Genomic DNA, 115343 nt, shown 5'->3' with positions numbered 1-115343 from the left:
CATAAGGCAGGGGTTATCTAAGTTGACTAATTGTCTGACTATTATTGCTTTTTCTCTTTTTGTGGGCTGGCGTTTTTATCAGGGAAAAAGCTTTCAATGATAATTAAAGCAGCACCAATACAAATAGCCATGTCTGCAATATTAAAGGTTGGCCAATGCCAATCTCCAATATAAACATCCAGAAAATCAATAACAAATCCATGAATCAGACGATCAGAAAGATTACCCAATGCTCCGCCAATAATCAGTGCATAAGCAGTGTTGCTCAGTTTAGCACTCGCTTGGTTTTTATAGAGCATTACCAATAAGGTAATACAGATTGCTAATGCAATCAGAGCAAAAAACCAGCGCTGCCATCCGCCTTTATCTGCTAAAAAGCTAAAGGCTGCACCATAATTATGAGCATAAGTGAAATTGAAAAAAGGCATAACAGAAACAGATTCATACAAGCGAAATGTCTGCATAAAATACTGTTTTGTTCCTAAATCCAATACCACCACAGCAATTGCTAGCCAAAGCCAGCGTAAACCTGTAGAGCAAAGCGTTTTCTTCATTAATTAAGCAAACTTACGTTCTTCACCGTTACCGGCTACGTTAGTGACACAGCGTCCACATAACTCAGCGTGTTCCGCTACTTGACCAATATCTGCTGCATAATGCCAGCAACGTGGGCATTTTTCACCTTCAGCTTTATTGAAGGCAATCTTCAGACCGGCAATATCAGATGCGATAGCTGATTCTGGTGCTTCGTTAATATCCACAACGTTTACTTGTGATGTTAATAAAACAAAACGCAATTCGTTACCTAATGCATTGAGTTTTTCAGCTAATGCTTTATCAGCATATAGCGTCACAGCGGCTTCTAATGAACCACGCAGTTGTTTATCTGCACGCGCTTGCTCTAAGACTTTATTGACTTCACCACGAACGGCTAATAACTCAGCCCAATAGTCATCATTCAGCGCTTCTGCGGCATCTAAACCAAACAGATTTGTATACCACTCTTCCGTTAATACAAATTTTGCACGTTCACCAGGTAATTCATTCCAGATTTCATCTGCGGTGAATGACATTACAGGTGCCATCCAGCGAACTAATGCTTCACTGATATGGAATAGCGCTGTTTGACAACTACGACGCGCGACACTGTCGCTTTTCGCGGTATATTGACGATCTTTAATGATATCTAAGTAGAACGAGCCCATTTCAACTGAACAGAACTGCATTAAACGCTGGATAACATTATGGAAATCATAGTTTTCATAATGTTTTAAGATCTCAGCTTGAGCTGCTTGTGCACGACCTACCGCCCAACGATCCAGTACAACCATATCTTCTGGTTTTACTTGGTGTTTTGCAGGATCAAAGCCATTTAAGTTAGCTAAGAAGAAACGCGCGGTATTACGAATACGACGATAAGTATCCGCTGAACGTTTTAAAATTTCATCAGATACTGCGATTTCACCCGTATAGTCTGTAGATGCAACCCATAAACGTAAGATATCTGCACCCAGTTTATCCATCACTTCTTGTGGACTTACTGTGTTACCGATAGATTTGGACATTTTACGACCTTGTCCATCTACGGTAAAACCATGGGTTAACACTTCACGGTATGGTGCTTTACCTTTGATTGCAGTAGAGATCATCAGTGAAGACATAAACCAACCACGATGTTGGTCAGAACCTTCTAAATACATATCTGCTGAGTTGCCATGAAACTCAGGGCGAGCATCAACAACGGTTGAGTGCGTTGATCCTGAATCGAACCATACATCCAGTGTATCTGGCGTTTTCATGTAGTCATCAGCTTCGTCGCCCAGCACTTCACGGATATCTAAATCCCACCATGCCTGGATACCACTGACTTCAACACGTTTAGCAACTTCTTCCATCAATTCTAATGTACGAGGATGTGGCTCTTGCGTCTCTTTATGAACGAATAGAGACATTGGAGTACCCCAAGTACGTTGACGAGAGATACACCAGTCAGGGCGATTCTCAACCATTGACTCGATACGTGCTTGACCCCAATCAGGGATCCACTTAACGCCTTTGATCTCTTTTAGTGACTGCTCACGTAGACCATTTTTATCCATGCCAACAAACCATTGTGGTGTTGCGCGGAAAATAACAGGTGTTTTATGTCTCCAACAGCATGGGTAGCTATGTTGTAAGACTTCGTGGTGTAACAGCACACCTTTTTCTTTCAATAGCTCAACAATGACATCATTGGCTTTAAACACAAATACGCCATCCAATGTTGGATACGTATCTGGCAGATAACACCCATTTGGTCCGACTGGATTTGCGGTTTCTAAACCATATTTTTGACCAATAACAAAGTCATCAGGACCGTGACCAGGCGCAGTATGAACAGCCCCCGTACCCGCTTCTAACGTTACGTGATCACCTAAGATTGCAGGAACATCAAAGCCCATAAATGGATGGTTAAAGCGTAAAAGTTCTAAATCAGCACCTTTACATTCACCTAATACTGTCCACTCAGAGATACCAATGCGCTTCATCACACTTTCAACAAGATCTGCTGCTAAAATCACACACTCATCATTAAATGAAATCAGTGAATAATTAAATTCAGCATTCAACGCGATAGCGCGGTTAGCGGGTAATGTCCAAGGCGTTGTTGTCCAAATCACTAAAGAGATTGGTTTATCTGTTGTCGCGCTAAATTTAGCGGCAACCGCTGCTGAATCAACCGCAGTAAAGCGAACATCAATAGAAGGTGATGATTTATCATAATATTCAACTTCTGCTTCTGCCAGTGATGAACCACAAGCAGTACACCAATGCACAGGTTTAGCCCCTTTGATTAGGTGGCCATTAGCAATGATGCGCGCTAAAGCACGAATTGTATTCGCTTCAGTTTTATAATCCATAGTGAGATAAGGCTTATCCCAATCTCCCAGCACACCTAAACGGATAAAGTCTTTTTTCTGTGCTTCGATTTGTTCATAAGCATATTTACGACATTCCGCGCGAAATTGTGCTGCTGATATTTTTTCTCCCGGCTTACCTACGATTTGTTCAACTTTTAATTCGATAGGTAATCCGTGGCAGTCCCATCCTGGAATGTACGGAGAATCAAAACCAGACAACCCTTTGGACTTAATAATAATATCTTTGAGAATTTTGTTAACTGAGTGACCAATATGAATATTGCCGTTGGCGTATGGAGGGCCATCGTGCAAAATAAATGTTTTCTTACCGCTTTTAGCCTGACGAATTGCTTGATACAAACCTTCTTTGTACCAACGTGATAACATATCTGGCTCGCGCTTTGCTAAATCCCCGCGCATTGGGAACCCTGTTTCTGGTAAGTTCAGGGTATTTTTATAGTCACTCATTCGATTCTCAGTTCCAAGTTTCCGCTAGTTTATGACTCCGACCGCTGCAATAAAAAATCCCTAGCAGTAGCCACATCATCTGCGATTTGCTGCTTCAATGCATCCAATGATGCAAATCGCTGTTCATTACGTAATTTCTTTCGTAACACAACATCAATGCGACGTCCATATAAATCCATATTAACGTCGATTAAATGAACTTCTAATTGTACGCCTTTCCCTTTTACAGTAGGGCGAGATCCGATATTGGCAACACCCGCTAAAGGGGATTGATGAGTAGATAAATAAACATCAACCGCATAAACACCTTTAACTGGAGCAACCAAACGTTTCATTGGAATATTCGCAGTAGGAAATCCAATGGTTCTACCTAATTCATTACCGTGAACGACACGCCCACAAACGCTATAAGGGTGTCCAAGTAAAGATTCAGCAAGTGCTAAATCATCATTAAGCAACGCTTCTCGTACCGCAGTGCTACTAATACGTAGACCTTTGTCACAATAACTTTCTGTATTTGCGACTTCAAATTCATATCTAATACCAGCTTGTTGTAAAAAGTGAAAGTCACCTTCTCTATTTTTGCCAAAACGAAAATCATCGCCAATAGCAAGAAATTGCACACCTAGTTTTTCCACTAACAGTGATGAAACAAACTCTTCCGGTGTTTGCGCAGCAAATTGTTTATCAAATTTGACACACAGAAGGTAATCAATCCCACATTCAGCCAGATATTTTATCTTGTCGCGTAAACGAGTAAGACGTGCTGGTGCCTTTTCAGGCAAAAAAAACTCCAGTGGTTGAGGTTCAAATGTCATAACCACTGTGGGTAAACCGCGTCGTGATGCTTCTTGCTTCAAATGCTTCAATAATGCCTGATGGCCTCTGTGGACACCATCAAAATTACCAATAGTCAGGACACAACCATGATGTTGTGACCGGATATTTTGTATACCGCGAATTAGCTCCATAACTGGCTCAATACCGTGGAAATTATTAGATTATACCTTGTCAAAGGCTTGAGAGTAACCCAATATATCAATGTTTATCGACGTGTCCTATATTGATCGGTCGATTCATTGTTATTATTAAATGAGATTGTTTACATTAAACAGCAAAATAAACATTTACTCACTGATCGGTGATAAAATCACATAAAATCAATCGTAGATCCTCTTGGAATCTACTATTTATTACTCATATACACGATTTCGATGATTTTTTCACTCAAAAGACTGTATTCTACCCGCCTTAACTGATAAAATCTTGCGCCATCACAACGAAACAAGTGTCGCGTACAACGACGCTAATTTTGTATAAATCCATTGACAAACTTAGGTTGAAAAGGCATATTCCTTCACCTTTGTATTGTCCTCGCTAGAATATATTTGGGAGTTGGAACTTGGCTAATATCAAATCAGCTAAGAAACGTGCGGTTCAGTCTGAAAAGCGTCGTCAGCACAACGCAAGCCGTCGTTCTATGATGCGTACTTATATCAAAAAAGTATACGCAGCAGTTGCTTCAGGTGATAAAGAAGCAGCACAAAAAGCATTTAATGACATGCAACCGATTGTTGACCGTCAGGCAACTAAAGGCTTAATTCATAAGAATAAAGCAGCACGTCATAAAGCTAATCTGCAAGCACAAATCAAAGCAATGTAATAATTGCTTTCTTGTGTTATAAAAAACCGGCTTAGGCCGGTTTTTTGCTTTCTACATGTTTTTTACGTTCAATGACAGATTATGAAACGGTAACACTCTTCTTATTACCATTAAATAGTTCAGAAAAATCGGTATTACACACCCGTTGAACGGCAGGATGTTGGATCATTCTCTCTGCAAATATCACGTAGTACTCTTCTTTAACACAATCAAGCGTACCAATTTCTTTAATATTATTCTGTGCAAACACTTCATTGGTATAAAGTGAAGGTGCAACAAAAATCGCATTATGATTTAAACCAAATGCTTTCATTAATGCCGCATCATCAAACTCACCTAAGATTTCAACTTGCAGATTTTTATTACGTATCCACGTTAATAAATGGCGACCAAGCATAGAACGGCGTCCAGGAATTAACAGTTTTCGCTCTTCTAAACAGTCAGGGAATGGTTTTTCTGGAACCGGATGGCTACAGAAAAAACTCACATTACATTCACCCAATTTTACTGAAAACAACCCTTCTTGTTGTGAAGAGTCCACTGGGCAATCAGATAAGATCATATCTAATTTATGTTGGCTTAACTGCTCTAACAGTAACTCATGAGTGGATTCAAAACAGCGTAAATGAATTTGTTCATGATCAGCAACAGCAGTTTCTAATACTCGGCTGACTAATTGCTTAGATAAAGCATCAGCAACACCAACATCAAATAACAAGTTAGATTCGCGGCTATAATTAACGATATCAAGCATTTCTTGACTAAGCATAAACATCTTATCAGCATAACGAAAAATAAGCTGTCCTAACTCAGAAGGTACTAGACCTCTTCCTTGACGTTTAAATAACTTTCCACCCAGTCGTTCTTCTAATGCTTTAATTTGTCCTGTTATCGTCTGTGGTGTCAGATACAGCGCTTCCGCTGCACCTACAACAGAGCCTTCTTTACATACATGCCAAAAATAATAAAGATGGTTAAAATTGAGATGTGACACCCGCATAGTTATATTCCTTTCAACTTCTGTGCTCTCGCAACACAGACTATTCAACAACGCATTAGTTTGCGATTGGCTTTCCTTGCACCCAATCCCTCATAAAAACACCTACGGCACAATAATAAGTATCGCACCGTAGGTTTAAGTATATAGCTCGGTATTTGTTATGTTGAGAATACCAAGTTTGTATCAATATTTACTGCTGATATTTCTTTTTCAACTTCGGTAAAACAGAATGAAGCAATAAATATCCTGCAACTGCTGCTATTGTTGAACCAACTAAAATTCCAAGCTTAGCATAGGTATTATAAGCTTCATCGGCACCCTCAAATGCAAGTCCAGCGATAAAGATAGACATAGTAAAACCGATACCACATAGCACCGACACTGCAAATATTTGTTTAAGATTAATCGCATCTGGCAATTTTGCAATGCCTAGTTTTACCGAAGCCCAACTAAAGAGGAAGATCCCTATTGGCTTACCTAAGAAAAGCCCTAACGCAATACCTAAAGGCAAGGTCGATAGCATACCATCGAGCGTAACACCTGTTAAAGAAACGCCCGCATTACTAAAGGCAAATAAAGGCAGTATTAAATAGGCGACCCAAGGATGTAACACATGTTCTAAGTCTTCAGAAGGAGAAGCGCCCTCTTTATCTCTTAATGGAATAAGAAATCCAACAATCACACCCGCTATGGTGGCATGAATACCTGATTTCAATATACAAACCCACAAGATAAATCCAAGGATCAAATAAGCGGCGGTATTGCCTACTTTACGCCAGTTCATGATGAAAAGTGTTATTACAATCGCACTTGCTATTGCTAACGGTAGCAAAGCCACACTCTTTGAATAGAAGAGCGCAATAATAACGATAACACCCAAGTCATCGATAATAGCCAAAGCCAACAAAAATACTTTTAATTCAACGGGTACACGCTTACCTAAAAGCGCCATAACACCAAGGGCAAAAGCAATATCTGTTGCCGCTGGAATTGCCCATCCTTGTTGGCTAATTGCATCGTTATTATTAAAAAACAAGTAAATCAATGCAGGCGCTAACATTCCACCCACTGCGGCAATTGCAGGGAAAATAGCGCGATCTCGTTGAGCAAGAGACCCCTCTTTAAGCTCACGTTTTACTTCAAGTCCAACGACAAGAAAAAAGATCGCCATTAAAGCGTCATTAACCCAAAGAATAAGGGGCTTATCGAGTTCAAACATTCCAAATTTAATCATAATTGGAATAGATAAAAACTCATCATATAATGCGCTTAGCGGCGTATTCGCCATGATTAATGCAATAATTGCAGCAATAATCAGAAGAACACCACCAGAAGCCTCTAATCTTAAAAATTTTCTAATAATTGCTGTCATAGTATTAACCTCAAATCTATATTCATGTTAATAATATGCTAATTATAAACTCGTAAAAAACAGTTTATTCATCACGAATAACTCGGTTTTTACGAATCAAACCACTAATATCAAGAAAAAAGAGAAATTTATGTACTATTATCAATAACAAATAGAAATGATAGATAATGAAAGAAGAATTATTTTATAAAAAAACAACCAATTGATATTACTATATAAATATATCTTTTTGATAAAAATAAACTATTTAAGTGATAATTAAAACCAATCATCAAAATAAGCAATAAATGATAATTTTTCTTTTAGAAAAAAGATAAATTGTTTTAAATCTCACTTTATAAAAATAACCAGAATAATAGTAAAACAACACACTAGTCTATTTCACTATTTAAACGTTATGTTATTGTCTTATAGTTAGTTGCCACACCCTTTCTATGAGAGTTTTATCACAATGTCGATTACTGTTTTTATTGCTGTTTTATTTGCTGCAATATTTCATGCTTGCTGGAATGCCCTTGTTAAAATTGGGACTGACCGATTTCTTGGTATTTCACTCCTCACCTTCTTTTCAGGAATTGTCACATTACCCGCGCTATTTTGGGTTGGATTACCAGATGTCGGAGCATGGAAATGGATAGGTCTTTCTGTACTATTTCATATTGGTTACACTCTTTCCTTAAGCCGCTGTTACACGCTCGCTGATTTTAACCAGATTTACCCCATATCACGTGGTAGCGCGCCATTAATGACTGCATTCTTAGGTTTTTTCCTATTTCACGAACAGCTTCCTGCAATGGGTTTAGTAGGGATCTTACTTATCATTGCAGGTATTATCCTTATTTCTCGTAGTAGACAAAGTACAGAGTTTAATTTACGCAAAGATGCACTCTTTTTTGCGTTACTCACTGCATTATTTACTGCAAGCTATACCTTAGCTGATGGTAATGGCTCTCGCGTAGGTACATCACCATTAGCCTATATTTTATGGCTGTTTTTTCTTAATGGTATGGTGATGTATTTGCTCGCTTGGCTTCGTTATCGCAAAAATTTAAGCAGCAAAATAAAGAGTTACTGGAAACCTGCTTTTTTTGGTGGCGTAATGCAGTTAGTCAGTTATGGCATTGTGATATGGGCAATGAGCCATGCATCTATTGTATTAGTTGCAGCATTAAGAGAAACCAGTGTGTTATTTGCTATGCTTCTATCGGTCTATATTCTAAAAGAACAATTTAACCGTAAGCAATTGCTAGCTTGTTTAGTCATACTAATAGGCATAGCCGCCATTAAGATGGGATAATAGCGATAAGCTTGAATAACAACAAAAATATCACTGATAAAAAAGAGAAAAAGCCTGATGATTATAGCTAAACAGCATACCATCAGGCTTTTTTAATATTAAATTTAAGTAGAAATTACTTTGTTAGATCATCAAAGAACTTCTTCACGCCATCTAAAAAGCTTTTAGAGCGTGGTGTATTTTTTTCACCGCTCTTACCACCAAATGACTCACCAAGTTGTTGCATCAACTCTTTTTGTTTCTCATTTAGTTTAACGGGTGTCTCAACAACTACACGACACATTAAGTCGCCAATAGCGCTGCTACGAACTGATTTCACACCCTTGCCTTTCATGCGGAACATTTTTCCAGTTTGAGTTTCTGCTGGAATTTTTAACTTCACACGTCCATCAAGAGTAGGGACTTCAATTTCACCACCAAGTGCAGCTATTGCGAAGTTAATTGGTACTTCACAATAGAGATCATTCCCATCGCGTTCAAAAATATTATGTTGGCGAACATGAACCTGCACATATAAATCACCTGAAGGTGCGCCGTGTTCACCAGCTTCACCTTCACCACTTAAGCGGATGCGGTCGCCAGTATCAACCCCTGCTGGTATTTTAACTGATAAGGTTTTATAACGTTCAACGCGGCCATCACCATGACATTTAGAGCAAGGCTCTTTGATAATTTTCCCACGACCATGACAAGTCGGACACGCTTGTTGTACGGTGAAGAAACCTTGACGTAAATGAACCTGACCTGCACCATGACATGTCGAACATGTTTCTGCTGATGTGCCTTCTTTAGCACCACTACCATGGCACTTATCGCACGTTTCTAGTGTTGGTATGCGAATTTCTTTACTTACACCACGAACCGCTTCTTCCAGCGTTAATTCCATGTTGTATTGTAGATCAGAGCCGCGTGCAGCACGTTGTTGACGACGACCACCACCAAAGATATCGCCAAAAACATCACCAAAGATATCACCGAAATCAGCGCCACCACCAAAACCACCACCGCCTTGACCACCGAAACCACCTTGCTCGAAAGCGGCATGTCCGTATTGATCATAAGCAGCACGTTTTTGTGCATCATTTAAAATTTCGTAAGCTTCTTTGATTTCTTTAAATTTAGCTTCTGACTCTTTATCACCTTGGTTTCTATCTGGGTGATACTTCATCGCTAGGCGCTTATATGCACGTTTAATTTCTTTCTCGTCTGCGGATTTCGCCACACCAAGAATTTCGTAATAATCTCTCTTAGCCATACTCGTTTACCCTTAACATAAGCACACGGGCGTTGAGTTTCCTCGACGCCCGTGCTCGGTATCAGTAACTATTCATTTATGAGTTACCGCGGCCCGTGAAGGGCATTATTTCTTATCTTTACCGTCGACTTCTTCGAACTCTGCATCGACAACATCATCGTCTTTCTTCGCACTTGCTTCTGCGCCACCCGCAGCATTACCTGCTTGAGCTTGTTGCTGTGCGATTTCTAGCAGTTTTTCAGAAGCTTCAACTAATGTTTTGATTTTTGCTTCGATAGCGTCTTTATCTTCGCCTTTAGATGCGATATCTAATTCACTAACCGCTTTCTCGATAGCTTCTTTATCTGTAGCTGGTAATTTATCGCCAGCTTCTTCAATTTGCTTACGAGTACCATGAATTAATTGGTCTGCTTGGTTACGAATTTGAACTAATTCTTCAAATTTACGGTCTGCTTCAGCGTTTGCTTCTGCATCACGTACCATTTTTTGAATTTCTTCTTCATTCAAACCTGAAGATGCTTTAATAGTGATATTTTGTTCACGACCGCTATTTTTATCTTTCGCAGATACATGCAAGATACCATCAGCATCGATATCAAAAGTCACTTCAATTTGTGGCATACCACGTGGTGCAGATTGAATACCATCTAGATTAAATTGACCCAGTGATTTGTTATCGCCAGCACGTTTACGCTCACCTTGTAACACATGAATAGTTACAGCGGATTGGTTATCTTCAGCAGTTGAGAATACTTGGCTATGTTTAGTTGGGATCGTGGTATTTTTCGCAATCAGGGACGTCATTACGCCACCCATTGTTTCGATACCTAAAGACAGTGGAGTTACATCAAGTAACAGAACGTCAGTTACATCCCCTGCTAATACACCGCCTTGAACTGCTGCACCCATTGCAACTGCTTCATCTGGGTTAACATCTTTACGTGGTTCTTTACCAAAGAAATCAGCAACAGTTTTCTGAACCATAGGCATACGAGTTTGCCCACCAACCAGAATAACATCGTTTACTTCGCTAACTTTCAGACCTGCATCTTCTAATGCAACACGTACAGGTTCCATTGAACGTTTAACTAAATCTTCAACTAAAGATTCCAGTTTTGCACGAGTTACTTTGATATTTAAATGTTTAGGACCTGTTGCATCAGCGGTAACATAAGGCAAGTTTACATCTGTTTGTTGCGCAGAAGATAATTCGATTTTCGCTTTTTCTGCTGCTTCTTTCAGACGTTGCATCGCTAATGGATCATTACGCAGATCGATGCCTTGCTCTTTCTTAAATTCATCTACTAAATAGTTAATTAAACGGCTATCAAAGTCTTCACCACCTAAGTGGGTATCACCATTGGTAGAGAGAACTTCATATGTTTTTTCGCCATCAACTTCATCTATTTCGATGATAGAGATATCGAATGTACCACCACCTAAGTCATAAACAGCGATAGTGCGGTTACCCACTTCGCGGTCTAAACCGTAAGCTAATGCTGCCGCTGTTGGTTCGTTAATAATACGTTTAACTTCAAGACCAGCGATACGACCCGCATCTTTAGTTGCTTGACGTTGAGCATCGTTGAAGTAAGCAGGAACAGTAATAACTGCTTCTGTAATAGTTTCACCTAAATAGTCTTCTGCTGTTTTCTTCATTTTTTTCAATACTTCAGCAGAAATTTGTGGTGGAGCCATTTTATCGTTACGCGCTTCAATCCATGCGTCGCCGTTATCAGCTTTAACAATTTTGTAAGGCATGATAGAAACGTCACGTTGAACTTCTTCATCTTCAAAACGACGACCAATTAAACGTTTGATGGCAAATAATGTATTTTGTGGGTTAGTCACTGCCTGACGTTTTGCCGGCTGACCAACTAAGATTTCACCATCTTGTGCATAAGCAACGATTGAAGGAGTAGTACGATCACCCTCACTGTTTTCAATAACCCGGGCAGTTTTACCATCCATTACAGCAACACAAGAGTTGGTTGTACCCAGGTCAATACCAATAATTTTACCCATTTAAACGCCTCCAAAGAGAATTCTTTATCAATTTGACTACCAATCTATATGAGGATGAATATCCCTATTTCAAGTCATAAATAAAAGACTTAAGCACATCATCTCAAAGCGGATATAAAATCAACGCAACTCAATAGTGGTAATTGCAGTTGAAAAAGAAGATGGGGTCATAAATACATTCATCAAGGGGAAAAATAAAAAAAATATGAAAAAAATAATAAGCACAAATTGACAATAAAAAATAAATCTTAATTTTCAATTAGTTACATAAGTTAAAATTTTCATCAAAATAAAAAGAAATTATCACTACAAAAAACAAGGTAAGAAATAGATATAACATATTGAAATTTAATTAATTTTTATAACTTATCACCTGGAAATAAGATGACTTTATGGATATTCCATGTAAAAACGCTTATGAGAAATATAAAAAACGCTTATTTTTTCAGCAGAAATATCGGAAGAATAGCCATCAAATGGATACCTACTCTTTTCGATTTAATGCAATAAAAACAATTTAGTTAGAACTCAATTTTATATTAAGAAGAGTATCTGCTTATCGGCGGGCTGATTTAGGTCTAAATGCCACAACTTTGCTCTCGTTGGTTTCAACATAAGGACCATCTAATAGCTGAATACAATAAGGTACGCTGGCAAAAATACCACTGACAATCACATTGCCTTCTTTATCTTTTAAGCCTTCCAAGGTTTCTGCTATCGCTTTTGGTTGCCCTGGCAAATTTAAAATTAAAGCTTGATTACGAATAACACCAACTTGGCGAGATAAAATCGCGGTTGGTACAAACTGTAAGCTTATTTGGCGCATTTGTTCACCAAAACCGGGCATTTCTCTATCTGCGATAGCCAATGTTGCATCAGGCGTAACATCACGACGAGCAGGTCCTGTTCCCCCCGTTGTTAATACTAAATGGCATCCTGATTCATCAACAAGTTCACAAAGTGTTTGTTCAATCATTATCTGTTCATCAGGGATTAAACGCGATTCGATATGAAAAGGTGTGGTTAATGCTTCTTTAAGCCAAGCCTCTAATGCAGGAAGCCCTTTATCTTCATAAACTCCACTGGATGCACGATCAGAAACAGAAACAAGCCCTATACGTAATTCATTCATATCAACCTCAATTTAATCAATAACCGCCAAATAACGCGCAGATATTAACATGGGAACACGATAGATTCATTGTTCTATATGATGATTAATACAAACAAAAGTGGGAGCTAATTAGCTCCCACTACAATTAACCAACAATATTACTAGATATTATTCATCAATATATTTAACAATATAAGAAGCAGCTAAAGCTTTAGCTTCTGCCAATTGTGCCGCATTTAGCGCGCGAGCAGTACGTTTTAGCATTGCTTCATCACCATCGCCATTTTCAACAGCAACAGAGAACCACGCATAAGCTTCTTTCAGGTCACGTTTAACGCCTTTGCCGTAATAGTAATTTAAAGCAAGGTTATTTTGCGCTAAACCATTACCTTGAAACGCCGCTTTTCTATACCATTCAACCGCTTTACGAGCATCTTTAGCAACACCGTCGCCTTCGTCATACATTACGCCAAGGTTATTCTGTGCATCACGGTTACCTTGGTTTGCAGCTTTGGTGTACCAAAATACAGCTTTGGTGCCATCGCGCTCAACGCCTTCACCATCATCATAAGAAACAGCAAGATTATACTGTGCATCAGCATGACCTTGTTCTGCTGCTTTGGTATACCATACTACTGCTTTCGTGTGATCTTGAGCTACACCAATACCTTCATCATAAGAGATAGCAAGGTTATACTGCGCATCGCTATCACCTTGTTCACCTGCTTTGGTATACCAATAAACCGCTTTCTCGTGATCTTGCTCAACACCATCGCCATCATCAAAAGAGACAGCTAAATTATATTGCGCTAAAGAAACACCTTGAACAGCCGCTTTGTTATACCAATAAACCGCTTTTTCAGCATCACGGTCGATATCATCACTCATGTCATACATTAATGCTAAGTTTAACTGAGCTTCAGCGTGACCTTGCTCTGCTGCTTTGGTATACCACTCCAGTGCTTTTTGAGCATCTTGCTCAACACCTTCACCACTTTCGTATTTAATACCAAGTTGATACTGAGATGCCGCATTTCCACCTTCAGCACTTTTTTCAATAGCAGGTAAAGAGAAAGCTGTTTTACTTTCTGCCATTGCCATGCCACTAAAGAACAGCGATGCAAGCATGGTTGCCAAGACAAGTTTTTTCATAATTCACCAATAATAAATAGAGTGTTTTAATAATTAATTTTTATAATTATTACTGGATAAATAATATATTCCAATCAATTTAATCTTAAAATTTGCTTAAATGTTATTTTGACTCGCGAAAAATAAAAATACCCACCTATAAAAGGTGGGTATAAAAGTTTTTTATAATAACTTAACGACAGATTATAATAAATCCGCAATCATTTTCTCTAATTTTTCCTGATCAACAGCAAACTTGCGAATACCATCAGACAGTTTGTCTACTGCCATTGGGTCTGCATTGTGATCCCAGTAGAATTGAGCTTCTGTAATTGCAGCTGGACGTGCTTTAGTTTCACCTTTGAACACTAATTTATGTTCAACTTCACCTTCAGCTTCTGATAACTCTTTAAGCAGTGATGGAGAAATAGTTAAACGGTCACAACCTGCAAGTTCTAAAATTTCACCCATGTTACGGAAGCTTGCGCCCATAACAACAGTGTTATAACCATGTTCTTTATAATAGTTATAGATTTCAGTGACAGAAATAACACCTGGATCTTCTGCTGGTGCGAATTCTTTCTTATCTGTATTGGCTTTATACCAATCCATGATACGACCAACAAATGGAGAAATCAGGTAAACGCCTGCTTCAGCACATGCACGCGCTTGAGCGAAAGAGAACAGTAAAGTCAGGTTACAGTTGATACCTTCTTTTTCTAACTGTTCAGCTGCGCGAATACCTTGCCAAGTTGAAGCCAGTTTGATCAGAATACGGTCGTTACTAATACCTGCATCGTTGTATAACTTCATCAGATGACGTGCTTTTTCGATACAAGCGTCGGTGTCATAAGACAGACGAGCGTCAACTTCTGTTGAAATACGACCAGGAATAAGTTTTAAAATTTCCAGACCGATATTGACTGCCAGTTTGTCACAAGCATCAATAATTTGTTGTTCACGAGAAGCGCTTTGTGAACGAGCCCATGTAATCGCTTCATCGATTAACTTACGATATTCAGGAATTTGTGCTGCGTTAAGGATTAAAGATGGGTTGGTAGTTGCGTCTTGTGGCTGATACAGTTTCATTGCCGCGATGTCGCCAGTGTCAGCAACAACGGTTGTCAGCTTACGCAAAGAAGTCAATTTGTTGGTCATTTTGTTTATCTCATCTACTAGGTAAATCTGTTTGCAGTCACCTGCGGATATCCTTTGATAATAACATGGACTGCTCACACTACAAGATGGTTAAATCCATACAGAGCAATTATTTGAATGCCAAACGTTTTCGCGAATTGAATGCGGAAAAAAACAGAAGAAAATCACAAGCTGAATCGATTAATAACTCAACTTTACTCGCTAAAGTCAGAAATCATTGTTTTTTCCTATCACTACAATTTAGCCTATTAACCACAAAAACTTGCTATATTGTTTACTGATTAAAATAACGAATTGAGGGAATTATGCTAATCACTATTTCACCTGCAAAAACGCTGGATTACGAATCGCCTTTAGCAACAACACATTTCACACAACCTGAATTGCTGAAATATTCCCAACAACTAATTAGTGAATGTCGAAAATTATCACCTGATAATATTGCGAGTTTAATGAAAATAAGCGACAAACTCGCAGGTCTAAACGCGGCTCGTTTCGGTGAATGGCACCCCGATTTCACTCCAGATAATGCTCGCCAAGCAATTTTGGCGTTTAAAGGTGATGTTTATACTGGTATGCAAGCTGAAAACTTTTCTGAAGATGATTTTCAATTTGCCCAACAACATTTACGTATGCTGTCTGGTTTATATGGTGTATTGCGCCCATTAGATTTAATGCAACCTTATCGCCTTGAAATGGGTATCAAATTAGAAAACAAGAAAGGTAAAGATCTTTATCAATTTTGGGGAGATACCATTACAGATACCCTAAACAGAGCACTCGAAGAGCAAGGTGATAAAATCCTCGTCAATCTTGCTTCTGACGAATATTTTAAATCCGTTAATAGCAAAAAACTGAATGCTGAAATTATTAAACCTGTATTTCTTGATGAAAAAAATGGCAAATATAAAGTTATTAGTTTTTATGCCAAAAAAGCACGGGGTTTAATGAGTCGTTTTATTATTCAAGAAAAGCTAACTAGCAAAGTACAACTGAAATCGTTCTCTCTTGAAGGCTACCAATTTAACTCAGCAGAGTCTGAAGGTAATACCTTAGTGTTTAAACGCGCTGAGTCTATGGCTAAGTAAATTTATCACATCAAAAATATACACTACATTTAAAAGTAACAGCCTTATTTAGGGCTGTTACTTTATCAACGGTTAAAAAATACATTACAAATGAGTTGTTACTAACGAAAGTGGCGACCATGTTGATGAAGGAATCAGCTCACTTCCTTGCATAGTGGTTAGTTGTTGTTCATTAAACTGAGCCATTTCATGAATAATAGAAGCAATTGCTTGAGTTGAAAGTACGCTTTGCTTTTCAACAAGGGTGACCGATTGATTAGATGCTTTTTTATCTGTTTTTAGTGTTAACACAAACTGGTTATCTTGAGTTCGGTATTGCACATCATCACCTACTTGCGATGAAATCAGCTTATCTTGTGCCGATAATCCTGTTACTACAATATGACTATTTTCACCTTGATCATATACCGTTATGTTGCCTTGGCGTTTTTGAATAATATAGGTATTATCTCCTTCGCCACCACTTAAATAATCATCACCAGATTGAGAAATAAGTAAATCATTTCCACTACCTGCATTAATATTGTCATTTCCCATACCAGCAATAAGAATATGATGCCCACTATTAACCACAATATGGTCATCACCATTACCACCATCAACCACTGAGAAGCTATTATTGTGGTTGACTAAAATATCATTACCCTCTTCCAGTTCTAATATTGGCAATAGATCAAGCATTATTTTATTATTCAATGTATTAAAAACAGGTAATAACTTAGAGTTAGCTGAACTAATAGAGTAAGAAGACAGTGCCTCTTTATTTAATATCATCCCCTTGGGTATCATTAAAACATCATCATTTGAACTAATTTTTAAATTTAGATTAAAATTTGGCATAAGAAGCCGATGATTGTTATATTTATTAGGTAAAGTAAAAATAATATTATCTTTATCAATCAGCCTAATAATAAGTTCAGAATCTAACATAATGTTTGAACTTGCATTATCAAAATGAAGTTTTAAATAAGCATCTGGGTTATAACGATGAGATAAAATATCATTTTCATATTTTAAATCAAAACCACTGACATCAGATAGAAAGAAAGTTGATGAGCTATTTTTCATTAATTCATCTGAATTTTCTAGCGGGAATATATCGATAATATCCTTTTTATTTTTACTGAGAAACGTTTTCAATTGATAGTTATCATGACCAGAACTTAATTTAATAATAGAGTTTGCCGTAATACCAAAATACTTATTATTTAAATAATTACTATTAATGTTGAACTTAATATTTTCACCAGAAGAGAACCCACTATATTTTAATTTAGGAATCAACTTAATTTTTTTATCATAATCAGCATATTTTATCATGAGTGAATGATTAATATCATTAAGATAAAGATACTCAATATTTTCTTCTGTTTGGTTATAGTTTTCTAAATAACTAAATGTATATAGCGCCTCTTCAGTTTTTTCTTTATAGTCATTAACACCTAACATAAAACCATCAATGGTAGTTAATACATAGCAATGGGCTAACTCTTCTCCATTACTATCTTTATAAACATTTCTAAGAATAATAGAATGATAAAGCATTCCTGCCGCTAAATTTTCTTTTTCATTTTTTCGTTTTATAATGAATGAAATATCTTTGCCATTGCGAGAAATCGATTTTATTTCATCAAAACTATAATTCAATCTAACAATGCTGGTTTCCGCTTTACTGCTCTCACTAATAATAATTTCAATAACTCGATTTTCTGGATTTACAGAAGAATATTTATTAATGATATAAGTATCATTTCCTTCTCCTCCTTCAGCATAACCTTCTTGTAAAACCAAAGTGTCATTCCCTGATAACCCATAAAGAAAATCTACAGCCCCTACTCCATTAAGATAATTATCCTCTTGGTTTCCAACAATAATATCATCACCTGTTTCACTGCCAATTACATTTTCAATACGATCCAAATAAGCAATAACCTTTTTATTTTGTAGTTGAACATTAGGCATTGAATCAATTAAATGCTTTGAGTAGATATGATTATTTTCTTGATAAAGAAAAAGTTTTGAGTGGAAATTTTGGCTATTCGTTTCATCTTCGGAATTTTTAAATCTTACATAGTTTTGTGTTAGATTAATATCATAACCATTATATTTATTGGTTGTTTTTATAATTCGAAGTGTATCATTTCCTCCTCTACCATAAAAACGACTAGCATAATTAGGTGATTTAGATACAAAAAGATTAAACATATCATCGTTATTACCACCACTTAGCCGTTTTGTGCCATTATAAATATTAAAAATATTTTTACTTTTTAATGGTGCAGAAATAATATCATTACCATTATTGGTATTAAAATGAAATTCATCGTTCTCTTTTGAATCTAACAAATAATATGTCTTATTATTATTAGATTTTATAATATCACCTGATAATTTTCCTTTACCAAACTCCTTAATGACATTCTCTTTTGATGATATGATTTTTTCAAGAAAATGCTTATCTATAATTTCATCATAAACAGGAGAGTTATCGTCAGAGATAATATCTAAGGTATATTTTTTTAACTCATCTACATAAAAGTCAATATCAAAAATTAGTGTTTCATCTGTAGGTATCGCATCTTTAGGAATATAGTACTTATAATCTGTTTTTTCAGCTCGTAGATGGTAAGAGAATGATGCTATATATTCTGCTGCTTCTTTTTCTATCTTTTTAGATAGACGCTCAACAATATGACTACTCAAAGAAATCAATATTTCATCAAGTGTTTTATTTAATAAGTTTAATACTACTTTATAATAATAATGCTCTTCATAACTATATTTCTCATTGGTATAAAAATAATAGCTATTACTGTTCTGTTTTTTTATTTCACTAAAATAACTTAGTGCATTTTCATCTGCCATTTCTTCTAGCTGATTTGTGGTTTCTAAGTAGACCACCTCGTTTTTTTTACTTGGTGTTAAATCTCCCATAAGAAAAACATGAAAACCATTATTAAATTCCTCAAGTGCTGTGAAGCTTACTTTTTTCTTTGCTTCTTCAATAACTCTTGCTGCATTATAAATAGAAGTTGCCAAAGAAATAACAATACCAGCGACAATACCAACCGGTCCTGCAACCGTTGAACCTGCAAGCATGCCGATAGACACACCCAGTGTCACAAGCCCTGACACAATAGCAAAAGAGCCATTTACAATATAATCAATACGCCGCTTTTCATCATTTTCACCTGATATTCGATGAAAATTATCATAAGCATTATAGATATCAAAACTAACAGAAAGAACATTTAAACCAATACCAACACGAGTACTTATTTTAGAGGCAAAGGCAGCAGGATTATTTCGATATTTTAATAACCCCTTAGCTAAGGCAATCTCAATAATCTCAGAAATACCATTATAAGCCATTTCTGACCACATAATAGAAAGGTTAGTAATAATTTCTTTTCGTTCTTGAGATGTTAACTGTGGATTATTAAGTTGTTCGGCTAGCGAAAATGTTGAATTAATTGACTGCCATATTGAATAACTTATATTAGCATAACCTATTTTACTAATTATTTTCATATAGCGGGGTGTTTTTAATGAGAAATCCCTTAAGCTGTTCCAGTCATCATTATTGTAATTTTTATTATTCAATTCAATAATTTTAGCTAATTGTGATGATGCAATAAGATAATCAATTCTGTTGCTATTAGTATTAAGAATATTTTTTATTTTATCTTTTTTGTTATTTAATAAATAATGCAAAAAAAGAATAACTTCTTTATCTATTTTATCACCTGTAATTGATAAGAAGTAATCATTAAGATTTCTTGCATCAAGAGTTAATTTTGACATCCATCTCTCATTTTCATCCAGATCTACATTCAATATATTTACATTGTTTATTTTCGCGCCAAGTTTTGCGAGAAGTTTCTTATCAATAGATATATCCGATATTTTAATCTTATTTTCATTGTCATTATGCTCACTATTAATATTCCTACCGTTAACCATAAAATCATCAAATAACTTAAGCACTCTTTCTTCTGAAAGATCCACTTGGTAAATAGCCCCTTTTAACTGATAAATATCGAGAGGATTATTACCTTCTACCGTGGTTAGCTCTATTGTTTTCGTTAAATAAGAAAATAAGTCTAAAGTAGCTTGTTTTTTGTCTTTCCCTTTTATTTCAATATTACCAAACCGATTAGAAAAAAGATTATATTTAATATCACCATCACTAGTTCGTTCAACTGTAATATTTATTTTTTGTAATGTAGAATCAATATCTAATAGATAACTCCCATCTGTTAATGAAGAGACACCATCATATAAATGACCATACATTAACAGAGAGGAGTAATCTGTAACAATATCAAACTTAGACAATTCAGTTATTACTTTTTCAAAAGAAGATAGATACTTTCTATGAGTTTCATTTAGTTGGCTAGAATCCACATTATGAAATAGCTCTTCTGTTAAGATTAAGTTAGATAAAATATCATTATGACTATACTTATTTTTTAGTATTGTATAAAGCATTGTTATATTATTAGATGAGTTGATATCATTATATAAACTAAAGATAGGTATTAACTTATAAGTTATCTTATTATTCTTTCTACTATCCAGTGAATTTTTCAATCCAAAAATACTTTCCACACCAGATTTATTAGCTATTTTTATATCATATGATTTTTCTAATGCCATTGCTGGAGTTAATAACTCAAAAACTTTACTATTTTTATTTAAGGCAATAAGATAATTTAAATCATTAATGATTTTTTTATAGTTATCACATGTTGAAATACTATCTAGTAATATATGATATAAAACACCTTTACTATTATCATCAAAAAATGACGCGAGTAAGTCTTTAGATAATTGGCTTAATTTATTCAAAATGGTAGGATTGTCATATATTGCATGAATAAGCTCTATGACCCGCTCTGTTTTTTCAGTTAAATTTAAAATTTTTCTACTCAGATTATTAATTTCCTCCCAATTATTTATATCAATTTTTCCGATCAAATATTGATTAAAATTTTTATTAATCAATGGGTCATAGAGTGCCTGTGTTATTTTAATTATAATATCTTTTTTATTGTTAGACATAAAAAAAACAGATAACTCATAAAAGTATCGATGATAAGCAGATTCTATTGATATTTTACCATCAATTATTTCATCACAGACTTTTTTTAATATTTCTTTATTTTTCTCTCTATTTTCTTTATCTACTTTTCTAACAATAGTACCTATTTTTTGTAAATCAAGCTCGCCTCTATTTAGTTTTATATACTCAAAAATATCATTCATAGTCATATTTGATGTGTAATCAGAGATAACAGAACTAATATCCTTTTTGTAGCCTAAATAAAAATCACTACTTTCTCTAAAATTAGGGTACATATCAGAGAGCATTATATATATCTTTTTTGTATAAATTTCATTTTCAATATTGTTTTTTTGGTTGATAGAGTGTTTTATAAAATCATCTTCTTCTGCCTCGGTTATAATGACACTTGAAGGATATGCACTTGCTAATAATGGTTTATCAATATGATGCCGTTCAATCTGAGGTTTAATAGCAATATATTCCCTTAATAAAGAGAGGTGGTTATTTATTACTTGATAAATAGGCAGATTAAATCGTTGTGCAATTCCTTCAATAAATAAGTTTCCATATTGATGGCTCAACAACCTCTCTTTTTTAGTAAAAATAAGTGTTTTTTCATTAAGAAACTGATTTTCTATAATTATATTTTGTAAATATTCAATATCATTTTTTTGCTTAACAAAATCTTGATGAAAGAGCCCATAATCGTCTCTACCTACAGCGATTACTCTTATTTTATTTTTTAAACAATAATCGAGAAGATTGCTTATTTCCGGCTTATCGTTAAGATATCTAGCCAACTTTTCACTTTTAACGTTATTATAATAATAAGCAATAATATCGTCGTGATAGAAATTGTTGATGCTATCAATAATAACATTATTGAGATTTTTATTTGAGAAAAAATCATTATCTTTAAACAAGAAATTTAAATTTTCAACACTATCATCAAATAATAAATAGCTACTATCTATATTGTTTTTATTTTCATTTAATGCTCTATTTAACAAAAAACTTTCATTATCTTCATCAATATAAAAGTTATCAGGGTGATAGCTATAATTATGTTCACGATAGCTATTATTATAGTACAATTCTAATTGATTAATTTCATGTGTAATCATTCTATTTATAAAATTATTATTTTTAAAATAATCAAAATAGAGCTCACGGTAAGATCCTAATAAATCTCCTTTTTTAAGTTTAATTTCATTTTCAATCAAACAAATTAATTTATTGACGTTTTCATCATCTCTATATTCCAATAGACTTTGATAATTATCTTTTAAATGCAGTACATTTAACCCATCAACAACCAATGTATTTTTTAACTCTGGTATATTTATATTTTTTATAATAGTAGAAAGATAATTATCATATTTTTTAAAAACAATTGTATAGTCATATCCATCAATACCTTTACTTCTTTCTTTATCTAATTCTAAATAAGGACTTTCAATCATTTGATTATAAATAAAATTACTAATACCATAATTTTCATCATTAATTTCAGCATTCATTAATTGATAAAACTTAGCTGCAACTAAACTATTTTTTTCAGCCAATGAAATTAATTTATCTTTTCCATATATAAACTTATCATAAAATAATTTCCCCTCCAGTTTCTCTTTTATTTTACTTAATATTGATACTAATGATAATTTTTTATTTTCATCATTAAATAGTTTTATTTTATTGATTAAAGAAAAACTTGCTGATAACTTTTCAAAATAAACATTACCTTCTAGAGTATTTATATGGTTTATTATTTCTCTCAATGCTATCGCTTTTTTACCGTTCAATAAATTAACATTTATTTCAAGCAGGTTTTTATAATATTCACCATCAAAATCAACATAACCACTTTGTTTTTTTATTTCATTTTTTTCATTAAATTCAACTGCTAAAATATCAATATTACCATCTGTTTTATTTAAAACCACTTTACTTGCTGCATTATTTTCAATGATCTTATCGATATATTGCTTTATTAAATTAATACCGCTATCTACATAGGTATCCTTTACAATGACTTCTACTATTTTACTCTCTATTTTTAATTCAACAATAAGATCTTTTTGCTCACTATAATGAATAACTCGTCCTATTACTCCCTCTTTAAACGGTAATCCAAAACCTAATTTTTTTATACTGTCAGCAATGCCTTTATTATTTTCAATAGTGCTATATTCTCTAGCATGTCTATAATTTTTAACTTCACTCTCTTTATACTCATCAAAAATAATATATTTTTCTCTTTTATCTTTATCGCCACCATAAAGATCTATTTTATGCTTTATGCTTTTTTTAAACGGTTCAATATTATTAAATTCTAAAAGAGTATTATTTGAATCGAATAGTGATAATTTATAATTATTATCGGAGTATCGCTTATAAGTTACTGCAAATGCATGATCTTTTAATGCAATCACTGAGTAGTAATTCTCATTCTTTTTTACAATGTCTTCAATTTTATTAATTACATTCTCTTTATTTAACTCTATCTTTTTTATTTCTATAGGCTCCAGTCCTTTATCATTTATTATTTGACTATATTCATTTTGTTTTACTGAATCATAAATAATATATTTTATTGCATTACCTAATCTTTCTGATTGATAAAATTGTGCAAAAGTAATATTTTTCACTTCTTTGATAAGATTTAATATTCCATACTCTTGTAATCTATTAAAAATTACCTCATCTAATTTATCATTATATACTAATTGCCTATTAGAATAATATTCTACACTTTTTTTTAGCCAGTCTAGATATTGATTTCCGCCTTCTAATCCATTATTTCTTACTTCCGTCAAATACTTTAAACTTAATCCATAACATAATCCAGAAAGAGGATAAAGATGACTAAAGTCATAATTTGTTTCTGTTGAAGAAATCAAATTCACCCTACTCATTATTTTCTCTAGGGGTTTTAAAAGATTTTTATACTGTGAAAATCTTTTTACGCTACTGCTTTCCATTTTTGTTGAGTACCAATCATTTTTTATTTTATAAATTAATTGTTCTCCATTTTCCTTTATTTGATTATATTCAGATTTGGCAATTGAAAAAGCCTCTTCAAGATCAGCAGTATATACATGCAATACTTTTTCTTTTCTATTTACTTTATCATTAATAATAAAAACACTTTTATATGAATAACTTTCTTTTAATTCAATAGAAAGTACATTATTAATATCAATTTGTCTTTTTAACTTAATTTGATTAATAAGTTCATTTAGAATATATTCATTATTTACCCTCCAGCTTTCACTGGTATCAAAATAATAAATATATTCTCTTTCATTATAAAATTTAAGATTTAAAAAATCATCCTTATCATTATCTGAAATAAAAAATTTCAATTTATTTATTAGTTCTTTCTTATTAGGGAATAAAAATACCTCACCATTATAATCGATGTATTTATAGATACTTGATTCATTATTAATTTGTAAAAAGATACTTTTATTACCTGATTTAATAAAATAAACACCTGAAATATAATTTGATATTAATGGTATTACACGTTCTTTTTTTATTTTATTATTTTTCCTTAATGAAATCCTTGTACTATTAATAAATAATTTATTTATACTTCCGTTAATTTCGTCCTTAATAATTTTAATGTTCTTAGTTATTGTGTTTTTATTGTATATAGTTAAATTCCCCTCTATTTTTGTTAAAAAGTCATTTGCAACATGTTCATTTTCAGTAATCAAATAATAAATATAATTATCCGTTATTACTCGCTTTACTGATTCTGGCTTGAAAAATAATTCTGTTGCATTCTCTTTTATATAACTCTCTATTTGTAATATAACCTTATTTATATTATCTGAAAAATTTATATTTTTAGAAATATTCATCTTAAAATCCTTTTAATTAAATTTATAGCTAGCTAAATATATCAACATTGCTTTTGAAATATATTATTTAAAAAAATAAGAATCTTAAAGTTTATTTAACACATCATGATTATATACACAAAAAAAAAGCCTAACAATTAAGTTAAGCTTTTTTTATTTTATAATTTTATAATAAAAATTAATTAAATAATAAATTATTAATATATTTATTATTGATTTTTATTTAGGTGCTCTTTCTAATAAGAACTCACGTAATTGTGCAAAATCAGCAGGTAACAAATGTGATAATAATGGCTTATCTGCACGCTCTGCCAATTCAGTAGGTAACGGCAGTTCACCACCTAAAATACGCTCTACACTCTCTTTAAATTTAGCAGGGTGCGCAGTTCCTAAGAACAGACCAAATTCACCTTCTTGTAGTTCATCACGTAATAAACGATACGCTACAGCAGCATGAGGCTCTGAAATATACCCTTTTTGCGCTAATTCACGCACCGTTTTTTCTGTTGTTTCATCGTTAACTGAACCATGAGCAAGATCAGAAAGATCCCAACCTTTGCGACGATATAACTCTTCAATACGTGGCCAGTTATTCGGTTGGCTAACATCCATCGCATTAGACAGTGTTGCGACTGTACGATTTGGTTCCCATTTACCATTATCTAAATAACGAGGAACGGTATCGTTCACATTCGTTGCAGCAATAAAGCGTTTTACGGGTAATCCCATTGATTTAGCCAGTAAACCTGCAGTTAAATCACCAAAATTACCACTTGGTACTGAAATCACTAATTGTTCATGCTTTTCAGCAGGAATTTGCGCCACAGCTTCAAAGTAATAGCAAATCTGTGCTAAAAGACGACTGATATTAATTGAGTTTGCAGAATTCAAATACATGGTTTTCTTTAAGAATTCATCATCAAACGCCTGTTTTACCAGTGCCTGACAAGCATCAAAATCATCTTTCACTGCAACAGTGTGAATATTTTCACCTAAAGTACAAAATAACTTTTCTTGTAATGGGCTAATCTTGCCTTCTGGATAAAGAATTACCACTTGAACATTCTCAAGCTTATAAAAAGCATGAGCAACAGCAGCACCAGTATCACCTGATGTTGCTGTTAAAATAGTAACGGGCTGATTACCGGCAACTTCAGTCAGCATTTGCGCCATAAAACGCCCACCAAAGTCTTTAAATGCAAGTGTAGGACCGTGGAATAATTCTAAACAGCTAATATCATCTTCAACTTGTGTAACGGGTGCTGGGAATGCAAAAGCAGTACTAACACGTTTAGCCAGTACATCTGCTGGAATTTCATCGCCAATAAATGCCGATAAAATACGGCTACTGCGAGTTGCAAAATCAAGTGCCAGTAACTCGTCAATTTCAGCTTTAGAAAATGAAGGTAAATCTTGTGGAAAAAATAGACCTTGCTGCTTTCCTAAGCCTTGCTTTACGGCTTGTGCAAAGCTGACTTGCTCTTGATTATCTTTTAAATTGTATAATTTCATGATTTACCCTATCTGTCTTGCGCCACGAGTATCTAAACGGCAAATGTGTACAAATCCTTCATCGTTTTGTACATAGTGTTGTTTTAACCATTCGGCAATGTCTTGAGCAACTGACAATGAATCACAGATGGTAAAAAGTGTTGGTCCAGAACCTGAAATACCACAAGCTAATGCGCCTTTCATTTGTGAGGCTTCTCTCGCTTTATCAAAGCCTGGAAGTAATTGAGTGCGATAAGGCTCCGCAATTACATCCTTCATTAGGTTTACAGCTAATTCTGGCTGTTGTGTATGACAAGCGTGGATAAATCCAGATAAATAACGACCATGATTAATAATATCAGCTTTTGAATATTGCTTAGGTAAAATAGCCCTAGCTTGTGCCGTAGACACTTTAATACCCGGATATGCCATTACCCAGTACCAATCATCAAAAGCAGGCACCGACTGACAAATAATGTCGTTTTGCTCTAAAATAAGCTGTAAACCACCTAAATAACAAGGTGCAACATTATCAAAATGCACACTTCCAGAAATACGACCTTCAAGCTCACCCATCATCAGTAATAGTTGTCTTTCACTAAACGGTTTTTTAGCAAATTCATTGAGTGCAACTAATGCAGCAACAACTGAGCAAGCACTCGATCCTAATCCTGAACCTATTGGCATGTTTTTTTCTAGCGTCATTGCCACAGGAAACTCACTGCCTAGTTTTTCACAAAACAGCTGCCAACATTGATACACAATATTTTGTTCAGGTTCTGGCGGTAGCTTACTAACAAAGTGACCTTTGCATTTAAGAACAAATTTAGCGGCGGCTTCAACTGTGACGCAATCACCCAGTAATTGCCCATCAATTGGAGAAACCGCTGCTCCTAATACATCAAACCCGACACTCACGTTACCTATTGATGCCGGTGCATAAACTTTAACCACGCTTAAACTCCCAGTTTCCACGACAATGTACGTAATACATCTGCAAATACCCCTGCAGCCGTAACATCATTACCAGCACCATATCCACGCAGCACTAGCGGAATTGGTTGATAGTAGCGAGTATAAAAAGCTAAAGCATTTTCACCATTTTTTACTTTAAATAGTGGATCATTTGCATCAACCGCGGCTATTTTAACTTGGCACTTGCCTTCATTAATTACGCCTACGTAGCGTAATACTTTGCCTGCTTTTTGTGCTTGCTCAACTTTTGCATCAAACTCAACATCTGCTTTTGGCAAACGACTTAAGAAGCTATCTACATCACCAGAGCTGTCAAAAGAGGCAGGTAAGACTGGCTCTACATCTATGTCGCTTAGTTCTAATTGATAACCCGCTTCACGTGCCAAAATAAGCAGCTTACGAGCCACATCCATTCCTGATAAATCATCGCGAGGATCGGGTTCAGTAAAGCCTTTTTCTTTCGCTGATAATGTGGCTTCAGACAGGCTTTTACCTTCATCTAATTGACCAAAGATATAAGATAATGATCCGGAAAGAATACCATTAAACTGTACTAAATCATCACCTGCATTAAGCAAGTTCTGTAAGTTTTCAATAACAGGTAAACCCGCACCTACGTTAGTGTCATATAAAAATTTACGACGCGAAGATTCTGCGGCTTGTCTTATTTGGCGATAATAATCCATCGACAGCGTATTCGCTTTTTTGTTTGGTGTAACCACGTTAAAACCATTTTGTAGGAAGTTTGCGTATTGCAACGCAATTTCTTCGTTTGATGTGCAATCAACGATCACTGGATTTAAGAAGTGGTACTCTTTTTCTAAACGAATAAGTTGGCTAAAACTGAAAGGCTCTTTAGCTTCTTTCAGTGCTTGTTGCCAATTATCTAAGTCGATACCTTGCATATCCGTTAGCATGGCTCGTGAATTTGCAATTCCACACACACGTAAATCGATATGTTTATTTTTCAACCATGGCTGTTGACGGTGAATCTGTTCTATCAATGCATTACCAACACCACCAGCACCAACAATAAAGACCTCAACTATTTGATTAGTATTAAATAGCATTTGGTGACATAAGCGCACAGCATTAGTTGCTGAATCATTAGCGATAACCGCTGAAATTGAACGCTCAGAAGAGCCTTGTGCAATAGCAACGATATTGATATTGCCACGAGTCAAAGCAGAGAAGAAACGCGCTGAGATGCCTTTTAGTGTACGCATACCATCACCAACAACAGAGATAATAGCAACGTTATTCATGATATCTAAAGGATCTAGCACGCCATCTTTCAACTCAAGATAGAATTCATCTGATAATGCTTTTTGTGCACGTAATAACTCTTTTTGTGGCACACAGAAGCTAATACTGTATTCCGAAGAAGATTGTGTGATTAAAACAACAGAGATCCCCGCTCTCGACATCACGGAGAACACTCGCGCCGCCATTCCCACCATACCTTTCATACCAGGACCTGATACGTTGATCATTGCCATATTATTTAGGTTAGTGATCCCCTTAACTGGTGTGCTGTCATCTTTTTGACCATCACCAATCAAAGTACCAGGCGCTTCAGGATTACCTGTATTTTTAATCAAACAAGGAATTTGGAATTGAGCAATAGGGGCAATAGTACGTGGATGAAGCACTTTAGCGCCAAAATAAGAGAGCTCCATTGCTTCTTGGTATGACATGCCTTTTAATAATCGTGCATCAGGTACTAAGCGAGGATCACAGGTGTAAACACCATCAACATCCGTCCAAATTTCACAACATTCTGCACGTAAACATGCTGCTAATACTGCTGCTGAATAATCAGAACCATTACGACCTAATACAACCAGCTCATTTTTCTCATTACCCGCAGTAAAACCCGCCATTAAAATAACGTTTTCTTTAGGGATATTAAGTTCAGAAATACGGCGAGTTGATTCAGGAATATCAACAGTTGATTCTAAGTAGTGACCTTGAGCAAGTAAATTTTGTACCGGATCAATAACAGTAACGTTGTAGCCCCTTGCCTGTAATACTGATGCCATAATCGCAATAGAGAGTTTTTCTCCACGGCAAATCATCGCAGCATTAATACTATCAGGGCATTGTCCGAGTAATGAGACACCATGAAGAATGTGTTTAATTTCTGCAAATTCACGCTCAACCTTGATTTTAAGACTTTCGTAATCAAAACCCGGCTGTTTTTCTCTTAAACCTTGCAGTAAATTGGCAAAGATTTGCTCTGCTTCTCGTACTTGAGTGAGAGGATCTTCTCCTTCTGCCGTTTTTTCAATCATTGCAACCAAGTAGTTTGTTATCTTGGCTGGTGCTGATAATACAAGAGCGACTTGTCCCTGCTCTCTTTTTTTCTCAGCGATATCAGCAACATTCAGTACCCGCTCTGCATTGGCAACTGAAGTTCCCCCAAATTTTAACACTCGCATACAACTCTCCTGATTTTTCGCCAAAAAAAAACCCGCATTCTTCAATGCGGGCTCTTTAGTTTTTCGTTTTTTATATGCGCCAGCCCGCCCCGCAATATAAAATTCCGGTGGTGGTGGTAATAATTGTTTTCATAGTCACTGTAGCTTGGCTGTAAATACGCATAACTATCCTGTCTGTCTCAAATTTTGTTTGACCCTATACTGGTTAAAGCAAAGTCAGATGAATGTCAAATTTTTTCTTCTTCTAAGACCTTAATTTACCATTACCTAAATAAAATATATTCGATATTTACCCCAATAGAAGTATAGATATTACTATCTATACGGGATAGAAACAGAAAATAAAGCTACTTATTAAGTGTTAATTAGCCATTTGTACTTTTGTAAAGAATAGGGTATTTTATTCTACTTCATTTTTGATAACAAAACTGGTAAAAAAACAAACCCCACTATATTTAACATATATTTTTCTTTTACATTACATAAATCAAATTATATAGTTAACTATTGAAATCAAGGTTAAGCTGTTATCTTGATTTTGATATGTGTCAACAAAAGTTAGCTTTTTAGATGGTATTTAATACAACTGGTGTTATATTGCTGTTAATAGACTATGGGCGTTTTCCATTCTGATTTTAGCGCTCATCTAGAGTTAAAAATGTAATGTTTGTAATAACGTGATGGTTATTTATCGAATTTTAATCTGGGTCTAAGTTTTTGCGTGTTAATAACAAAAATGAATAACCACACTATACACACAGAAGTTTAAACGCAGATTTCCTTTTTCTATTTTTGGTAATTTTAGGTAGCAAATATGCAAACCCCGCACATTCTGATTGTTGAAGATGAAGTTGTTACTCGTAATACCCTGAAAAGCATATTCGAAGCTGAAGGGTATATTGTACACGAAGCCACTGATGGCAACGAAATGCACAATGTCTTATCTGATCACGATATTAATCTGGTCATTATGGACATCAACCTTCCGGGTAAAAACGGTCTATTATTAGCCCGTGAATTACGCGAACAGGCAAGTGTTGCATTAATGTTCCTAACGGGTCGTGATAATGAAGTTGATAAAATCTTAGGCCTCGAAATTGGTGCCGACGACTATATTACTAAGCCATTTAATCCTCGTGAATTAACTATTCGTGCACGTAACCTGTTATCACGTACCATGAACTTAGTTAATGGTACTGAAGAACGTCGTTTAGTTGAAAGCTACAAATTCAATGGTTGGGAGCTGGATATCAACAGCCGCTCACTGATAAGCCCTGCTGGTGAACAATATAAATTACCACGTAGTGAATTTCGTGCAATGTTACACTTCTGTGAGAATCCAGGAAAAATCCAGACTCGTGCAGAATTACTGAAAAAAATGACAGGTCGCGAACTAAAACCTCATGACCGTACTGTGGATGTGACTATTCGCCGCATTCGTAAACATTTTGAATCTACTCCAGATACACCTGAAATTATCGCGACTATTCACGGTGAAGGCTATCGTTTCTGTGGTGATTTAGAAGAGTGATTTAAGCGTTTTTAAATAGCTTAATGCATAAAAAAACCCGAATTTTACATTCGGGTTTTTTGTTTTATAAAAAGAATTAAGCAAATAGTTAAAATGTAAAAATTGATCTTGGCAACTTTTTTAAAAATAAATAGATAGGCTGCCAAGAATTTTTTTTTACTCACTTTTGCATTAGTTTTATTAACTAATTAATAAAACTCAATCTTTCCAAGGCATAATTGGTACTGCACTAATCGCATTCTTAGGTGAACCATCAATAACTTTATCTGAATAAGTCAGATAAATAAGCGCATGACGTTCTTTATCATAAAATCGCACCACTTGGAGCTTTTTAAACACCAAAGATGTTCTTTTTTGGAAAACAACATCACCGCGATTTTTCCCTTTTAATACACTAGCACTTAGTTCAATAGGACCAACTTGTTGGCAGGAGATTGCCGCATCCGCCGTATCTTCAGCAAGACCTAGGCTTCCAGAGATCCCTCCGGTTTTTGCACGACTTAAATAGCAAGTGACATTTTTTACTTCAGGATCATCAAAAGCTTCAACGACAATTTTATGGTTGGCACCCAAAAATTTAAATACGGTGTCTACATAGCCAATCTCTTCTGCTTTTGCCATAAATGAAAAAGGTAACAATATTGAGACTGCCAGTATCTTTTTGAAATTTAACATATTTACTTTGTTCCATTAAAAAGAAAAAAGAGCGATTTAGACTAGAATAAATTAATACTTTATCAACGGATAGAAGAATTTGTGTACATCCGCTAAAGAAAAAGACTATATTTTATAATTATCTATCAATATAACTTGTTATAGCTGTTCAGGCTATTTACCATCTATAACTATAAATAAACGAATATGAAGAAGGGAGATGTATGGATCAAACCAACATCATACGTGATTTGCTCGCTTGGATTGACAATAATTTAGATCAGCCGTTATCCCTCGATAACGTTGCCACTAAAGCTGGTTATTCCAAGTGGCATCTACAACGCATGTTTAAAGAAGTTACAGGACAAGCGATTGGCTCTTATATTCGTTCAAGGCGTCTCTCTCGTGCCGCGGTTGCATTACGCTTAACTAGCCGTCCAATTTTAGATATCGCCTTGCAGTATCGATTTGATTCACAACAAACCTTTACTCGTGCGTTTAAAAAACAATTTGAGCGAACACCCGCACTTTATCGTCGTACCGACGAATGGTGTGCAGTAGGTATTTGTCCGCCAATAAAATTAGAACCGCAAAATTTACCAAAATGGGAGTTTGTTCAATTACCAGAGAAAAAACTCATTGGTATTGAACAAACCTGTAGTCATACTCTTGAAGAGTGGGCAAATGCTTGCTCAGAAATGCGCCAAACTTTCTGGCGTTATTATATGACGAAAATTAATGCGGTTCCTCATCAGGTCTATGGTTTACATCACACACAACACAGTGATGAACATGAAGATGAACAACGTGTACTTTATACCACTGCGGTTGAATCTGAATATGCCTCTTTTATTGATGATGATGCAGCAAATGAGGTCTCATTAGCAGGTGGTGATTACATTCGTTTTGATTTCGATGGCGAAGCGAAACGGGGCGCAATACAGGAGTTTCTTTTCCTGATTTATGGCGTTTGTTTGCCTAATATGGGACTGACTCGCCGTAAAGGTTATGACGTTGAAAAGTATTATCTTAAAAATGTTCGTTACAGTAATGATATGGTGACTGAGTCACAAGATCATATTGAACGTTTGGAATACTACATTCCTATTAAACGTGAAAATATAGCGGCATAAAAAGAAAAAGCTCTCTTTTGGTTATTAAAGAGAGCTTTAATTTCTAACGTTGAACTTCATCTAACGCGGTATCAGTTAGATGACTAACATCACCAGCGGTTTCAATCACCCACCCACTTGCTAACCAAGGGCTATGTTGATAATCAACACGTGATATCGAGCAATTACGCAACCTTAAACGACGTTCTGCGTAAGCTGGCAACCCTAATACTGTACTTAACAAGCAACCCAGCGCAATACCATGGCTAACCAGTAACGGACGACTATTTTCAGGTAGATCAAGACAACTCGTTAAAGCAGCCTTCATTCGACTACCTAATTCTGTCATTGATTCTCCTTGGGGAATTCGTCCATCAGGTGTACCATCAATCAAACTCTTGCGCCAAGCCTCTTCTTGTGTATTTAATGTTGCGATCTCTCGCTGTTCAAGAACGCCCATATTGAGTTCACGTAAACGTGAGTCAGTAATCACCTCACAGCCACAGGCTTGTGCAATGATTTCTGCCGTTTGTCGAGTGCGGCCAAGATCACTAGAAATAATGTGGGTAATACCAGCTGACTTCACTTTTTCAGCAACTTGTTGTGCTTGATGTACACCATTTGCCGTTAGTGGGCTATCAGATTGCCCTTGAATACGTCTTGCCACGTTCCATTCAGTTTCACCGTGGCGAACAAGATAGACCTGTAACATACATTTTTTCCGTTATACTGCTCAAATTTTTCAAAGGATGATTAATTCATTATGTATCATGTCATTGCAGCCACTACGAATCCAGCAAAAATCAATGCGATTAGACTCGCCTTTGAGCAGGTATTCGGTAAAGATACCTTTGATATTGAAGATATTAATGTCGATAGCCGCGTTCCACAGCAACCAATTGGGAATACAGAAACGAGAACTGGCGCACGCCAGCGCGTTATGGCTGCTCGCCAAGTCCGCCCTGAAGCTGACTTTTGGGTCGGTGTCGAAGCCGGTATTGAAGACGATATGACCTTTGCTTGGATTGTTGTAGAGCATGCTCAAATCCGTGGCGAATCTCGTTCAGCGAGCCTAATGTTGCCAGAACGGATTTTAAAAGGTATTCGTGAAGGTAGAGAGCTAGGTGATGAAATGGCTTTCTTAACCAAAATTGATAATATTAAGCAACGCGGTGGTGCTATTGGTTACTTTACTGATGGTCTACTAAGTCGCACTTCTGTTTATCAACAAGCACTAGTACTTGCATTAGTACCCGTTACTCACGATATCTATAAAGAGCTAAATCAAAGAGAAGATTAATAACTAATCTGATTATCTATTTTTAGAGAAACCTGAAAGCAAAAAGCCATTTTTTACAATGGCTTTTTTATTAAATGGCTGCTTGGTTATTTCTTCGTCATAAGCTCTTTTTCAAGCCACAGCTTTACCTCATGAGGGGCTGTTTTTAAACTATTAGAGCCTCTCGTAATGGTAGCAATTCCCACACCAAGCTCTTCTTTTAGTTCTCGCTGACTTAGTTCTCCTCGCATTAACTCTTGTACTATACGTACTCGTGTCGCCAGTGCACCACGTTCATCAGGCGTCATTAAAAGTTGTAAAACAGGATATTGCACACCCTGTTCAAATGCGTGTTGCAGTAATTCAACAAATCGTAACCAGTGTTCATTATCTTCTGGTGATAACGCAGGATCTTGCATCGTAGGAACCTCTTTTAGCCACACTCTTTAACTAGTACAAACTATACCATATTTTATAGCTTGACGAAGAGGCTCCCACGATAAATCCCTAATTTGTGCACTAATAACGACTATTCAACTCTATGTCTGTTAATACTGGCTGCTGTTCACCCGCAAAATAACTGTAGAAAACAGCAAAAGAGAGCACATTTTTCACATAACCACGCGTTTCAGCAAAAGGAATACTTTCAACAAAAGCGATAGCATCAAGCTGACCATTAGCATCCGATAACCAACGATCAACACGTGCAGGACCCGCATTATAAGCCGCACTTGCTAGGATACGATTTTGATTAAAACGTTGGTAAACAGAGTCTAAATAAGCAGTCCCTATTTCGATATTTTTCATCGGATTAGTTAATTGCGCACTACTAACATATCCAGTTATCCCGGCTTGTTTTACAGTAAACTCCGCTGTTTTAGGCATCACTTGCATTAATCCCGTTGCGCCCACAGAAGAACGGGCTTGTGGATTCCAGGCGCTTTCTTGACGAGCTATCGCCATTGCATAGTTACGGTCTATTGTTTTATCTTTGGTGTATTGATCAAATTCTGCTTTCCATGCCAATGGAAAACGCTCTTCTAAGTGATCCCACATTTTACCTGTAATGGTTGCCTGTACTGCTAAATCAGCCCATTTTTGTTCAAAAGCATATCGTGCTAATTGAGATTGCATTTGTGCTGGCTGTGAAGCCACATAATTAGCCCATTCAGAACGCGCTAAGTTGTCCATTTGCCAATACATTAGTTCACGTACTCGTTGCACTTGTGCATGTGTTGGAATATCTGCACTAACACTCGGTGCTTTATCAATCACCATAATGTAAGGTTGCCCTAATTTTTGAGCGGCAACCATTGGGTAAAAACCACGGCTTTGTGTCAGTTGTTGCAACATAGTCTTTGCTTCACTGGCTTTACCTTGAGACTGTAAAACCATTGCACGCCAATAACGCCACTCTTCTTTATTTTGGCTTTCAGGTGACAATCTATCTAACCACAAAGCCAGTTCCGCAGGTTGATTCTGGCTTAAGGCTAAACGAACGCGGCGTTCACGTAAGGTATCTGAAGCAGTGTCTTGAATAACACTATCACGCCATTTAACCTGCTCAGGAGTTGCATAAGGCATATATTGCCAAGCAATGGTATCTTTCATTGATTGACGTTCACTCGCCGTCATTTTCTGTGCATGAGCGATGCTATCCAGTTGCATTCTAGCTGCATCTGGATCTTTTTTTGCCCAACGAGAAAATGCCGATTGCACAATAGAACGCGTAAAGTCAGTTGGTGAAAGCGAAGAAGCATAACGTGCAACTAAGCTAGGTTGATCTTGTAATTCAACTAAAGCATCGCTGATAGTTTGATAATCAGCAGAGAGACGTCTTGCAAGATACGCAGCCAACCCTGTATTTCCACCTTTAATGGCAAGGTTTATACGTTCTAAAACTAACTCAGGTGTTAACTGCCCTGCTTTTTGCCATTCATCAAACAAAGTGTCACAACTTGATGGCATTGATGTACCATTCAACCAAGCCTCTTTGGCGCCAAGCCAAGCCGTTTGTACATCACCAGTTGCCCATTTTGCGTAATAATAATTACATCTTGCCGCTTTAGGATTAGGGGGATTAGGGCTAAAAGTGAGTAAATTTTGCCACTCTTGACGTTTGGCTAGCTCATTAACAAACAGTGATGGCAACGCTTTAGCTGGTGGAAGTGTAGGATATTTTGCAACAAAATCAGTCACCACAGCAGGTGCAATGATATCCAAATTATCAGTAATTTGGCGGTATTCTAAGTAAGGGTAAAGAGGATAATCCTTCAACGTAGGCAACAATCTTTCAACTTCATCACTCTTTTTTAAATCCCATGCTGCTTTAATTTCTTGATAGCGAGCACGTTGTTCATTTAATGAATCGGCTTGTACCCACGCCGAAAAACACAATGAACTCATCGCTACTATTAAAGACCACTTTTGCTTAACCACGTTATCTCTCCACCTCAAAATAGAACAGCCAAATAATAAATACATTAGCTAATATGATAATCATTAACAATGTAAGTTCCCCTCTTTAAGATAAATTATCAAGACTTTAAGAGGAAGCGCTAAAGTCGGGTAAAATCCACTCTTTTCACTAAGGTTTTCTTTTATAAATCGGGTATACTGGCGACTTTCATCATTTTCGGGTCTTTGGCAAAATACTGACATTGACTCTACTATTGTTCATTTAGGTGTCATAAATTATCGACTTAAACGCAAAGTATTGTGTTTAGCCATAAAAAGGGCACCTCAGATAAAATCTCTTTTATAATCAAAGGGTAATTATAGTGGCTCAATACGTTTATAGTATGTTGCGTGTCGGGAAAGTTGTCCCACCTAAGCGACATATTCTTAAAAACATTTCACTCAGCTTCTTCCCGGGCGCGAAAATTGGTGTGCTTGGTCTTAATGGTGCTGGTAAATCGACATTACTTCGCATTATGGCGGGTATCGATACAGATATCGAAGGTGAAGCACGTCCACAACCAGGTATTAAGATTGGTTATTTACCACAAGAACCAAAATTAAACCCTGAACATACCGTGCGTGAAGCCGTTGAAGAAGCGGTAAGCGAACTGAAAAACGCATTAAACCGCCTTGATGAAGTTTATGCAGCTTATGCTGATCCTGATGCTGATTTCGATAAATTAGCCAAAGAACAAGGTCAGTTAGAAGCAATTATTCAATCTCATGATGGTCATAATCTTGATAACCAATTAGAACGTGCGGCTGAAGCGTTGCGCCTTCCTGATTGGGATGCAAAAATCGAGAAGCTATCTGGTGGTGAACGTCGTCGTGTTGCTATCTGTCGTCTCTTATTAGAAAAACCAGATATGTTGTTATTAGACGAACCTACCAACCACTTAGATGCTGAATCTGTTGCTTGGTTAGAGCGTTTCTTACATGACTATGAAGGCACCGTTGTGGCAATTACCCACGACCGTTACTTCCTTGATAACGTAGCGGGTTGGATCTTAGAACTTGACCGTGGTGAAGGTATTCCATGGGAAGGCAACTACACTTCATGGCTAGAGCAAAAAGACGCACGTCTTGAACAAGAAGCAGCAACTGAAGCAGCTCGCCATAAATCAATTCAAAAAGAACTTGAGTGGATCCGTCAAAATCCTAAAGGCCGTCAAGCTAAAGGTAAGGCGCGTCTTGCTCGCTTTGAAGAGCTTAACAGCGTTGATTACCAAAAACGTAATGAAACCAGCGAACTCTTTATTCCACCTGGACCACGTTTAGGCGATAAAGTATTAGAAATCAGTAATCTGACTAAGTCTTATGGCGACCGGGTTCTGATTGATGATTTAAGCTTCTCTATTCCGAAAGGGGCTATCGTCGGTATTATCGGTCCTAACGGTGCGGGTAAATCAACACTATTTCGTATGATCTCAGGTCAAGAACAACCTGATTCAGGAACATTAACACTGGGTGATACTGTTAAATTAGCCGCAGTTGACCAGTTCCGTGACAGCATGGATAACAGCAAAACAGTCTGGGAAGAAGTTTCTGGTGGCCAAGATATTATGCGTATTGGTAACTTTGAAATCCCAAGCCGTGCGTATGTAGGTCGCTTTAACTTTAAAGGCATTGACCAAGGTAAACGTGTTGGTGAACTTTCTGGTGGTGAACGTGGTCGTTTACACCTTGCTAAACTGCTTCAAGTTGGCGGTAACATGTTACTGCTCGATGAACCAACCAATGACCTCGACGTTGAAACTTTACGTGCATTAGAAAACGCCTTGTTAGAGTTCCCTGGCTGTGCCATGGTTATCTCGCATGACCGTTGGTTCCTTGACCGTATTGCTACTCATATCATCGATTATCAAGATGAGGGTAAAGTTGAATTCTTTGAAGGTAACTTTACTGAATACGAAGAGTATAAAAAACGTACATTAGGTAACGATGCGATTCAACCACGTCGTATGAAGTACAAACGTATGACAAAATAATTACGTAACTTAACGTATTTATTTTAAATAATAAAAGGCAGAGATTATTCTCTGCTTTTTTATATTTAGTTAGTTTGAAATTTAATTAATGATAATTAAATAATTACACCACATTAATTTTCATTATTTAAACCAGTATTGAATCTATTTCATCACTTTGATACTCTTAATTCGTTGGTGAGGATAAAAGAGACGGCAATCTTCCTCGCGACGCTGAAAAATTGCGATGCCGACGAACACAAAACGAAAAACTAAAAAACCACCATAACGGTGGTTTTTTAGTTTTAATTGTAAATTAGAATAATAACAAGCTAATTTTATTTGTTGTTAATTTATTATGATGCTTTTATTTATACTTTATTATTCACTAATTATTTTCTTATCAACTATTCTGCTTAAAATCAAAACCGACTGGTACTGTAAACGAAATGGTTCCATTTACTAAGCGGTGACTTTCTGGCGCTGGAAATGGTGATGCGCGTTTAACGGTATTGAGAGCTTCTTTATCTAAAATACGATTACCTGATGATGACTGTATGTTTACTTCCAACAGTTCACCTTTTGCATTTAATATAATAGAAAGTTGAGTGACACCCGTTGCTTTAAAACGTAATGCAGCCTTTGGATATCGTTTATAGATTTGAAGATGGCTATGCACTAAGCTTTCCCATCCCATATGCCCACTTGCTGATACTGACGATAGACTATTAAATTGAGCACTACTCGCAGAATTAGAACCTGAAATTGGTGCACTCGTGGTATCTGATGGCGCTTCTGATACTGGCAATTCATCAGGCACTTTCACCGCAACAGGTTTTGGCTTAACGATAGGTTTTACTTTTGGTTTTTCTGCAATTCGTTCATATGTACCATGCTCAACAACAGGCATTTTAGGTAGATCAAGCACTTCTTTTATTGGCTCAGGTTCTGTTTCTGCTGGTTCAGGAACAGACATCACTTTTTCTGGACCAACGGGCAGCTCTTTAACCTCGGTTTGGGCTAATTGGTACACACCAAGGTTCATTGTCATTGCTGGCGGTAAAATTCCATGTTGTTCATCTTTAGCGGTTATCCAGCCCACAGCGGCAACCACAAGCATGGCATGAAATAAAATACTGGCAGTTAAACCACCAATAGAAAAAGACCCACGGCGTGGAAAAGTCGCCGACATACTACTCATAATTCTCGCCTCTGATTTTCTTTCTGATGAATTATAGGCATAATACAAACACAAATGATATTGCTTATTATTAATAATCACATAAAAAATTAGCTTGATAATTATCATTATTTGTTCGCATGAGAAGCAGTAAGAGCTTATTATTTCACTCTTTTTTAGACACCAGAGATTATGGCTAGCGATAAATCATTGGCACAAAAAATTAGTTGTGCCTATCAATCGACCTATGGACAACTTGTGCGTTTTTTCCACAAACGTACGGGTAATTACCATGATGCAGATGATTTGTCTCAAGATGTGTTTACACTATGGCTAAACCGAAAAGAACAAACCCCAGTGCAAGAGCAACGGGCTTTTCTGTTTAAAATTGCCAATCACGTCTTGATTGACCATTGGAGAAAAAATCAAAAACAGAAAAATATTTATCAAGATGATTATGAGTTAGATGATGCCATTCAAGATTACACAACCGAACTTGATCCTGGATGTGTGCTTGAACATCAGCAACGTTTAAATCTACTTAGCGAAGCCATTGCCTCTTTACCACCTCGGCGTAGAGAAGCTTTTGTGCTTTATCGTTTTGATGGTTTATCCCAAAGCGAAATAGCTGAGCAAATGGAGATTTCAATCAGTATGGTTGAAAAACACATTGCTGCTGCGCTATTACATTGTAAAAGATATGTCGATGCAGGACAGGAGAACCGCACGAATGATGAGTAAACCGGAATATATAATCCCGGAAAATAAACCTCACACAGATGAGGTATCAGACTCTTTTTCTTTAGACTCTGACGATTATTTACTCAATGACCTTATTGATGAACAAGCTGCACTTTGGTTTACTCGTCAACACAGTCAAAAGCTAACACCACAGCAACGGCAAGAATTTAAACAGTGGATAGCAAATGATACTCATCGACAAGCTTATCAAGCCATAGCTGAAGTTTGGCGTGGCTGTGAAGCCTTATCACGCCCCTCTATTCCTTTAGTTGAAAAAAGAAAACGCTCTATTTGGCGCCCTTTTATTCATACTACAGCGACGGTTTGCTTACTCACCATCTTGTATCTCCCTTACAGCCGCCTACCCGCATTGTTAATGGATAACATGACATTAGCCACCAGCAGCCAGCCTAAAGAGATGACACTTGCCGATGGATCTAAGGTTTTTTTAGACAGAGAGACACAAGTCAGAGTCGCGTATATTCAAGAAGAGCGTCGTTTATGGCTAGATAAAGGACAAGCTTATTTTAAAGTTAAGTCAAATCCTTATCGACCATTCTATGTTCATGCTGATAGTCGATTAATTAAAGTAGTTGGTACTGAATTTGAAGTGAGTCGATATCAAAGCAATCAGATTAACATCGCTGTACATGAAGGGATTGTTGCCGTTAAAACTGCTGCAAAAGCACCGCCCACCTATTTATATGCAGGCTCTCAGGCAGTAAGTCAATCAGTAGGTGATACGCTCGCTATCAGCACGGTTAATATCGATTCCGTTGGCAGTTGGCGTTTTGGGCAACTCCATTTCTTTGAACGTCCTCTTAATGAAGTCATCACCAAACTAAAGCCGTATCTTGATATCAATATTCAAATCTCCTCACCTGAAATTGCGAAGATGAAAGTCTCTGGCGTTGCCAATATTAACGATGCAAAAAGCTTTATTACCGCAATTCCACTTATATTGCCAGTTAACGTCGTTTTTAGTGATAAAAATAATGCGTTAATTATCAACAAGTAAAAAGAAAGATGGAAAATATTCTTTTTTACAGGTGAGGATAATTCTCATTTCACCCTCTTCTCTAGTAACAACAATTATTAAGTTAGTGAATGGGATTGGTGAAATGAGTATGAATAATAAAAAAGGGACCCTGAAGAGGTCTCTACTAGCATTACTAATTAGTACCACAATCGTTGCGCCTTGCGCTTATGCATCTACTGTTTCTGTCGCTTTGCCAGAACAGTCGCTGGCAGACTCACTCAGCACGATTGCCAAACAAGGGCAAGTGCAGATCTTATTTGATGCCAATGCAGTTAAAAACTTACGTGCTCCAGCACTTTCAGGTCAGTTTGAGACTCAAACAGCCCTACAAAAGGTTTTAATCGGCAGTGGTATGGAAATTATTCCACAAGGAAGTGGATTTGTTATTCGTCCTTTAGCAACAATAAACACCATTGTTATTCCTGAGGTTCAAGTTACTGGTGTAGGAAGCAGCTATCACCCTTCTACCGATGTAGTATCAGCACCACAATACATCTCTGCTGAAGAGATAAAACAACGTAATACAGGTGATGGTAACATTACTGATCTACTGAAAAGTAACCCCGCAGTGCAGTTTTCAAATAGCGACAGCACATCAATGAATCAGGGTGAAATTAAGCCTTCACGCATTTCTATTCATGGTTCTAGTAGTTACCAAAACGCTTACAATCTTGATGGCGTTAATTTTAACAATGACTTCGATCCAGCAAACTCCGGCTTAGGTGAAACCAATACAAAAATTTCAAGCGATGAGCAAGGGATGTACCTTGATAGCCGCTTAATAGATAGCGTAACAGTTTACGATAACAATATTCCTGTGGAATTTGGTGGTTTTACAGGTGGTACAGTTGATGTACAAAGCCGTCGTTGGTCTGGTGAAACGCATGCTAATGCCTATTACCGAACAACTCGTTCAAGTTGGAATAATATTTTTACCGATCCCAAACTCAATTTTGACACGGCTAATAACGATTACAGTAATCCAGCCCGTTTCCAGAAAAAATACGATAAACAAAACTTTGGTGGTTGGTTTGAAACTGGATTAACCGAAAATACAGGGCTAATTTTCTCTGCATCTCGTCGAGAATCAACCATCCCTATGATGGTGAGTGCCGAAGGTGGGATCATACATACACCCGATGGTAAACTAGAACAAATTGAGCAAACACCACACTATCGTGATCAAACACGTACCTCAGATAACTACTTCTTAAAATATTCTTGGAATATTTCAGATAAACAATCCTTTGATTTATCGAGCAATATCGCTCGTTACAATAGCTATTTATTCTCAAGTTCTGTTTATAACTCGGGTTATGACAATGAACACAATGGATTAAGCTTTACGGCACTTTATAAACACCAACTTAATTTGGGTACATTAGAGTTAACAGCAAGTTATCAAGATCTAGAAGATCGACGTACTAGTGATCAGAACTATTTTATCATTCTAAAAGATTACACGGATTGGGAGCACCCAGAACAAATTAGCAGTGGTGGTCAAGGTGATCTGAAGAGTACTCAAAAAACTTACAGTGCGAAAAGTGTTATGCGCTTTGATCCTGTTGAATGGGGTGCTGTAACCCATCGTCCTACAACTGGATTTGAAATCAGTCGGACTAAAGGCGCATATATTCGCGATAAAGATTATTACAGTTATAGCTATTCTGGTTCTACATGGAATGGCGAATGGATGGGGGGATTAACACAAACAACGCGTTATCTTTCAGGTACCCATGATGCAACCTACACCAATTACTCTATTTATCTTGATGATAATATCCAATATAAGCGTTTAACTTTGCGCCCTGGTGTACGTTTAGATCGTGATGATTTTGTTCAAAATAATAATATCTCACCTCGCCTGAGCGGAACCTATGATATTTGGGGAACAGGCAAAACATTAGCAATTGGCGGTGTTAACCGTTATTACGGTCGTTCAATGCTCACTTACGCACTTTATGGTGCGCAAAATGCAGGCTTACAACATTGCTATATGGATTGCTCAGATAATGCTTGGTTCAATCGAACTGACTTTGATGGTGTTGATTCATTAAAAACGCCATATAACGACGAAATTACTTTAGGTATACAACAAGAAATCGCATCGACAACATGGCGTTTACAATATGTTCATCGTGAAGGTCGTGATGAAGTTCGTAGTGATACCAAATACCCAAATGCATCAACACCAGAAGAACTCAATATTCGAGAGTTCAACAACCGAGGACGTAGTTCCCACGATACAGTGACGCTATCGGTTAAAAATAGCCAACCTTGGGAATTAGCAGATGCATATCACGTTTTTGATGCCTCATTAAGTTGGCAGCAAAGTAAAACCAACACACCAAAAGACTCTGGTTACGCTCAGTTCGATCCTAATACACAAAATGTTAACTACAACAAAGTGTTGTATAACGGGCAGATCATTGATGCCAAAGATCTACCGTCAGGAAACTTTAATTCGCCATTTAAAGTGACCGCGGAACTCACCAGTGTTTGGGATGAATGGAATGTAACTTGGTATAACCGTTTGCAATGGAATAGCTGGCGTACACAAGCAGAGAAAACCAACAACGGTAGTCCTGTTAATACATCAGAAGGTTATATCTATGCCTATAAAAAACAGAAATTTAGTAGTCGCTTTACTTGGGATACCAAAGCGAGTTGGCAACCTGAATTTGCTTATGGTGTAGGTGTTTCGGTTGAAGTGAACAACGTACTCAATACGAAGAACGTTGCTGATCATCTGACCTATCAAAATATCGAGTACAAGTCTTATGAACCCGGTCGCCAATTCTGGCTAATGGTGAATTACGACTATTAATAAATTGACGAAGTTAATGTGAGCAACCAAGTCAATAAACAATAAAAATATGACCAATAAGCAATGAAAACAATAAAACAATTTTTCTATTTAGTTTCACCTTTTTGGGGGCGGCGTGCCGCCCTTTACTGCTGGTTTCTGTTAATTGTATCACTCACGTTAACCCTCTCATCGGTGTGGTTTAACGTAAAGATGAATGAATGGAATGGCAGTTTCTATAACGCATTACAGCAACTTGATGGTCAAGCGTTATACAAACTTCTCCAGCAATTCGTCATTATTATCATAGGGTTAATTACTGTAGTGGTTATGGGTGATTATTTACGTCAAAAAATGATCATTCGCTGGCGTGAAGGAATGACAGAGCAAGTGCTTGATCGCTGGTTATCTAAAAACAGCAAACACTATATGCTCAGACTGACGTCTCAAGAGCCTGATAACCCAGATCAGCGTATTGCAGAAGATATCCGTTTACTAATTGAATCAACAATGCGTTTAACCGTCACTTTTTTGCATTCGCTACTGACACTTATCTCCTTTGCTACCATTCTATGGTCTTTATCTGGTGCGCTTTCCTTCACATTAGGGGAGAGTGAATGGACAGTACCTGGTTATATGTTCTGGGCTTGTATCATCTATACCATTATTGGTATTACTATCACGCAGTTTATTGGTTCACCACTGCGTAAAATTAATATGGATAAACAGCGCAAAGAGGCAGATTACCGTACTGCGTTGATTACCCGTAAACAACATGGCGATGCTATTGCTGGTCAACGTGGTGAAAGTAGTGACCGCAATGAACTAATGGGTCGTTTCTTAGGGGTTATTCGTAACTGGAATAGCCTTATTCGCTATGAAAGAAATCTGTCATTTTTTACTGTGGGCTATCAACAAGCTACAGCAATGGCGCCGATTATTTTTGCACTACCAAAATTCCTTGCTGGCGAATTAATGCTGGGTGGTTTAATGCAGCTAAGACAAGCATTTGCTAGTGTTGCGGGTGCATTAAGCTGGTTTATTTTCTCGTATAAAGAGATAGCAGCATGGCAAGCCACTGTTACGCGTTTATATAATTTTGTGGTGCTATTAGAGCATGATCATGAACCACAAGTGAGTGAATTGAACGACGCTAAAACACGATTAAAAGCCAATCTTTCACTGTTTATGCAAGATGAAAGCGTATTAATTGAAGATATCAACCTCACCGTCAATGCCGGTGAACTCACTGTGATTGAAGGTTGTTCCGGTTTAGGTAAATCGACACTGCTAAGAGCATTAAGTGGGCATTGGCCTTATTTTAAAGGTGAAATTGCACGCTCATCCAATATCAGTTGGATCCCACAACGGATGTATCTGCCCCACTCTCGTTTAGATAATTTGCTTGCTTACCCTTGCCAGCCAACTCAATTTACTCAACAAGAGTATCAACAAGTACTTCACCTTGTTGGGTTAGATAAAATTAAAAACCAATTATCACTTGAAACCGATTGGACCACTCGACTTTCTGGTGGTGAGCAACAGCGTCTTATTTTTGCACGTTTATTACTTAATAAACCTGACCTAATTTTATTAGATGAAACCACATCAGCACTTGATGAACAAAATGCACTCATGATGCTACAAGGCTTAAAACAGCACTTACCTAATGCGGGTATTGCGCTGGTTAGTCACCAACGTTTCACTCATGCAATTGCAGACAATGTCATTTCACTGAAAGCACCAACAGCATCCGCCCCTCTATCTGCTGGAGTTACCGAATATGTATCGTAAATTACTGATTGCTTCAGTCAGTCTTTCTCTTTTAGGCTGTGCCGCAGGCACCCCTTCTCAGCAAAGTGACAATTCGTTAGCTTTGCGCCCTGATGTTCGCCATTTTACGCTTGATAATGGCTTAGATGTCTATCTGCTACAACGCGCACAAACTGGTGTGGAAATGCGCCTGTTAGTAAAAAGTGGTTCTGTTCAAGAAGATGAAAAGCAACTTGGCTTCTCTCACTTTACTGAACATATGGCATTTAAAGGGACAACCCACTTTCCGGGTACTACGGGCTTTAAACAGCTCGAAAGTTTAGGAATGAAGCTAGGTAGCCATGTTAATGCTGCAACCAGCTTAAATGCGACGACTTATAAACTGTCATTACCAAATGCAAATCCAGTACAAATTAAAACAGGGCTAAAAATCTTATCAGACTGGGCATTTGAAATGACATTCGACCCTATTGAGTTTGATAAAGAGCGCCCAGTTATTGTTGAAGAGTGGCGTTTACGTCAAGGCATTGGTTTTCGTATTAATCGCCAATTAGAAGAGTTACGTTATTACGGTAGCCGCTATCTAAATCGTGATCCTATTGGTGACCTTAATATCGTGAAGCAAGGCGATGTAAAAGATGCTAAGCGCTATTACGATACATGGTATCAGCCTGAAAGAATGGCATTAGTATTGGTGGGTAATTTCAACCAAGGTGACGCTATCGCGGATATTAAACAGCTGTTTAATGCTAAAAATAGTGACGCTAAAGGCGTTGATGATCCCGCATGGAATCATTTTATCGACCATAACGATCTCTTAGTCAAAACTATCTTCGATAAAGAGCAAGGTTCACGAATTTTACAATTTAGCTTACAACGCACATTGCCAGCGCCGTTAAATAGTCGCCAAGGTCAATATGAAGACTTAATGGATTCCCTATGGTTATCTATTTTAAATCAGCGTTTCTCAACTATTGTTGATAACGGCTTAATTGCATCAATTAGTGCTAATGCGCAAGGTGCGATGTTAGATCCACGTCGTTCACAACAGCTAATGATTGCCCACCCTAAAGACACTGATTACCAAGGTGCATTAGATATTTTATTTACAGAAGTACAGCGCTTAGCATCTGTGCCCGTATCTCAAGAAGAGTTAGATAACGCACGCAACGCAATGCTAAAACGCCTAAGCCAGCAAGCCGCGGGCGAAGAACGCTACGAGCATGATTATTTAGCAAATCAAATCACCACTGCGATTGAATTAGAGATGCCTATTCAAACTAAAAAGCAGATGTTGAACTTAAGCTATCAATTAATCAATAAAGTCACACCAGATATGCTGGCTAATTACTTTGCTCAATATCTGAAACAAGCCTCCCCACGCGTTGCCGTTATTGGTCCAGATAATGATTCAACTCTATTTAATGCCACAAAGGCAATACAGCGTTGGCAAGAAATTAGACAGTCAAATCCGGGAACCTTTAGTTTAAAAACTCAAGCCGTTACCTTAGATATTACCCCTGAATTAACGGGCTCTATTGTTGCTACTCAATCATTACCAATAGAAAAAACACAAGAGTGGACGCTAAGTAATAACGTTAAAGTTATCATTAAGAATAATAATTATCTTAAAGATAATATTCAGGTTTCACTGCGTATTCCAGGCGGTACTTCACTCGAAACAAAACAGAGCTTAGGTATGGTTCAGTGGGCATTAAAATTACCAGAAGTCAGTGGATATGGTAATTACAATGCAAGAGAGTTATCACTCTTTACTAAGCAACATCAAATTAGTTTACGCCCTTATAGCGAACTGTTATTCCACGGTTTTCGTGGCGAAGCACCAATTGATGAATTAGAAACCTTACTCACACTGATGCATCTAAAAATTACAGCACCACAATTTAATGGTGAAAAATTAGAGCAACAAAAACAGGCAATGGCATTAGGTATTTCTAAAACACCCGTAGAGCGTACTTTCTTAGATAATATTAATAAAGAGAGCTACCAAAATGGCTATCGCTTAGTGATTGATCCTCAAGGTGCATGGCGTCAATTTACCGCACAGCAATTACAACAAACCAACCAAATGATCTTAGGTCAACCGGCTGATATGACGTTAGTTATTAGCGGACCAGTTAACCTTAATCAAGTAAAACCGCTAATTGAGCGTTGGGTAGCAACGATCCCCGTTCGCTCATCTCAACGACTTCATTGGGCTGATCCTGCGATTACACCTAAATTATCATCGATGAGTAAAACCTACCCAATCGCCAGTAGCGATAAAAGTATGATAAGCATTCAATACGCAGCACCTGCACAGTGGTCTCAACAACATGTACTCGCATTAAATTTACTCGATACCGTTGTGAGTCAACGCTTGCGTTTAAACTTACGTGAACGAGCGGGTGGTATTTACTCTCTTAGTTTTTCTGAGATGTTAACGAAAGTGCCAACAAGCTACTACACAGGTCGTTTAAACTTTACCGCCTCACCTGAACGAGCGGATGAGCTTATCGCGCTTGCTCGCCACGTTGTCGGTGAATTAAAACAATCTGGTATTACAGAAAAAGAGTTACAAGAAGCTAAAAATATTTGGTTAACTGAAAACGCACAAATACGCGATAGCGCAAGCTATTGGACTGATGCGCTTGCACAAGTAGCAACAGACGATAAGCAATATCAGCGTTTATTGACTGATCCTGCAATTATCAACGCATTGAGTGTGGACAACATTAACCAAGTTGCTCGCCAATGGTTAGGTGAGAATGAGAAAGTGTTTAAATTAACGCCAGCAACTCAACAATAAATAAAGCGCTATTATTTTTTAATAAGAGAACATTATTAAAATAAAAAACGCCCAATTACACACTGTAATTTGGGCGTTTATTCATCTAATTTAACTAAGTTATAGATAACTAATTCAATTTTATTGATTATTAATAATATTAATCTTTTCTTACTGCAAAACGCCCACTACCTAAAAACATCACAGATACAGCGGCAAATAAGTAGAATCCAGCACTCTCAGGAGCCCATCCACCGCTTTTTGGATTTAATGCAAATAAATCACCTGAGTGAACCATCAATATTGCAACCAACATTGTTCCTGCTAACACAAAGGCTGAAACACGCGTAAATAATCCAATTATCAATAAGATAGGGCAAATCACTTCACCAATTAATGTACCATAAGCAATAAAAGCAGGTAGGTTAAAGTTCGCTAACATACCTTGTATACCTGCTAATCCACCGGGCTCCATTTTATGGATCCCATGAAGTAACATTAAAACACCAAGAGAAACACGTAATATAAACTTGCCTAAATCAGGATGGTTAACGAGCTGATTAAATTTATTAATCATAATGTCTCCAAAATCAAGAAATTGATGTGTGTTATAAATACTCAGTAATAGGTATTAACCATTATATGATGAAAAATTATGAATGAATGTAATTTTTATTATCATTCTTTGTTATGCTTAATCGGTTACTTAGATTATTATCAATTTTTAATACTCTATTCATCTTTTCCATGATTAAGATCACAACTTTTTAACATAATGAACTCTTAATCACAAAGTTCTCGTTATGCTATAGATATCTCATCCGACCAGTATAAAAAAGGTATCTGATGGCACACTATCCTCATCTTTTTTCTCCCCTTAATTTGGGATTTACTGTACTCAAAAATAGGATCCTTATGGGTTCTATGCATACAGGCTTAGAAGAAGATCCTAACGATGCACCCAAACTAGCTGAATTTTACGCACAGCGAGCCGCGGCTGGTGTTGCCTTAATTGTTACTGGCGGCATATCGCCTAATGCACAAGGCGTTTTACTCCCTCATGCAGCGACGTTGGTTGCAGATAAACAACTGGCAACACATAAAATAATTACCGATGCCGTTCATGACAATGGCGGTAAAATCGCCTTACAAATTTTGCATACGGGTCGCTATAGTTATCAACCTAAGCTCGTTGCGCCAAGTGCTATTCAATCCCCGATTACACCTTTTATGCCCCAAGCAATGAGTCATGAGCAGATAGAACAAACAATTGATGATTACATTCGTTGTGCTCAATTAGCGCAAAAAGCAGGTTATGACGGTGTTGAGATTATGGGTTCTGAAGGCTATTTAATTAATCAGTTTTTAGTTAGCCATACAAATCAGCGAAATGACCAATGGGGTGGCAATATAGAAAATCGTTGCCGTTTTGCACTACGTATTCTTGAGGGAGTTAGAGAGGCTGTAGGTGAAAAATTTATTATTATTTATCGCCTCTCTATGTTGGATTTAATTAAAAAAGGTGCTGATGCCTCAGAAGTGCTTTATCTAGCAAAAGCGGTAGAAAAAGCGGGAGCGACATTAATTAATACGGGTATTGGCTGGCATGAAGCGCGTATTCCCACTATCGCCACCATGGTACCAAGAGGTCAATTTGCTAGCGTGACCAAGCAGTTAATGGGAAAAGTAAACATTCCATTAATTACTTCAAATCGCATTAATACGCCACAAGTTGCAGAAGATATTTTAGCTGAAGGCTGCGCTGATATGGTCTCTATGGCTCGCCCTTTTCTTGCCGATGCCGAATTTGTACAAAAAGCACAACAAGGGCGAGAAGATGAAATCAATACCTGTATTGCCTGTAATCAAGCCTGCCTCGACCAAATATTCTCAGGAAAAGTTGCCTCTTGTTTAGTCAATCCGTTTGCTTGTCGAGAAACTGAGCTTTTAATTACGCCAACTACACAACCGAAAAGACTCGCTGTTGTAGGTGCGGGTCCTGCTGGACTTGCTTTTGCCATCACAGCAACAAAGCGCGGGCATCATGTCACTCTATTTGAGAAAGATGACCAAATTGGTGGGCAGTTAAAGATAGCAAGTCAAATACCGGGTAAAGAGGAGTTTCTAGAAACCTTACGTTATTTCAAACGCCAACTGCAATTAACTGGCGTTATTGTTAAAAACAATACTGAAGCGACACTTAATCATCTTAAAAACTTTGATGAAGTCATTCTTGCTAGTGGTGTTATTCCTCATCTTCCTGATATTGAAGGCAGAGATAAGCCATTAGTAAAAACCTATCTTGATGTACTTAAACATCATCAACCAACGGGTGATAACGTCATTATTATTGGTAGTGGCGGTATCGGTTTTGATACTGGATTATATCTTAGCCAAAAAGGACAATGCAGTAGCTTAAGCCCATGTGCCTTTAATAAAGAGTGGGGAATTGATCCAACACTCTCTTATCGGGGTGGATTAATTCCAGAAAAAACATTACATGAAACAGGCAAAAAAATTGTGATGACACAGCGTAAAGAGGGAAAAATAGGCTTAAGCCTAGGGAAAACTACCGGATGGATACATCGCTTAACACTACAGAAAAAAGGGGTGAAATTTATCACTCATTGTCAATATCAACAAATAACCAGTGAAGGGTTAATTATTGAACATGAAGGACAACCGCAACTGATCCCTGCCGATACAATTATTCTATGTACAGGGCAACGCGCCTATCACCCACTCTTCTCGGTTTTAGCAACAGCGAATAAAAAAGTATATCTTATTGGTGGTGCAAAAGATGCCAGCGAATTAGATGCAAGACGAGCGATTCGACAAGGCACTGAACTCGCTATTGCTATTTAATAAATTGATTAAATAGTTAGCCAAATAAGAAACCCCACATTGAAACACAATGTGGGGTTCTATTTTTATTATTGATTGTTATTTTTACTGCTTTCCTGTCTACCCTTTTTCTTTTTACTTCTACTACTCATTTTTATGCTTTTTTTTACCCATCATTTTTTTCAGTTAATGGGTTATCTGTAATGCGGTTATCTTCTGCGATACATGCCGCAGCGGTAAATAGTACGTCTGTTGATGAGTTAAGTGCGGTTTCTGCTGAATCTTGTAGCACACCAATCATCACACCCACAGCAACAACTTGCATTGCGATATCGTTGCTGATACCAAACATGCTACATGCCAGTGGAATTAACAGTAAAGAACCGCCAGCAACCCCAGATGCACCACACGCACAAATTGCCGCAACTAAACTTAATAACAGCGCAGTAGGTAAATCAACAGGCATACCCAGTGTATTTACTGCTGCTAATGTCAAAATGGTAATTGTAATTGCAGCACCCCCCATATTGATGGTGGCACCAAGTGGGATAGAAACAGAGTAAGTATCTTCATTTAAATTCATACGACGACACATTGCCATATTCACAGGAATATTTGCTGCCGAGCTACGGGTAAAGAATGCCGTAACCCCACTTTCACGTAAGCAAGCAAAAACCAATGGATAAGGATTACTGCGAATTTTCCAAAATACGATAATTGGATTAACAACTAGCGCAACGAAGAACATACAGCCGATCAAGACAAACAGAACATGAACATAGCCGGCTAATACGTCAAAACCAGTTGTTGCAATGGTTGATGACACTAAACCAAAAATACCAATAGGTGCTAAGCGAATCACCACTCGCACTAAATTAGTCACTGCCTCGGCTAAATCTTGAACCAGCACTTTAGTACTATCATTAGCATGGCGTAATGCGATACCTAAACCAATTGACCACGCGAGAATTCCCATATAATTGCCGTTAATTAAGGCATCTACAGGGTTAGCAACCACATTGATTAATACGCCTTTTAGTACTTCAGCAATATTTTCAGGGGGAGCTAGTTGAGAGTCATTGACGACCAACGTTAATACAGATGGGAACATAAAACTTGCCGCTACAGCCGTTAACGCAGCAAAGAACGTTGCCAGAAGATACAGCACTAAAACAGGGCGAATATTTGATTTTTGCCCTTGGCGGTGATTTGCAATTGACGCCATTACCAATACCCAAACAAGGATAGGAGCAACCGCTTTCAATGCACTAATAAACAGGCTACCTAATAAACTCATCATTTTAGCAATATCAGGTGCTAACCAAGCGAGTAAGATCCCTGCTACTAAACCGATAATTATTTGTTTGACGAGGCTTCCCTGAAAAAACAGGCTGAAGACTCTGGATTGTTGTTTATCCATAGTTATTCCATTACTTAAAATAATATTTAAAAAAGCAATATGTGTGTTTGCATTGCCAGTATAAGGAATTGAATCGTGCTGAAAAGCTGATTATGCAAAATATACAGCATTAACCATCATAGTTAACAACTAAATAACATATCTGTGATCATAATAGGGTTTTGTTCTTTTTAGCATACCACTTGCAAATGAAAGAAATTATTATTATCAGTAAGTTACCCGCACTCCCATTAGTTACTATTTTTATTAATAGCGCGTTGTTCTCTTTTAAATATCATTTTATGATGTTTTTTATTAACATATTCACTAACATCAATAGGTATAAGCGAACAAAAAAACAGACTAACTTTCTATTCTTTAAAATAAAAAAGCGCCTTGTTTTTATCATAAGACTTAACCTTATTATCGTTGTTCATTAATATAAATAACGTAATTACTTAAATCGCCTCTTATTTCTTTATCTTAAGGTTTACTCTTTAAAATAACGTATCCTGAACTCAAAAAGATAATGAGTGTCTATTTTTAAATATTCAATGCCAATGAATAGGTTGTATGAAGAGTTGATGAAAAATTTTCTGTCTAGTTTTTACCGATTTTGTTAGAGTGTTTCTGTTTTAAACAATTAAAAATAGACCCTACGATGTGGAAAAATGGGTAAACGGTGTTACACCACCTATTGTTTTTATATTTACCCCCAAATGACTCAGTTTTAGGAAGCCTTTTATATGGAAATCGTAAGAGAGCTGTTCTTGGCGCTTTGGCACCAAGATTACGAAACCCTAGCTAATCCGTCATTAATATGGATTATCTATATATTATTATTCACCATACTATTCCTAGAAAACGGAGTATTACCCGCGGCTTTCTTACCAGGAGATAGCTTATTAATTTTAGTGGGTGTGTTGATTGCTAAAGGAACAATGGATTTTCCATTAACCTTACTTATTCTTACCGCAGGTGCTAGTTTGGGTTGCTGGTTGGGCTATCTTCAAGGGCGATGGCTTGGAAACACTAAGTTAGTGCGAAGTTGGCTATCACATTTACCAGAACATTATCACCAACGAGCTCATGGGCTTTTTCACCGCCATGGTTTGGCTGCATTATTAATTGGACGCTTTTTAGCCTTTGTAAGAACACTATTACCAACAATTGCTGGTCTTGCGGGATTAAATAATACTCGCTTTCAACTCTTTAATTGGTTAAGTGGCTTTTTATGGGTGGGTATATTAACTAGCCTTGGCTATTTATTAGGTAATAGTCCGCTATTTCGCCAATATGAACACCATTTAATGAATATTCTTATGTTATTGCCTGTTTTCTTATTAGTTATGGGCTTAATTGGTAGCATTTGGGTTGTCATTAAAAAGAAGAAAAAACAGAGTTAGCTTTAAGTTATTTTACTTAGCCTTTATGAGATTTATCTATTATTAATCACACCGCAATAATTAAGATATAAAAACTGTAATCAGCCTGTTTTACTTTATAAAGCAGGCTGTTATTTTATGCCCACATTATCCCCTCTTACATTATCTATTCTTATACACATTAATGACTTCTGTTGTTACTGCTTATGCTAAGATTTTTCTCTTTTATACGGTAATAAGGCACTATTTTATTTTCTAAATGAACAAAAATGGTCTATGGTTATAAATATAACATCACGTTTCTATTAAGGAGTTGAATATGTCTCAACAACGTTCGAGTGAAGATCTGCGTAGTGAATTAAAATCTCTTGCTGATACTCTAGAAGAAGTACTGAACTCCTCAGCTGATAAATCCAAGGAAGAGTTGCAGAGCTTACGAGAAAAAGCAGAATGTGCATTAAAAGGCTCTCGTGCAAAACTCAGCGATGCTGGGCGTGAGTTAGTTGATAATACGAAAGAAATGGCAGGCAAAGCTGATAACTATGTACGTGAAAACCCATGGACAGGTATTGGTATTGGTGCCGCTGTCGGTGTTGTTCTCGGCGTTTTACTCGCTAAACGTTAATACACCATGAGTGAATCTCAAAGACCACAGGGCCCCGCTTCAGGGGTTCTGACTTCTATCAGCCGCATTGGCGCTATCGTTATTGGAATGGTAGAAACCCGCCTGCGCTTAATTGCGGTCGAATTAGAAGAAGAAAAAACCACCTTGATACAGCTTATTTTAATGGCTGGGATCACCCTTCTATTCACCGCATTTGGCTTGATGAGCTTACTCATTCTTATTTTTTGGGCTATTGATCCAGAATACCGAATTTATGCTTTAGCAATTACTACTGCCGTATTACTTATTGGTGCACTAATTGGTGCAATCATGACATTGAAAAAGTCTCGCAACTCGACTTTATTGGGCGATACTCGACAACAACTCGAATTAGATAAGCGCCTACTGGAGCAATATCATGATGAACACACCAAATAAACGCACACTATTAGCTAGACGTAAAAAGCTGTTGTTGAATAAAATTCAGCAGCAGCGCTCTGATTTAGGGCAAAGCACTCAAGTTTGGTTAGATGTAACAGAACCTTATGATAAAGCATGGAAAATTCTGACCTCTTTACGACCCGCTTTACTTGTTGGCGCTAGTTTGGTTTCACTATATAGCGTTAAACACCCTAAAAAAATCATACGTTGGGGCAAGCGAGTCATTGGTGCGGTAGGTCTAATTCGAGCGGTTCAGAACTCCTTCAAAAAAACCTCAGATTAAACATCAATTTTTTTGTGTAAGAATGTTAATTCTTCTTAATATCCTCATTCCTATTTTATCTTTATTGTATATCTCAAGCCAAGAGCCTGGTTATTTAACCTAAAAATAGAAAAATAACCGACCAAAAATACAATTACATTGCAAATAGTAGAGATTTTATTAGGAATAAACATCATGAAAAATTTTGAAAATATCGCGTTACTTATCGCCCGTATTTTAATGCCTATTTTATTTATTAGTGCAGGTTACGGAAAAATTGAAGCCTATGAAGGCACACAACAATATATGCAAGCAATGGGTGTTCCTGGCTTCTTATTACCACTGACCATTCTGTTAGAGTTAGGGGGTGGATTAGCGATATTATTCGGTTTCTTAACGCGTACCACAGCTATTTTCACTAGCGTATTTACTATTTTAACTGCTTTGCTGTTTCACAGTAACTTCGCTGAAGGTATGAACCAGTTAATGTTTATGAAAAATATGACTATTGCAGGCGGTTATTTATTACTGGTTGTGACAGGTCCTGGTAAATGGAGCTTAGACCGCGTTTTAAATAAAAACTGGTAATCAAGCGAACATATAAACAGAAAAGGTCCCTCTGGGGATCTTTTCTGTTTTCTTAAAATAAAACACGTTAATTATTCAAACGCGTTTTAATTATTTTTTATCACTAGCAAAGAGTTTAGGAATTTCTCGTAAACACCACGATTTTGCTTCGCCCATACTGTCTCTTCGCCACGCCATAATAATATTATTTTCATGATGATATTCAGGACCAACAACACGTAATCGTCCGGCTTTAATATCCTCTTCAATTAAATCATAAGGCATGGTTGCCACACCTAATCCGGCAATTAATGCTCTGCGTTTATCTTCAATAGAGCTGACTGTTAAACGTCGCTGTTTATCCAATAGCAAAACCGTTAATACTGGGCGCTCTCTGGCGGTATCTGCTATTGCGATACCACGATATTTTAAACGCGTCTCTTCTGCCAACGGCTCTGGTTCATCATGAATGGGATGATCTGGACTCGCCACATAAACACTAACCGTATTATAAAGAGGGCGAAAATTAATTTCTGATGATGTACGAAAATGCATATCTGGCGAAATAACGATATCACATTTACCACTTTCTAAACTTTCCCATGCTCCCGCTAAGACTTCAGTCACTAAAGAGAGTTGGGTATTGGATTTTTCAGCTAATTTTTCAACTAATGGGAAAAGTCGAGATGCCGGTGTTAATGCCTCACAAACGATAGTGATATGAGGTTCCCAACCCCTAGCTAATGCTTCAGCATCAGAAGTCAGTTTATCTGCTGCTTCTAATAAAATGCGCCCTCTATCAAGCAACATTCTACCCACATTAGTAAACTTTGTTCGATGTCCAGAACGGTCAAAAAGAACAACATCTAAATCTTCTTCTAATTTTTGCATGGTATAACTGAGCGCTGAAGGAACGCGACTAAGTTCATCAGCGGCAGCTGCAAAACTTCCTCTGCGATCGATGGCATCCATCACTCGTAGAGATTCCAACGTGATTGCTTTGTCTTTGCTCATTATACTTATCTCTATCAAATAATTTGACTATAGGCACCAGATTAACTTGCTAACAATGCACAGTCCATATCTCTATGATGATATTATTGATTATTTAATAGAAATGTACCGCTATGATAAAATACAGAACAGCACAACAGTGTGGCACAGCGGACTATGGCTGGCTACAAGCTCGCTACACATTCTCTTTTGGCCACTATTTTGATCCTCATTATTTAGACTACGGCACCCTAAGAGTGCTTAACCAAGAAGTCATTGCACCGGATTCGGAGTTTAAAGCAAAAACTTATCCTCATGTTGATGTGGTTAATCTAATACTTAGAGGTGAAGCGACCTATTTCGATAATATGGGACGCACAGTCACGGCAAAAGAAAATGAGTGCTTACTTATTTCGCCCCATAATACCGAAACCTATATTGAGAAAAACAGGAGCTTAGATACGCCACTCACTCGTATTCAGCTCTGGTTAAATGCATGCCCACAACAAGAGAGTCTTGCAACTCAAAAATTAGTATTAGATGAGCAAGCAAAATACCAGCTATTAGCATCACCCACTGGTGATAATAATAGCCTGATGTTAAGACAAAATATTTGGTTGTATCACATCAACTTACAGTTTGGTGATGAAATTACGCTCCCGATAAAAGGGCAAAAAGGTTATTTGCAATCGATAAAAGGTGGCGTCAATCTAGAGATATCATCACAGGAAGAGGGGCAAATTCAGTGCGGTGATGGCGCTTTTATTCAAGAAAGCAATACCATTACACTTCGATGCCAGCAAGAATCTTTCCGTGGATTATTTATTGATCTCGTTTCATAACGACTTAAAAACAGAAAACCCTCAAAACACAGTGTGCTTTGAGGGTTTTTTATGAGGTGAGTTGACCGTTAAGCCGGGTTCTGTCGTGGACAACCATTCATCTAGGCCAGAACTTGCGCGCTGGCTCCAGCAACCTACCCGGGTTCAATGCGGGCCGCACCATAAGAACCCCTATTTGGTCTTGCTCCGGGTGGAGTTTACCTTGCCACAAACTGTTACCAGCTGTGCGGTGCGCTCTTACCGCACCCTTTCACCCTTACCTGATCCTGTAAACAGGCCATCGGCGGTTTACTCTCTGCTGCACTTGTCGTAGGCTCGCGCCTCCCAGACGTTATCTGGCACCCTGCCCTGTGGAGCCCGGACTTTCCTCCCCTCTATCCGTCTTCCCGAAGGAACAACGATAAAGCAGCGGTTGTCTAGTCAACTCAGGGTGCGGATTATAGGGATTTTCCTTGATAATGTATAGTGCAAGAGACTAAAAAATCTTATTCCTCGTTTTCAGCCCCGCCATTTTGCTCAATAACGTGTTTATAGAGTGCGTTTTTCTTCACGCCATAAATCTCAGCAGCAACAGCCGCGGCTTTTTTGAGCGGTAACTCTTTTTGTAAAATGGCTAAAGTACGCAGCACTTCTGGTGCAAATTGGTCATCTTTAGGTTTTTGATAACCTTCAACAATCAGCACCATTTCGCCTTTACGACGGTTTTCATCTTCAAGCACCCAGCTAAGTAACTCTCCTACTGGCATGCCTTGAATAGTTTCCCATGTTTTTGTGAGTTCTCTCGCTAATACTACATAGCGATTTTCACCCCAAACTGTCACCATATCAGCTAGACTATCTAATAACCGATGTGTTGATTCATAAAAGATAAGTGTACGAGGCTCTTCCATTAAATCTCGTAAGCAATCTTGGCGGCTTTTCGTTTTTGCGGGCAAAAAACCCTCGTAACAAAAACGATCTGAAGGAAGCCCCGCAGCTGATAATGCGGTTATCGCGGCACAAGCACCGGGTAATGGCACTACATTTATACCGTTTTTGCGGCATAGGTTGACTAAATGATAGCCAGGATCGTTAATTAAAGGTGTACCTGCATCAGAGACTAATGCGATACTTAGTCCTTGTTGCAATTTGCTAATTAATTGATCTGCTTTTTGCTGTTCATTATGATCATGTAACGCATACAAACGTGCGTTAATGGCAAAGTGCTGTAATAAGAGCCCTGTATGACGGGTATCTTCTGCAGCAATTAAATCGACATGAGACAGCACATCAAGTGCCCGCTGGGTGATATCGCCCAGATTACCAATAGGTGTGGGTACTATGTACAGTGTGGATGTCGTTACCGCTGCTCGATTAGGTTGATTCATTGTTTATTCCGAATGACCGATTTAAAATTGAGCATAATTATAAAACATCACTGGGTACAGTATGCTTTCCTCAATTTTTGTGCGTTTTAAAACAGGTTTATCCTATACTGCGATACTTTCCGCCTTGATTATGTCAGGTTGTACCCTTACGGGGCAACAAGAACAGCCTCTCGATCCTGTAAGAAAAGCAGAATTAGAGATGCGTCAGCTACAGAAAGTTATCGAGGATTCTCAAGGTCAGGCATCTTTAGATGTCATCAGAGCCTATATTGGGTTAGAACCACTAATAACCGATCCTGCACTTCATCAGCAAAATATTGATGACACTTGGCTAACACTGACAAAATTGACACCTGAACAACGTCAAGGTGCCGTCATTAAAGCGGATGAAAATATTCTGCAAGGTTGGCTAGATTTACTAAATACTTACGAATATAACAAAGACGATGCTGATAAGCTCTCTAAAGCGGTTCGTGAATGGCAAACTCGCTATCCCCGCAACCCTGCAGCGTTAACGCTTCCTGCTGCTTTGCTACGACTGTCACAGCCATCTGTCAGCACAACGAGCCAAATTGCTCTATTACTGCCATTAACAGGGCAAGCCAAAGTCTTTGGTGAAGCTATTCAACAAGGTTTTCTTGATGCACAAAGCGGTTTACCACAACCTCCTGCAATGCCAGCAGCAAAAGCGGAACCGAAACAAGATAGCCTTGCGTCAATCTTAGAAGAGTTAGGTATCAATAATACTGAAACACCATCAGCTGATACTGACACCACCAAAGAGACAACAGAAAATAGCGAAGCAGATAAAAACAAAGAAACGGAAGCGGTTACCGCCAATTACACTATTCAACTCGACCCTGTTGCTAAAAATAGCCGCCAAGTTATTGTTTATGACACCAATAGCCAACCCATTGATGTACTATTGAAAAAAGTGCAACAAGATGGAGCTAATTTGATTGTTGGACCGCTATTAAAGCCCGAAGTAACGAAAACAATTGAGCTGCAAAGTGGTATTCCTGTTTTAGCATTAAACGAGTTAGATACCGTTCCTGCTGCTACCACCGTCTGCTTCTTCTCGCTTTCACCAGAAGATGAAACCCGCAATGCCGCACAGCATTTACGCCAACAACAAAAATCTAATCCATTAATTATTGTTCCTAGCAATAAATTTGGTCAGAGAATGGCTCAAACGTTTGCAGATGAGTGGCAACGCACTGGCGGTGGCACGGTTTTACAACAAAGCTTTGGTTCGCTTGAAACACTGAAATCATCGATTAACCGTGGTGTTGGTATCCGTATGACAGGAACACCCGTATTACCAACAGAAAACGCGCCATTACCATTAGATAGCCAATCAATCCCATCAACGGGTGGTTCAATTGATTCGGTCTATATTATTGCCACCAGCGATGAATTAACCTTGATTAAGCCAATGATCGATATGGCGATTAGTACGAAAAAACGCCCACCTATTTATGTGAGCTCACGTAGTAATCAAGGAGGAACGGGTCCTGATTTCCGTATGGAAATGGAAGGTATCCAATTTAGTGATATTCCATTAATGACCGGTGCTAATTTGCCATTAATGCAAAAAGCATCGAGCAAATTTGCGAACGATTACTCATTAATGCGTCTCTATGCGATGGGAATTGATGCATGGTCTTTAGCAAACAATTACAATGATCTGACAAAAGGAACATTACGTTTTAATGGTATCTCAGGTTCATTACGTGTTGAAGATAACTGTACTGTTTACCGACAACTTCCTTGGATGCAGTTTAAACAAGGAAAAATAGAGCCAGTGGGACAATAATTGCGCGCTATCGAATAAAACAACCGCCTTTTAAGGCGGTTTGTTTATAAATAAACGCACTGCGTTGTAAACAAGGAAATCATGGATGATATTCCCTAAAAGCCCTTATTTTTTAGGGCTGTACTATGAAAAAAAGGCATTAAAATACCTACAGCAACAGGGATTAAAACTCATTGCTACTAATGTCCGATTTCCCTGTGGTGAAATTGATCTTATTATGCAGGAACACCAAACATGGGTATTTGTTGAAGTTCGATTTAGACGCAATACAATGTTTGGCGATGCAGTCAGTTCGATAACTTACCCTAAACGGCGTCGCTTGTGGCGTGCAGCAAATTGTTGGTTAGCCCAACACCAAGAAAGTATCGAGACAGCAGATTGTCGTTTTGACATTTGTGCATTTAATCATCGGAAGTTAGTATGGTTAAAAAACATTCTCGATTATACGGAATTTATTCGTTAAATTAGATTATATAGGTCATAACGTGCTTGATAGAATAAAAGTCTGCTTTACTGAAAGCATTCAAACTCAAATTGCAGCAGCAGAAGCGTTACCCGATGCCATTTCCAGAGCCGCAATGATGATGGTCCAATCTTTGCTTAACGGACATAAAATATTAAGCTGTGGAAATGGTAGTTCAGCCGCGACAGCTCAACGATTTGCTGCCAGCATGATCCATCGATTTGAAACCGAGCGCCCAAGCCTGCCTGCACTCTCTTTAAATACAGACAGCGTTGTAATGACTGCAATTATGGGTAATCGACAACATGATGAGATTTATGCCAAGCAAGTACGAGCGTTAGGGCAAGCAGGTGATGTGCTTCTTGCTATCTCCACTCATGGTAATAGCAGAAGCATTATTAAGGCTGTTGAAGCAGCAGTAACGCGAGACATGACCATTGTTGCATTGACGGGTTATGACGGTGGTGAACTTGCAGGATTACTGGGACCTCAGGATGTCGAAATTCGCATCCCATCTCAGCGCACTGTCAGAATACAGGAAGTCCAGATGTTAACCGTAAATTGTCTGTGCGATTTAATTGATAATACATTATTCCCACATCAGGATGACTAAGGAGTTGCTATGAAATTGCTGCCTATTACCGCAGTGCTCTGCTCTGCACTTTTACTGCAAGGCTGTATTGGTGCCGCCGTTGTTGGTACTGCTGCTGTTGCTGGAAAAACAGCAACGGACCCACGTTCGTTAGGGCAACAGGTCGATGACGGCACATTGGAAGCGCGTGTATCTGGTGCACTCAATAAAAATGAACAGATTAAGAAAAGCAATTCACGCATTGTTGCAACGGCTTATGAAGGTAATGTCTTATTAACAGGACAAACGCCTGATATGTCTATTGCAAGCACAGCAAAGCAAGTGGCAAGTAAAGTTGAAGGGGTGAATAACGTTTATAACGAAATTCGCCAAGGAGAACCTGTCACACTAGGTACTGCATCTTCTGATACATGGCTTACCACCAAAGTACGTTCACAAATTTTAGGTAGTGATTCAGTAAAATCATCGTCTGTAAAAGTGATTACTGAAAATGGCGAAGTGTTCTTATTTGGTATTTTAACGCGCCAAGAAGGTGCTGCGGTTGCTAAAATTGCCAGCGAAACCAAAGGTGTTGTAAAAGTCACCACGGCATTTACTTACTTAAATTAATTCGCCTTGGCTCTCTTTTGCTTTATCTCATTTTATTCTGCCAGTGCCCATGATTATTACCCTCATTAGCACTGGCAGTTTATTTTCTACTTAATACTTAAAATCAACGTCTTAGCATGCCTTTATCGATAATAAAGTCGATAATTGTCTCTAGTCCTACTTTCTCTTTTAAGTTAGTAAAGACATAAGGTTTTACAGGTCGCATTCTTGCCGTATCAGCCTCCATAACCTCTAATGAAGCACCAACATAAGGCGCTAAATCAATCTTGTTGATCACTAACAGATCAGAATGGGTAATACCGGGTCCGCCTTTACGAGGGATCTTCTCACCTTCAGCGACATCAATGACGTAAATCGTTAAATCGGCTAATTCAGGGCTAAACGTTGCGCTTAGGTTATCACCACCACTTTCAACGAAAACGATATCAAGATTTTTATGACGCATTGCCAGTTCTTCAACGGCAGCCAAGTTCATTGATGCATCTTCACGAATTGCCGTATGAGGGCAACCTCCTGTTTCAACACCAATAATACGATCAGCATCTAAAGCTTGTGCACGCGTTAAAATTTTAGCGTCTTCTTGTGTATAGATATCATTGGTAACAACGGCGATTTGATAAGTATCACGCATTGCTTTGCAAAGAACTTCTAACAGTGCTGTCTTCCCTGAACCAACAGGACCGCCAACACCAATACGTAGTGGTTGATTATATTCTTGCATTTGAGTTTCTCATGAACGAAAAAGTCTGGTGTATTGAGTTTCGTGACGACTACTTGCAATAACTTGAGCGGGCGTAAAACTACCAATATCTTCTTGTTGCCAATGTGCTGATTGCTCAACAATAGCAGGTATTTTCTCAGCCAATGTGAACAACATTTTTTGCCCCGCACTCTGTCCTAGGGGGATCAATTTTACGCCAGACATGACGGTATTTTCTAACCAGCCCCAAGCATAAGCGCAACACAGCTTTTCGCTGTCGATATTCCACTGAACAGAGGCTAAAGCAAATGCCATCAGTTGTGTCTGCTTTACGCAAGCAAGTAAATTGTCATCTAACTCAAACCCTAATTGTGGTAGTAAACGAGCGAATGCGATACCTCGTTGGCGCTCTTCTTGTCTTAGTTCTTTTGTTTCACGGCTAGCGATAATGAAATTACACCAATATTTCACTTCATCCATATGGGTAAGTAAGAGGCTCTGTTGTAATCGCCGTAAAACAGGGAGTTCTAATGTTGCTAATGCACCCGTCATTTGCGCACTTAACCAATCAGTCAATGTTTCTGGTGAACTTACCCAGCCTTTTTCTATCGCCCACTCTAGTCCTTGGGAATAAGTAAACGATCCCACAGGTAGAGATGGACTTACTAATTGATATAAGCGTAAATCAGCAAGCATCGATATGCTCCCTTAATACTTTGTTATTATTCGTGATGATGATCTGAATGCTGGTGATCGTGGTGATGACCATGATGATGTCCACCTGTTGAACCACCATAAGCGCCCGGCTCTGGTTGATATTTTTCTAAACCAACACTTACCGTAGCCCCTAATCCACGCGCCATATCATCTAAAACATGATCATGAAAATAGCGACACCAACCCGTCTCAATTTGCAAAGGTACATGGCGATTACCGAGGTGATAGCAAACGCGTGCAAGTAACAGTGGATCATCACTATAAACGGTGGAAACTTGCTCTTTTGCAGCTTCTATTGTCACAATATCACCATCTTCAGACAGTAAAATATCACCTTCTTTTAACACCGTGCCACGAGGCAAAAATAACCCAGCGTCTTGCCCATCACTTAAGATCACTTTTAAGCGACTTTTAGTGCGTTCATCCATGGTTAAACAGAGCGTTAACGCCTGTTTTTCAGACGTTGTAAACTCAAGCGCTTTCTCTTGATTAATAACTTGGGTAAATCTTTTCATGCTATAAACTCTCAATAGAAACGCTTATCAGAATAGGAAATAGCGCTGCGCCATCGGTAATTGCGTCGCTGGCTCACACACCAATGGCACACCATCCGCTTTCACAATGTAAGTTTGAGGATCGAGTTCAATATGAGGCACATAACTATTGTGGATCATCGATGCCTTGGTCACTGTGCGACACCCTTCAACACGACCGATTAAGCTCTTTAAGCCCAGTTTTTCTGGTACGCCTGCTTCAATACCTGCCTTTGACATAAAAATCATTGAGGTTTGATATTTTGCTTTGCCTAAACAAGCGTACATAGGGCGATAATGAACGGGTTGTGGTGTTGGAATAGCCGCATTGATATCTCCCATTGGCGCATAAGCCACCATACCGCCTTTCATAATCAATGCCGGTTTAACACCAAAAAAAGCCGGATCCCACAATACGATATCGGCAAGTTTACCACTTTCTATTGAACCTACTTCATGTGCAATACCATGGGCTAAGGCTGGGTTAATCGTATATTTAGCAATATAACGTTTAATACGATTATTATCATTTTCAGCAGTATCACCTTCTAAGCTACCACGCTGTAATTTCATTTTATGCGCACATTGCCAAGTACGTAGCACCACTTCACCAACACGTCCCATTGCTTGGGAATCTGAGGACATCACGGATATTGCCCCCATATCATGCAAAATATCTTCTGCGGCAATGGTCTCACGACGAATTCGCGATTCTGCAAAAGCGACATCTTCAGGAATTGAGGGATCAAGATGATGGCAAACCATCAACATATCGAGATGCTCATCAACCGTATTAATGGTGTAAGGCATCGTTGGATTGGTCGATGCGGGTAAGATATTTGGCTCGCCAACGGATTTAATCACGTCAGGCGCATGCCCACCCCCTGCACCTTCTGTATGGAAAACGTGAATAACGCGTCCAGCTATCGCTTTAACCGTCTCTTCATAAAAACCACCTTCATTTAAGGTGTCAGAGTGAATTGCCACTTGCACATCCATCTCATCAGCAACATTTAGACAATTATGGATTGCCATCGGTGTTGCGCCCCAATCTTCATGAATTTTAAGCCCAATAGCACCCGCTTCAATTTGCTCACGAACGGCTTCTGGTTGACTAACACAGCCTTTACCAAATAGCCCTACGTTAATTGGCAGCTCATCAACGGCCTCTAACATGCGATGCATGTTCCAAATACCGGGTGTTACTGTTGTTGCATTGGTTCCTGCAACAGGACCTGTGCCACCGCCAATAAAGGTAGTCACACCAGAAATTAAACCTTCTTGTGCTTGCTGAGGGCAAATAAAGTGAATATGAGTATCAACGCCACCTGCGGTGATAATTTTACCTTCACCCGCAACCACTTCAGTACCGGGACCAACAACAATATCCACATTTGGCTGAACATCCGGGTTACCGGCTTTACCAATACCGGCGATGCGACCATCTTTAATGCCAATATCGGCTTTTACAATGCCCCAATGGTCAATAATTATCGCATTGGTGATTAGCACATCAACACACTCAGCACTAACGACTTGGCTTTGTCCCATACCATCACGAATAACTTTACCACCACCGAACTTGACCTCTTCACCATAAGTGGTGAAGTCTTTTTCAATTTCAAGAAATAGCTCTGTATCCGCTAAGCGCAGACGGTCCCCTGTTGTTGGACCAAACATATCTGCATAAGCTTGACGTGAGATAGTTTTCATTTTTTCTCACTCTCCAGTTTACCCATGACTTTGCCATGAAAGCCGTAAATCTCACGCTTTCCAGCAAAAGCCACTAACTCTACAGTACGACGTTGACCGGGTTCAAAACGAACCGCCATTCCCGCAGGAATATTTAAACGAAAACCAAGCGTACCTTCACGTTCAAATTTAAGCGCGTCATTAACTTCATAAAAATGATAATGAGAGCCAACTTGTACCGGTCTGTCACCATGGTTAGCGACTTGGATAGTTTTTGTTTCACGACCAACATTAAGTTCAATATCACCTAATGCTTGATTTACTCTGATTTCACCGGGGATCATGTTGTTACCTACACAATAGGGTCGTGAATAGAGACAAGCTTTGTACCATCAGGGAAAGTGCATTCCACTTGAATATCTTTTATCATTTCAGGAATGCCTTCCATCACTTGCTCTGCCGTTAACACAGTACGCCCTTCGCTCATCAACTGAGCCACTGTTTTACCTTCTCTCGCACCTTCCATAATCGCGCAACTAATTAGTGCGATAGACTCAGGATAGTTAAGCTTAAGCCCTTTTGCTAAGCGTCTTTCAGCAACAAGACCTGCAGTAAAAAGCAGTAATTTATCTTTCTCTCTTGGTGTTAATTCCATTTCTGCTCCTAAAAATTAACGATTATGTCGCCCATATACGAGGTGGCTCAGGGCAATATCCTAACCAGTGTTGGCGAACGGTTTGCCAAACGTGGGCAAAACAAGCCATCATTGGTTCAGTTTGAGAGCCCAATAAGCGCAAAACTAAAATGCCATCAACGTCAGTTAATCCATACTCAATCGTATTGTTTTTCGGGGTTAAAATCTGCTCTAAATTGTGTTGAATAAGGCTCTTTAACGCTTCAGTTGCAGGATAAATATAGAGCGAACCTAACATAGGATATTCGCGCATTGCAGATGCCTGCTTTTGCAATCCCTCAACAAAAATAGACTCGGTTAGTATCAGTTGTTCATCGATATAAAAGTTAAAACGCCCTTTAACATTGCCGTTTTCAAACCATTCATTAAGTACAGGACGACCAAAACATTGAATTTCCCAACCAATAAATTTCGCGCTGGATGCAATATGAATATGCGTTTCTAAACGCACTTGGGCATCAGGGAAAAAGATATTTTCCTGAGGAAGCCATTCTAAAAAGCCTTCGTTAGCAACATGCAATGTTTGGATTTGCTGAGCAACGCCACCGGCACTACGATAAAATTTAGTCGCGCCGGGTGTTGTTAGCAACGCATGAGCATAAGGTTGTACATCAATATTAATTAATAGCTTATCACCACCAACTACACCACCAGGAGGATGAAGTAGATAGGTGTGTGCAATTCCTTGTTCAGGATAAAAAGGACGCTGAACCATTAAAGGGCCAATGTGGCGTTTCTCTGTTAGGCGTGTTATCCCTCGCTTTACTTCATAGCGTAAAACGATTTCAGCGAGCCAACCCTTCCCTGAAAAATCAGACATACCCACTCCTACCTGTCAGGTAAAATAAATCAGTAATCAGGAAAATACGCGAATATGTACAGCACTACCCATTAGATAATGTCATTCAAAATCAAAGAGAAATAGGCTAATGAATGTTGGGTAGGATATGAATAAAAACTAAAATGACACGTCCTTAAGACAGGATAATGCCCTTTATCTGTGCCGCGCGATTGTACACCTTATTACAAAAAACGCGTTTTGAATAAATAGCAATTTATTTAGAAAAAATAACATCTTTAAGAATAATAGTAACAAATGAGCGAATATCTATATTGTTATCTTTTATCAACAGGATTATATTCTGTGCCACTCCCATAGATAAGTACATGATGGCACTCATTGGCAACGAGAATAGTGTTATAATTAGCCACTCAGATTTTGGCTTATTGCTATATACAATACACTGTTAACTTTAAATATTATTCATTCTAAGTCATGTTTTTAAACATGCCTGCGGTATATTTGAGACTATGGAATATAAATACATTCGCTCCTCTAAACAGATTTCCTTGAAAACGTTCTATATCGAAAATCCGATGATAGCGATGATTTGTGGTGCAAAAGGCGAGATAAGCATCAATGGACAATCTATTGTAGTGACAACAAATTTAACACTTATTATTCCTAAATATAGCCAAATCTCTTGTGATGTAATGAGCCAGTCTGACCATAATCCAATTGAATTACATACATTGGTATTATGTGAAGCTGAACTTCAGTCTGTTTTCTCGCTACTTAAACCACTGATAAAATCAGGTGCGCCCATTACACGTCACCTTCCTGATTACCATTTATCAACACCTGAAGTTGTTAAAACAAACTTTAATTTGCTCAAGCAGTGTTTACCATTAAAACAAGGTACACCAACGCAAGAAACCATGTTTATGCAGCAAAGTTTATTTTTTATTTTAATGGCGGTTTATCACTCTGGTGTCGATATTCTTAATATCTTTCGCTTTAATTATGATGAGCCTAAAAATCAGGCAATTACACATTTAATTACGCAAGATCCACAAAGAAAATGGCATTTAGATGATGTTGCTAAAACGCTATTTACGACGCCTTCAACATTGCGTCGTCATTTAAGCAAAGAGGGGGTTTCATTCTGCCAATTATTATTAGATGTCAGAATGGGAATTGCTCTTAATTACCTCACATTCTCCAACTATTCTGTTTTTCAAATTAGTCATCGTTGTGGTTTTGGTAGTAACGCTTATTTTTGTGATGCATTCAAAAGAAAATATGCGATGACACCTTCGCAGTTTAGGGTTCAATCTCGTCAGTCCAACGATCCTTGTGCATTAACTCAACTATCGTTAAAAACAGGTGAACACACAGCGGTAGAAAAAAAAGTTTCCGCTCGTGCCAAATTATGACAAATTATTTCGCTTTAAAAAGGTCATTCCCCCCATTAGACGCATTTGATTTAAGATCCATTGCTGGCGTTTTAGCACGTAAGCTGAAGGCTTATTAATATGATAAATGTGGGGATTAGGTAAAACTGCAGCTAATAATGCAGCTTCATTTGCCGTTAACTGTTTCGCCGGTTTTCTAAAATAGTGTTGAGCGGCTTGTTCTACACCAAAAATACCATCGCCAAACTCAACAATATTAAGATATACCGTTAGGATACGTTTTTTTGACCAAATAAGTTCAACAACAGGTGTCATACCTGCTTCCAAACCTTTTCTCATCCAACTACGACCATCCCATAAAAAGAGATTTTTCACTGTTTGCTGAGAAATTGTCGATGCACCACGTAATGTTTTCGCTCCATTACGGCTTTTTTTGAAAACTTTCTCAATTGCATCAAAATCAAAGCCCCAATGTTTGGGAAAATTTTGATCTTCAGATGCCATAACTGCTAAATACATCACTGGTGCTATCTCTTTTTCACTCACCCAAGTGGAATGAGACACATAAGAGAAATCAAAGTCACTCCATGCAGAAAATTGACGTTGAACCATCACAGCAGAAAAAGGTACTGGTAAAAAAGAAAACAGCACAACTGTTAATAGCCATAAAGCAATTAAAATAATTAATAGTTTCTTTAGCTTTCTAATTAGTACCATCTGCTGTGATTATCTCGTCAATTATGCTAATTCAAGGACTTTTTTTACCAGCTTTTCAATGCCAATTTGTGCTTGGGAGATAGATTCAGCAAGCATATAAGCAGGCGTTGTAACGACACGTTGCTCTTCATCGACAACAATATCATCAACCGGACAATCAATATGAATGCCTCCCATTTGCGTTATCATTTCTGCTGTTTTTGCATCATTACCAATTGTTAATTTTACTGGTGAATTTAACATTTTTGGTAACATAACGGGGGCAATACATATTAATCCCAGTGGTTTTTTCTGCTGATGCATATCCCTTACAAATCTTAAGAGATCTTGGTTAATTTCGCAGTTAACACCTTTAGTTGCGAAATTACATAAGTTTTTAGCTGCACCAAAACCACCAGGAATAATCACCGCATTAAAGTTTTCAGCCTTAGCTTCAGACAAAGGGGATATTTTCCCACGAGAAATGCGTGAAGATTCCTCCATCATATTCCTTTTCTCTGATTTTTCTTCTCCTGTAATATGATTTATTACAGTAGGTTGAAACTCATTAGGTGAGAAAAAATGAACTTCAGCATTGTTTTGACTTAAAGCAAGCATAGTAAGTACTGATTCATGAATTTCACTACCATCAGATACACCACAGCCACTTAAAATTACAGCAATTGATTTCATATCTTTCTCCTTTTGTAGTAGATTACTAGTTACCCATTTATAGGTGTAAACACCAATCGCCATCACATATTTAAATGTTTCTTGTAACAAAAAAACTTATCTTTGCTATTTTGTTGCTTGTATGATGTATGGAATAGTTTCATCCTATTCGCCTATGTAATAAGAATCAAAAAAGCGAGTAGAAAAGTTTCCCTGGTGTTGGCGCAGTATTCGCGCACCCCAACCTTCGGTTGGGGTTATTTTTTTCTAACGCCTAATAACCAATTTCTTAAACTTTCTACATCCTTTCTCCAATCCCTTTCCAACTCATCAACCCACTCTTGAACATTGTCCCACCATGCTGGCAATTCTGGTGATTGGATCTGTTTTGCTAGTTGCTGTAAATGCTTCAATCCGATAGAGCCAGCCGCGCCTTTGATTTTATGTCCTTCCTCAGTGATGCCCTTCTGATCACGAGCCGTAAGGTTAGATTCCAGCACCGACATATAACTAGGCATCATCTTTTCAAAAACATCTAAACCATCCGTAATTAGCTGAGGTCCGACGAGTTCGATGTATTGATTCAGCATATCAATATCTAATAACTCTTCATTTTTATTCAACAATTCCGATAAATCATCAACTGGGGTAGAAACCGAACCATCCCCCCAAAATTTATTAATAATGGCGGTTAACGCATCAACTGATAACGGTTTACTGAGGACGTCATTCATTCCCGCGTCTAAATACTCTTTTTTGTCTTTCAAAACATTCGCGGTTAATGCAATCAGTGGCGGTAATTCTTTACTATCAAATTCTTGACGTAGTTTTCTAGAAATATCAAAACCTGTCATATCAGGTAACTGAATATCGAGCAGCACAAGATCATACTCATCAGGTCTAAACATCGACAACGCTTCTTGCCCTGTCATCGCGACATCAACGGTATTACCTAATTTTTCTAATACCGAACAAGCAACAATCACGTTAAGTTCGATATCTTCTACCAGCAGAATATTTAATGCAGGTAACAGCAATTCATCATCGCTTTCAATATCACGTTGCTCTTCAATCGCAGGAGCTTCAATAGAGAGCGTGAAGGTTGACCCCTTACCTAACTCACTATCAACATGGATATCGCCGCCCATATGCTGTGCTAGGCGCTTAGAAACTGCAAGTCCGATACCGGTTCCCGTTGCAGAACGTCCACCTTGGCTATCAGTGACTTGGTAGTACATAGCAAAAATTTTCTCAAGCTCACTTTGAGGAATACCAATACCACTGTCTTTCACTTCAAAAAACAGCTTATCTGGCGTTTCTTGCCAAATACGCACCTTGATTTCACCTTCTTGCGTAAATTTCACTGCATTACCAATTAAATTCCACAGAATTTGGCGTAAACGGGTACCATCTGACACTATTTTATGAGGCAAGGTTTCTTGCGCTTCTAAAGTAAATTTTAGTCCTTTCGGTTGAACTAACAGTCCCGAAAGATTTTCTAGATCTGAAATAAATTCAGTAAAATCGATTGGCTGGTTATCTAGTTGAATTTTTCTACGTTCAATTTTATCCATTTCAATAACATCATTAAAAATATTACCTAATGTGATGGCACTGACATGAATCGTTTTTAAATAGTTAAGCTGTTCTGCTGATAATTCAGTATCGAGCAAAATACGACTCAACCCAACAATCCCATTAAGCGGTGTACGCAGCTCATGGCTGATCGTTGAAATAAAGGTCGTCTTATCTCTACTTGCGTTTTCTAACGCGTCTTGATAGCGCTTACGCTCTGTAATATCACGTCCAAAGCCCATTAATCCATGACGTTTACCAATGCGGTCATAAAAAGGAACTTTGCGTAATTCAAAACACGCTTTGCGACCATCAGGATAGACCAACCACTGCTCATAAGTGAGAGATACATTATGGCGAAAGACTTTTTCATCAGTCTCCATCACTTTGATCGCGATATCTTCGTCATAAACATCAAGTGGCGTTAAACCAATGAGTTGTTTTTCACTTTTACCGGTAAGTAGCTCAGTTGCACGGTTACATCCTGAGAACTCATTATCTTCATTGCGGTAATAAACTAAATCGGGTGATGCATCTAAAAACGAACGCAAAAGTGAAGATTGCTGCTCTAATTCAATTTGAGTTAATTCGCGACGCTTCATCTCACTTTTTAGTTTTTCAAGCAATTCAAGGTGCGCTTTTTCAACTTTTTCGCGCTCTTGGATCTCTAAATTTAATTGCTCAATATTCTCTTTAAGTTGAGAGTTAAGCTCTAAATCACGCTGGCGCATAACACCAAGCTTATCAACCATACGTGATAACCGACGGCGCGATTCTTCTAGCTGTTCAACCACCACAGAAAGAAAATAGACAGCCCAAGGTGTAATAATCAAGCCAAAAAAGATTGAACGAACAAGGTCAATACTGGTGACATCACCCGCTAATAAAAATGTCACCGCCATTTGTACAACCATGGCTAAAACAACTAATGCTGACGCCAACAGTAATGAGAAGCGAATTAGCCCAAGCCTCATCATTAAATCAACGTAATACTGGGCAAGCCCTTTGAGCAGTTTCATTGAAAACTCCAATATATTGAATCTCTGAAATGATACCCCAAAAATGAATTAATTCAGTGGTGAACATTCAGAAATATTGTTACGAAACACTATCTCTCACCATTTTTTATTTTTAATTTGACTGCTTGGTGTAAAAAATAGCGGGGGCTTTATATCCAAACGAAAAATCATTAATCAGCTTACATAAATAATAGACATGCTTATAGTGAATAGACGCGATTGATAAAAAATGCAATTTGTCTTTTTTTATACAAATTGTATAAAAATAATAAAATGCTAAAATCTAGATGATTTTCAGAATAATAAATTACCATTAAGCGTCAATAAAGGATGAGTCAAAACTAAAGCTGTCAAATAAAGTGATATAGCTCACATTAAAAAAACACGCAACACAGATATTTAAATAAAATAATTTAATTAATAATCAATTAGTTAATATAAAAAATCACTATTCTTCGTTATTGTAGTCAAATATTCTTGCACATTGACCTCTTTTTTATTTATCGATAAGTTTAAATGACATTGCATAGCAATAAAAAAAATAGATTTAGCTAAGCAAAACACAACACCATCCAAATGAGCACCCATAAATTACCACTCACCATGAGGCAAAAACGTTCCCTTTGCTCTCTATTTTGAGGTGCCCATTAAACTGAGTAGGAAGCGACCATGCTTTATCAAAAAACACTGGAAAAAGAGAACTGTGGTTTTGGTTTAATCGCTCATATTGAAGGCGAAGCCAGCCATAAAATTGTCAGAAATGCGATTCATGGATTAGCGCGAATGCAACATCGCGGAGCGATTCTTTCTGACGGTAAAACGGGTGATGGCTGTGGTTTACTATTGCAAAAACCCGATCGTTTTTTTCAATTAATCGCAAAAGAGAAAGGATGGCATTTAGCTAAGAATTACGCCGTAGGTATGCTGTTTTTAAGCCAAGACGCCCATATAGCAGCACAATGCCGACATATTGTTGAAGAAGAGCTACAGCAAGAAACATTATCTATTGTTGGCTGGCGTAAAGTGCCTATCAATACGGATATCTTAGGGAGTATCGCCCTTGCAACACTGCCTATGATTGAACAAATTTTTGTTAATGCCCCAGCGGGCTGGCGTGGAAGCGATGTAGAACGCCGATTATTTGTTGCTCGCAAACGGATAGAAAAGCGTATCACAGAGAGTGATTTTTATATTTGTAGCCTTTCTAATTTGGTGACAGTTTATAAAGGTCTTTGTATGGCGACCGATTTGCCACGCTTTTTTACCGATCTTGCTGATTTACGTATGGAGTCGGCAATTTGCCTTTTTCACCAACGTTTTTCAACTAATACCACCCCCAAATGGCAACTTGCACAACCTTTTCGTTATCTTGCTCATAATGGAGAAATTAATACCATTACAGGAAATCGCCAATGGGCAAGAGCAAGAGCCTATAAATTTCATACACCATTAATTCCTGATTTACAAAGTGTTGCCCCCTTTGTAAATGAAAGTGGCTCAGACTCTAGTTCACTCGACAATATGCTAGAACTCTTTCTTAATGGTGGCATGGATATTGTTCGCGCGATGCGCTTATTAGTTCCACCAGCATGGCAGAACAATCCTCAAATGGATGAAGATCTACGGGCTTTTTTTGATTTTAACTCTATGCATATGGAGCCGTGGGATGGTCCTGCGGGTATCGTTTTATCGGATGGTCGTTATGCGGCATGTACTCTTGATAGAAATGGTTTACGCCCTGCTCGTTACGTAATAACTACAGATAAACTTATCACCTGTGCCTCTGAAATGGGTATTTGGGATTATCAACCTGATGAAGTGGTAGAAAAAGGCAGAGTGGGTCCTGGCGAATTAATGGTGATTGATACCTACAACGGTCGTATTTTGCATTCATCTGAAACTGATGAGGATTTAAAAAGACGTCACCCTTATAAATTATGGCTAGAACGTAATGTGAAGCGGCTTATTCCTTTTGAAAACTTACCTGAAAATGAAGCGGTAGGTCAGCGAGCTTTTGATGATAATCGCCTTGCTACTTATCAAAAACAGTTTGGTTATAGTCGTGAAGAGCTTGAAACTATTTTGCATGTTTTGGGTGAAAATGGGCAAGAAGCAACTGGATCTATGGGCGATGACACACCATTTGCCGTATTATCTCAACGCCCTCGTATTATTTATGACTATTTCCGTCAAAAATTTGCACAAGTCACCAACCCTCCAATAGATCCTTTAAGAGAAGCCCATGTAATGTCTTTGGCGACCTGTATTGGTCGTGAAATGAATGTATTTTGTGAAGCAGAAGGACAAGCACATCGTTTAAGCTTTCAATCCCCTATTTTGCTCTATTGTGATTTCCAGCAGTTAATCAACCAAGATAGCAAACATTATCAATCAGTGACTATTGATATTACCTATTTACCTTCAGAGATTAATTTAAAAACAGCAATACATCTTTTATGTGAAAAAGTGCAACAAGAAGCACAGAAAGGCGCTGTTTTACTGATTTTATCCGATAGAAATATAACCAAAGAGCGTTTGCCTATTCCAGCGCCTATGGCAGTCGGTGCAATTCAGAAAATGCTGGTGGATAATAACTTACGCTGCGATACCAATATTATTGTTGAAACGGCAAGTGCCCGTGATCCTCACCATTTTGCGGTGTTATTAGGTTTTGGTGCAACCGCGATTTATCCTTATCTTGCTTATGAATCATTAGCTCAACGCGTTGATAACCAAGTGCTTTGCGGCTCTTATGCACAAGTGATGTTAAATTACCGCAATGGTATCAATAAAGGGCTATATAAAATCATGTCAAAAATGGGCATTTCTACCGTTGCCTCTTATCGCTGCACGCAACTTTTCGAGGCAGTCGGATTACATGATGATATCACCACACTTTGCTTTAACGGTGTTGATAGCCGCATTAACGGTGCTGACTTTAACGATTTTGAACAAGATTTATTTAATCTGTCTAAACGCGCATGGCTAATTCGCTACCCTATCGATGCAGGTGGATTACTGAAATATGTCCATAAAGGTGAATATCACGCTTATAACCCTGATGTCATTCAAACACTACAAAAAGCCGTTCATAGTGGCGATTATCAAGATTATCAGCGTTACGCTTTATTAGTTCAGCAGCGCCCGATTACTACGCTACGAGATATGTTAGTGCTCAATAGTAATATCACGCCTATTTCTATTGATGAAGTTGAACCCGATACCGAATTATTTAAACGTTTTGATACCGCCGCGATGTCTATTGGTGCATTAAGCCGCGAAGCTCACGAAGCACTGGCTGAAGCGATGAATACATTAGGGGGGTTTTCAAATTCAGGTGAGGGTGGAGAAGATCCTGCTCGCTATGGCACCAATAAAGTATCGCGGATCAAACAGATTGCTTCGGGTCGCTTTGGTGTTACGCCGTCATATTTAATGAGTGCCGATGTTTTGCAAATCAAAGTCGCTCAAGGCGCAAAACCGGGAGAAGGTGGTCAATTACCTGGTGATAAAGTCACCCCTTATATTGCACAACTTCGCTATGCGGTGCCGGGTGTGACGTTAATTTCCCCCCCACCTCATCATGATATCTACTCTATTGAAGATTTAGCGCAATTAATCTTTGATTTAAAACAGATTAATCCAACCGCGCTAATCTCAGTAAAGCTGGTTTCCGAACCCGGAGTAGGCACTATTGCCACGGGTGTTGCCAAAGCTTATGCCGATTTAATTACCATTGCAGGCTATGACGGTGGAACTGGTGCAAGCCCATTAACATCCGTCAAATATGCAGGAAGTCCTTGGGAATTAGGTTTAGTTGAAACACAACAAGCACTAGTTGCCAATAATCTTCGTCATAAAATTCGATTACAAATTGATGGTGGTTTAAAAACAGGTTTAGATATTATTAAAGCAGCTATTTTAGGTGCTGAAAGTTTCGGCTTTGGTACGGGTCCCATGGTGGCTTTAGGCTGTAAATACCTGCGAATTTGTCATCTAAATAACTGCGCAACAGGCGTGGCAACACAAGATGAAACCTTACGACGCAACCATTATCACGGATTACCAGAACGTGTAATTAACTACTTTCGATTTATCGCACAAGAAACTCGCGAGTTAATGGCATTACTTGGGGTGAAAAAACTGACTGATTTGATTGGTCGAACTGACTTACTTTCCTGTATAGAAGGCTATAGCAGTAAACAACAAAAACTAATTCTTGAACCTTTATTAGAAACCGTTGCTTCTCCAACGGATAGTGCTCTTTATTGCCAAGAAAATAATCAAACTTACGATAAAGGTGAGTTAAATCAGCGTATTGTTATTCAAACAGTCAACGCGGTTAAGCAACGCGAAAGTCAATCACTCTATTTTGATATTCGCAATACTGACCGCTCTGTAGGGGCAACTTTATCGGGCATTATTGCCAAAAAATATGGCGAAACAGGGTTATCAGCTACGCCATTAAAATTACATTTTACAGGTACTGCGGGTCAAAGTTTTGGTGTTTGGAATGCGCAAGGCGTTGAACTAACATTAGTTGGCGATGCAAATGACTATGTGGGTAAAGGCATGGCCGGAGGGCGAATTGTCATTTCGCCGCCAATAGGTTCAGCCTTTAAAAGTCACCAAGCCACTATTATGGGAAATACTTGTCTTTATGGCGCAACTGGCGGCAAACTTTATGCGGCAGGCTTAGCAGGTGAGCGTTTTGCAGTAAGAAATTCCGGCGCTATTGCGGTTATTGAAGGTGTAGGCGATAACGGTTGTGAATATATGACTGGTGGTATTGTCTGTATCTTAGGTAAAACAGGCATTAATTTTGGTGCTGGTATGACAGGCGGATTTGCTTATATTTTAGATGAAGATGCAACGCTCTCGCAGCGCATTAATACCACATCTATCGAGTTACTTTCTGTCGCCTCTTTTGCTATTCATGCAGAACATCTACGAGGCATGATAGCCGAGCATGTTAGATTAACGGGCTCACAACAAGGTGAAATATTGCTCTCGCAATGGGAATATTGGTCACAACACTTTAAATTGATTAAGCCTAAATCTAGTGATGTAAATGCATTATTAGGTCACCCTCGCCGCTCATCAACTGAATTACGCGTTCAGGCACAATAGGAGAACATTATGAGTCAGAATGTGTATCAGTTTATCGACTTAAATCGTATTGAGCCGACCAAAAAACCATTAGCACTGCGTAAAATTGAGTTTGTCGAAATTTATGAAGCCTTTTTACCACAACAAGCCGCGGCACAAGCAGATCGCTGCTTAAGTTGTGGTAATCCATATTGTGAATGGAAATGCCCTGTTCATAATTACATTCCAAACTGGCTCAAATTAGCAAATGAAGGTCGGATTATAGAAGCCGCAGAGCTTTCTCATCAAACAAACAGTTTGCCTGAAATCTGTGGTCGTGTTTGTCCTCAAGATAGGCTTTGTGAAGGCGCTTGTACGCTAAATGATGAGTTTGGTGCCGTTACTATTGGTAATATCGAGCGCTATATCAATGACACCGCATTAGAACAAGGATGGCGACCCGATCTTTCTCATGTCACGATGACGAATAAAAAAGTGGCAATTATTGGAGCAGGTCCTGCTGGTCTTGCTTGTGCTGATGTACTTATTCGTCATGGTGTAAAACCTGTGGTTTATGATAAACACCCGGAAATTGGCGGCTTGCTTACTTTTGGTATTCCCTCATTTAAACTCGAAAAGTCGCTAATGATAAGACGTCGAACGCTGTTTAGTGAAATGGGTATCGAATTTTGTCTTAATACTGAAATAGGCAAAGATATCACCCTTAATGCACTTATAGCGCAATATGACGCGGTATTTATCGGTATAGGTACCTATCATAGCCTAACGGGTAATTTTGCCAATGAGAACGCTTCTGGCGTTTATAATGCGCTGCCTTATCTAATTGGAAATACTCGCTATTTAATGGGTTATGCCGAAGATAAACAAACGCCTTATATTGACCTAAAAAATAAACAAGTCGTAGTATTAGGCGGTGGTGATACCGCGATGGATTGTGTTCGTACTGCAATTCGACAAGGTGCAACAAAAGTAACTTGTGTTTATCGTCGTGATGAAGCTGATATGCCCGGTTCAAAACGTGAAGTAAAAAATGCCAAAGAAGAAGGTGGTGAATTTTTATTTAACCTTCAACCTATTGATATTGAAATTGATAGTCAAAATAACGTGGTAGGTATCCAAGTTATTAAAACTGAAAGTGTAAATACATCCTCTGGCAAGAGAATCCAACATATTAAAGAGAGCGAACAAATATTACCTGCCGACGCAATTATTCTCGCATTTGGCTTTAAGCCTGCACACTATCCATGGTTAGATGAAAATAATATTACTTGCAGTGAATCTGGAAGAATTACTATTTTGGATAATCAAGAGGTAATGAATCAAACAACCAACCCTAAAGTATTTGCTGGTGGCGATATTGTAAGAGGTTCGGACTTGGTTGTAACCGCAATTGCGGAAGGAAGAGATGCTGCTGAAGGAATATTACATTATTTATCTTGTTAAATTTTATAAAGCTCGACTTTAAAATTTAACCATTTAATCTCTTTATTGTCCCACAAACTTAACGTGGGATAATTTTTTATATTTCATCTTTTAATGAGTGTTATTTTTTAGGCTCAGAGCCTATTTAGTTAAATAATCATTCTCATTACCATTTGATATATTTTGTTATTTTATATATTGATAAAAACACACATTATTTTTCGTATCAAAATAACAGCTACACTCTATAGTTAATATAAATTATGTTCTTACTGTTTACTTTATCTCTTTTTATTTAACTTTTTTGTCATATTTCAATAATAACTATCTTGTAGCATTTGTTAATAACATCACAGTCTAAAAAAATAGATTTTATTTCGGCTATTAAATTTGATAACAATCAAATATTGTCGGTCTATCAACTTCATAATGGAGTCACCTAATAACTTTACAGAAAAATATAATTGATTGATGTTAGGTTTGTTTTCATAAAATTGTCATTATTAATTAGGGGATCACTATGGTGATGCAACTGATAGCAGTAGCCGTTATTATCGTAACAGTCTATTTGCTAATAAAAAAATATGAAACCCGAATGGTGCTAATTGGCGCGGGCTTATTGTTATGTATTTTAAGTCTAACCCCACTAGATGCATTTAATGCATTTAGTGAGCGCATGGTATCTTCATCATTAATTCAAGCAATCTGTGCGAGTATGGGTTTTGCTTATGTCATGAAATACACCAAATGCGATATGCATCTGGTACATGTATTGTCTAAAGTATTAACTCGTCTTGGTTTTTTCCTTATTCCAGCAACAGTTATCGTTACTTATTTCATTAATATTGCGATTCCATCAGCAGCAGGTTGCGCAGCCGCTGTGGGTGCAACATTAATCCCATTATTAATCGCAGCGCGTATTCACCCTGCTATCGCGGGTGGTGCAGTGCTATGTGGTACTATCGGCTCAATGTTAAGCCCTGGTATGTCGCATAACGCCTTCGTTGCTAACATGGCAAATATGGAAGTCGTTGACTTAATTGCTCGTCACAGCCCATATAGCCTAATGGCAGGTGGCATTGCTGCCGTTTCACTGGCGGTTGTTGCGTTAGTGAAAAAAGAATTTAAAGTAGCCGTTGCTGGAGATGCAGCAGCATCATCAGCTCAAGTAAAAGCTGAAGCTGTTCGCCCTAACTACTTATATGCAACAGCACCTTTTATTCCATTACTTCTGTTAATTCTGCCATTCTTTGAGACTTTCAGTACTTTCAAACTATCTGTACCCGCAGCAATGTTAATTGGTTCAATCTATGCGTTGTTAATCACATTAACTAACCCTGCTCAAATTACTAAAGAGTTCTTTAAAGGTATGGGTAATGCTTATGGTGATGTTTTAGGTATTATCATTGCAGCCGCGGTATTCGCCGCAGGTCTGAAAGCATCTGGTTTAATCGACGCGTTCATTAGCTTCTTAACTCACTCTCCTGAATTTGCTCGTTGGGGTGGTACTTTAGGGCCATTCTTAATGGGTATTATCACAGGTTCTGGTGACGCAGCAGCATTTGCATTTAACGAAACAGTAACCCCACATGCTGCACAATTTGGTTATGAAATTCCAGACATGGGTATGGCTGCCGCATTATCAGGCGCATTAGGTCGTACAATGTCACCACTTGCAGGTGCAGCGATTGTTTGTGCTGGTCTTGCAAATGTAAACCCTATGGAAATCGCAAAACGTACTGCACCGGGCATGGTTATCGGCGTCATCGCTGTTGCGTTATTTATGTTATAAGTGGAGAAATAGACATGTCAGCAATTACACTAGAAAAATTAATTAAATGGCGTCGTGAGTTTCACCAATATCCAGAAATTGGTTGGTCAGAATTTTTAACCACAGCAAAAATCGTCAAAGAATTACGTAGCCTAGGTTTGGAAGTTAAAGTTGGTCCAGATGTTATCAACCAAGATTTTGCCTTTGGTCGTCGTCGTCAAGTCGTTGAGAAAGGTCTTGCTGTTGCAAGAGAGCATAAGGTTGATGAAGCTCTGCTTGATGAAATGAAAGAGCTTACTGGCTGTGTCGCTATCTTTGATAGCGGTAAAGCAGGTCCAACGGTTGCACTACGTTTTGATATCGACTGCGTTGGTGTTAACGAAGCATCAGAAACTAAACACCGCCCTCATGCAGAGAATTTTGCTTCTTGTCACGCAGGTGAAATGCATGCTTGTGGTCACGATGGTCATATCACAATCGGTTTAGGTGTTGCTCACTGGTTAGTTGAGAATAAAGATAGCGTTGTTGGTAAAGTTAAAATCTTATTCCAACCAGCAGAAGAAGGCGTTCGTGGTGCAAGAGCAATGGCTGAAAGTGGCATCGCTGATGATGCTGATTACTTCTTAGGCTCACACTTAGGCTTTATCGCTAATAGTGGTGAAATTGTTCTTAACCCAACACACTTTTTGTGTACTACTAAATATGACTTCCGTTTTAAAGGTGCGCCATCTCACGCAGGTGCAGAACCTGAGTTAGGTCGCAATGCTTTAGCAGGTGCTTGTCACGCTGCAACACAAATGCTGGGTATTTCTCGTCATGGTAAAGGGATGTCACGTATCAATATCGGTGTGCTAAAAGCCGGTGAAGGTCGTAATGTCACCCCTGCTAATGCAGAAATGCAAATCGAAGTTCGTGGTGAAAATGAAGAGATCAACAGCTTTATGGCAGCAAATGCTGTACGTATGGCTGAAGGTGCAGCTCATAGCTTCCAGTTAGAAATGGAAAGCGAAGTGATGGGTGAAGCCGTTGATTTAACCAATGACCAAGAACTGATTGATGTTATGGCGAAAGTCGTTGGTAAATACTCAGAGTTAACCGCTATCCCAACACGCCCATTTGGCGGAAGTGAAGATGCGACAGTGCTGGCAAAACGTGTACAACGTTGTGGCGGTAAATCACTCTACTTTATCGTAGGTGCTGATAGAACTGCAGGACACCACCAAGCTGGTTTCGACTTCGATGAAAAACAATTAATGACTGCTGTAAATCTCTACACAGGTTGTTTAGAAGAACTACTGAAATAATCTCAGTTAAGTGATTCACTAAAGCGCTCTATAGCAATATAGGGCGTTTTTTTATTTTAATTCAATAGAATCTATTTAATAAAAAACCCAGTACCGTTGTACTGGGTTTTTTATCTTACCGCTATCACATTGATTTATTGCAATAACTTATTTTACGACTCGCAGTGATGGGCGACCTGTTGGACGAGGTGGCTCTGGATCATCATCTGGTGAAGCGGTTTCGGTAGAATCGTTATCTGTTACCAAAGATAACACTTCACCAATAGGCGCTTGTGATGGCTCTTGATGCTCTTCTTCAGCAAATTGTGATGGTTGACCATCTTCATATGCAGGTTCAGGCTCAAACATCATTCCCGCACCGTTTTCTCTCGCATAAATAGCCATAACAGCAACCATTGGTACTCGTACTTTACGAGGTATTCCACCAAAGCTTGCGCTAAATAATACCTGTTCCAGTGTTAACTCTAAGTTATTCACTGCGCGAGGTGAAATATTCAGTACAATTTGACCATCGTGCGCATATTCCATAGGAACCTGAACACCAACAATATTCACATCAACAACAAGATGTGGCGTTAAATCGTTTTCAAGGATCCACTCATAATGCGCACGCAATAAATGCGGACGGCGCGGAGACATATCCATAATCTCCATGCTTAATTACCCTCTTGAAGGTAAGCGCATTTCACGCTCTGCTTCGGTTAATGACGCAAGGAAAGAGTCGCGTTCAAAAACACGTTGCATATAAATTTGAACATCTTTAGCCGCAGCGCCACTTAAATCAACACCCAATACAGGCAAACGCCATAAGAGTGGAGCAAGGTAGCAATCTACTAAGCTGAATTCTTCACTCATAAAGTAAGGATATTCTTTAAACACAGGAGAAATTGCCAGTAACTCTTCGGCTAACTGCTTACGTGCGGCATTAGCTTGTTGCTCAGTGCCTTTCTCAATGATGTTCATTAAAGAATACCAATCCTGCTCAATGCGGTGCATCATTAAACGGCTGCTACCACGAGCAACAGGATAAACAGGCATTAAAGGAGGATGAGGGAAGCGTTCATCAAGGTATTCCATGATGATACGTGAATCATACAGGGTCAGCTCACGATCAACCAAAGTCGGTACACTTTGATATGGGTTAAGATCAATAAGATCCTGTGGAAGATTACCAGCTTCAACCTGTTCAATTTCAACACTGACACCTTTCTCCGCTAGGACAATTCTGACCTGATGGCTGAAAATATCAGTCGGACCGGAAAACAAAGTCATTACCGAACGTTTGTTGGCAGCGACAGCCATGAAAACCTCCAAGTTAATCAATTAAAGGAATGAATCCGCTTATGCATCTATCATTCCCCCATTTCTAAAAGACAAGCATACCAAAACAGCTAACTTAAATAGTTATCTAAGCTATTTCGCTATGATGGGTGACTACCTGTATCAACGTATTATCGCGGGATAACCTTATTTTACAGGGATAAACATTCACTTGTCTTTGCGGCACATATCATTATCAAGCAATACCAAAACAATCACACAGCCACATCACATTGCTGTTGTTATAATAGTTTTGGTATTACTTTCAAATTATTAATGAGTGTTATTGTAAAGCACCCACTAGGCAGCATTATGAAATCACAGAAAGAAAGACGCCAAAGTGGGCTATTCTATCAGATTTCATGTTACTTAGGGTGACTCATGCAAATAATTCAATAGAATATGTCATACTATTCCAAAACAAAGAATATAATATCAAAAATAAATTTTATTAAGAGTTTTAAGCTAAAAATAGTGCTTTTTGATTCAAATTAGCACTTGCCTATTATCTGAATTAACACTATTACGGTATTAATACATAGAATTAATTTATTTTCATACAGTTAACAGCTGACAATTCACAAATTTAAGATCACAAAGCTAACATTCATAAAGCTGACATTCGTAAAACAGTAAAAATAAAAAAACCCGCCTGTGAAGACGGGTTTCAACATCAAATTGATATCGAAAAGATAACAAATTAACGTTTTGAGAACTGTGGACGACGACGTGCTTTACGCAGACCCACTTTCTTACGTTCAACAGAACGCGCATCACGGGTAACGAAACCAGCTTTACGCAGATCAGAACGAAGAGTCTCATCGTACTCCATCAGTGCACGAGTGATACCGTGACGGATCGCACCTGCTTGACCAGAAATACCACCACCTTTAACAGTGATGTATAAATCTAATTTGCCCAGCATATCAACTAATTCCAGCGGTTGACGAACAACCATACGCGCTGTTTCGCGGCCGAAGTAAACTTCTAGGCTACGTTTGTTGATTACGATATTACCGCTACCTGGCTTAATGAAGACACGTGCGGAAGAACTTTTGCGGCGACCTGTGCCGTAGTATTGATTATCAGCCATTGCCTAATATCCCGATTAAATGTCCAGAACTTGCGGTTGTTGTGCCGCGTGGTTGTGCTCAGATCCTGCGTAAACTTTCAGTTTACGATACATCGCACGACCCAGAGGCCCTTTTGGCAGCATGCCTTTTACCGCGATTTCGATTACACGCTCAGGACTACGGGCGATCATCTCTTCGAAAGTCGCTTGTTTGATACCACCTACGTGACCAGTATGACGGTAGTAAACTTTGTCAGTACGCTTATGACCAGTTACCGCTACTTTTTCAGCGTTTAAAACGATGATGTAATCACCGGTATCAACGTGCGGAGTGTATTCTGCTTTGTGCTTACCGCGCAGGCGGCTAGCGATTTCAGTTGCTAAACGGCCTAAAGTTTTGCCGTCTGCATCAACAACGTACCAGTCGCGTTTTACGGTTTCTGGTTTAGCTGTAAAAGTTTTCATTATTGAAAATTACCCAATGTTTAGTTACACGTTGGTGAACGCTCGGTTCAATTACTATTGAGGTTCACGCGACTCTTGTGTCCAGCAAACCTACCCCTTCGAGTAGCACTGCTGACTCTAAAATGCGAGTTTTTTGGGAAATAAAAAACTTGCTGCAACGTGGGGTCGCAAGATTATAGAGAAGTCAGAAAGAAAAATCGAGTTATAATTGAATACAATTGAATTCTTTTTTATCAAATCCACTTTAGTGGTCAATTTCACGTAATTTTCTGAGCTAACTAATCCAACAATTAAAATCAATGCCACCTGAAGAGAAGAATTGTCCCTTTCCAAAGCGTTTGCTAGTAGCTTAGTACTTCTTACTTTTATGTAGAAATAGCACCATGCTACTCAACGGGTGTCATCCTAACATAGTAAAAGATGACTTTCTTCAAGAATTAAGCAAGATGAGGCTCTATTAAATATGCTTCACTTTGCATCTCTTGTAAGCGAGATAAACAACGCTGATATTCAAAACGTAAGAAGCTTCCCTGATAAATATCATTCATGGCGATATCAGCATTAATAATCAGCTTCACTTTGCGTTCATAAAACTCGTCAACCAAGGCTAAAAAGCGGCGTGCTGCATCTTCATTTCTCGTATCCATTTGCACCATTTTATAAATTAAAACAGTGTGATAGCGTTTTGATAACTCTATGTAATCTAACTGGCTACGCGCGTCCATACAGAGTGTAGAAAAATTGACAGCTAACACACCATTAGCGGATTTTCTTATCTTCATTGGTCGATGATTAATCGTTATTGTTTGTTCTGATTGCGCTTCATGGCTAGCTAAGTTATTAAAAATTCTATCCATCTCTTGTCTATTTTTATCTGTTAGTGGTGATAAAAAAAGATGAGCTTGCGTGAGAGTACGCAGACGATAATCAATACCAGCATCAACATTTAAAATATCGCAATGTGTTTTGATTTGTTCAATTGCAGGTAAAAAGCGAGCTCGTTGTAATCCATTACGGTAAAGATTATCTGGTGGAATGTTTGATGTTGCCACCAGCGTTATACCTCGTGCAAATAAGGCTTCAAGTAGCGTTCCTAAAATCATTGCGTCAGTGATATCAGAGACAAAAAACTCATCGAAACACAGCACATCAGTTTGTGTTTTGAAACCATCAGCAACAATATCTAGGGGATTTTCTTGTCCTTGCAATGCTTTTAATTCATCTTGAACTCGTAGCATAAAACGATGAAAATGTAGGCGAAGTTTTCTTTCTGTTGGCAAACTTTGATAAAACATATCCATCAACCATGTTTTACCTCGCCCCACCCCACCCCACATATATAAACCACGTTCAGGCACGACTTGCTCTTTCTTACGACGAAAACAACCAAATAAGCGCTGAGTTAAGGTATTTTTTTCTGGCACAGTTGGTTTTAGTAATGCATGGTATATCTGTTGAAGATGGATAACCGTTTGTCGTTGAACGTCATCAGGTTGGTAATCACCCTGTTTTAATGCAGCTTCATAAAGAGATAACGGCGTACTAACAGTCATGAATGCCTCTTCCTTAAATTTATTACATGCTGATTATAGTCTCTAGAATTGCTCTATTATAAGCATTAATAGTTGATTTAACATCGACGTAACACATGAATTTCATATTAAGCTTAAGGATATTATTCCACTCATGCCTTTTAGTGGTTATGATGTTATAAGAATCCATCGTCCTCACTATTAGATGAAAAGGAGTTGCCATGGTTTGGGTTTATGCACTGATCGGATTAGTTGTTGGTCTAATTATCGGCGCGCTCGCAATGCGTTACGGTAATAGCACCCTTCGCCAACAAGATGCTATAAAAGCAGAATTAGATACTAAAAAAGAAGAGCTCGATACTTATCGCAATGAGCTTGTTAGCCACTTTGCGAGAAGTGCAGAACTTTTAGATAATATGGCGAAAGATTACCGTCAGCTTTATCAGCACATGGCAAAAAGCTCCAATGAGTTAATGCCTGATATGCCAGTACAAGATAATCCATTTAACTATCGGTTAAGTGAATCTGAAGCGGCTAACGACCAATCCCCAATAAAGATGCCGCCTCGTGATTATTCTGAAGGTGCTTCTGGATTGTTCAGACCTACCGAGAAAAAAGACAGTTAATATTAAAACGCCGCAACGTCAAAAACCTTGCGGCGTTTTTCTTTCTAAATAAGTGTATAGATGCAGCAATAATTTACTCCTGTTTTAAAGATAACTGTTGTCTTGTAAATCCATGTAAAAGGAAGTGATGCTCACCTTCTCTCAGTGAACTTTCCTTTGTTAGTACAGGTCTTAGTGACATCGAGCCCAAATTGGGCACTCAATATTATTTTGATAAACTTTATCAAGAGACCCTAATTCATGTTGACTAAAAAAAGAAAATTATTACTTAGCGCACTTGCTATGAGTGTTGGACTTTCACTATCAACAATTCCAGCGACCAGCATGGCAGCGCTTCCTGCTGTAATGCCTTCTGGTCAAGAGTTACCAAGTCTTGCGCCAATGCTAGAGCAAGTATTGCCAGCCGTTGTTAGCGTGCATGTTTCTGGTACTCGTGTACAAAACCAGCAAGTTCCAGAAGAGTTTAAATTTTTCTTTGGTCCTAATTTCCCATCTCAGCAACAAAGTACTCGCCCTTTTGAGGGATTAGGTTCTGGCGTTATCATTGATGCACAAAAAGGTTATGTATTAACGAATAATCATGTTATCGATAGCGCAGATAAAATTCAGCTGCAAATTAATGATGGACGAGAGTTCACGGCTAAATTAATCGGTAGCGATCCGCAAACTGATATCGCTCTGCTTCAAATCGAAAAACCCGTCAATTTAACGGCGATTAAAATGGCAGATTCAGACAAACTTCGTGTGGGTGATTTTGCAGTGGCGGTGGGTAATCCATTTGGTTTAGGTCAAACTGCGACCTCTGGTATTATTTCAGCTCTTGGTCGTAGTGGTTTAAATCTTGAAGGACTCGAAAACTTCATTCAAACCGATGCATCTATTAACCGTGGTAACTCTGGTGGTGCTTTAGTTAATCTCAATGGTGAGTTAATTGGTATTAACACTGCAATCTTAGCACCGGGTGGTGGCAATATCGGTATCGGCTTTGCTATCCCAAGTAATATGGCGCGTGACTTAAGCCAACAACTTATTGCTCATGGTGAAGTTAAGCGTGGCATCTTAGGTATTCGCGGCGCAGAAATGAATGCCGACCTCGCGAAATCTTTTAATATCGATGCACAGCGTGGTGCTTTTGTTAGTGAGGTGCTACCAGAATCATCCGCAGCTAAAGCAGGTATCAAACCCGGCGACGTGCTTATTTCTGTCGATGGTAAACGTATCAATAGCTTTGCAGAATTAAGAGCCAAAGTTGGCACAACACCGCCAGGTAAAGAAATCCTAATTGGTTTAATCCGCCAAGGTAAGCCAATGGATGTCAAAGTAACATTGGAAAAACAGTCAGCTGATGCCACTCGCGCCGATAACTTCTCTCCGGCACTGCAAGGTGCAACGCTTAGTAACTATGTAAATAAACAAGCGAAAGGTGTTGTAGTAGATTCCGTTGAGAAAGACTCCCCTGCGGCTATGTCTGGTTTACAAAAAGGTGATCTAATTATTGGTATTAACAATACTCGTATTGAATCATTAGGTGACTTACGTAAAACCATTGATGCAAAACCACCCGTACTGGCATTAAATATTCAACGTGGTAATGAAGAAATTTATCTTTTACTACGTAATACACCACGCTAATTAATTCGCTTTTCATATACTTTGTTTGTTTCCTTACGCCCTATAATCTTTTCTGTTATAGGGCTTTTTTTATCACTCTATTGGAGCGAATAGGGAAATTATGCGCTGGCATATCCTTTCATAAGCCAAACTATGATATTCTCGCTCCACTTGTACAAATAATCTCCCAATCAAACATAAATATAGGATTTTTATGTTAACTAAGCTACTGCGATCTACCTTGATTGGTATTTTAACAGCTGCCATTCTCTTGGTTGCGGTACCCTCTATTCGCCCTATTTTTATTGAGCATTTACTCAATGGCGACTTTCTAAATGCTCCATTTAGTTACAATAAAGCAGTGCGGCGAGCTGCACCGGCTGTTGTTAACGTCTATAGCAGTACCATGGGGAGTTTCTCTCAGGAAGGTCGAGAACTAACCTCACTAGGTGCGGGTGTTATTATGGATGGCAGAGGCTATGTCTTAACAAATCAGCATGTGATTAATAATGCAGATCAAATCATTGTCGCATTGCAAAATGGTGATCTATATGAAGGGTTGTTAATTGGTTCTGATCCTTTAACTGATCTCGCCGTATTAAAAATTGATGCCGAAAACCTCCCTACGATCCCGATAAATAGTAAAAGGATCTCTCATGTCGGTGATGTTGTTTTAGCGATTGGTAACCCTTTTAATATAGGGCAAACCATTACTCAAGGTATTATTAGTGCCACAGGACGAGTTGGACTTAGCCCTACTCGTTACCAAAACTTTCTACAAACTGATGCGTCAATAAACGAAGGTAATTCTGGTGGTGCCTTAATTAATACTGAAGGTGAGTTGGTGGGTATTAATACGATGACGTTTGATTCTGGCACTTATAATGGTTATCGCCCAAGTGCAGAGGGTTTGGGGTTTGCTATTCCCACTGAACTTGCCGTTAAAATAATGAATAAACTTATCCGCGATGGTCGAGTGATCCGTGGTTTTATTGGCATTACAGCCAAAGAGTTACCAAAAATTCGCTCTTCAAATACAGATATTAAGCAAATTCAAGGATTACGGATCTTCCGTATTAGCCCTAATAGCCCCGCAGATAAAGCCGGCATAAAAACAGACGATATCATTCTTAGTATTAATCATGCACCAGCAGTTTCTGCAATGGAGATGATGGATTACATTGCAGAAACACGTCCAAATACAGTGTTACCTGTCACGCTATTACGTGATGGCAAAGAAATTAATCTTGATGTAACCATTTCTGAATATCAGCCTGAGTCGTAACTCAAAAAACGCCCTATAACCTGAGGTCAGTTTACCTGCTAATAGGGCGTTTTCATATAAAAGGTAGCACCTTGTAAACAGCGTTGTTCAAATTGCTCTGCTTGCCGGTAATCCGCTAATGTACTGTAATTACAACCGCTGTATTCGCCCTCTTTTGTACCATCATTTTGCCAGCCACACACTGGGCATATTTCAAAAAATGCTTCATCCTTATCTTTAAAAACTAAATAGTGACAAGCGATACAGCTTACTGCTAAAGGAAGATGACAACTTCGCTTTTCCATGGATATCAACTCCTATCACAATCATTAACTAAAAGGGCATTACTCTTTACTTGATTTATCTGAATTATCGATATTAATCAAGCTGTTATTATCAATACCATGCCAAATCTTTTCTGCTTTTCGACCAATCATAATTAATGAAATAGCTAAAATAGCAAAGAAAATGGCACTGTGTAAGCTATTCCAAAAATATTCAAAAAAGCGGGTATATAAGTTAATACCAAGGAACGTGAGTCCAAAACCTCTAAGCATTCCATCATCTGTTTTTAAACTAATATAAATACAAGCAACCGCCACTACACCAAATAATAGTGCCCAAGGTAATAAGTTCACACTTGAAGTGTAGTACCAAATATCTGGATCATAGTTACCAAAAATAGACATTATCCATAATGCAATAAATAGATAAGTAAGCCCCATAATTTTACTCATGGTAAATAATCGGCGATGAACCAGTAAATTTCGTAAAAAATAGCAGGCGGCTAATAATCCACTACCAAAAAAAACAAAACGAATAGGATAGTTCATCCCTAACCAGTAAGCGCCCCAACCCGACATATAGCCCGTTTCAGCACCAAACCAACTACCTAACATTAAGAGGAAAAATAGCCAAACTAATGAAGAGCGACTAATAAAACCAACAACACCATAAATCACACACCCAACTAAAAATAGAGGTGCAACATGACCACTACCGTTATCTAATAACTCACCCAGTTGCCAAAGGAAAAGTGCTGTAAACATCACACCAATAAATAGAATAAATTCAGTACTATAGTGCCACCTTACCTCGTTCCTTTGGCGTTTAAAGCCCCAGAAATAGAGTATTGAAGCAATAACAGCAGGTGAGATAACGCGCATAATTTCAGAAAAACTAAACAGTTCAATAAGATAATAGACCAATGCACTATCGCTAAAAATACTACCAACCGCGATAATTAAACATACAATTGCGGTCCAAAATGCATAGCGACTTAAGCGTTTCCAATCAAAAAGAACACCTTGCAAAGTGTCAGCTAATTTTTGGTGCTCCTCGGTCGATAATATGCCCGATGTTTGCCACTCATCGAGCGCGCTACGAATAACGCGTTCTTGTTTCCTTGTTACTTGCATATTAATTCATTCCTTTTATGATGATAAACAGTCTGTTATTACTCATTACAGTGACTAAATACCGCTCTTATTGAAGATGATTAGTATGATTATTTCAATAAAATAATTAAACATGCTTTCTTTAATGTATCGCGCGCAAAAGTAAATACCTTATGAATTTTCCTATTCTCAAATTACTCTTTATTATTAAATGATTAGATAATAAAAAAACCGCAGCAAATACAACGCTACGGTTTTAATTTAATAGAGTATAAAGCAAATAAGATAAATTACTTATTCAGCGTCACTTGAACTTAAACGTTCAATTTTAGCCCCTAAACCTTGTAACTTAGCTTCGATATGCTCATAACCGCGATCAATATGATAGATACGGTCAACAATAGTTGTGCCTTCAGCAATACAGCCAGCCAATACTAAACTTGCTGATGCTCTTAAGTCTGTTGCCATTACTTGTGCTCCAGACAGTTTTTCAACACCATGACATAACACGGTATTACTTTCTATCTCAGCGTGAGCACCCATTCGAATAAGCTCAGGAATATGCATAAAACGGTTTTCAAAAATCGTCTCAGTGATCATTCCAGCACCTTCAGCAACTAAGTTGAGTAAGCTAAATTGTGCTTGCATATCAGTAGGGAAACCAGGATGTGGCGCAGTACGCAATGTTACCGCTTTAGGACGTTTGCCATGCATATCAAGGCTTATCCAATCTTCACCCACTTCAATATCAGCACCTGCTTCACGTAATTTTGCCAATACCGCATCAAGCGTATCTGGTTTTGCATTACGACACACAACTTTGCCACGCGAAACAGCCGCGGCAACCAGGAAAGTTCCTGTTTCAATACGGTCTGGCAGAATTTGATAAGTACCGCCACCAAGGCGCTCGACACCTTCAATAGTAATACTGTCTGTACCTGCACCACTTATTTTTGCGCCTAGCGTATTTAAGAAGTTAGCCGTATCTTCAATCTCTGGCTCTCTTGCTGCGTTTTCAATGATGGTTTTACCTTCAGCTAATACCGCCGCAGTCATAATGGTAATTGTTGCACCAACACTGACTTTATCCATTACGATATGAGCGCCTTTTAAGCGACCATCAACGCGCGCTTTTACATAACCTTCATCAAGGGTGATTTCAGCGCCTAATTGCTCTAAACCTGTGATATGCAGATCAACAGGACGAGCACCAATAGCACAACCACCAGGCAGTGAAACTTGCCCCTGACCAAAACGCGCCACCAATGGACCTAATGCCCAAATAGAAGCACGCATTGTTTTGACTAAATCATAAGGAGCACAAAATTCATCAATGCTACGAGCATCAACAAAAACAGAGCCGTTACGTTCAATTTTAGTACCTAAGCGATTAAGCAACTTAATCGTTGTATCGATATCTTTTAGCTCAGGCACATTGGTTAATTCTACTGGCTCTTCAGCAAGGATCGCAGCGAACAGGATTGGTAATGCGGCATTTTTTGCGCCTGAAATAGTGACCTCGCCTGATAAACAGGTTGGTCCTTGTACTCTAAATTTATCCATCTGTAGAACTCTCTTTTTTATTTTGCTGTACGCTGTATATCTACTTCATCAAAGCCCGTTGAGCTTGCGATCTCTCTTCCACTCTTCAGGTGTATAGGCTTTAATAGACAAAGCGTGAATACGATTATCCGCAATATATTCCATCAAAGGCGCATAAATGGTTTGTTGCTGTTTCACTCTGCTCATTCCCTCAAACATTGCGCCAACAACTACGACCTGAAAATGACTACCATCACCGTTAACGATGACCTCATCTAAAGACAAGCTGTCCATTAATACTTGTTTGATTTCATTTGTATCCATAATTGCTCAATCTCAACGTTAAAATAATAATCAGTCGTCTATCCTAATAGAATCCGTCCTACTCTTAAACCACGAAAAACCCCCTTAATGATAAAAGTATCACGAAGGGGGCTTTTTATTGCTTATGGCAAAAAATAAAACTAAGCAATATTCATAATTTCATCAAGATCATAGAGTGTAATCAATGTTCGAAAACGCTCTGTGGCACCTTGAATATTTAAATGACGGTTTTGCGTTTCTACTTCCACCTTAAGATGCACAAACAAGGCTAATCCCGTAGAATCAATGTGGTTTAATGCAGAGACATCAATAGAATTTAAATCTGCTAACAACGTCTTACGCTGCTGCCAAACAGGCAATAAAGTTTCACGATCCAAGACACCTTGGAAATAGAGAATATCGCCCTTTTTTTCCCAGTTTAGCAAAGCTGACATATTATTTTTTCTCTTCAAGTGTAATTGGTGTTTTTGCACTAATTGCTAACTGTTTAGTTAAGCCATCGACACCTTTCGCACTTAAAATATCAGACCACTCATTCTGTTTTGTGGTGATCATGCTAACGCCTTCAGCAATCATGTCGTAAGCCTGCCATTCACCTGTTTTACTATTTTTACGCCATTGAAAATCAAGACGCACTGGTGGACGACCATTTTTATCAATAATCGTGACACGGATTGCCAGTGTGGTTTTATCTGCAAATGGTTTTGCCGGTTCGATACGATATTCTTGACCTTCGTACATCGCTAAAGCTTGACCATAAACTTGAGCAAGATAAGCCTCAAATTCAGTAAAGTAAGCATCACGCTGTGCTGGTGTCGCATTTTTATAATATGGACCTAATACCAAAGCACCTGCATATTTGATATGCACATAAGGTAATAATTCTTGCTGAACAATTTGACGTAAAAACTCAGGGTTTTTACGAATTTCAGGCTGTTCACTTTTTAATCTATCAAATGTTTTTTGTGCCGCGTCATCCATCAATGCGTAAGGGTTGGTTTTATCAACTGCCATAGCAAAAGGTGTTATTACTAATAATGCGACCATCAATAAGCGCTTAAACATAATCTCGCTTCCCCTCGGGATATTTTATCAATAAATAGGATGTCTATTGTAAAACCGCTAATTAAACATCCTATTTGAATTAAAAATTAAGGTAATGCTGGGTGTTCTGTTGTTGGTTCAGTGTCAGATTTTGCTGAACCATCTCCATCACCGGTTTTATAGAGGAACTGACCAATTAAATCTTCTAACACCATGGCTGAATTAGTATTTTCAATTCTGCCACCCTCTTTTAGAAAATCAGATCCTAGCTCTTCGTCATAAAAGCCCAGGTTAAGTGCTAAAAATTGCTCGCCTAACAAACCGGAGGTACGGATAGAGAGTGAACTGCTGTCTGGAATATGTTGATAAATATTCAAAATATCCAGTTCAACTTCAGGGCGATAGTTGCCTTCACTCTCTTCTTTTAATGTAATTGCCGAAACACGACCAATCACCACACCACCAATTTTAACAGGTGAACGCTCTTTTAACCCACCAATATTACCAAAGCTTGCATAAACACGATAAGTCGGCTGATTACCCATCTCTTTGATATCTGCAACTTTTAAACAGAGAAAGGTAATTGCTGCTAATGCAATTAAAACAAATAGTCCGACCCAAATTTCAACTTTTTTACTTTGCATGACTTAGTTCCCAAACATCAGTGCTGTTAGCACAAAATCTAAACCCAATACCGCTAGCGATGAATGAACAACGGTACGTGTTGTTGCTCTGCTAATCCCTTCCGATGTTGGGATTGCGTCGTACCCATTAAAGAGTGCTATCCAAGTGACTGTAATGGCGAAAACGACACTCTTAATAAAGCAATTCACTAAATCTAATCGCCATTCAACAGCACCTTGCATAGATGCCCAGAAAAAGCCTTCGTCGATCCCTTTCCAATCAACACCAACAATAGCGCCACCCCAAATACCCACCGCAACAAAAATCAGTGAGAGTAACGGCATACTAATTAAACCCGCCCAAAAACGAGGAGCAACGATACGTCTTAGTGGATCGACTGCCATCATTTCTAAGCTTGAAATTTGTTCAGTGGCTTTCATTAAACCAATTTCAGCTGTCAATGCTGAGCCTGCTCGTCCGGCAAAAAGTAGTGCTGTAACAACAGGACCTAACTCTCGCAGTAATGACAGTGCGACCATCATCCCAAGGCTGGCTTCAGCACTAAACGTGGTTAAAACAAGATAACCTTGTAAACCAAGCACCATACCAATAAATAAACCAGATACCATGATGATCAGTAGCGACTGAACACCCACGTTGTACAGTTGCTTCATTAATAATGGCGACTGCTTACGAAATTCTGGCTTACCAAAGAGAGCTCGGAATAGCATAAAACCCGCTCTACCGAATGTCGCACAAACTTCTAACGCTCTAGCGCCTATGCGTGCTAATAAATTACCCACGTACTAATTTCCTCGTCCTAATAGGTCATCCTGATAATCACCAGCAGGAAAACGGAAAGGAACAGGTCCATCAGCAATGCCATCCAAAAATTGTCTGACTTGTCGATTAGGATTTTCCTGTAGCTCTTTTGCACTTCCTTGAGCAATGATTTTCTGCTCAGCGATAATATAGGCATAGTCAGCAATACTCAGAACTTCGGGCACATCATGAGAGACCACAACACAAGTGACACCAAGTGCATGATTTAGCTCATCAATCAGCTTCACTAACACACCCATTGTAATCGGGTCTTGCCCTACAAATGGCTCATCAAACATGATCAATTCAGGATCAAGTGCTATCGCCCTTGCTAATGCGGCTCTACGCGCCATACCACCCGATAATTCCGAAGGCATTAAACTTGCAGCCCCTCGTAAACCAACCGCTTCTAACTTCATCATTACCGTTGTACGGATTAATGATTCAGGTAAATTCGTATGTTCTCTTAGCGGAAATGCCACATTTTCAAACACATTCATATCTGTGAACAGTGCACCAGACTGAAAAAGCATACTCATTTTTTTTCTTGCGTGATATAACGCAGAACGAGATAAAGCCGGAATATTATCGCCATCAAACCAAATTTCACCACTATCAGGAAGAATTTGTCCTCCCATTAAACGTAATAACGTGGTTTTACCAATCCCTGAAGGCCCCATAATCGCTGTCACTTTACCCTTTGGCACCACAAGATTAATCTCTGAAAAGATTTTCCTACTACCACGAGTAAAGTTCATATTGCGCACTTCAATTAAATTGTCTGTTTGTGCGTTCATGAATAAAACATCCTTAAGCCTGTCTGCATAAACGAATTTTTACGCTATTTTGGCAGGTCATTACCTATGTTACAAAGAAATCACCACTATTTAGCAATTTATTGCGCGGTTAATTTTACTTTTCGTGCTCGGCTAGTCAAAATATGGCTTATTAGCAAAACCTTTTGACAATTATGTTTTTTATTAGCTCTGTCTTATTGGTTTTTTCTTTATCTTTCGTTCATTTTTGGAAAACTAATGGCATGTTGCTTACTTTGTCTTTACTGATTTTTGGGTTGATGTTACTCGTCTACGCTTCAGATAGACTAGTTTATGGCGCTTCAGTTTTTGCGCAATCGTTAAAGATCCCACCTGCTGTCATTGGTGTTTTAATTGTTGGTACTGGAACATCATTGCCTGAACTCTTTGTTTCTGCTGATGCTGCTGTTCATAACTTACCCGATATCGCTATTGGTACTGCTATTGGTTCTGCGCTGACTAATCTGCTTCTAATTGCAGGTATTGGTGCCATGATTTACCCCATGAATATCCAATCGGCAGTATTGAAAAAAGAGTTTCCATTGATGATTATAGTCATCTTACTTGCTGGCATAGTGGTTTCTAGCGGTAATTTAGGATTACGAGAAGGCACCTTACTCTTTTTTATTGGTTTTTCTTCTATTTATTTAATGATAAGAATGATGCATAAAACACTGACACAAACGCGTTATGTTTTACCATTAGAGACGTTAAGCCGATTTGAATTACAAACTAACCCGCGTAATTCGGTTGCCCTGTTCTGGGTTGTTATCGCTTTACTTATCATCCCTGTTGCAACAAGAATGATTATTGATAATGCCTTTATTTTAACGCAACAATATCAAATTAGTGGTTTCTTTGTTGGGCTAACCTTGCTATCGATAGGAACAAGTTTACCTGAATTAGCCACTACAATTGTTGCCGCCCTAAGACGAGAAAATGAGTTAGCATTAGGTAATATTATTGGGGCTAATATTTTTAATCTCACTTTTGTGCTTGGTATGCCAGCATTACTTTCACCAAATACTTTTAATGTTGACGCATTTTACTTCAGTTTTGCAGTACTTGTGGCTGCCAGTTTACTCTTTGGCATCTTCTCATTAGGGCGAAAACAGCGCCTTAACCGAGGAAAAGGTATATTCTTATTAGTTTGCTTTATTATTTATATTACGGTGTTGTGCGTCGCACATTCTCTCTTAACCTAAAATAAATGGTACAAAAAAATGACTGAGTTTGATTTTCAGCAAGCAGGTAAAAAAGTCCTTCATATTGAACGTGAAGGATTAGCTGAATTAGAGCAATACATCAACGACGATTTTACCCTTGCTTGTAAAAAGATTTTTAGTTGCCAAGGTAGAGTTGTCGTAATGGGGATGGGAAAATCAGGTCATATAGGACACAAAATTGCCGCTACGTTTGCCAGTACAGGTACACCTTCTTTTTTTGTTCATCCCGGTGAAGCAAGTCACGGTGATTTAGGTATGGTGACAGAAAAAGACATTGTTCTTGCGATTTCAAACTCTGGTGAATCAAGCGAAATACTGTCATTAATTCCGGTACTAAAACGTAAACAGATCCTTTTAATTTGTATGACTCGCAGCCCACAAAGTACCATGGGAAAAGCATCTGATATTCATCTTTGTATTAAAGTTCCTCAAGAAGCGTGTCCTTTAGGTCTTGCACCAACAACGAGCACTACGGCAACATTAGTGATGGGTGACGCATTAGCCATCGCTCTATTACGAGCAAGAGGCTTTACTGCTGAAGACTTTGCACTTTCTCATCCTGGTGGTGCTTTAGGTCGTAAATTACTGTTACATGTCAGTGATTTAATGAATAAAGAAGATGATATTCCTCGCGTTACAAAAAATGCCTCTTTACGAGAAGCCCTTGTTGAAATAACCCGTAAAAAATTAGGTATGACTGTTATCTGTGATGATAATATGTTGATTAACGGGATTTTTACAGACGGTGATTTACGTCGTATTTTTGATTTAGGCATCGACTTAAATAATGCAAAAATCTCAGATGTAATGACCAAAGGGGGCGTTCGTATTCGTCCTGATTGTTTAGCCGTAGAGGCTCTGAATTTAATGCAGGCGAAACATATCACTTCTCTCTTAGTGACCGAACCTAATAGTGATATTCTGTTAGGTGTTTTACATATGCATGATTTATTACAAGCAGGTGTAGTATAAGCTTGTCATTAGCTGGTAAGGATAAAAATGAATACAATGATAGAGACCTGCTATGGTGCTGTAAGCGAGCAAATAATCAAAAAAGCAGAAAAAGTCCAATTGCTGATTTGCGATGTTGATGGTGTGATGTCTGACGGGTTAATTTATATGGGCAATAACGGCGAAGAGTTAAAAGCCTTTAATGTCCGTGATGGCTATGGCATTCGTTGCTTGCTTACTTCGGGTATTGAGGTCGCTATCATTACAGGACGTCAATCCAAATTGCTAGAAGACCGAGCTAAAACCCTTGGCATTACATATCTTTACCAAGGTCAGCATAATAAGCTTTTGGCGTATCAACAACTGTTAGATACACTGAGCCTTAAACCAGAGCAAACCGCTTATATTGGTGATGACTTAATTGATTTACCTGTAATGGAGAAAGTCGGGCTTTCTGTTGCTGTTGCTGATGCGCATCCATTACTGATACCTCGCGCTAACTATGTCACTCGTATCGCGGGTGGTCGTGGTGCAGTACGCGAAATTTGTGATTTAATACTTTTAGCACAAGGTCAGCTTGAAGAAGCTAAAGGTCTTTCGATTTAAAACGTATAACGATACAGAATGAATAAATTAAAATCCTGGTTTACCCTGTTTCTCGCCATTATTGCTCTTGGGTTAATAGGCTGGAACTTTACAAATAACACTGAATTCGGTGATGGTGACATTGTTGATGACGGGCAACCGACTTATCAATCTAAATCATCGGTATCCTTTGTTTATGAACCAACAGGTTTACTGGGATATAAACTGGTTGCTGATGACGTTAAAAACTATGCTCAGCAAAAGTTTACATGGTTTACTAACCCTGTCTTAACCACTTACTCACCGACAGGAGAAGCAACATGGACTGTTCGCGCAAATAAGGCGAAGCTAACCAACAGTAAAATGCTCTATCTTTATGGCGATGTTCAAATTGATAGCTTATCTCCTGATTCGCAATTGCAGCGGATCAGCACAGAAAATGCTATCGCTAATCTGGACACACAGGATGTTTCCTCTGATGATGAAGTGACTATTATTGGCGTCGGACTGAAATCAGTCGGCTTAAAAATGCGAGGCAATCTGCGTAATAAACAAGCAGAGCTGATTGAACAGGTGAACACCTATTATGAGATCCCTAATGAATCAAAAAATCCGTAACTCACTGATTATCGGTGCACTATTATCAATAAGCATCCCTGCAATGGCGCTTAAAGATGATACTCAACAAAAAATTGTTGTTAACTCAGAGAAACAATCACTTGATCTGGAAAAGAATGTCACTACATTCACACAAAATGTTGTAATCAAACAAGGATCTATCGATATTCGTGCTGATAAAGTGGTTGTCACACGTCCTGGTGGTGATTCCAATAAAATCGTCATTGAAGCTTTTGGTAATCCTGTTACGTTCTATCAATTACAAGATGATGGCAAACCTATCAAAGGTCGTGGTGATAAAATGACCTATGAAATGGACAAAGAGTTCATGACATTAACGGGTAAAGCCTATTTAGAACAGTTAGACAGTAATATTACTGGTGACAAAATCACCTACCATGTACCGACTCAGCAAATGGAAGCGTTTAGTAACAAGGGTAAACAAGTTACCACTGTTCTGCTGCCTTCTCAGTTGCAAGAGAAAGGTCCTGGTGTGAATAACAAAGGTAAGTAACACTTTATGGCGCTGTTAAAAGCTGAAAATTTAGCAAAAGCATACAAAGGGCGCACCGTTGTTGGTGATGTTAGCCTGAATGTTAACTCTGGTGAGATCGTGGGTTTACTTGGTCCAAATGGTGCCGGTAAAACAACCACATTCTATATGGTTGTGGGCATTGTTGCCCGCGATGCAGGTTGCATCACCATTGATGATGAAGATATCACTTTATTACCTCTGCACGAACGCGCACGAAAAGGCATCGGCTATTTACCACAAGAAGCGTCTATTTTTAGGCGCTTAAGTGTTTATGACAACATTATGGCTATCTTAGAGATCCGCCATGATCTAACAGCTGAGCAACGTAAAGATCGTGCTGAAGAGCTGCTCGAAGAGTTCAACGTCAGCCATTTACGTAATAGTTTAGGTCAATCCTTATCTGGTGGTGAACGTCGCCGTGTTGAGATTGCTCGTGCATTAGCAGCAAATCCTAAATTTATTTTATTAGATGAACCTTTTGCTGGTGTTGACCCAATTTCGGTATTAGATATCAAGAAGATAATCCAGCATCTGCGCGATTATGGTTTGGGTGTTCTTATCACTGACCATAATGTTCGTGAAACCTTAGATGTTTGTGAACGTGCCTATATCGTCAGTCAAGGTCACCTTATTGCTCACGGTTCACCAGAAGAAATTCTTGAAAATGAGCAAGTTAAACGCGTTTATTTGGGTGAAGGCTTCCGTCTTTAATCCTTAATTTCGCTTTTTGCTAAGCCAAGGATGACAACATTAAAGGATTCATCGCATCACTATGAAACAAAGTCTGCAACTTCGTCTTAGTCAGCAATTGGCGATGACGCCACAGCTACAACAGGCTATCCGTTTGTTGCAACTTTCTACGCTTGAATTGCAACAAGAAATTCAGCAAGCGCTTGAATCGAACCCTCTTCTTGAACAAGATGACGATAATGAAGATCTCAACCAAAATGATGAAGATTACACTGATAATCTCTCTGATAACCGAGTTGAAAATAGCAACGACAACGAAAGCGAACATGAAGCGCCAGAACTCGATACCCTTGATGCGTTAGAACAAAATGATATGCCTGAAGATCTTCCCTTAGATACGCAATGGGAAGAAATATATACCGCAGGCACACCATCAGGTACAAGTAATGATTATGGTGATGATGAGTTACCCATTTATCAAGGTGAAACCACCGCATCACTGCAAGATTATCTGACTTGGCAGGCTGACTTAACACCGTTTACAGAGACAGACAGAGCTATCGCTATCGCCATTATAGATGCTGTTGATGAAACTGGTTATTTAACTATTTCAGCTGATGACATATTGTCTGGAATGGGCGATGATGAGTTAGAGCTTGATGAGATCGAAGCGGTATTAAAGCGTGTTCAACGATTTGATCCTATCGGTGTCGCTGCTCGTGATCTAAAGGAGTGCTTATTAATTCAGCTTTCTGCTTTTGCAGCTGACACGCCTTATATTAAAGAGACGAAGCTGATTATCGAACACCATTTAGAATTATTAGGTAATCGCGATTTTCGCCAACTTATGCGTCAAACAAAATTGCGAGAAGAGACGCTAAAATCTGTTATTAATATCATTCAATCTCTCGACCCAAAGCCGGGACTTAGCATTGATACGGGTGAATCTGAGTACGTTATTCCAGATGTACTGGTAAAAAAATCAGGTGAACACTGGCAAGTTGAGTTAAATACAGATAGCATTCCTCGCTTACGAATAAATGAGACCTATGCCGCATTTGGGCAATCTGCTCAAAACGAGAGCGATGGAAAATTTATTCGTGATAATTTACAAGAAGCCAAATGGCTGATAAAAAGTTTAGAAAGTCGTAATGAGACATTATTAAAAGTCGCTCATTGCATTGTTGACACACAGCAGGCATTTTTCGAATTAGGTGATGAGCATATGAAACCGTTGGTTCTAGCAGATATTGCTGAACAGGTTGAAATGCATGAATCTACTATTTCTCGCGTGACAACACAGAAGTTTCTGCATTGTCCGAGAGGAATTTTCGAATTGAAGTATTTTTTCTCAAGCCATGTGAATACTGATAGCGGAGGCGAAGCCTCTTCAACAGCAATCCGGGCTTTAGTGAAGAAACTAATCGCAGCAGAAAACCCAGCGAAACCACTAAGTGATAGTAAACTGGCAAATATGCTCGCTGAGCTTGGAATACAAGTTGCTCGACGAACTGTTGCGAAATATAGAGAGTCATTATCCATCCCGCCATCAAACCAACGTAAAGAGTTAGTTTGAGCATAATTGAGAAGGAAGACACTATGGAACTTCAAATCACTGGTCATAATATTGAATTAACCGATGCTCTGCGTGACACTGTAAAAGCAAAAAGCGCTAAATTACCTCAGTTCTTTGACAAAATTAACAACATTCAGGTTATCCTGAAAGTCGAGAAAGTGAATAAAATCGCGGAAGCGACCATTCAAGTTAATGGCGGTGAACTACATGCCTCTGCAGAAGCAGACGATATGTATGCAGCAATTGATGGATTAATGGATAAACTGGCTCGTCAATTAACCAAACACAAAGATAAACTGAGACAACATTAATTCATTTCCCATTGTAAAATGGGGATACAATCGGCAATGTTACTGCGTTGTTTACGCTGCGTTTGCCATATTAAAAAACAGCGCCTAATTAATCAGTAACAAAAAACCAGATGTCACTTTGTGGCATCTGGTTTGCTGGTCTAAGTGAATAAGACAATGAACAACGATACAAAAATGAAGATTAGTGACGTGCTTTCTCTGACGTGTACCCATAACGATGTACATTGCACGAGTAAAAAACGCGCTTTGGAAATTATCAGTGAATTAGCGGCTACAGAGCTTAATTTACCAGAAACGCTGATATTTGAAGCATTACTGACTCGCGAAAAAGTGGGTACAACAGGGATTGGTGGTGGTTTGGCTATCCCTCATGGACGTATTGAAAGTGACGAAGCAGACCGGGTTGTTGGTGTGTTTCTTCGCCTAAATGAACCTATTGCTTTCGACGCTATTGATAATCAACCTGTTGATTTGTTGTTCGCATTACTCGTTCCTGCAACACAGTGCAAGGAACATTTACACACACTGTCTTTAATTGCCAAACAGTTAGCGGATAAAAATTTATGCCGCCAACTACGCTCCGCACAAAGTGATGAAGAGCTTTATCAAATTGTCACAGAATAGACCAACAAGGTTTATTAGGAAGCGAAAAGCATACGGTGGGATGATATTCATCACTGGGAAATTTTAAGGGGAGCTACCTCATGGTGCTGATGATAGTCAGCGGACGCTCTGGTTCAGGTAAGTCAGTTGCTTTGCGTGCGCTTGAAGACATGGGATTTTATTGCGTAGATAACTTACCAGTTGATCTTTTACCGGAGCTCGCGAAAACGCTGGCGGAACGTGATGCTTCTGCTGCCGCAGTCAGTATTGATGTTCGTAATATGCCTGAATCGCCGGAGATCTTTGAAAAAGCGCTGGAAAATTTACCCGCTGAATATTCTCCACAACTTTTGTTTCTAGATGCTGATAGAAACACCTTGATCCGTCGTTATAGTGATACACGACGTCTACATCCTCTTTCAACAAAAAACCTTTCTTTGGAAGTGGCGATTGATACAGAGAGTGATCTGCTAGAGCCGTTACGATCTCGTGCTGATCTTATCATCGATACATCCGAAATGTCTGTTCATGAATTGGCTGAGATGCTGCGTACTCGCTTATTAGGTAAGCGTGAGCGCGAACTGACAATGGTATTTGAATCATTTGGATTTAAACACGGTATTCCTATCGACGCAGATTATGTTTTTGATGTGCGTTTTTTACCAAATCCCCATTGGGATCCTAAGCTGCGCCCAATGACAGGTCTTGATCGCCCTGTTGCTGCATTTTTAGATAGGCACACAGAAGTACACAACTTTATTTATCAAACCAGAAGCTACCTCGAACTTTGGTTACCGATGTTAGAAACCAATAACCGTAGCTATTTAACGGTTGCGATAGGTTGTACTGGTGGGAAACACCGTTCTGTATATGTTGCTGAACAGCTGGCTGATTATTTTCGCTCTCGTGGTAAAAACGTACAGTCACGTCATAGAACGTTAGAAAAACGCAAATGACCCAACACCGACAAGTTGCGATTAAAAATCGGCTTGGCATGCACGCAAGGCCTGCAATGAAATTGTTTGATTTGGTAAAAACATTTCAATCAACAGTGATTTTACGCAATCATGAAGGGGTTGAGGCGCAAGCAGATAGTGTGATTGCGATGTTGATGCTTGACTCTGAACAAGGTAGCCATATTAACATCGAAGTCACAGGAAGTGATGAGAATGAAGCTATTAATGCTATTATCTTATTATTTGAATCAGGCTTTGATGAAGAATAATCATAATAGAAAACAATAGATTAGCATTTCTTAACAAAAGTACTTGAAAGAGATCGTGATCACCGTCTCTTTCTTTTTTATACAGAACCGCCTATTATCTCATATATGAGTTTAACAACACCCCCACCTAACCCGTGGGGGTGTTGTTTTGCATTGGAATAAATTGGAGTGTGGTATGACAAAGCCAACAATTATCATCAACGAACTTGATGCAGAACGTTTAGATTCATTACTAGAGCAACCTGCATTTGCAGATAGCCCAATTGCAGAAGCGCTAAATGAAGAGTTAGATCGCGCTGACATTGTAACGCCAGCTGATATCCCGGCGAACATCGTTACAATGAACAGTAAAGTCCGTTTTATGGACTTAAAAAATAATGAAGAGCGTACACGTACTTTAGTTTACCCTGCATCATTAAAAGACAGCACAACAGAACTATCGGTAATGGCACCAATGGGAGCAGCATTATTGGGTTTAACCATTAATGATGAAATCAGTTGGAAATTGCCAAATGGCCTTGAAACTAAGGTTAAAGTGTTAGAAATTCTTTATCAACCGGAAGCCGCTGGTGAATATCACCGTTAAGCAGCGCTGAAGGTTCGTGTCTTATTTTTGTTTTTACTTGCTTTAAAAATACATCAATAAACGCGATATCTCAGCCCATCAATGGGCTGAGATTAATGACGATAATGCAATTTACCTCTTACTCACCCGCAATGCTCATTTCTGGCAGTAATAACGAACCACACTGAATATTACTGCGGGTTTCAATATCATCACCAATGGTGGCAATATTCGCCCACATATCTTTCAAGTTACCCGCAATAGTGACTTCACTGACTGGATATTGAATTTCACCATTTTCAACCCAGAAGCCACCAGCACCACGAGAGTAATCACCAGTAACAGTACTTACACCTTGTCCCATAAGTTCGGTAACAATCAGCCCTGTTCCCATCTCTTTGACTAACTCATCAAATGAAAGACCTTGCCCTGGGATAAACCAGTTATGAATACCACCAGCATGACCATTGCTTTTTAAACCTAATTTTCTTGCTGAATAGGTTGTCAGTAACCACTCTTGTAACACACCATCTTTTATAATATCAGCATCCATAGTACGGACACCTTCACTATCAAATGGTGTAGAAGCTAATCCACCCATTAAATGAGGACGCTCTTGAATATTTAGCCATTGTGGAAAAATCTGCTTACCTAAACTATCTAACAAGCAAGATGATTCACGATAGATCATGCTGCCACTAATGGCGGCAACTAAATGCCCAAAAATACCCGTTGCTACTTCAGCGGAAAAAATAACGGGCGCTTTCATGGTAGAAAGCTTACGAGGAGAAAGACGTGAAAGCGTGCGACGAGCACACTCTTGACCTACCCACTCTGGCGTTGCTAAGCCATCGAAACGGCGACTAATGGTATAAGCGTAATCACGCTCCATATCTTCGCCCTCTTTCGCTATCACGCAGCTAGACATTGAATAACGAGAAGACGAATAGCTTTTTAATAATCCAAGACTATTACCAAAGACACGAGTACCACTGTGGCTATTAAAACTACCACCTTCCGTATTAATAATACGTTTGTCGCTATCTAAAGCTGCTTTTTCTGCACGAGAAGCTAATTCAATTGCTTTATCTGCCGTGATCTCAGTTGGGTGGTAAAGATCTAAGAAAGGGGCGTCAAATGCCAGTAGTTCTTTATCAGCAGGTCCTGCATAAGGGTCAACTGAGGTATAACGCGCAATATCAACAGCAGCTTGTACAGCGCGTTTAATCGCATCAGGGCTTAAATCTGTGGAAGAAGCACTACCTTTACGTTGTTGTTGATAAACGGTGATACCTAAAGCACCATCACTGTTAAATTCAACATTCTCAACTTCACCATGACGTGTACTTACGCTGATGCCCGTTGATTTATTAATTGCAACTTCTGCACTGTCGCACTGCTTTGCCGCCAACTCTAAAGCGAGCGAAACAGCGTCTTCCAGCTGTTTTACCTGATCTGAATTATTCATTGAGAACCATTTTTCCTAAGGAGAACATCACTTTTTACTTATTTTTAGTAAAGTAAATCAATTGACAGGTGGTCAACAAGCGATTTTCCCAGTTACAATAGAAGATATATGAATGTTATCACCCGTCGGGCTTTTGGTCATTCACCAAATCACACTCCCGGCTTACTCTGCAACAGGAATTTTTATTATGGCAAAGCAGCCAGAAGAGTGGCATTACCTTGACCCTGAATTTGACAGCACATCGTCAGAAGAGGAAGAAGATGAAGAGATCATCTGGGTCAGCAAAAGTGAAATCAAACGTGATGCTGAAGTACTAAAAAAATTAGGTACTGAACTGGTTGAATTAAGTGCTCAAGAGTTAGAGCGGATCCCACTCGATGAGAAACTACTTGCATCAATTCAACTCGCACAAAAAGTACAGCGTGAAGCGCGTCGTCGCCAAATTCAATATATTGGTAAATTACTGCGTAATGTTGATGAAGACCCTATTCGTCAAGCATTAGACAAACTTAAAAATCGTCATAACCAACAGATTTTAGTTTTACATAAATTAGAAGATCTGCGTATTCGCCTAGTAGAAGGCGGTAATGAAGTGATTGAAGAAGTTGTCAAACTTTATCCAATGGCAGATCGCCAACAATTACGCACACTTATTCGTAATGCAAAGAAAGAAAAAGAAGGCAATAAACCACCAAAATCATTCCGTTTATTGTTTCAATATTTAAAAGATCTTTCGGAATCAGCGTAAAGCATCTGCTTTACCCTTATGACACCTGAAAACGCAGTGTAGTGAAGATTATACTGTCACTGCTGTTTTCGGGATTAAAGGTTTTATTATCATTACTGCTCACAAGAAAAGTGAAAGTATTCATCACCTAACTCAATTTGGGTTTCTTGCATCAGTATTATTAATGGCTGAAAGATAGGTGAATGTTGAGGGAAATGTTTAAAAATAATCTGCACTGGCAACTCAACGTCCCCCGTTAACACATCCCATAATGCATCTAGATTATTGCCAAAATAGTCAGGCAAATCGAACTGCTTAGCAAAACTAAGATAAAACGCTTCCATAGTTGGAAGCATTTCAAAATCAAATATTATTTTCTGCATTAAGGTGCAACTTTTGTCATAGTACGATAATGATCGGTGGTTAAATAGATCAAACCATCATTAGAATATAGCAATCTATCGCTACCACGATGCCCACAGCGATAATTCACATCAGCTTCAAACCATTGACGACCACTCTCTTCAGGAAGCTGCTTTTCACGATTCATAAAGCGATCACCACCAATTGCTCTGCCAGGTAATACCTCACATAAATTACCCGTTTTGGCATTCCAACCATTCGCTCTCGCTTCTTTCTTAGTAAGATAGAAATCAGGCAACTGATCATGACGCTGTAAATAGTCAGCTACTTTGTTTGCTTGTGTCTTTTCATTAATTGACTGTGGGATCTGTGCGGGTTTATTTGCCTGATTACTTGGTGGTGCAGGAATAGATGCAGGTGCAGATAAGGATGAATCTGGTGTTTGGGTTTCAGGCAATAGCCCTTTATAAAGAACACCGAATAAAACAGCAACAACAATAATTACTGGTAATAAACGTTTACCCATTAGTTAGCTCCTTTAACTGTCGTTGAGATAAAAAACTCCATCAGAAGATGGAGCTTTTTAAGTACGTATAGATAACTATAGCAACATTATGCGGTTCCGCCGACAGTAATTTTATCCAGTTTTAATGTTGGTTGACCAACACCAACCGGTAAACTTTGTCCTTCTTTACCACAAACGCCGACACCTTTATCTAACGCAAGATCGTTACCGACCATTGAAACTTGTTGCATTGCTTCAATACCAGAACCAATTAATGTTGCACCTTTAATTGGTTTAGTAATTTTGCCATTCTCAATTAAATAAGCTTCTGAGGTTGAGAAAACAAATTTACCTGAAGTGATATCGACCTGACCACCACCAAAGTTTGGTGCGTAGATCCCACGTTCAACACTGGCAATAATATCTTCTGGTGATGACTTACCTGCCAACATATAGGTATTAGTCATACGTGGCATAGGAAGGTGCGCATAAGACTCACGACGACCATTACCTGTTGGTGCTACCCCCATTAAACGCGCATTCATCTTATCTTGCATATAACCTTTTAAGATGCCGTTTTCAATTAGCACGTTATACTGACCAGGTACACCTTCATCATCAATCGCCACAGAACCGCGACGACCTTCAATAGTGCCATCATCAACAATAGTACAAAGTTCAGAAGTGACTTTATCACCAAGGCGACCAGAAAAAACGGAGGTTTCTCGGCGATTAAAATCACCTTCTAAACCATGACCAACCGCTTCATGCAGTAAAACACCCGGCCATCCTGCACCTAATACAACAGGCATCGTGCCAGCAGGCGCTGCTATTGCAGATAAGTTAACGAGTGCCATACGTACAGCTTCACGAGCATAAGTTACAGCATGGCTTTCACCATCAACTGTCATTAAGAAGTAGTCATAACCAAAACGACCACCCCCACCACTTGCACCACGTTCACGTTTGCCATCTTCTTCAACTAACACGCTAACAGAGAGGCGAACTAAAGGACGCACATCTGCCGCTAATGTGCCGTCTGTTGCAGCAACTAAAATATGCTCATAAACACCTGTTAATGACGCATTAACTTGCTTTACGCGTTTATCTTCAGCACGAGCGGCTTTATCTACTTCATGTAATAAAGCAATTTTTTCTTCACGAGAAAGGCTGTCCAGAGGATTATTTAAGCTATACAGCGGAGAATGTTGAATAGCACCTAAGGTATGAATGCGACCATCTCCCTGAGCCTGAACAATACTTCGTGCAGCCGCAGCGCTTTGATTAAGTGCATTAAGTGTTAACTGGTCAGCATAAGCAAAACCGGTTTTATCACCGTAAATTGCTCTAACTCCTACCCCTTGGTCAATATTGTAAGAGCCATCTTTAATAATTTGATCGTCTAAGATCCACGCTTCGTGGTAACTAGACTGAAAATAAAGATCACCATAATCAATTTGACGCTGTGCAAGCTGTTCAAGTGTAGATGCTAAATCATCCAGACTGAGTTGGTTCGCTTCCAACAGACTTTCGCTGACAACAGCTAAACTCATAATTCTTCTTTATCCTTAACTTTTTTTATTAAGTGAGTCAGTTTCGGGCGAAAGCGATTATGTTTCACAACCCGTATCTGTTCACGCATACCATCTAAACTATCAACTCGAATATTCAGTGTTAGTGCACTTACGGCATCAGGGTTCTTTTTCAATACTTTGCCCCAACCGTCAACCGCCATTGTATGACCCCAAGTACGACGCGTATCATGAGTACCGACTTGTGCAGGAGCCAAAATAATACATTGGTTTTCAATTGCACGAGCACGTAGCAGCGGTTCCCAGTGCGCTTTTCCTGTTAAACGAGTAAATGCAGCTGGCACAGAAATAATTTCAGCACCTTTTTCTCTTAGTGCTTGAAAAATCCCAGGAAAACGTAAGTCATAACAAATGGTTAGACCTAACTTACCAACAGGAGTATCAACAACCGTTAAACGTTCGCCTCGTTGATAAATAGTAGACTCATTATATTCGCCTTGCTCATCATCAATGCTTACATCAAACATATGAATTTTGTCATAGCGAGCACGAATAACACCTTCATTATCAAACACTAAGCTACTGCTTGTAATTTGGTCTGGAGAGTCACGACTAATTAAAGGCATAGACCCAACAAGGATCCACACTTTATAACGCTGTGCCATTTTAGCAATAGCGTTCTGTAAAGGTCCTTCACCCTGAATTTCAGCATGTTTATGGTAATCTTTAGCACTCGAAAAAAGTAACGCATTCTCAGGGGTTAACACAAGCTCAACTGAATCGGGTAATTGTTTAATCTGTTGCTCTATCTGCGCCAGATTATTTTTTGTATTTTTTCCGCTACAAAGCTGCAAAAGTGCGACATTAACTTTTTTCATAATGCCTGATTCTCCTTAAGCTGACGCAATACTTCGTCGATTTTAGGTTGTTCCATTGTTCCGGTCACATGATAACGTATTACTGATATCTTACTCCAAAGTGGACCAAGAACTTTTGATGCCGCGAACACCGCAGCACCTGCAATTGGATTAATAGCAAAAGCAGTAGCTACTCCTACTGTAGCTGAAATCTCAGGGGTTACCACCACTTGTAGATCCATTTTACGCTCAAGTAAATCAACTTGCCCTGTAATGACGATATCGGCAATCACTCCATCGATACGAACACTGTCGGCATTCATCACGCCTTGCTTAATGGTAATTTCACTCTTAATAGAATCATATTCAAAATTATCACTAAACGTATCTCTGAAATCGAACTGTAATTTACGTAATAATGCATCAAAGCTAACCAGTCGTAGTAATTTTCCTGCTTGCCCTACATTTACTTTTTCTATACGCCCTTTGCCTAATGACGATTTAACTTCGCCATTCAAAGTGGCTAAATCAAAATTCCAAGGTGTATTATGCCATTGTAATGAAAAATCAGCAGAAAGTGGCGATTGAATAATGGGTACGATATAACCAAAATAAGCCGCCATCTCATCAATTTCTTCTGCATTCAGTTTTCCGCTGAGCTTAGTGTTGTTTTGTCCTGCCGCATTTTCAGACCACACACCAGTAACTGACAACTGCCCACTGCTATTTTCTAATTTACCTTCAGTAAGGAATAACGCGCCATTACTCTGCTGCATTGACGCTTTAATTTTGCCCAACAGCAATCCATTTACCCAACACTCTTTACATTCAAATTCAATAGAGGGCACATTTGTCACTGAAAATGCAGTTGATTTACTCGCTGGCTCCAGCGCCATTTTCAATCTTTTCTCTTCTTCAGGAGCGTGTTCACCATTAAAATAGAGGTAATTAATATTGATTTGCCAAGGTGCTGCTATTGTCGGTATAAACATATCACCGCGTAACTCACTCCCTGAAAAAGAGAATTTAACGCCATCATTAACATGCATAATTTCAGATTGTTGGTCACGCCATGTTTGCCCAGCAAAATTAAGTTCTGGCAAACTGATATGAATATTATCAGGGAAGCTCACCTCATTTTCAGAAGGTGCTAATGCCGAAAAGGCAACTAAAGTAGGCAACCATTTATCACCATTTAGCCCTTTAAGTTCAATGGTTAATCTCTCTTGCTCAGGAAGTTTGGGTCGCTTAATCGAAGATGAAGCCAAATTAGCGCGTAATAAACGTAACTGCTTTCCTAATGCCCATTCGCTATTTAGTGCCCACTGTTTTTCAGCATTAGCATCAATAGTTAGCTTTTCGCTATTGCCCTTGGCAGAAATCATGATTGGTGGTGATGTTTTTAAATCCTGAGTTTCTGGTGCCGTTAATTGACTAGCTAATCCATTCACATTTCCCGTTAAATTGACCTGATAATTAACATCACCTTTCTCGGGTATATTGACTTTAACTGTGCCATTCCAAGGCAATACACCACTTATTTGACGCTGAATATCAGAAGGTAACCCTTGAATTTTCTGAATATTCCATTGTCCTTTTAATCCAACATCCACTTGATAGTTATCAGAATTATTATGACTTGTGAATGAAAATGTGAGTGGTTGACCCAACCAGCTTCCCGTTAATGTGTCACTTTCCAGTTTATCATTGTTATAACGAAATTGACCGGTTACACCTTTTAAGGTGGTGTCCATAAAGGCGAGTGTGACGTCGTTATTTTTTAGATTAATATCACCACTAGCAACCACATCTTCGCCACCAAAAGGAATATCAAGTTTCAATGTGCCGTTAATGTTACCCGCGACTTTAAGCTCTTCAAGCGTGTGACCAATACTCGCCATTTGAGAATCAAGGAAATAATCTTTAAGTTCATCTCCTGTCGCGGCGATATTGGCATCAATCACTATTTTTTCTTTCGCATAATCACTGATAACGGCAGTTAAATTAGATGCTAAGGCTTTACCTACTTTGGCGTTATCCGCCGACATCCACAGCCCTTTATTGCGAAAATCTAAATTAATATCGAGATCAAACAACGCAGGCCATTCACTATCAAACTTAAATGTTGCCTGTTTTACAGGCGCATAAACTTGAAACCAACCATTGTGCTTTTCAAAAGGAAAATCTACCGGATCACCATGAAAAATAAAGGTCGCATTATCGATATTACCCGCAATAATGGCACCAGAAAGGTATTGGGTTAAATTTTCACCTACATATTGTTCTGGTAAATAGCGCCATGTATCTCCAGCATTACTAACGCTTACACCTGAAAGAATAGACAGTTGCTGATCTTCGCCTTTTTTCTCATAGCGAAAATCCCCAGTAACCCATGCTGATGTTGCTTTAATATCTAATCCTTGGCTCCACAGTGATAAATCATCCGCTTTATACTGCCAATAAATAGTTCCAGCGCCTTTTCCAACATTCAGTGGCGCTTTAAATAACCCACCAGTATCAATTTTGCTGTTTGCCAATGTGAATTGAAGTTCCCCCCCTTGCATACTGCCTTTGATATGACCATTAAAATGCTCAACAGAAGGTAAGGCTTTCCATTGT

The 115343-nt window shown here is 38.4% G+C and carries 97 protein-coding genes and 1 other RNA gene (1 of these 98 only partly in view); 44 read left to right on the top strand and 54 right to left on the bottom strand.

The window, feature by feature from the left end:
* Positions 1-41: 41 nt before the first annotated feature.
* The 3 genes from lspA to ribF are packed head-to-tail and all read right to left on the bottom strand — an operon-like array spanning position 42 to position 4339.
* Entirely contained in the window at positions 42-554 is a 513-nt protein-coding gene (gene lspA, locus ABN099_RS04095; RefSeq protein WP_349462419.1) for a signal peptidase II, read from the bottom strand.
* A gap of 3 nt (positions 555-557) precedes the next feature.
* Positions 558-3368 (bottom strand): isoleucine--tRNA ligase, encoded by a 2811-nt coding sequence (gene ileS, locus ABN099_RS04090; RefSeq protein WP_349462418.1) that lies wholly within the window; start codon positions 3366-3368, stop codon positions 558-560.
* 29 nt (positions 3369-3397) lie between these two features.
* Entirely contained in the window at positions 3398-4339 is a 942-nt protein-coding gene (gene ribF, locus ABN099_RS04085; RefSeq protein WP_349462417.1) for a bifunctional riboflavin kinase/FAD synthetase, read from the bottom strand.
* Positions 4340-4770: 431 nt separating this feature from the next.
* On the opposite strand from ribF, the gene rpsT reads away from it, so the two are divergent.
* Positions 4771-5031, top strand: a complete 261-nt coding sequence (gene rpsT, locus ABN099_RS04080) for a 30S ribosomal protein S20 (protein WP_004248964.1) — start codon at positions 4771-4773, stop codon at positions 5029-5031.
* Between the two features lie 79 nt (positions 5032-5110).
* Here the strand turns inward: rpsT and nhaR are convergent, their stop codons facing one another.
* Together nhaR and nhaA are read right to left on the bottom strand one after the other, a co-directional pair.
* Complete coding sequence (gene nhaR / locus ABN099_RS04075) at positions 5111-6031, bottom strand: transcriptional activator NhaR (protein ID WP_349462416.1); 921 nt, start codon at positions 6029-6031, stop codon at positions 5111-5113.
* Positions 6032-6221: 190 nt separating this feature from the next.
* The gene (nhaA, locus tag ABN099_RS04070) at positions 6222-7403 is read right to left on the bottom strand and encodes a Na+/H+ antiporter NhaA (protein WP_349462415.1); all 1182 of its coding nucleotides are present in this window, start codon (positions 7401-7403) and stop codon (positions 6222-6224) included.
* A 451-nt stretch (positions 7404-7854) separates the two neighbouring features.
* Between nhaA and ABN099_RS04065 the strand changes: the two genes are divergently transcribed.
* Positions 7855-8700 carry a DMT family transporter gene (locus tag ABN099_RS04065; RefSeq protein WP_349462414.1) on the top strand — a complete coding sequence of 282 codons (846 nt, stop codon included), beginning with the start codon at positions 7855-7857 and terminating at the stop codon, positions 8698-8700.
* A gap of 115 nt (positions 8701-8815) precedes the next feature.
* Here ABN099_RS04065 and dnaJ read toward each other — a convergent pair whose 3' ends face one another.
* From dnaJ to tal, 5 genes are all read right to left on the bottom strand, one after another.
* Entirely contained in the window at positions 8816-9955 is a 1140-nt protein-coding gene (gene dnaJ, locus ABN099_RS04060; RefSeq protein WP_349462413.1) for a molecular chaperone DnaJ, read from the bottom strand.
* Between the two features lie 105 nt (positions 9956-10060).
* Positions 10061-11980: a molecular chaperone DnaK gene (gene dnaK, locus ABN099_RS04055; protein ID WP_349462412.1), complete on the bottom strand. Its 1920-nt coding sequence runs from the start codon at positions 11978-11980 to the stop codon at positions 10061-10063.
* Between the two features lie 556 nt (positions 11981-12536).
* Positions 12537-13112: a molybdopterin adenylyltransferase gene (gene mog / locus ABN099_RS04050; protein ID WP_349462411.1), complete on the bottom strand. Its 576-nt coding sequence runs from the start codon at positions 13110-13112 to the stop codon at positions 12537-12539.
* A gap of 150 nt (positions 13113-13262) precedes the next feature.
* Entirely contained in the window at positions 13263-14246 is a 984-nt protein-coding gene (locus ABN099_RS04045) for a tetratricopeptide repeat protein (RefSeq protein WP_349462410.1), read from the bottom strand.
* 183 nt (positions 14247-14429) lie between these two features.
* Entirely contained in the window at positions 14430-15383 is a 954-nt protein-coding gene (gene tal, locus ABN099_RS04040; protein ID WP_349462409.1) for a transaldolase, read from the bottom strand.
* Between the two features lie 305 nt (positions 15384-15688).
* Here tal and yaaA point away from each other — a divergent pair, with 305 nt between their 5' ends.
* A complete protein-coding gene (yaaA, locus tag ABN099_RS04035) occupies positions 15689-16471 on the top strand; it encodes a peroxide stress protein YaaA (RefSeq protein WP_349462408.1) in 783 nt (260 codons plus the stop codon).
* 84 nt (positions 16472-16555) lie between these two features.
* Here the strand turns inward: yaaA and ABN099_RS04030 are convergent, their stop codons facing one another.
* The 4 genes from ABN099_RS04030 to thrA all read right to left on the bottom strand — a co-directional run bounded on the left by ABN099_RS04030 (position 16556) and on the right by thrA (position 30315).
* Positions 16556-25408, bottom strand: a complete 8853-nt coding sequence (locus ABN099_RS04030; protein WP_349462407.1) for a calcium-binding protein — start codon at positions 25406-25408, stop codon at positions 16556-16558.
* A gap of 219 nt (positions 25409-25627) precedes the next feature.
* Positions 25628-26920: a threonine synthase gene (thrC, locus tag ABN099_RS04025; RefSeq protein WP_349462406.1), complete on the bottom strand. Its 1293-nt coding sequence runs from the start codon at positions 26918-26920 to the stop codon at positions 25628-25630.
* A 3-nt stretch (positions 26921-26923) separates the two neighbouring features.
* Entirely contained in the window at positions 26924-27853 is a 930-nt protein-coding gene (gene thrB, locus ABN099_RS04020) for a homoserine kinase (RefSeq protein ID WP_349462405.1), read from the bottom strand.
* A gap of 2 nt (positions 27854-27855) precedes the next feature.
* A complete protein-coding gene (gene thrA, locus ABN099_RS04015) occupies positions 27856-30315 on the bottom strand; it encodes a bifunctional aspartate kinase/homoserine dehydrogenase I (RefSeq protein WP_349462404.1) in 2460 nt (819 codons plus the stop codon).
* Positions 30316-31129: 814 nt separating this feature from the next.
* On the opposite strand from thrA, the gene arcA reads away from it, so the two are divergent.
* Entirely contained in the window at positions 31130-31846 is a 717-nt protein-coding gene (gene arcA, locus ABN099_RS04010; RefSeq protein WP_349462403.1) for a two-component system response regulator ArcA, read from the top strand.
* 198 nt (positions 31847-32044) lie between these two features.
* Here the strand turns inward: arcA and creA are convergent, their stop codons facing one another.
* The gene (gene creA / locus ABN099_RS04005) at positions 32045-32521 is read right to left on the bottom strand and encodes a protein CreA (protein WP_349462402.1); all 477 of its coding nucleotides are present in this window, start codon (positions 32519-32521) and stop codon (positions 32045-32047) included.
* A gap of 203 nt (positions 32522-32724) precedes the next feature.
* On the opposite strand from creA, the gene robA reads away from it, so the two are divergent.
* A complete protein-coding gene (gene robA / locus ABN099_RS04000; RefSeq protein ID WP_349462401.1) occupies positions 32725-33633 on the top strand; it encodes an MDR efflux pump AcrAB transcriptional activator RobA in 909 nt (302 codons plus the stop codon).
* 43 nt (positions 33634-33676) lie between these two features.
* On the opposite strand, the gene gpmB is transcribed toward robA, so the two are convergent.
* Entirely contained in the window at positions 33677-34324 is a 648-nt protein-coding gene (gpmB, locus tag ABN099_RS03995) for a 2,3-diphosphoglycerate-dependent phosphoglycerate mutase GpmB (RefSeq protein WP_349462400.1), read from the bottom strand.
* Between the two features lie 51 nt (positions 34325-34375).
* Between gpmB and yjjX the strand changes: the two genes are divergently transcribed.
* Entirely contained in the window at positions 34376-34912 is a 537-nt protein-coding gene (gene yjjX, locus ABN099_RS03990; RefSeq protein WP_349462399.1) for an inosine/xanthosine triphosphatase, read from the top strand.
* A gap of 86 nt (positions 34913-34998) precedes the next feature.
* On the opposite strand, the gene trpR is transcribed toward yjjX, so the two are convergent.
* Both trpR and sltY read right to left on the bottom strand, forming a co-directional pair.
* On the bottom strand, positions 34999-35310 hold the full coding sequence (gene trpR, locus ABN099_RS03985; RefSeq protein ID WP_349462398.1) for a trp operon repressor: 312 nt from the start codon (positions 35308-35310) through the stop codon (positions 34999-35001).
* Between the two features lie 100 nt (positions 35311-35410).
* Positions 35411-37330, bottom strand: coding sequence for a murein transglycosylase (gene sltY, locus ABN099_RS03980; protein WP_349462397.1), 1920 nt, complete (start codon positions 37328-37330; stop codon positions 35411-35413).
* A 341-nt stretch (positions 37331-37671) separates the two neighbouring features.
* Between sltY and ettA the strand changes: the two genes are divergently transcribed.
* On the top strand, positions 37672-39339 hold the full coding sequence (gene ettA / locus ABN099_RS03975) for an energy-dependent translational throttle protein EttA (protein WP_349462396.1): 1668 nt from the start codon (positions 37672-37674) through the stop codon (positions 39337-39339).
* 382 nt (positions 39340-39721) lie between these two features.
* Here ettA and ABN099_RS03970 read toward each other — a convergent pair whose 3' ends face one another.
* Positions 39722-40519, bottom strand: a complete 798-nt coding sequence (locus ABN099_RS03970; RefSeq protein ID WP_349462395.1) for an energy transducer TonB — start codon at positions 40517-40519, stop codon at positions 39722-39724.
* A gap of 171 nt (positions 40520-40690) precedes the next feature.
* Between ABN099_RS03970 and ABN099_RS03965 the strand changes: the two genes are divergently transcribed.
* The 5 genes from ABN099_RS03965 (at position 40691) to ABN099_RS03945 (ending at position 49666) form a co-directional block, all read left to right on the top strand.
* Positions 40691-41239, top strand: coding sequence for an RNA polymerase sigma factor (locus tag ABN099_RS03965; RefSeq protein ID WP_349462394.1), 549 nt, complete (start codon positions 40691-40693; stop codon positions 41237-41239).
* Entirely contained in the window at positions 41229-42257 is a 1029-nt protein-coding gene (locus ABN099_RS03960; protein WP_349462393.1) for a FecR family protein, read from the top strand. Before ABN099_RS03965 ends, ABN099_RS03960 begins: the two co-directional genes overlap by 11 nt.
* Positions 42258-42360: 103 nt before the next feature.
* Positions 42361-45105 carry a TonB-dependent receptor gene (locus ABN099_RS03955; protein ID WP_349462392.1) on the top strand — a complete coding sequence of 915 codons (2745 nt, stop codon included), beginning with the start codon at positions 42361-42363 and terminating at the stop codon, positions 45103-45105.
* A 63-nt stretch (positions 45106-45168) separates the two neighbouring features.
* A complete protein-coding gene (locus tag ABN099_RS03950; protein ID WP_349462391.1) occupies positions 45169-46878 on the top strand; it encodes an ABC transporter ATP-binding protein/permease in 1710 nt (569 codons plus the stop codon).
* Entirely contained in the window at positions 46868-49666 is a 2799-nt protein-coding gene (locus ABN099_RS03945; RefSeq protein WP_349462390.1) for a M16 family metallopeptidase, read from the top strand. Before ABN099_RS03950 ends, ABN099_RS03945 begins: the two co-directional genes overlap by 11 nt.
* A 139-nt stretch (positions 49667-49805) precedes the next feature.
* Here ABN099_RS03945 and ABN099_RS03940 read toward each other — a convergent pair whose 3' ends face one another.
* Complete coding sequence (locus tag ABN099_RS03940; RefSeq protein WP_349462389.1) at positions 49806-50222, bottom strand: DoxX family protein; 417 nt, start codon at positions 50220-50222, stop codon at positions 49806-49808.
* Positions 50223-50491: 269 nt separating this feature from the next.
* Here ABN099_RS03940 and ABN099_RS03935 point away from each other — a divergent pair, with 269 nt between their 5' ends.
* A complete protein-coding gene (locus ABN099_RS03935; protein ID WP_349462388.1) occupies positions 50492-52510 on the top strand; it encodes an NADPH-dependent 2,4-dienoyl-CoA reductase in 2019 nt (672 codons plus the stop codon).
* Between the two features lie 145 nt (positions 52511-52655).
* On the opposite strand, the gene sstT is transcribed toward ABN099_RS03935, so the two are convergent.
* Positions 52656-53909: a serine/threonine transporter SstT gene (gene sstT, locus ABN099_RS03930; protein WP_349462387.1), complete on the bottom strand. Its 1254-nt coding sequence runs from the start codon at positions 53907-53909 to the stop codon at positions 52656-52658.
* A gap of 725 nt (positions 53910-54634) precedes the next feature.
* Between sstT and ABN099_RS03925 the strand changes: the two genes are divergently transcribed.
* The 5 genes from ABN099_RS03925 (at position 54635) to ABN099_RS03905 (ending at position 57168) form a co-directional block, all read left to right on the top strand.
* Complete coding sequence (locus ABN099_RS03925; RefSeq protein WP_349462386.1) at positions 54635-55294, top strand: DedA family protein; 660 nt, start codon at positions 54635-54637, stop codon at positions 55292-55294.
* Positions 55295-55592: 298 nt separating this feature from the next.
* Entirely contained in the window at positions 55593-55898 is a 306-nt protein-coding gene (locus tag ABN099_RS03920; RefSeq protein ID WP_349462385.1) for a DUF883 family protein, read from the top strand.
* Positions 55899-55904: 6 nt separating this feature from the next.
* A complete protein-coding gene (locus tag ABN099_RS03915; RefSeq protein WP_349462384.1) occupies positions 55905-56315 on the top strand; it encodes a phage holin family protein in 411 nt (136 codons plus the stop codon).
* A complete protein-coding gene (locus ABN099_RS03910; RefSeq protein ID WP_349462383.1) occupies positions 56296-56601 on the top strand; it encodes a YqjK-like family protein in 306 nt (101 codons plus the stop codon). The genes ABN099_RS03915 and ABN099_RS03910 overlap by 20 nt, the downstream gene beginning before the upstream one ends.
* Before the next feature lie 174 nt (positions 56602-56775).
* Positions 56776-57168, top strand: a complete 393-nt coding sequence (locus ABN099_RS03905; RefSeq protein WP_349462382.1) for a DoxX family protein — start codon at positions 56776-56778, stop codon at positions 57166-57168.
* Between the two features lie 90 nt (positions 57169-57258).
* Here ABN099_RS03905 and ABN099_RS03900 read toward each other — a convergent pair whose 3' ends face one another.
* The gene (locus ABN099_RS03900; protein WP_349462381.1) at positions 57259-58161 is read right to left on the bottom strand and encodes a LysR family transcriptional regulator; all 903 of its coding nucleotides are present in this window, start codon (positions 58159-58161) and stop codon (positions 57259-57261) included.
* A 113-nt stretch (positions 58162-58274) separates the two neighbouring features.
* On the opposite strand from ABN099_RS03900, the gene ABN099_RS03895 reads away from it, so the two are divergent.
* On the top strand, positions 58275-58982 hold the full coding sequence (locus ABN099_RS03895) for a pirin family protein (RefSeq protein WP_349462380.1): 708 nt from the start codon (positions 58275-58277) through the stop codon (positions 58980-58982).
* A 53-nt stretch (positions 58983-59035) separates the two neighbouring features.
* Here ABN099_RS03895 and rnpB read toward each other — a convergent pair.
* Positions 59036-59410, bottom strand: an RNA gene (gene rnpB / locus ABN099_RS03890) — RNase P RNA component class A.
* A 57-nt stretch (positions 59411-59467) separates the two neighbouring features.
* Positions 59468-60349 (bottom strand): 16S rRNA (cytidine(1402)-2'-O)-methyltransferase, encoded by an 882-nt coding sequence (gene rsmI / locus ABN099_RS03885; RefSeq protein ID WP_349462379.1) that lies wholly within the window; start codon positions 60347-60349, stop codon positions 59468-59470.
* A gap of 61 nt (positions 60350-60410) precedes the next feature.
* On the opposite strand from rsmI, the gene ABN099_RS03880 reads away from it, so the two are divergent.
* The 4 genes from ABN099_RS03880 to dolP all read left to right on the top strand — a co-directional run bounded on the left by ABN099_RS03880 (position 60411) and on the right by dolP (position 63829).
* Positions 60411-62165, top strand: a complete 1755-nt coding sequence (locus ABN099_RS03880; RefSeq protein WP_349462378.1) for a penicillin-binding protein activator — start codon at positions 60411-60413, stop codon at positions 62163-62165.
* A gap of 85 nt (positions 62166-62250) precedes the next feature.
* Positions 62251-62628, top strand: coding sequence for a YraN family protein (locus ABN099_RS03875; RefSeq protein ID WP_349462377.1), 378 nt, complete (start codon positions 62251-62253; stop codon positions 62626-62628).
* Between the two features lie 22 nt (positions 62629-62650).
* Positions 62651-63241 (top strand): DnaA initiator-associating protein DiaA, encoded by a 591-nt coding sequence (gene diaA / locus ABN099_RS03870; protein WP_064718913.1) that lies wholly within the window; start codon positions 62651-62653, stop codon positions 63239-63241.
* Positions 63242-63250: 9 nt separating this feature from the next.
* Entirely contained in the window at positions 63251-63829 is a 579-nt protein-coding gene (gene dolP / locus ABN099_RS03865) for a division/outer membrane stress-associated lipid-binding lipoprotein (protein WP_349462376.1), read from the top strand.
* 103 nt (positions 63830-63932) lie between these two features.
* On the opposite strand, the gene ureG is transcribed toward dolP, so the two are convergent.
* Genes ureG through ABN099_RS03830 form a run of 7 tightly spaced genes read right to left on the bottom strand, consistent with a single transcriptional unit; the run spans position 63933 to position 68985 of the window.
* Positions 63933-64550, bottom strand: a complete 618-nt coding sequence (gene ureG, locus ABN099_RS03860; protein WP_349462375.1) for an urease accessory protein UreG — start codon at positions 64548-64550, stop codon at positions 63933-63935.
* Between the two features lie 9 nt (positions 64551-64559).
* The gene (locus tag ABN099_RS03855) at positions 64560-65225 is read right to left on the bottom strand and encodes an urease accessory protein UreF (protein WP_349462374.1); all 666 of its coding nucleotides are present in this window, start codon (positions 65223-65225) and stop codon (positions 64560-64562) included.
* 26 nt (positions 65226-65251) lie between these two features.
* The gene (gene ureE / locus ABN099_RS03850) at positions 65252-65761 is read right to left on the bottom strand and encodes an urease accessory protein UreE (RefSeq protein WP_349462373.1); all 510 of its coding nucleotides are present in this window, start codon (positions 65759-65761) and stop codon (positions 65252-65254) included.
* 27 nt (positions 65762-65788) lie between these two features.
* Positions 65789-67492, bottom strand: coding sequence for an urease subunit alpha (gene ureC, locus ABN099_RS03845; protein WP_349462372.1), 1704 nt, complete (start codon positions 67490-67492; stop codon positions 65789-65791).
* Positions 67489-67815 carry an urease subunit beta gene (locus ABN099_RS03840; RefSeq protein WP_349462371.1) on the bottom strand — a complete coding sequence of 109 codons (327 nt, stop codon included), beginning with the start codon at positions 67813-67815 and terminating at the stop codon, positions 67489-67491. Before ABN099_RS03840 ends, ureC begins: the two co-directional genes overlap by 4 nt.
* A gap of 8 nt (positions 67816-67823) precedes the next feature.
* Entirely contained in the window at positions 67824-68126 is a 303-nt protein-coding gene (locus ABN099_RS03835; protein WP_349462370.1) for an urease subunit gamma, read from the bottom strand.
* 22 nt (positions 68127-68148) lie between these two features.
* Positions 68149-68985 carry an urease accessory protein UreD gene (locus ABN099_RS03830; RefSeq protein WP_349462369.1) on the bottom strand — a complete coding sequence of 279 codons (837 nt, stop codon included), beginning with the start codon at positions 68983-68985 and terminating at the stop codon, positions 68149-68151.
* Positions 68986-69476: 491 nt separating this feature from the next.
* Between ABN099_RS03830 and ABN099_RS03825 the strand changes: the two genes are divergently transcribed.
* On the top strand, positions 69477-70382 hold the full coding sequence (locus tag ABN099_RS03825; protein ID WP_349462368.1) for an AraC family transcriptional regulator: 906 nt from the start codon (positions 69477-69479) through the stop codon (positions 70380-70382).
* On the opposite strand, the gene mtgA is transcribed toward ABN099_RS03825, so the two are convergent.
* The 3 genes from mtgA to arcB all read right to left on the bottom strand — a co-directional run bounded on the left by mtgA (position 70377) and on the right by arcB (position 74323).
* Positions 70377-71078, bottom strand: coding sequence for a monofunctional biosynthetic peptidoglycan transglycosylase (gene mtgA, locus ABN099_RS03820; protein ID WP_349462367.1), 702 nt, complete (start codon positions 71076-71078; stop codon positions 70377-70379). The two genes, ABN099_RS03825 and mtgA, sit on opposite strands and share 6 nt — an antisense overlap.
* A 21-nt stretch (positions 71079-71099) precedes the next feature.
* Complete coding sequence (elbB, locus tag ABN099_RS03815) at positions 71100-71750, bottom strand: isoprenoid biosynthesis glyoxalase ElbB (protein ID WP_349462366.1); 651 nt, start codon at positions 71748-71750, stop codon at positions 71100-71102.
* 236 nt (positions 71751-71986) lie between these two features.
* Complete coding sequence (gene arcB, locus ABN099_RS03810; RefSeq protein ID WP_349462365.1) at positions 71987-74323, bottom strand: aerobic respiration two-component sensor histidine kinase ArcB; 2337 nt, start codon at positions 74321-74323, stop codon at positions 71987-71989.
* 669 nt (positions 74324-74992) lie between these two features.
* On the opposite strand from arcB, the gene gltB reads away from it, so the two are divergent.
* The 4 genes from gltB (at position 74993) to ABN099_RS03790 (ending at position 83929) form a co-directional block, all read left to right on the top strand.
* On the top strand, positions 74993-79453 hold the full coding sequence (gene gltB / locus ABN099_RS03805; protein ID WP_349462364.1) for a glutamate synthase large subunit: 4461 nt from the start codon (positions 74993-74995) through the stop codon (positions 79451-79453).
* A gap of 9 nt (positions 79454-79462) precedes the next feature.
* Positions 79463-80875 (top strand): FAD-dependent oxidoreductase, encoded by a 1413-nt coding sequence (locus ABN099_RS03800; protein ID WP_349462363.1) that lies wholly within the window; start codon positions 79463-79465, stop codon positions 80873-80875.
* 499 nt (positions 80876-81374) lie between these two features.
* Complete coding sequence (gene dcuC / locus ABN099_RS03795; protein ID WP_349462362.1) at positions 81375-82646, top strand: C4-dicarboxylate transporter DcuC; 1272 nt, start codon at positions 81375-81377, stop codon at positions 82644-82646.
* 14 nt (positions 82647-82660) lie between these two features.
* Complete coding sequence (locus tag ABN099_RS03790; RefSeq protein WP_349462361.1) at positions 82661-83929, top strand: amidohydrolase; 1269 nt, start codon at positions 82661-82663, stop codon at positions 83927-83929.
* A 147-nt stretch (positions 83930-84076) separates the two neighbouring features.
* Here ABN099_RS03790 and sspB read toward each other — a convergent pair whose 3' ends face one another.
* From sspB to zapE, 5 genes are all read right to left on the bottom strand, one after another.
* Positions 84077-84583, bottom strand: a complete 507-nt coding sequence (gene sspB, locus ABN099_RS03785; RefSeq protein ID WP_349462360.1) for a ClpXP protease specificity-enhancing factor — start codon at positions 84581-84583, stop codon at positions 84077-84079.
* Between the two features lie 6 nt (positions 84584-84589).
* Complete coding sequence (gene sspA / locus ABN099_RS03780) at positions 84590-85231, bottom strand: stringent starvation protein SspA (protein WP_064718890.1); 642 nt, start codon at positions 85229-85231, stop codon at positions 84590-84592.
* Positions 85232-85949: 718 nt separating this feature from the next.
* On the bottom strand, positions 85950-86342 hold the full coding sequence (gene rpsI / locus ABN099_RS03775; protein WP_004245284.1) for a 30S ribosomal protein S9: 393 nt from the start codon (positions 86340-86342) through the stop codon (positions 85950-85952).
* 15 nt (positions 86343-86357) lie between these two features.
* On the bottom strand, positions 86358-86786 hold the full coding sequence (gene rplM, locus ABN099_RS03770) for a 50S ribosomal protein L13 (RefSeq protein ID WP_006535327.1): 429 nt from the start codon (positions 86784-86786) through the stop codon (positions 86358-86360).
* Positions 86787-87223: 437 nt separating this feature from the next.
* The gene (gene zapE / locus ABN099_RS03765) at positions 87224-88339 is read right to left on the bottom strand and encodes a cell division protein ZapE (protein WP_349462359.1); all 1116 of its coding nucleotides are present in this window, start codon (positions 88337-88339) and stop codon (positions 87224-87226) included.
* A 200-nt stretch (positions 88340-88539) separates the two neighbouring features.
* Here zapE and zapG point away from each other — a divergent pair, with 200 nt between their 5' ends.
* The 3 genes from zapG to degS all read left to right on the top strand — a co-directional run bounded on the left by zapG (position 88540) and on the right by degS (position 91840).
* The gene (gene zapG / locus ABN099_RS03760) at positions 88540-88944 is read left to right on the top strand and encodes a Z-ring associated protein ZapG (protein WP_129039432.1); all 405 of its coding nucleotides are present in this window, start codon (positions 88540-88542) and stop codon (positions 88942-88944) included.
* Positions 88945-89184: 240 nt separating this feature from the next.
* A complete protein-coding gene (degQ, locus tag ABN099_RS03755) occupies positions 89185-90576 on the top strand; it encodes a serine endoprotease DegQ (protein WP_349462358.1) in 1392 nt (463 codons plus the stop codon).
* Positions 90577-90769: 193 nt separating this feature from the next.
* Positions 90770-91840 (top strand): outer membrane-stress sensor serine endopeptidase DegS, encoded by a 1071-nt coding sequence (gene degS / locus ABN099_RS03750; RefSeq protein ID WP_349462357.1) that lies wholly within the window; start codon positions 90770-90772, stop codon positions 91838-91840.
* Between the two features lie 38 nt (positions 91841-91878).
* On the opposite strand, the gene ABN099_RS03745 is transcribed toward degS, so the two are convergent.
* The 9 genes from ABN099_RS03745 to mlaF all read right to left on the bottom strand — a co-directional run bounded on the left by ABN099_RS03745 (position 91879) and on the right by mlaF (position 98369).
* Positions 91879-92124 (bottom strand): CPCC family cysteine-rich protein, encoded by a 246-nt coding sequence (locus ABN099_RS03745; protein WP_349462356.1) that lies wholly within the window; start codon positions 92122-92124, stop codon positions 91879-91881.
* Between the two features lie 39 nt (positions 92125-92163).
* Positions 92164-93237 carry a DUF2157 domain-containing protein gene (locus ABN099_RS03740; RefSeq protein WP_349462355.1) on the bottom strand — a complete coding sequence of 358 codons (1074 nt, stop codon included), beginning with the start codon at positions 93235-93237 and terminating at the stop codon, positions 92164-92166.
* 273 nt (positions 93238-93510) lie between these two features.
* Complete coding sequence (gene murA, locus ABN099_RS03735; RefSeq protein WP_349462354.1) at positions 93511-94779, bottom strand: UDP-N-acetylglucosamine 1-carboxyvinyltransferase; 1269 nt, start codon at positions 94777-94779, stop codon at positions 93511-93513.
* 48 nt (positions 94780-94827) lie between these two features.
* The gene (ibaG, locus tag ABN099_RS03730; protein WP_006535338.1) at positions 94828-95082 is read right to left on the bottom strand and encodes a BolA family iron metabolism protein IbaG; all 255 of its coding nucleotides are present in this window, start codon (positions 95080-95082) and stop codon (positions 94828-94830) included.
* Positions 95083-95222: 140 nt separating this feature from the next.
* Entirely contained in the window at positions 95223-95516 is a 294-nt protein-coding gene (mlaB, locus tag ABN099_RS03725; protein ID WP_349462353.1) for a lipid asymmetry maintenance protein MlaB, read from the bottom strand.
* A 1-nt stretch (position 95517) separates the two neighbouring features.
* Positions 95518-96147, bottom strand: a complete 630-nt coding sequence (gene mlaC / locus ABN099_RS03720; RefSeq protein WP_349462352.1) for a phospholipid-binding protein MlaC — start codon at positions 96145-96147, stop codon at positions 95518-95520.
* An 86-nt stretch (positions 96148-96233) separates the two neighbouring features.
* Complete coding sequence (gene mlaD / locus ABN099_RS03715) at positions 96234-96770, bottom strand: outer membrane lipid asymmetry maintenance protein MlaD (RefSeq protein WP_349462351.1); 537 nt, start codon at positions 96768-96770, stop codon at positions 96234-96236.
* Between the two features lie 3 nt (positions 96771-96773).
* Positions 96774-97553: a lipid asymmetry maintenance ABC transporter permease subunit MlaE gene (gene mlaE / locus ABN099_RS03710; RefSeq protein WP_349462350.1), complete on the bottom strand. Its 780-nt coding sequence runs from the start codon at positions 97551-97553 to the stop codon at positions 96774-96776.
* Positions 97554-97556: 3 nt separating this feature from the next.
* Positions 97557-98369, bottom strand: coding sequence for a phospholipid ABC transporter ATP-binding protein MlaF (mlaF, locus tag ABN099_RS03705; protein ID WP_349462349.1), 813 nt, complete (start codon positions 98367-98369; stop codon positions 97557-97559).
* A gap of 242 nt (positions 98370-98611) precedes the next feature.
* Between mlaF and ABN099_RS03700 the strand changes: the two genes are divergently transcribed.
* The 12 genes from ABN099_RS03700 to rnk all read left to right on the top strand — a co-directional run bounded on the left by ABN099_RS03700 (position 98612) and on the right by rnk (position 107293).
* Entirely contained in the window at positions 98612-99592 is a 981-nt protein-coding gene (locus ABN099_RS03700) for a calcium/sodium antiporter (protein ID WP_349462348.1), read from the top strand.
* A gap of 18 nt (positions 99593-99610) precedes the next feature.
* Positions 99611-100585: an arabinose-5-phosphate isomerase KdsD gene (gene kdsD, locus ABN099_RS03695; RefSeq protein ID WP_349462347.1), complete on the top strand. Its 975-nt coding sequence runs from the start codon at positions 99611-99613 to the stop codon at positions 100583-100585.
* 27 nt (positions 100586-100612) lie between these two features.
* On the top strand, positions 100613-101170 hold the full coding sequence (gene kdsC, locus ABN099_RS03690; RefSeq protein ID WP_349462346.1) for a 3-deoxy-manno-octulosonate-8-phosphatase KdsC: 558 nt from the start codon (positions 100613-100615) through the stop codon (positions 101168-101170).
* A gap of 18 nt (positions 101171-101188) precedes the next feature.
* A complete protein-coding gene (gene lptC / locus ABN099_RS03685) occupies positions 101189-101767 on the top strand; it encodes an LPS export ABC transporter periplasmic protein LptC (RefSeq protein ID WP_349462345.1) in 579 nt (192 codons plus the stop codon).
* Positions 101748-102281 carry a lipopolysaccharide ABC transporter substrate-binding protein LptA gene (gene lptA, locus ABN099_RS03680; RefSeq protein ID WP_349462344.1) on the top strand — a complete coding sequence of 178 codons (534 nt, stop codon included), beginning with the start codon at positions 101748-101750 and terminating at the stop codon, positions 102279-102281. Before lptC ends, lptA begins: the two co-directional genes overlap by 20 nt.
* Positions 102282-102287: 6 nt before the next feature.
* On the top strand, positions 102288-103013 hold the full coding sequence (gene lptB, locus ABN099_RS03675) for an LPS export ABC transporter ATP-binding protein (protein WP_349462343.1): 726 nt from the start codon (positions 102288-102290) through the stop codon (positions 103011-103013).
* A 61-nt stretch (positions 103014-103074) separates the two neighbouring features.
* Positions 103075-104568, top strand: a complete 1494-nt coding sequence (rpoN, locus tag ABN099_RS03670) for an RNA polymerase factor sigma-54 (RefSeq protein WP_349462342.1) — start codon at positions 103075-103077, stop codon at positions 104566-104568.
* 23 nt (positions 104569-104591) lie between these two features.
* The gene (gene hpf / locus ABN099_RS03665; RefSeq protein WP_064718870.1) at positions 104592-104879 is read left to right on the top strand and encodes a ribosome hibernation promoting factor; all 288 of its coding nucleotides are present in this window, start codon (positions 104592-104594) and stop codon (positions 104877-104879) included.
* 156 nt (positions 104880-105035) lie between these two features.
* Positions 105036-105503 carry a PTS IIA-like nitrogen regulatory protein PtsN gene (ptsN, locus tag ABN099_RS03660; protein WP_349462341.1) on the top strand — a complete coding sequence of 156 codons (468 nt, stop codon included), beginning with the start codon at positions 105036-105038 and terminating at the stop codon, positions 105501-105503.
* A gap of 80 nt (positions 105504-105583) precedes the next feature.
* On the top strand, positions 105584-106438 hold the full coding sequence (rapZ, locus tag ABN099_RS03655) for an RNase adapter RapZ (RefSeq protein WP_193016740.1): 855 nt from the start codon (positions 105584-105586) through the stop codon (positions 106436-106438).
* Positions 106435-106707, top strand: coding sequence for a PTS phosphocarrier protein NPr (npr, locus tag ABN099_RS03650; protein WP_349462340.1), 273 nt, complete (start codon positions 106435-106437; stop codon positions 106705-106707). The genes rapZ and npr overlap by 4 nt, the downstream gene beginning before the upstream one ends.
* 175 nt (positions 106708-106882) lie before the next feature.
* Complete coding sequence (rnk, locus tag ABN099_RS03645) at positions 106883-107293, top strand: nucleoside diphosphate kinase regulator (RefSeq protein WP_349462339.1); 411 nt, start codon at positions 106883-106885, stop codon at positions 107291-107293.
* A gap of 118 nt (positions 107294-107411) precedes the next feature.
* Here rnk and pmbA read toward each other — a convergent pair whose 3' ends face one another.
* Positions 107412-108740: a metalloprotease PmbA gene (pmbA, locus tag ABN099_RS03640; RefSeq protein ID WP_349462338.1), complete on the bottom strand. Its 1329-nt coding sequence runs from the start codon at positions 108738-108740 to the stop codon at positions 107412-107414.
* A 187-nt stretch (positions 108741-108927) separates the two neighbouring features.
* Here pmbA and yjgA point away from each other — a divergent pair, with 187 nt between their 5' ends.
* Positions 108928-109488, top strand: coding sequence for a ribosome biogenesis factor YjgA (gene yjgA / locus ABN099_RS03635; protein ID WP_349462717.1), 561 nt, complete (start codon positions 108928-108930; stop codon positions 109486-109488).
* A gap of 92 nt (positions 109489-109580) precedes the next feature.
* Here the strand turns inward: yjgA and ABN099_RS03630 are convergent, their stop codons facing one another.
* The 5 genes from ABN099_RS03630 to yhdP form a co-directional block, all read right to left on the bottom strand.
* Positions 109581-109850 (bottom strand): barstar family protein, encoded by a 270-nt coding sequence (locus ABN099_RS03630; RefSeq protein WP_349462337.1) that lies wholly within the window; start codon positions 109848-109850, stop codon positions 109581-109583.
* On the bottom strand, positions 109850-110356 hold the full coding sequence (locus ABN099_RS03625) for a ribonuclease (RefSeq protein WP_349462336.1): 507 nt from the start codon (positions 110354-110356) through the stop codon (positions 109850-109852). Before ABN099_RS03625 ends, ABN099_RS03630 begins: the two co-directional genes overlap by 1 nt.
* Before the next feature lie 86 nt (positions 110357-110442).
* Complete coding sequence (gene tldD / locus ABN099_RS03620) at positions 110443-111888, bottom strand: metalloprotease TldD (RefSeq protein WP_349462335.1); 1446 nt, start codon at positions 111886-111888, stop codon at positions 110443-110445.
* Complete coding sequence (gene nit1, locus ABN099_RS03615; protein WP_349462334.1) at positions 111885-112745, bottom strand: deaminated glutathione amidase; 861 nt, start codon at positions 112743-112745, stop codon at positions 111885-111887. The genes tldD and nit1 overlap by 4 nt, the downstream gene beginning before the upstream one ends.
* On the bottom strand, positions 112742-115343 hold the 3' portion of the coding sequence (gene yhdP, locus ABN099_RS03610) for an AsmA2 domain-containing protein YhdP (protein WP_349462333.1). The gene runs 1199 nt beyond the window's last position; only the last 2602 of its 3801 coding nucleotides appear in the window; its start codon lies off the right edge, out of view; it ends in the stop codon at positions 112742-112744. The genes nit1 and yhdP overlap by 4 nt, the downstream gene beginning before the upstream one ends.

This window comes from Proteus hauseri, assembly GCF_040139125.1.
GTDB lineage: Bacteria > Pseudomonadota > Gammaproteobacteria > Enterobacterales > Enterobacteriaceae > Proteus > Proteus hauseri_B.
This window is presented reverse-complemented; position numbering and strand designations above follow the sequence as displayed.

Bases quoted from the DNA above. Each gene is read 5' to 3' on its own strand.
- ABN099_RS03875 (WP_349462377.1), top strand. From the start codon at position 62,251: ATGATATTCCCTAAAAGCCCTTATTTTTTAGGGCTGTACTATGAAAAA.
- ABN099_RS03800 (WP_349462363.1), top strand. From the start codon at position 79,463: ATGAGTCAGAATGTGTATCAGTTTATCGACTTAAATCGTATTGAGCCG.
- thrA (WP_349462404.1), bottom strand. From the start codon at position 30,315: ATGCGAGTGTTAAAATTTGGGGGAACTTCAGTTGCCAATGCAGAGCGG.
- ABN099_RS03970 (WP_349462395.1), bottom strand. From the start codon at position 40,519: ATGAGTAGTATGTCGGCGACTTTTCCACGCCGTGGGTCTTTTTCTATT.
- zapE (WP_349462359.1), bottom strand. From the start codon at position 88,339: ATGACTGTTAGTACGCCGTTATCTCTTTATGAAGCTGCATTAAAACAG.
- ABN099_RS03960 (WP_349462393.1), top strand. From the start codon at position 41,229: ATGATGAGTAAACCGGAATATATAATCCCGGAAAATAAACCTCACACA.
- ABN099_RS04030 (WP_349462407.1), bottom strand. From the start codon at position 25,408: ATGAATATTTCTAAAAATATAAATTTTTCAGATAATATAAATAAGGTT.
- ABN099_RS03920 (WP_349462385.1), top strand. From the start codon at position 55,593: ATGTCTCAACAACGTTCGAGTGAAGATCTGCGTAGTGAATTAAAATCT.
- ibaG (WP_006535338.1), bottom strand. From the start codon at position 95,082: ATGGATACAAATGAAATCAAACAAGTATTAATGGACAGCTTGTCTTTA.
- ABN099_RS03945 (WP_349462390.1), top strand. From the start codon at position 46,868: ATGTATCGTAAATTACTGATTGCTTCAGTCAGTCTTTCTCTTTTAGGC.
- ABN099_RS03900 (WP_349462381.1), bottom strand. From the start codon at position 58,161: ATGAGCAAAGACAAAGCAATCACGTTGGAATCTCTACGAGTGATGGAT.
- ABN099_RS03790 (WP_349462361.1), top strand. From the start codon at position 82,661: ATGTCAGCAATTACACTAGAAAAATTAATTAAATGGCGTCGTGAGTTT.
- pmbA (WP_349462338.1), bottom strand. From the start codon at position 108,740: ATGAATAATTCAGATCAGGTAAAACAGCTGGAAGACGCTGTTTCGCTC.
- ABN099_RS04045 (WP_349462410.1), bottom strand. From the start codon at position 14,246: ATGAAAAAACTTGTCTTGGCAACCATGCTTGCATCGCTGTTCTTTAGT.
- ABN099_RS03915 (WP_349462384.1), top strand. From the start codon at position 55,905: ATGAGTGAATCTCAAAGACCACAGGGCCCCGCTTCAGGGGTTCTGACT.
- lspA (WP_349462419.1), bottom strand. From the start codon at position 554: ATGAAGAAAACGCTTTGCTCTACAGGTTTACGCTGGCTTTGGCTAGCA.
- zapG (WP_129039432.1), top strand. From the start codon at position 88,540: ATGGTTTGGGTTTATGCACTGATCGGATTAGTTGTTGGTCTAATTATC.
- mog (WP_349462411.1), bottom strand. From the start codon at position 13,112: ATGAATGAATTACGTATAGGGCTTGTTTCTGTTTCTGATCGTGCATCC.
- creA (WP_349462402.1), bottom strand. From the start codon at position 32,521: ATGTTAAATTTCAAAAAGATACTGGCAGTCTCAATATTGTTACCTTTT.
- mtgA (WP_349462367.1), bottom strand. From the start codon at position 71,078: ATGGTACTAATTAGAAAGCTAAAGAAACTATTAATTATTTTAATTGCT.
- rplM (WP_006535327.1), bottom strand. From the start codon at position 86,786: ATGAAAACTTTTACAGCTAAACCAGAAACCGTAAAACGCGACTGGTAC.
- ABN099_RS03905 (WP_349462382.1), top strand. From the start codon at position 56,776: ATGAAAAATTTTGAAAATATCGCGTTACTTATCGCCCGTATTTTAATG.
- ABN099_RS03825 (WP_349462368.1), top strand. From the start codon at position 69,477: ATGGAATATAAATACATTCGCTCCTCTAAACAGATTTCCTTGAAAACG.
- ABN099_RS03625 (WP_349462336.1), bottom strand. From the start codon at position 110,356: ATGGGTAAACGTTTATTACCAGTAATTATTGTTGTTGCTGTTTTATTC.
- degS (WP_349462357.1), top strand. From the start codon at position 90,770: ATGTTAACTAAGCTACTGCGATCTACCTTGATTGGTATTTTAACAGCT.
- dolP (WP_349462376.1), top strand. From the start codon at position 63,251: ATGAAATTGCTGCCTATTACCGCAGTGCTCTGCTCTGCACTTTTACTG.
- trpR (WP_349462398.1), bottom strand. From the start codon at position 35,310: ATGCAAGATCCTGCGTTATCACCAGAAGATAATGAACACTGGTTACGA.
- ABN099_RS03955 (WP_349462392.1), top strand. From the start codon at position 42,361: ATGAGTATGAATAATAAAAAAGGGACCCTGAAGAGGTCTCTACTAGCA.
- dcuC (WP_349462362.1), top strand. From the start codon at position 81,375: ATGGTGATGCAACTGATAGCAGTAGCCGTTATTATCGTAACAGTCTAT.
- ABN099_RS03940 (WP_349462389.1), bottom strand. From the start codon at position 50,222: ATGATTAATAAATTTAATCAGCTCGTTAACCATCCTGATTTAGGCAAG.
- gltB (WP_349462364.1), top strand. From the start codon at position 74,993: ATGCTTTATCAAAAAACACTGGAAAAAGAGAACTGTGGTTTTGGTTTA.
- lptB (WP_349462343.1), top strand. From the start codon at position 102,288: ATGGCGCTGTTAAAAGCTGAAAATTTAGCAAAAGCATACAAAGGGCGC.
- kdsD (WP_349462347.1), top strand. From the start codon at position 99,611: ATGACTGAGTTTGATTTTCAGCAAGCAGGTAAAAAAGTCCTTCATATT.
- gpmB (WP_349462400.1), bottom strand. From the start codon at position 34,324: ATGTTACAGGTCTATCTTGTTCGCCACGGTGAAACTGAATGGAACGTG.
- rpsI (WP_004245284.1), bottom strand. From the start codon at position 86,342: ATGGCTGATAATCAATACTACGGCACAGGTCGCCGCAAAAGTTCTTCC.
- ABN099_RS03855 (WP_349462374.1), bottom strand. From the start codon at position 65,225: ATGCTTGCTGATTTACGCTTATATCAATTAGTAAGTCCATCTCTACCT.
- tal (WP_349462409.1), bottom strand. From the start codon at position 15,383: ATGACCAACAAATTGACTTCTTTGCGTAAGCTGACAACCGTTGTTGCT.
- degQ (WP_349462358.1), top strand. From the start codon at position 89,185: ATGTTGACTAAAAAAAGAAAATTATTACTTAGCGCACTTGCTATGAGT.
- sspB (WP_349462360.1), bottom strand. From the start codon at position 84,583: ATGGAGATTATGGATATGTCTCCGCGCCGTCCGCATTTATTGCGTGCG.
- lptA (WP_349462344.1), top strand. From the start codon at position 101,748: ATGAATCAAAAAATCCGTAACTCACTGATTATCGGTGCACTATTATCA.
- nhaA (WP_349462415.1), bottom strand. From the start codon at position 7,403: ATGACAGCAATTATTAGAAAATTTTTAAGATTAGAGGCTTCTGGTGGT.
- rpoN (WP_349462342.1), top strand. From the start codon at position 103,075: ATGAAACAAAGTCTGCAACTTCGTCTTAGTCAGCAATTGGCGATGACG.
- rnk (WP_349462339.1), top strand. From the start codon at position 106,883: ATGACAAAGCCAACAATTATCATCAACGAACTTGATGCAGAACGTTTA.
- ABN099_RS03935 (WP_349462388.1), top strand. From the start codon at position 50,492: ATGGCACACTATCCTCATCTTTTTTCTCCCCTTAATTTGGGATTTACT.
- nit1 (WP_349462334.1), bottom strand. From the start codon at position 112,745: ATGAAAAAAGTTAATGTCGCACTTTTGCAGCTTTGTAGCGGAAAAAAT.
- kdsC (WP_349462346.1), top strand. From the start codon at position 100,613: ATGAATACAATGATAGAGACCTGCTATGGTGCTGTAAGCGAGCAAATA.
- ureE (WP_349462373.1), bottom strand. From the start codon at position 65,761: ATGAAAAGATTTACCCAAGTTATTAATCAAGAGAAAGCGCTTGAGTTT.
- ABN099_RS03910 (WP_349462383.1), top strand. From the start codon at position 56,296: ATGATGAACACACCAAATAAACGCACACTATTAGCTAGACGTAAAAAG.
- ABN099_RS03745 (WP_349462356.1), bottom strand. From the start codon at position 92,124: ATGGAAAAGCGAAGTTGTCATCTTCCTTTAGCAGTAAGCTGTATCGCT.
- ABN099_RS03965 (WP_349462394.1), top strand. From the start codon at position 40,691: ATGGCTAGCGATAAATCATTGGCACAAAAAATTAGTTGTGCCTATCAA.
- robA (WP_349462401.1), top strand. From the start codon at position 32,725: ATGGATCAAACCAACATCATACGTGATTTGCTCGCTTGGATTGACAAT.
- nhaR (WP_349462416.1), bottom strand. From the start codon at position 6,031: ATGCGGGTGTCACATCTCAATTTTAACCATCTTTATTATTTTTGGCAT.
- mlaF (WP_349462349.1), bottom strand. From the start codon at position 98,369: ATGAACGCACAAACAGACAATTTAATTGAAGTGCGCAATATGAACTTT.
- ribF (WP_349462417.1), bottom strand. From the start codon at position 4,339: ATGGAGCTAATTCGCGGTATACAAAATATCCGGTCACAACATCATGGT.
- yjgA (WP_349462717.1), top strand. From the start codon at position 108,928: ATGGCAAAGCAGCCAGAAGAGTGGCATTACCTTGACCCTGAATTTGAC.
- ABN099_RS03630 (WP_349462337.1), bottom strand. From the start codon at position 109,850: ATGCAGAAAATAATATTTGATTTTGAAATGCTTCCAACTATGGAAGCG.
- rsmI (WP_349462379.1), bottom strand. From the start codon at position 60,349: ATGAATCAACCTAATCGAGCAGCGGTAACGACATCCACACTGTACATA.
- sstT (WP_349462387.1), bottom strand. From the start codon at position 53,909: ATGGATAAACAACAATCCAGAGTCTTCAGCCTGTTTTTTCAGGGAAGC.
- ileS (WP_349462418.1), bottom strand. From the start codon at position 3,368: ATGAGTGACTATAAAAATACCCTGAACTTACCAGAAACAGGGTTCCCA.
- ABN099_RS03835 (WP_349462370.1), bottom strand. From the start codon at position 68,126: ATGGAATTAACACCAAGAGAGAAAGATAAATTACTGCTTTTTACTGCA.
- mlaD (WP_349462351.1), bottom strand. From the start codon at position 96,770: ATGCAAAGTAAAAAAGTTGAAATTTGGGTCGGACTATTTGTTTTAATT.
- ABN099_RS03950 (WP_349462391.1), top strand. From the start codon at position 45,169: ATGAAAACAATAAAACAATTTTTCTATTTAGTTTCACCTTTTTGGGGG.
- dnaK (WP_349462412.1), bottom strand. From the start codon at position 11,980: ATGGGTAAAATTATTGGTATTGACCTGGGTACAACCAACTCTTGTGTT.
- lptC (WP_349462345.1), top strand. From the start codon at position 101,189: ATGAATAAATTAAAATCCTGGTTTACCCTGTTTCTCGCCATTATTGCT.
- yaaA (WP_349462408.1), top strand. From the start codon at position 15,689: ATGCTAATCACTATTTCACCTGCAAAAACGCTGGATTACGAATCGCCT.
- ABN099_RS03925 (WP_349462386.1), top strand. From the start codon at position 54,635: ATGGAAATCGTAAGAGAGCTGTTCTTGGCGCTTTGGCACCAAGATTAC.
- ABN099_RS03840 (WP_349462371.1), bottom strand. From the start codon at position 67,815: ATGATCCCCGGTGAAATCAGAGTAAATCAAGCATTAGGTGATATTGAA.
- thrC (WP_349462406.1), bottom strand. From the start codon at position 26,920: ATGAAATTATACAATTTAAAAGATAATCAAGAGCAAGTCAGCTTTGCA.
- ABN099_RS03700 (WP_349462348.1), top strand. From the start codon at position 98,612: ATGTTGCTTACTTTGTCTTTACTGATTTTTGGGTTGATGTTACTCGTC.
- rapZ (WP_193016740.1), top strand. From the start codon at position 105,584: ATGGTGCTGATGATAGTCAGCGGACGCTCTGGTTCAGGTAAGTCAGTT.
- elbB (WP_349462366.1), bottom strand. From the start codon at position 71,750: ATGAAATCAATTGCTGTAATTTTAAGTGGCTGTGGTGTATCTGATGGT.
- ABN099_RS03880 (WP_349462378.1), top strand. From the start codon at position 60,411: ATGCTTTCCTCAATTTTTGTGCGTTTTAAAACAGGTTTATCCTATACT.
- arcA (WP_349462403.1), top strand. From the start codon at position 31,130: ATGCAAACCCCGCACATTCTGATTGTTGAAGATGAAGTTGTTACTCGT.
- yjjX (WP_349462399.1), top strand. From the start codon at position 34,376: ATGTATCATGTCATTGCAGCCACTACGAATCCAGCAAAAATCAATGCG.
- mlaB (WP_349462353.1), bottom strand. From the start codon at position 95,516: ATGTCAGCTTTGCTAAACTGGGAAAAAAAGGGCGATATTCTCTATTTC.
- ureG (WP_349462375.1), bottom strand. From the start codon at position 64,550: ATGCAAGAATATAATCAACCACTACGTATTGGTGTTGGCGGTCCTGTT.
- npr (WP_349462340.1), top strand. From the start codon at position 106,435: ATGACCCAACACCGACAAGTTGCGATTAAAAATCGGCTTGGCATGCAC.
- ABN099_RS03895 (WP_349462380.1), top strand. From the start codon at position 58,275: ATGATAAAATACAGAACAGCACAACAGTGTGGCACAGCGGACTATGGC.
- sspA (WP_064718890.1), bottom strand. From the start codon at position 85,231: ATGGCTGTCGCTGCCAACAAACGTTCGGTAATGACTTTGTTTTCCGGT.
- dnaJ (WP_349462413.1), bottom strand. From the start codon at position 9,955: ATGGCTAAGAGAGATTATTACGAAATTCTTGGTGTGGCGAAATCCGCA.
- hpf (WP_064718870.1), top strand. From the start codon at position 104,592: ATGGAACTTCAAATCACTGGTCATAATATTGAATTAACCGATGCTCTG.
- arcB (WP_349462365.1), bottom strand. From the start codon at position 74,323: ATGAAACTGCTCAAAGGGCTTGCCCAGTATTACGTTGATTTAATGATG.
- mlaC (WP_349462352.1), bottom strand. From the start codon at position 96,147: ATGTTTAAGCGCTTATTGATGGTCGCATTATTAGTAATAACACCTTTT.
- ABN099_RS03830 (WP_349462369.1), bottom strand. From the start codon at position 68,985: ATGTCTGATTTTTCAGGGAAGGGTTGGCTCGCTGAAATCGTTTTACGC.
- ABN099_RS03740 (WP_349462355.1), bottom strand. From the start codon at position 93,237: ATGCAAGTAACAAGGAAACAAGAACGCGTTATTCGTAGCGCGCTCGAT.
- ureC (WP_349462372.1), bottom strand. From the start codon at position 67,492: ATGAAAACTATCTCACGTCAAGCTTATGCAGATATGTTTGGTCCAACA.
- ptsN (WP_349462341.1), top strand. From the start codon at position 105,036: ATGAACAACGATACAAAAATGAAGATTAGTGACGTGCTTTCTCTGACG.
- ABN099_RS04065 (WP_349462414.1), top strand. From the start codon at position 7,855: ATGTCGATTACTGTTTTTATTGCTGTTTTATTTGCTGCAATATTTCAT.
- tldD (WP_349462335.1), bottom strand. From the start codon at position 111,888: ATGAGTTTAGCTGTTGTCAGCGAAAGTCTGTTGGAAGCGAACCAACTC.
- murA (WP_349462354.1), bottom strand. From the start codon at position 94,779: ATGGATAAATTTAGAGTACAAGGACCAACCTGTTTATCAGGCGAGGTC.